Below are 112,030 nucleotides of genomic sequence, written 5' to 3'. Positions count from 1 at the left end.
GAAGACCGAGTTGAAGGTCACGCCGCTGGTACCGGTGTCGGCATCGTTGATGGCCATACAGCCGGCGACGGAGCCCGCGACGCTGGTGAAGACCGAGTTGATCACGGTCGCATCCGTACCAGTGTCGAAGTGGGCGACGGTGTGGGCGTCGATCGTCGCATTGCGGCCGACCAGGGTCCAGTTGGCGATCTTCGGCTGCGACACATAGCGGTTGGCCAGAGGCGTCGAGGCCGGAGCGGCCGAGAACTCGAAGCCGGCGCTGCGGCTGGTCGTGCCGGCCGGGCGCTGTGTCACGATGCCGAACTGAGCACCACCGCGCCAGCCCGTGTCGGTGTCCAGACCGTCGTCGTCGGCGCCGGTGATGACGATACGGCGCAGGTTGACGTTGCCGCCGAAGATTTCGATGCCGTCGTCCGAGCTGTTGTGAACCTGAACGAACTCGACCGTCGTGCCGGAGCCGACGCCGGCCAGGGTCAGACCCTGAAGCTCGTTGCCCGACGAGATTTCGAAGCCGGAGTATTTGATCTGGACGTAGCGGACGCGACCCGAGTTGTCGGCCGGAGTGTTGCCGCCGTAGAAGGCGCTGGTGCCCTCGACCGTGCCGGTGCAGGTGACCGGAGCGGTCAGCTGACAGTTGGCCTGTGGCGCGCGACCAGCCAGGACGATACCGCCCCACTGACCTTGCGAGTTCTCGTTGGTGGTGCCTTCGACGTTCTGGCGGCTGGTAAAGATGATCGGGTTAGTGGCCGTGCCTTCGGCGAACAGCTGCGAACCGCGGTTGACCAGCAGATAGTCGGAGCCGCCCGAGGCGAAGATGCGCACGCCCGCCTCGATGGTCAGGATGCCCTGCTCGCTGCCGGCGGTCGGGGCTGCCGGATCGATGCCGCGATCGGTACCCACCGAGGTGCGGCCCGAGATCGAATAGATGGTGCCGGCCCGCAGCGGCACGGTCAGGGCACCGTTGATCTGTTGCGGCAGCTGGCAGACGCGCAGGGTGTTGTTGGCGATCAGGCCGACGTTGGCGAAGCCGCTTGGGCAGTCTGCGGCGGGCGTGCCGGGAGGCGGCGTGGTGGGGCCCGTTCCGCCACCGCCGGTGCCGCCGCCGAAATCGCCTTCACCAGGCGAGGCGACTTCCGCAGAGCCGCATGCGGCCAGGGCCAGGGCGCTGGCCGAGAGGGCAAGCAGGGTTGTCAGTCGAAAGCCGGTCATCGTTTTCACCGTGTCAGGTCCAAAGGATCATTCGACAGGTGGAACACAGGCGTGCAGCCCGGCTCCGACGACGTATCGCCCCTCCTGCCCGACCCTCTGGCTAGACGCCGGATGTGACAGCGCGAGCGCCGAATGGTGACGGTTCCGCCGCGCTTGTGTGAAGTTGTTTTCGCCGTTCGGTGAAACTCGCTCCTGACACGGCGCAATCGTCACACGGCGTTTTCACACGCGGCTCAGCGGGCGTTGCCATGGCTAGGAGTGCGGGTTAGGCCAGTGCAAACCCAAGGGATATCGCCGTTTGCCGCCCCCTCTCCTCGCCATCGCCCTGGCCGGTCTGGGCCTGATCGCCGGCAGTTTCATCGGCCTGATCAGCCTGCGATTGCCGCAGGAACGCGGTGTCATATTCGGTCGCTCCCGCTGCGGCGGCTGCGACCGCGTCCTGCCGCCTCATCGCATGGTACCGGTCCTCAGTTACATTTTTGCCAGGGGCCGCTGCCGGGATTGCGGATCAACGATTCCGATCCGCTACCCCCTGATCGAACTGGCCTGTGCAGGCGTCGGGGTCTGGGCCGGTCTGTCGCAGCCAGACCTTCCGTCCACGGCGTTCACGGCCCTGCTCGGCTGGCACCTGATTTTGATCGCCGTGGTGGATGCCGAGCATTTCTGGCTGCCCGACGCCCTGACCTTGCCGCTGCTGGCGACCGGGCTGATCGCGGCGGCGATCCTGCCGACCGGCAGTCTGCTGCACTCGGCCATCGGGGTAGTCGCAGGGTTTCTGGGTCTGTGGCTGCTGGCTTTCGCCTATCGTGGCCTGCGCAAGCGGGACGGACTGGGCGGCGGCGATCCCATATTCCTAGCGGCAGGCGGGGCCTGGGTCGCCTGGATCGGCCTGCCCAGCGTGCTGCTCTGGGCTTCCGTCGCGGCGCTCAGCCTGGTCGCCGGACGCCTGGTTCTGGGGCGCAAGGTGTCCGGACAGGATCGCCTGCCTTTCGGTCCCTTCCTCGCGCTCGGAATCTGGCTGACCTGGATGTTCGGCCCTCTCGGGCTTTAGGCGTCGGAGCGTGCACCGTAACGCCCAACCCTAACGCCTGGGCGCGCGGGTATAGCGGGTGGCGACATAGGCGACGCCCTGGCCGTATTCGATCTCGGACCAGCCGTTGTCGGTCACGCCGATCTCGTGCACCTGGTCGCCCGTATTCACGACATCCAGCGGCTCTCCGGCCGGATCGGCCCGGACGCGTACATCCTCTGTCGTGATCGTTCGCGTGCGATCGGTCAGGACGATGGTCGGTCGGCGACGGTCGGACAGGGCCTCGGTGCGCACATAGCGTCCGTCAAACCGTCCGCCCTGTATCTGCAGCCAGTCCTGCGGCTGGCCGGTGCGAGGCCACAGGACGGTCACGGTGTCTCCGCGTCCCAACACGGCTTGGGGCGAACCGTCGGGTCCGTCCGTCACGGCGGTTTGGACCTCGGCATAGCGTACCTCGGCCCGGCGGGTCGCATCGCCCGTACAGCGCGACAGCAGAAGCCCGCCCCCCGCCAGCACCACGATCAGGATCAGGCACCCCAGTCCCGCATTGCTCTTCTTCTTCGGCGGCGGCAGGGGGCGCTGCCCGGCGCGCCACGCTGCCGCCTCGGCCGCCGTGGCGGTTCGAGGAATGGCGGGCGGCTCCTGCACCGGCCAGCGCTGCGGACGCGGCTGCTGCCAAACCGGCAGTTCTGGGGGTGAGGCGGGCGAGGCAGGCGATTCAGGGGGCGCCACAGGCGCAAAGGCGTCGTCCGCGGCCGCTGACGTCTCGAACGTCGGCGTCACCACAGGCGATTCCGCGGCGGGCGCATCATCCGCCGCCGGCTCGTCCTTCACCTGCGCCGCCTCGAAATGCGAGTTCAGACCTTCATAGCCCGCGGCTGGACCGCTGTAGATCTGCCCCCCGTCCTCGGCCACGACGATGCGGGTCGCAGGCGTCAGGTCGCCGTTCATCACCGCCGCACGCCACTGGTTGGGGTCGCCCAGTCGTACCGTCTGGCCCTCGATCACGAAGGCGATGGAAATCGGCGAACCGGACAAGAAGACCCCCGTGAAGCAGCATGGACAGTCGCGCGAAGAGCGTAGTAAACCAAGCCCTTAATCCGCAACCGAGCGTATGGGGAGTTCGTTGCCCGTCAGCAAACTCTTTGCCTGCGCCGCCCTCGCCACCGCCGTCCTGCTGGCCGGGTGTGGCGACCGCGCGATGGGGGCCCTGTGCGCACCCGACGGAGCCGCCCCCGCCCTGCGTCCCGCCGCCGACGTCGCCAAGGGGCCGATGCGGGTCTTCTGGGACGGGTCCGAAAGCATCGCCGGCTACGTCGATGGCGCGACCGATTCCGTTCGGCCGCTCGGCGATCTTCAGCCCCTTTTGGCCAGCCACGCTCGCGAAGTCGGGGTTCAGGCGCAATGGCTGCGTTTCGGCGAGCGGATCACGCCCCTGCCCTCCGGGTCAGGCTTGGCCGCCACCGGCTTCTATCGCTGCGGACAGCAGGCGAACTGCGACAATCAGGAAAGTCGGATCGACAGTGTTCTGACCCGCATCGCGGATCGCTCCGGCCCCGGTCTGGACGTCGTCGTCACCGACCTTTGGCTGTCCAACACGGCATTCCAGGGCAGTGCCGAGATCGCCTTGGGCCAGCCGATCCGCGCCCTGCTGGCCAAGGGCAAGTCGATCGGCGTGATTGGCCTGCGCGCGCCTTATGCTGGGCCGGTCTATGACGTGCCGGGCGTCGGCACCCATGCCGGGGCCCGAGAGCGGCCGCTCTTCATCCTTCTGGTCGGCAGCCGTACAGAGGTGCTGGCCGCCTATCGCACCCTGTCCCGCTCAGGCAGCCCGGCCCTCAGCGCCGACCGTAGCAAGTTCGCCCTGTTCACGCCGGAGCCCGCCACCGCATGGCTCGGGGCCAGCGCCCCAGTCCAGACCACGGGCGACATCGCGGCCCAGCGGCTGATCGACGGCGACCGGGCCGAGGCCCTGCCCCAGGTCCGTGTCAGCCTGGACCAGTTGCGCACCGGCCAGGCCAGCCTGCGCATCCCCGTCGTCGCCGATGCCCGCATCCTGCCCGGCGCCATCTGGCGCGGGAAGCTGGGCGGTCAGACCCAGGTCTGGCGGCGCGCGGGAGGCTGTGGGGCCGGGGCATGGGAGAGCCAACCGGCTCTGTCCGGGGCCTGGCGTCCGGATGGCCCGGACGGCGCGACCTTCACGCTGGACGGCCGATCCACCGCCGCCCTGGTCGCGGGCAGCGACTATCTGATCCAGGGTCAGCTGACGACGAACAACTTCACCGCCGCTCCACCCGAGACCAAATGGATGCGCGACTGGAGCGTCTCGCCCGACCGCGCCCGTGCAGTTTCGGCGGCCTCGCCCACCTTCTTCCCCACGCTCAATCTCGCCGCTTTCGCCGAGCAGCTTGAAGCGGGATTGCGCGAAACTACCCCGCCGCAGGGCTTGCCACTGGCCAGTCTGGCGGTTCTGGTAAGGGTCGAGCCCTGACCCCTTTGATGCCTGCCCCCTTCTGGAGTTCTCGATGACCCGCAACTGGCTTCAGGCCCTCGCCGTCGTGCTGGTCACAGGCGTCATCGTCTTCGCCCTGGGATGGGGTCTGCTGACCTGGCAGACGGCCAGCACCCGGTTTCTGGAGCCCGCGCCGATGACCACGGCGGCCCCTGCAACGGTGGATCAGGGCAATGCGCTGGACGCCGCCCTCGACGGAGCCCTGGACGGTGGCGGCACGGTCACCGCCAATGCCCTGGGCAACCAGATGGAGACCCAGCGCAAGCGTGCGGCCGACGGCCTGGTCGATGGCTTCATGAAGCTGATGATCATCACCACCGCAGTGGCCCTGGGCTGGACCTTGCTCGCTTGGGCCCAGGTGTCGAAGGTCGGCCGCCCGGAGACCCAGCGCAACGCGCAGGGCGTCTGGCTGGTCGGCTATCTGGTCGTCACGGTCGCGGCCGCCGTCCTGCTGTGGCTGACCTTCAACCGACAGGGTCCGGCGGCTGAGGCCACGGCCACGGCGACAGGCGGCTTCATCGCGGGGGGCATCGTCCTGACCTGGCTCAGCTACTATGTCTCCACCGCCCTGGCCGCTCCCGCCGTGCTGCGCGCCTCGGTGCCCATGGCAACTGTGCTCATTCCGATCGGCAGGAGCCGCTGATGGCCGTCAACATCCTGATCGGGGTCGGGGGCACAGGGGCCAAGGTCGTCGAATCGACGCTGCACGCCGCCGTCGCCGGCTTGGCGGGCGACAATCTGACGGTCGGCCTGGTCGATCAGGACGGCTCCAACGGCAACGTCGGTCGCACGGCCCAGCTATTGGCCACCATCGTCAGCGCGCGCGCCCTGTGGCGCAGCACGGGCGGCGCGCATGTTCTGGGCGGCAGCCCCCTCTTCGCCACGGACATTCAGTCCCTGTCCCCCGCTGAAGAAGTCTGGATTCCGCATCCGGACAAGGCGGCGTCGCTGGCTCGCATTTTCGATCGTGAGTCCATGCCGACCGGCGAGCGCCAGCTGTTCGACGGCCTGTTCGCCCAGGGCACCAGCGCCGCCGATACCGAACAGGATCTGCCGCTGGACGAAGGCTATCGCGGCCGCCCGCACATCGGGGCCGCCGCCATGGCCTCGCGCATCGAGGACGATATCGAGTTCTGGGACAAGCTGACCACCGCTCTAGATGCCGCGCGTGGTGCGACAGAGGTGCGCGTCCTGCTGGTCGGCTCCGTCTTCGGTGGCACGGGCGCGGCGGGCTTTCCGACCCTGGCCCGGCTGATCCGGCGTCGCCTGCCGCAGGGGGCGTCCAACGTCCACATCGGCGGCGTTCTGATGCTGCCCTATTTCGATTTCGACCCGCCGGGCCGCGACGGTGATGCGTCCCGCGACAACGTCGCCCTGTCCGAGGAACTGGTGCTCCAGTCCAAGAGCGCGCTCAAACACTATTCCGACCTGCTGCGTGACGAACCGATCTTCGATCAGCTGTATCTGGTCGGCTGGGACCGTCCGTTCGCGCTGGGCTATCACAGCCGCGGGGCCAATGGTCAGGCCAATCCACCGCTGGCGCCGGAGCTGTTCGGAGCCCTGGCCGCCTGCCGCTTCTTCAATGCCGATCTGAAGGGTGTGTCCGGTCAGGTGCTGGCCAGCGCCCGCACCTCCGCCGACGCCCTGACCTGGTCCGACCTGCCTTCGCCCGACTACGATCCGGACGCGCCCTATCACAAGTTAGGCCAGCTGCTGCGCTTCGCCGTGGCGTGGAAGCACTGGGGTCCGCTGGTCAGCCGCCCGCGGTCGGGCCTGTTCAAGGCCTTCCGCACCGATCCCTGGTATCGTCGCCAGCGCATCGACACGATCAAGTTCGACGCCACGCCCGCCGAGGCCGAGGTCGCCGCCCTGGACGGCTATTGCCGCTGGGTGCTGGGCTGGGCCGGGGGGATCGAGCTGCACGCCCGCCGCGCCCGCATCAAGTTCGGCCTGTGGAACACCGACGCCTTCATCCGCCCCGGCGAGCGTCCGAATCAGCCGGTCCAGGTGCCCCGCGTCTTCGAGGGGGCCGACTATGACGACGCCTATGGCAGCATCGTCATGCCCGGCGAGACGGGCGAGGCCCCGCCGACCGCCGCCGATCTGATGGGCCGGCTGACCAACGAGACGGCCCCGGAGGTCAACCAGCGTGGTTTGGGCTGGTTCGTTTCGGCCCTGCATGCCTTTGCCGACGTTCAACCGCCCGCCGCGACGAGGACCTGAGATGCGTCACAGCGGACTGTACACCTACAACCTGCCGCCGATCATCACCGACGGCCCCCTGGCCGAGGCCAAGAAGGCCGGGGCCTGGACCTCGATCGATCACCTCGACAAGCTGGCCGACGCCCTGTTCATCGGCGAGAAACAGGCCGAGCGCAGCGATGTTAAGAGCATCCCGGACCCCTGGGCCCAGATGCTGGTCTTTGACCGCGCCCTGTTCGATGCCTCGCACCCGCTTCACACGACGGTCCTGCCCCAGTGGCGCGCGCTGATCGCGACCATCGCCCTGATGCCGGAGTTCAGCGCGGCCTATACGCTGACGGCCCAGCCGGTCGATCTGGAGGGCAGCCGCCGCAACAGCCTGTTCGCCCGCACCCTGCTGGACCTGGAGCCCGCGCGGGTTCTCGTGCCGGAGCTGAGCTGGAAACGTCCCGTCGCCCTGATGATCCAGGAGCGCGGCGGATCCGGCACCTTCGCCTTCGGGCCCGGTCGCCCGCTGGGCTTCCTCACCCCGACGGCGCTGGTCGCCGCCGGGCGTGCATCCGAGCAGGTGCGCTGTCCCGATGTGCCGTGGTTGAAGGACGGCCTGTCCGACCCGATCGACGCGGCCCTGTCGGAGCGTCAGTTCCGTATCCTGGCCGACTACATCCGCCAGATGTGGACGCGGCTCAGCGCCCGCGACGATCTGGAACCCCGGCTGCGCGGCGGTCTGGCCCAGGCGCTGGAGGCGTTCCATCGCGCCGCCAATGCAAAAGCCGCACCCGAAGTGCGCGGCCTGAACCCGGCCACCATCGACCTGGCCTGGCCCAGCCCGCTGCATGCCCAGGTCCTGGGCTCGACCTGGCAGTTCGACGGCACCAGCGTGCCCCCGACCGAGGCCGATGCGGCCATCGAGCTGTCGCCCCCGGCTCGAAGCCTGTTCAAGGGTGCCATCCTGGTCGATCCGGACCTGGCCGAGACCCTGGGCAAGCGCCCGGAGTCGATCTCCGTCTGGGGTCGGCACAGCCTGGCCGACGCCATGCGGCCCGCCACCTTCGACATCATCCGGCAGGAGGCCGAGGCCGAGGGCTGGCTGGTCATTCGCCCGTCCGACCTGTTCACCGACAGCCTGATCACGCTCGACAGCCAGACGATCAACGAGGCCCATCCCGCCGCCTTCCAGTCGGCCCTGCTGCCGCTGTCGCCGCTGGCCCTGATGCTGGTGCCCGGTCAGGGTCTGGCCGAGGCGCTGGACATGTCGCCGAGTTCCGGCGACGCCGTCGTCCGCCTGCGGCTGCGTCTGCAATCCGGCCGTCCCCATGCCGTGCGCCGCGACCTGCCCCGCGCCGACCAGAGCAAACAGGTGCTTCAGGTCCCGGACGACCTGGCCTTCTGGCCCAATTTCCAGGCTCCCGGCTGGCGCTGGACCTTCCTGCACTTCACCGCCAGCATCAACTACTACATGCGGCCGCGGTTCGCCGTCACCGCCGAGGTCATGGCCAGTCAGGTGCGCGGGGCGTCGCTGGACATGTCCGACCGCGCGCGTCGCATCCGGCTGTGGTCGGACTCGTCGACCTTGGCGATCGACGACCTGTTCGGCTTTGTCCCGCCCGCCTCGGCGCTTCAGCCCGAGCGCATATCGACCGTGCGCGGCACGACGGCCAATGGCCAGCAGAAGGTTCTGGTCGAGCGCATCGGCTTCACCGCCACCGATCAGGGCGTGGCCGAGCTTCATCACCTTCCCGGCGGCGCGGATGCCGTCTTCTTCGCCCGCAAGACGGCCACCGGCGACTTCGTACCCGCCGGCATGGCGCTGGTCCGGTTTGCCCAGACCCGGTCGTCGGCGCTGGAGGCGAAGGTGGCCGTCGACTTCGGCACCACCAACACCGTGGTCTATACCGAGCGAAACGGCCTTCGTGAGCGGCTGACGTTCCAGGACCGCATCGTCTTTCCCTTCGGCGTGCGGGCCAAACAGGCGCGGCGGCGCGAGGAGCTGGTCGGCCAATACCTCGGCTTCTTCCCGCTGCAAAAGCACGAGACGCCGTTTCCCACCGTCGCCAAGCTGCGCGAGTTCCGCCCGGCCCTGCCGCCGGAGCTTCAGGCCCGTGTCCGCGAGGGGCGGATGCATCAGCACGGCTTCGCCGACAACGTCTTCTTCGTCCCGAACTTCGACGGCTTTATCGCGCGTCAGGCCGATCTGGGCCTGTCGGACAACATCTTCCGCGAATGGACCGGCGCGGGTCTGCTGAAGTTCCGGCTGAAGTGGGGCGAGACCCAGTCCGAGCGCGCCCTGGCCACCCATTTCCTGCGCCAAATCATGATGATGTCGGCCGCCGAACTGGTCGCCGAGGGGACCGATCCCCTGGCCATCGACTGGCGCTTCTCCTATCCGCAGGCGTTCAAGCCATCGCAGCATCGCCAGCTGGAAAACGAGCTGCGCCGCAACTGGTCCGCCCTGTTCGGCCCGGCCGGCGACACCACCGCCAACGGCCGCCCGACCTTCCTGCGCAAGACCGAGGGGGCCGCCGCCGCCCACGTCTTCGTAACGCAAGGGGCCGAGAAGCTGATGCTGGTGCTCGACATCGGCGGCGGCACGACCGACATCGCCCTGTGGCGGGACGGCAAGCCGTTCTGGCGCAACTCGTTCAAGGTCGCGGGCGGGGACTTCTTTACCGCCTATCTGGCCAACAATCCCGACGTACTGCGCAAGATCGACATGAGCGAGGTCTCGACCGGCCTCAGCGAGGGCGACCCGCTCAGCGCCGACGGTAGGCGTGACTTTGTCGAGCTGTATGTCAACAAACCGGCCTTCGCCCAGCGTTTCGCCGACAACTTCGGCCTTCTGGCGTCAGAGCCTGCGGGTCTGGGCCTGCAACAGGTCGCCTCCGTCGCCCTTGGCGGGCTGATGTATTACGTCGGCCTGGTGCTGGGGCAGCTGGTGGCCGATCCGAACTCGGGCCTGCGCCGGGCCGACCTGGACCGGCTGACCGTCGCCTTTGCCGGGCGCGGGTCGACCCTGTTCCGTCAGTTCCACACAGGCGGTTCGGACGACGAGTTGACCCAGCTGGTTCGCCTGGCCATCGCGGCGGCGGAATACAATCCGACGGATGTCGCGATCCAATTCCGGTTCTCCGGCCCGCACGAGGCCAAGCACGAAGTAGCGCAAGGCCTGCTGGTCGACCGCCGCGAGGACCCGACGGGTGGCGAAAGCCGTCTGGCCGTGCTGGGCGAGGACATCGACGTCATGGTCGGCGGCGTGGAAACGCAAGCCCTGGCGACCGCGCCCCTGACCGCGCTGCAAAGCGCGAGCGAGGTCGACCGCATTGAACTGGCCCATCTGAGCCGTTTCCTGATCGCCCTGCGCAAGCTGACCGACATCAATATCGACATCGAACAGCGCGGAGCCCTGAACGATATCCGGGCCAAGGTGCGCCAGAACCTGTCGGATTCGCTTCACGATCTGGACGCCGATGCCTTCACCGACGAGGACGCCCAGCCATTCGAGCCGCCCTTCATCACGGCCTTGCGCGAACTGGTGTCGATCATGGCCCTACCCCTGATCGAGCGCGACCGGCGCATCGTCGTCAGGGACATCTGACCGTGGCCGGGGACCGCCTGTGGGGCTTGGGCGGCCGCAAAAAGCCGGGGGCGGAGCCGGAGTATGAATCCTCGGACGGGTCGCCGCCCGAAGCGAGTGCGCAGTCGCCGAAGCCCGATGATGCGGGCCAAGATGCGGTGACACTCGAAACGCTGCATCGGCTACTGTCCCGTCAGCAGCGCCAGATCGAGATGCTGTCCGCCGAGGTCGCCCAGTTGCGCCGTCGCCTCGACACGGCCATGCCGCGCCTGCTGACCGACGACGAAGAGCCGCTTGCCCCCTTCCCCGATCATGCCGAGATGCGGGGGCCCGGCGACCTGGCCGGGGACTTCTTCGAGCAGGCCCCGGCGGCCCGACCGGCGCGCAAACCCGCCTCCCCGCCGACGTCTGCGCCGCCCGCTGCGTCCAGCCCGTCAATCAGACGCGCCTCCGCCCTGTTCGCGCCTGCGGCTACAGCCTCGACCGCAGACGCAGACCTGATCGCCCAGCGCAGCCGGGCACCAGAGTTCAAGGCTCTGCTGGTCGCCTATCAGGGGCTGCTCGACGGGGCGGGCGGCATGGCGGAGTTCCAGCGGACCTATGGCCCCGACTTCGTGACGACCGGTCCGGGCGACACCCTGCGTCCTACCGTCGGCGACGAGGAAGGTCCTTTCTGGTTCATTCCGCTGGACGACCGGCCCTCGCTGGGCCTGCTGCTGCCGTCCGATGGGCCGATCCAGCAGTGGGGCGAGCTGTATCAGTTCGGCGGCGGCACGCGCGCCCAGTCCGTCTTCGGCCGCGCGTTCGAGGTCGAGCCGGGCAATGTGCTTCAGCTCATGGAGCCCGCCTGGATCCGCTTCGACGGCGACACGATCACGCTAGAGAAGCGCGGGCGGTTGCGGGGGGCCTAGTCCGGCTCCCCATCCCGAAACCGCCACTTCATGGCCAGGACCACGGCCGCCATGACGAGGGCGCAGGCGTTGGCCACGACGATGGGCCAGGCGGTCGTCATGACTCCGTAGGCCGTCCACAGAACGAAACAGGTCACGGTCAGGGAATAGGTCTTGAGGGACACCGAGGAGGCGTCGCGATCCTTCCAGATCTTAATCATCTGGGGCGCGAAACTGGTGATCGAACACAGAGCGGCGGCGGTGCCCACGACGTTGGCGACCAGATCGCTCATGGCTTGCCCTTGGCCGAGGCCTTCTTCGGCTGCTCGGCCTCGATGTCAGTAGCCCGCCTGGCCGGCTTGCCCTTGATGGCGCGCGCGGGCTTGCCCTGATGCACGGCGATGCCGCGGGCCTCGACCTCGGCCAGAATGGCGTCCAGTTCACGCTCGGTCAGATGTTCGATGCCGATGAAGCGGGCATCGGCCTGCCTGATCGCAAAGATCAGCTCGTCCAGCTTGGCCTGCATCGCCGCCCCGTCGCGGTTCTGCGTGTTCTGGATCAGGAACACCATCAGGAAGGTGACGATGGTCGTGCCGGTGTTGATCACCAGCTGCCAGGTCTCGCTAAACTTGAAGATCGGCCCGCTGACCGCCCAGGTCAGGACGACGGCCAGACAGGCGATGAAGGTCCACGGCTTGCCCGCCACCTTGGCCGTCAGGGTCGCGAACCGGACGAACAGCTTTTCCATGACGGCCTAACCGCTTCGCTTGGGCGCGGTTCCGGTCCGTATGCGCAAACGCCAATCTATCCAGAGAGTACCGGGCTTATCCAACCTGTCGCGGCGGGATTATGCAAGCCTGTCCAAGGCCTTCAATCCTCCTGCGAGACCATTCCCGGCACCCGCCGCGCCTGCGTCTTCTGTTCGAAGGCGTATCCCAGCGACAGGATGCGGGCGTCCTGCCATTTGCCACCGATGAAGCTGAGGCCGACGGGCATGCCCCGGTCGAAGCCCATGGGCACGGTCAGGTGCGGATAGCCGGCGACGGCCGCCAGGCGGCTGGCCGAGCCCTGCATGTTGTCGTCGTCTTCGGGGTCGTTGGTCCAGGCGCGTGAGGTGGTCGGTGCGATCAGGGCGACGACGCGGTGGTCGGCCATCATCCGGTCGATGCCGTCGGGGCCGGCCGCCTGCAACGACTTCGCCCGCGCCTCGACATAGGCCGGATCGGTCAGGCCGCCGGTCGCCTCGGCTCGCTCGAACAGGTCCTGGCCGAACAGCACGGTCTCGCGCGGCTCGGCGGCATTGAAGGCGATGACGTCGGCCAGGGTGCGCGTCGGCACCTGCTGCGGATCGGTCGAGGCCAAGTACAGGTTCAGGTCGTGCTTCAGCTCGGTCAGCAGCACAGTCAGCTCCCAGCCGCCGATCTGACGAAACTGGGCCGGGGCCTCGGTGATCTCGACGATCTCCGCCCCAGCCTCGCGCATGGCCTGCACCGACCGCTCGAACGCGGCACGGGTCTCTTCGGAATAGGAGGGCAAGAGGAAAGACATCACCCCGATCCGCGCCCCGCTCAGCGACCCAGCGTCCAGGGCGGCGCGGTAATCGACCTTGCGCGCATCGGCCTCGGCCGTCGCGGGGTCCAGCGGATCGGACCCGGCGATGACCCCCAGCACGATGGCCGCATCCTCGACCGTCGTGGTCATCGGCCCGGCCGTGTCCTGCGAATGGCTGATCGGCACGATGTGCGTCCGGCTGACCAGACCCACGGTCGGCTTGAAGCCCACGATGCCGTTGACCGAGGCCGGACAGGTGATGGAGCCGTCTGTCTCCGTCCCGATCGCCGCCGGTGCCAGGCCGATGGCCACGGCGACGGCGCTGCCGGACGAGGAGCCGCAGGGGGTGCGCTCGGGATCATAAGGATTGCGCGTCTGACCGCCCACGGCGCTCCAGCCGCTGATGCTTTCCGACGAGCGGATGTTGGCCCACTCGGACAGGTTCGTCTTGCCGAGGATAACGGCACCGGCGGCGCGGAGACGAGCGGTGATTGGCGCGTCGCGGCCGGGCGCATTGCGCTCCAGAGCCAGAGACCCCGCAGTTGTCGGCATGTCGGCGGTCTCGATGTTGTCTTTGAGGAAAATCGGCATACCCGCCACCGTTTCCACGTCCGACCAGTCTACGAACCGAGGTCCATCTGCCCAAACCAAGACGCTGTTCAACCCTCTCAGGCGATCTTCAATACAGTTGAAGGTGCCAAATCGCGTTGGGTTGGAAACGTTTCGCGGAGCTAACGGACCTAGCGCACAGCCCCACCACGCAGCCTGCTCTGCTAAAGGCAAATCCCGCCAACAATTTGCAACGCCGCGATCGCAGTCCGCTGCGACAGCGATCGGCCGGTGCTGAGCCTGCGACGGGCTGGACCAGAAGCAGGTCGAAAGCGTCGTTGCAAAAACGGCTAGTCCAAAGAGGGAGACCGTCCGCCGATGGTCCGGTCGAAGAAGTCGAGATAGGTCCGCCATTGCTGCAGTTGCCTTTCATTGCCCCGGACGCCGTGGCGCTGGCCGGGATAGAGCATCAGTTCGAACGGCATGCTGCGCGATTGCAGCGCGTCGATCACCCGCGTGGAGTTTTCAAGGATGACATTGTCGTCGGCCATGCCGTGCATCAGCAGTAGCCGCCCCGTCATGTTCGGCAGGCGCGGGATGACGTCGGAAGCGGCATAGCCTTCGGCATTGGCCTGGGGCGTCGACATATAGCGTTCGGTGTAGTGGGTATCGTACAGGCTCCACTCCGTCGGCGGAGCACCTGACGCAGCCGCGGCCAGACCCATGCGCGGCTCGGTGATGGCCATCAGGCTCATGAAGCCGCCGTAGGACCAGCCCATCATGGCGATGCGTTCGTCGTCAACGAAAGGCAGCGATCTGAGATAGTTGGCTCCCAGAATCTGATCCTCGATCTCCGGCTGACCCATCTTGAGATAGAGCGCCTGCTTGAAGGCCGTTGAGCGGTCGCCCTCGCCCCGGTTGTCCAGGCGGAAGACGATATAGCCCGCCTCGGTCAGCAGTTGGTTGGTCGCCGACTGCCAGCCGCGACGGACACCCCCGCCCGACGGCCCGCCATAGACCTGCATCACGACCGGATAGGTCTTGGTCGGATCGAAGCCCGGCGGTGTGGTCATCTGCCAGACCAGGGTCTCGCCGTGGCTTTCCAGCTCGCCGAAGGTGACCTGGCCGCGGCGGGAGACATAGGGGAAATAGGGGTGGCTCTCGTCCAGCCGGTTCTCCTCGATCCAGCGCACAAAGGTGCCGTCGGCGCGGTACAGGCCCGACTGCGAGGGCGTGTTCAGGTCGGTGTAGTTGCCGACATAGGCCGTACCGGTCCTGTTCATCGAGGCACCCCACCAGCCGCCTGCGGGTGTCACAGCGACCGGCGTCACCGTCCGGCGCAGGGAGGCGCGGAACATCTGCTGTTCGATCGGCAGTTCGCGCCCGTCGCGCATTGAGGCGGTGAAGAAGACCTCACCCGTCGTCTGATTGACGCCGTTCAACCCCTTGATCGGATAGGCCCCGCGCGTGATCGCGCGCAGGCGACGGCCCTCGCGGTTATAGAGATACAGATGCCGCCAGCCGGTCTCTTCCGACGACCAGATGAAGGTGCCGTCTTCCAGTGCACGGAAGTCGTTGGTCAGGGGCACCCAGGCGTCGGAGCGCTGGGTCACGATCACGCGTGAGGCCCCCGTGGCAGGATCGACGCTGAGCAGGTCCAGCCGCTTCTGATCGCGCGACTGCCGCTGGACGTAAAGAGTCTGGCCGTCCGCCGACCAGTTGACGCGCGCCAGATAGATGTCGGTGTTCTCGCCCAGATCGACCTTGATGCGCTGGCCGCTTTGGCGGTCCTGAACATAGAGTTCGACCACGGCGTTGGGGCGTCCGGCGCGGGGATAGCGCTGCTCGACCACGCTGGCCCCGCCGCCGGTGATGTCCAGCCGGGGCACGATGTCGACGGTCGACTCGTCGGTGCGTTGCAGGGCGATGTAGCGTTCGTCCGGGCTCCACCAGTAGCCGGTGTCGCGGTCCATCTCCTCCTGGGCGATGAACTCGGCGGTGGCCCAGGTGATCAGGCCATCGCCGTCGGTCGTGACGGGTGCCTCGGTCCCCGCCGCCAGGTCATAGACGACCAGATCCTGATCCCGGACCCAGGAGACGAAATTGCCCTTTGGCGAGACCTTGGCGTCGATCTCGTCCGCCTCGGTTTCGGTCAGGCGGCGGACGGCACCCCCGGCCCGCTCGGCCAGGAAGACGTCGCCTTCCAGCGGGGCCAGGATGTAGCGCCCCTGTTCGTCCCAGGAATATTCCACCACGCCGCGCTGGCTGATGCGCATCCGCTCGCGCCGCGCCTTCTCGGCCTCGGACAGTTCGCCGGCGTCGGGCACCAGGGCCCGCGCATCGATCAGCTTGAACGGCTCGCCCTCGCCTGTCGGTGCCGCCCACAGGTCCAGCACATCCACATCGTCCTCGCGCGAGCGCAGGAAGGCGACCAGTTCGCCGTCGGGCGACAGGGACACGCCCCGCGCCACCGGCCCGGCCAGCGACGGATTGGCGAACACACGCTCGGGCGTCAGAACGGCCGGATCGGCGCTCTGGGCCAAGGCGGCGGTGAAGGGGGCCTGGGCGGCGAGAAACAGGGCGGAGGCGAGAAGATGTTTGCGCATGGGCCGGGACGCTAAAGAGGGATTCTGCCCCCGTCACCCCCTGCCCGGCATCAATCGGCCATTCCCAGGCCCGAACGGCGCGGGCATCCTGTCGCCATGACCGAATCCGATGGCCGCTGCGGCTGGTGCGGCACCGATCCGCTGTATGTCGCTTATCACGACACCGAATGGGGCGTGCCGGAGTATGACGCCCGCGCCCTGTGGGAAAAGCTGGTGCTGGACGGGTTTCAGGCGGGTCTGGCCTGGATCACCATCCTGCGAAAGCGCGAGGGCATCCGCGACGCCTTCGACGGCTTCGATCCGGAGATCGTGGCCGGTTATGGCGAGGCCGACATCCAGCGCCTGCTGGGCGACCCGCGCATCATCCGCTCGCGCGCCAAGATCAACAGCGCGATCAAGGGGGCGCAGATCTGGCTGAAGATGCGCGACGAGGGCGAGGATTTCTCCGCCTGGCTGTGGTCCTTCGTGGACGGCCAGCCCATCCAGAATGCCTGGCGCGACTATCGCGACGGGCCGACCCAGACGCCGCAATCCGTGGCTATGGCCAAGGCATTGAAGGCGCGGGGCTTTACCTTCTGCGGCCCGGTGATCGTTTATGCTTTCATGCAAGCCGTGGGCATGGTCAACGATCATCAGACGAGCTGCTTTCGTCACGCCCAGGTTCGTGCGATGGCGCGGGCATGACTGCGATTCGCAATATACCTTCCCTGTCGCTGGAAACAGACCTGTCGCGTACGGTCGGTGGACCTGTGTGCGGTGTGGACGAAGCTGGGCGGGGTCCCTGGGCCGGACCGGTATCGGCGGCCGCCGTCATCCTGAATCCCGACGACCTGCAGCCCGGCATTGACGATTCCAAGGCCCTGACCGAAAAGCGCCGGTTCGAGATGGAGCCGGTGATTAAGGCCCGCGCCTTGGCCTGGGGTGTCGGATTCGCCTCGGTGGAGGAGATCGCGGAACTGAACATCCTAAACGCGACCAGCCTAGCCATGTGCCGGGCCATAGAGGCGTTGTCAGTGCAGCCCGTGGCGGCGCTGGTGGATGGCAACTATCGCTTCAAATTGCCCTGCGATGTGCAGACGGTGATCAAGGGGGACAGCCTGTCACTGTCCATCGCCGCAGCCTCCATCCTGGCCAAGACGGCCCGGGATCGGCTGATGATCGATCTGGACGGGCAGTATCCCGGCTACGGCTTCGCGGGTCACAAGGGCTACAATGCCCCGATTCATTCCGAGGCGCTCAGGACGTTAGGCCCCTGCCCGGCCCATCGCCGCAGCTGGGCACCGATCCGGGCGCTGCTGGACGCCTAGAGCGCCAGACCGCTACCGGCCAGCGCGCCCGCCAACGCGGCGATCATGCCGCCCAGAGCGACGATGGCCCAGGTCTGGGCGCGGTCGTAGGGATCGGCCTGTGGCTGAGCGACGGCCTTGGCGACTGGACGGCGGCCAAAGGTCTGTGCCTCACGCCGGCGCATGGCGTCGAAGGCATCGGCGGGCTGGATCGAGGAGGTGTATCGCGACGGTTCCATGTCGCTTTAACGACACCGCCTAACACCGGTTCCCGACATAGGAACTCAGGCGGCGTCGGCCAGTTTCAGAGGCCGATCGCCGACCACGAACAGATATTCGACATTCCTCAGCCGCCCGACGGTCCCGACCTTCTCGCCCCTGGGGTTATGGATGCCGATGCGGGCCCCGACGTAGCGCGGGTGCTGGATCTCGATGACCTGTACCTCTCCGCGCGCGGACAGCATCTCGACCAGCTGATCGCGCGACAGATAGCCTTCGTCGTTGAAGGACACGATCAGATTGAAGGTCTTCACTCCGTCGATCACAGCCTTCAGCGCAGGCGCGATGCCCGGGCGGCTGTTGAAGGCGCTTTTACGGGTGCGCACGTCGATCCGCTTGTTGGCGATGCCGTAAGTTTCCGGCTTGTCCCACAGCACCAGGCTTTCCCAGCAGTGGTAATTGCCCAGGTAGGAATGCTGGTTGTAGGGCGGGTCCAGATAGACCAGATCGGCCTCCACCTCCGGGGCCAGCTCGACCGCGTCGGCTTGCGTCGCCCGGCATGGGCCCGCCGCCACACCCGGCAAGATATCGGGCATACGCAGTTCCAGCGGCTTCAAGGCGCGCGCGGCCCAAGCCTTCATATAGGCCATCTGGACGCCTGCCGTGGAATCCACCCGGTCCGCGGCCTCCATCAAACTGACCAGGGCGATGGCTTCCAGCTCGGGCTCCAGGGCCATGGCTGCGATCCGATCGCGGATGGCGTCGATACGCGCGCCGTTCGCGGGCGTGAAATAGCGCGCGTCCTCGCAGAAAGCGCGGGTGAACCAGCCGGCTTGCGGCGTCACCGTCCGCAAATCGGCCAGCACCGCCTCGGCCTTCGTCTCCCACCGCTCGCGATCCGCCTGCACATAGGCGGTGGCCAGCACATGGGCATAGGCGTTGACGTCATTGGACCAGACGCGGAAGCCTTGCTTCTTCAAGGCATGTCCAACCCGCGCCGTCCCCGAAAACAGATCGCACACAAGTCCGCCGTCGGGCAGCCGACCACTGATCGCGGAGGCGATCTGGGTCAGCAGCGCCCGCTTGGAACCGATATATTTGATCATGCCGATCCTTGCGGGATCAGGCGCGCGACTTGCCGCCCTTCGCCGGAGCATGGGCCAGTCGCAGCAGATTCGCAGCCCCCGGCGCACCAAACGGGGTCCCGGCCAGGATCAGCACCCTTTGGCCCGCTTGGGCCAGACCGTAGGTCATGGCGCTCTTGACCGCATCCTCGGTGACGTCTTCCAGACTGGTCGGCTCCTTGCCCAGCCGGGTCTCCAGACCCCAGACCAGGGCCAGCCGCCTGGCTGTATCCGGGTTGGGCGTCAGGGCCAGGACGGGCAGCAGCGGCCGCTCGCGCGCCATCCGCCGGGCCGTCCCGCCCAGGGTGGTGAAGACGACGATACAGGCCGTCGACTGGGCCTGGGCCGCCTTGCCCGCCGCCGCGACCAGGGCGTCGGCGTCGAAATCATCCATGCCGGCGTGTTCGGCATCCATCAGGCCGGGCCACAGGGGGTCGCTTTCGACCCGCTCGATGATGCGGCTCATCACCGCCACGGATTCCAGCGGATACTGACCCGAGGCCGTCTCGGCCGACAGCATCAGGGCGTCGGCCCCCTCATAGGCGGCATTGGCGACATCCGAGGCTTCGGCGCGGGTGGGTGCGGGGGCACCCGTCATGCTTTCCAGCATCTGGGTTGCCACGATCACGGGCACGCCGCGCTGGCGGGCGGCGCGGATGATCCGCTTCTGGGCCACCGGCACCTCTTCGGGCTCCAGCTCGACGCCCAGGTCGCCGCGCGCGACCATCACACCGTCGCAATAGTCCAGAATGCTGTCCAGCTGAGCCAGGGCCTGGGGCTTTTCGATCTTGGCCAGGCAGGCGGCGCGGCCCTTAACCAGCTGTTTCAGCTCGGCCATGTCCTCGGCCTTCTGGACGAAGCTGAGCGCCACCCAGTCGACGCCGATGCGCAGGGCGAAGGCCAGGTCCTCGCGGTCCTTGGGCGTCAGTGCCGAGACTGGCACCACCGCTTCCGGCACGGCCACGCCCTTGCGGTCCGACAGCTTGGAGCCGCTTTCCACCGTCACATCGGCCCATTCGTCCGTGCGATCGCCCACCCGCAGCCGCACCCGCCCGTCGTCGAGCAGCAGCAGCATGCCGGTCCGCAGGGCCTTGAAGATTTCCGGATGCGGCATCTCCACCCGCGTCGCGTCGCCAGGCGTCGGGTCCAGGTCGAACCGCATTCTGTGCCCCGGCTTGACGTCGATCTCGACTTCGGCGAACCGGCCCAGCCGCAGCTTGGGTCCCTGCAGGTCGGCCAGCACGCCCAGCGGGCGCTTCAGCGCCATTTCCGCCCCCCGCACGGCCTTCAGGGCCGCCGCATGGTCCTCATGCGAGCCGTGGCTGAAGTTCAAGCGAAAAACATCCACCCCGGCCTGGGCCAGGGCCTTGACCGTTCCGGGCGCGCGGCTGGCCGGTCCCAGGGTGGCGACGATGCGGGCGCGACGAGCTCTGATCATCGAAAGTCCATGCGGGCGAAAGGGATGATCCCCTCTTGTGCCCATGAAACGCCCTGCGGTTAAGCCGCGATCGCCGCGCGAAACATGAAGTTATGCGTTATGCAGACCGTGGGTGGCGTGTCGTCACCTCTCAGGGAGCGTCGATCATGGCCGGACTGAAGGACAAGCGCGGCTTCATCGACAAGGACCGGCTGGACCTCTCCGAGCGTCAGGCCGTCGAATACTGGATGAAGCGCTGGGGCGTGACGCGCGACCAGATCATCACCGCCCACCGCAAGGCCGGCCGCATGGTCAAGGACATCGCCGCCGAGCTGGGCAAGAAGCGCTGACGCCGTCAGCGTATGGTGCGAGCGGCGGGGGTCGAACCCGCAAGACCGAAGCCGACAGATTTTAAGTCACACACACCAGCATCAACCACTTGATGTTTATACCTTTCGTAGCACGACGACGACAGCTGTGTAAGGGAATGTGCAAGTCTGAGATCAGGACTCACAGCCAGAAGAGCACGGTAGCGGCGAGCGCGATGGCGGACAGGAAGACGCTCGGGCATCGATCGTAGCGGGTGGCGACACGACGTCAGTCTTTGAGCCGCCCGAACATGATCTCAATTTGGTTGCGGCTTTTGTAGCGGCGCTTGTCGTATCGGACGGGCTCAGTCCTGGATTTCCGACCGGGGATGCAGGGCCTGATGCCCTTGGCCTGCAAGGCGTCCCTGAACCAGTCCACATCATAGCCCCGCTCGCCCAGCAGCCACTGCGCCTTGGGCGGGCTGTCCAGCAGGGCCGCAGCGCCGGTGTAGTCGCTGACCTGGCCCGCCGCCATGAACAGGCCGATCGGGCGTTCGTTAGCAACGATGATGGCGTGAAGCTTGGTGTTCATGCAGCCTTTGGTGCGTCCGATGAACCGCCCGAGCCGCCCTTTTTACCGCGAGCCTCGAAGCCGTGCGGTGCGCCTTCAGATAGGTCGCGTCGATCATCACGGTGCGGCGCTCGGTCTGGGTGCCCGACAAGCCCTCCATAATCAGAACGAAGACGCCAGCCTCGCTCCACCACTTCCAGGGATTGTACAGCGTCTTGTGGGGTCCATAGACCACCGGCGCATCCCGCCAGCGCAACCCGTTGCGATTAACGAAAATCAGCCCGCTCAACACCCGCCAATCATCAACCCCGGGCTTTCCGTGGCTCTTGGGGAAGAAGGGCTCCAGCCGAGCCATCTGCTCGTCCGTCAGCCAATACAGGTCACTCATCAGGAGCCTGAATCAGATCGCGCGCATCACATCAGTGGGTCCTGAGCCTAGCCGCGAAACCCTTGCCATAGATCCGCGCCGGTCGTGGCGGCTCCCCTCCCCCTGCGCCCGTCACCGCTCCGCCGCGCTCGCCGAAGCGGCCGGATGCGAGTGGTTGTGAGTGCTGAAGTTCAGTTGATCACGGGCCAGAAAGAGGACGCCGCTCACCAGCACGCAAACCCCCGCCATAATCCCGGCCATGACCCGGCCAGCCTGCCCTTTTCTCCCGAGCCGGTAGGTCGCGGCTGTAAGGAACAGCATGATGCCCCCGAAGGAGAGGAAGACCGGGATACGATAGACCGCTGCGACGGGCACGGCGAGGCAGAAGACGATGAGGGCCGCGACGAGGCTCGCACCCAGGGCGATCAGGCTGTCCCTGACGGGTCGGAACGGCTCTTCCTTCCGCCGGTTTGAGCGCATACGCGGCTTGTACCGGCCCGGGCGCCAACGCGGTGCCACGCTTCGAATGGGCGATCGCTTCCCCCCCATCGCTCAACCTGCGGAACCGGCCGGCTGTGCCGCCCTGTTGGCGAGCCACACCCGCATGCGGACAATCTCCGCCTCCTGGGTGCGAACGATCTCCTGCGCCAGTCCCCTCACCTCAGGGTCGCTGCCTTGATCCAGCGCGATCCGGGCCATGGCGACCGCGCCCTCGTGGTGGGCGATCATCCCGCGCATGAAATCGACATCGGCGTCGCCGCTGTAGTCGATGTTCATGGCGGCGTGCATTCGCTCGTTCGCCTCCTTGAACGAGCGGGTCGAGGGACTGTCCGCGGGGGCATCCGTGTGGCCCGCGTGCTGATCGATCGGCCGCGCATCCACCGCGACGGCTTCCGAGGTCGGCCGACCCTGGCGGGAGAGCACACCGAAGGCGAAGGCCGAGACCAGCAGGAAGCCGGCGATGACGCCGACCCATCCAAGACGTTTCATGGGATTTCCTTTCGGTTCAGGGCGCTTCAGTCGGCGCCGCGGGGATCGCGCCAAGCCAGCAGACGCAGCGCGTTGAAGACGACCAGCAGGGTCGAGCCCTCGTGCAGGGCGACCGCCGGTCCGATGCCGAGTCCGAAGATCGTCGCCGGCACGAGGAAGGCGACGACGCCCAGGCTCACGAACAGGTTCTGGCGGATGATGCGGCGGGTCTGGCGGCTGAGCCCGATGGTGAAGGGAAGCTTGGAGAGGTCGTCCGCCATCAAGGCGACGTCGGCCGTCTCCAGGGCCACGTCCGACCCGGCCGCACCCATGGCGATCCCGACGGTGGCCGTGGCCATGGCCGGCGCATCGTTGACCCCGTCCCCGACCATGGCGACCCTGGTTTCGCCCCGCAGTTTCTTGATCGCGTCAACCTTGTCCTCGGGCATCAGATCGCCCCAGGCCTCGGTCAGACCGACCTGTCCGGCGACGGCCTGGGCGGCCTTCTGGTGATCGCCCGAGATCATGATCATCCGGCGGATGCCCAGCGCTCGCAGCGCCGTCAGCGTTTCGCGGGCCTTCGCCCTCGGAGTATCCAGCAGGCCGATCACGCCGAGGTCCCGCGTCCCGCGCCGGATCACCATCAAGGTTCGTCCTTGATCGCGCAGCGCCGCGACGGCGATCTCCGCATCGGGCCCCAGCGGCGCGATTGCGTCTTCGCCGAACATCTCGGGCTTGCCGATCCAGATGTCCTGATCATCGAGACGCGCGGTGACGCCCTTGCCGGTCAGACTGCGCAGATCGGAGGCGGTGCGCACCGGCGCTGCGACGAGGCGCTGGCTGCCATCCCGGACGATCGCCTCGGCTAGGGGATGGTCGCTGAGCCGTTCGACGGCGACCGCGATCTCCAGGAGCTCGCTTTCAGAGGTCTGTCCGAACGGAACCACGTCAGTGATCCGCGGCCGACCTTCGGTCAGGGTGCCGGTCTTGTCGAAGGCGATCGCGTCGAGCGCGCCGAGATTCTCGAGCGGCGCGCCGCCCTTGACCAGAACGCCGGCCCGAGCCGCGCGCGCCACCCCGGACAGAACCGCGCTGGGCGTGGCAATGGCCAGGGCGCACGGGCTCGCGGCCACCAGGACGGCCATCGCCCGATAGAAGCTGTCGCGGAACGGCTCGTCTACGACGACCCAGGCGAACAACAGGACGAAGGCCAGGCCGAGAACCAGCGGCACGAAGACCCGCTCGAACCGATCGGTGAAGCGCTGCGTCGGCGACTTCTGGGTCTCGGCCTCGCTGACCATCCGCACCACCTTGGCGAGGGTGGTGTCATTGGAGCGTCGGGTCGCCTCGATCTCGATGGCGCCGCCGCCGTTGATCGTGCCCGCGAAGACGACCGAGGCCGACGACACCGCCGACGGCCTCGCCCGCGCCGCCTCGGGGCTCTCGACAGGCTGTTTGTCGACGGGAATGCTTTCGCCGGTGACGGGGGCCTGGTTGACGCTTGTGGTTCCCTTCACGACGAAGCCGTCGGCCGGCAGCCGCTCGTTGGGCCGGACCACAACGACGTCGCCGACCTCCAGCTGCTCGACGGGAATCTCGACGACCTCGTCGCCTCGCCGCACATGGGCGGTGCGTGGAGCGAGCGCCGCCAGCGCCTCGATCGCCTTCTTGGCGCGGCCCATGGCGTAGTGTTCGAGCGCGTGACCGAGGCTGAACAGGAAGAGAAGCAGCGCGCCTTCCGCCCAGGCGCCGAGTGCCGCCGCGCCCGCCGCCGCCACGAGCATCAGGGTGTCGATCTCGAACCGCTTGCGCCGCAGGTTGCCGATCGCCTCCCCGACCGTGAACCAGCCCCCGAGGGCGTAGGCGACGAGGAAAAGGCCGAACGGTAGCCATTCGGGCAAGGCGGGGATGAAGGTCTCGATGATCCAGCCTAGCCCGAGAGTCACGCCGCTCCCGAGGGCGAAGATCAGCTCCGTATTCGGCCCGAGAAAACCACCGTGGCCGTGGCCGTGACCGTCGCCTTCGGCGTGGCCGTGATCGTGTCCGTCGTCCGGGCTATGACTGTGATCGTGACCGTGGTCCGGATCACGGGTCGAGGCGGCGATCGGAGGTTTCGCCTCCCCTTCCCCATCCGGGAGTGCGACGCTCCCGGCCTCGCCCTGGAGGCTCAGCCCGTGCGAGGCGAGCCGGGCGATCAGCGCGTCCCGGTTGGTCTTCTCGAGATCGAATTCGAGGCGGATCGCGCCGGCGGCATCCAGGGCGGCTTCGATCACTCCGGGTTCGTCGGCGAGCGCGGCCGCGAGCGTGCGGGCGTGTCGCGCATGCCGAACACCGTCCACCCGTCCCGAGAGATGGCCGAAGTGCTCGCTGACCTCCGCCCCGGCTTGCCGGGCGCGCCGGCGGACCTGGGCGAGCGACAGCTGGTCCGGATCATAGTGGATGCACAGCTCCGCGCCTTCGGCGCCTTCGACGAGGTGCGCCTCCAAGATGCCGGGTTCGGCTCGGACGAGAGCGATCAGCCGTCCCACACAACCATCCTGGCTGTCGGGGGCGTCGGGAAGCAGAACAGGGATGTTGAGACGAAGCGTCTTGGACATGATCGGGCTCCTCAGGAGGCGTCACGGGTGAAGGACGAGCGATCGGGCAGGAGAAGACCGGCGCGCTGGGCCGCTGCCCCTGCGGCGAAGGCGCCCAAGGCGAGGACGGCGCTTAGGAGAGTGACCCATCGTTTCCGGTTCATCGCCGCCCCTTCCGATCAAGGCAGCGAGATCATGGCGTCGAGCCACCCGAGATTCTGGAGGTGCTCCAGGCCCTCGAACACCGGCAGCGCCAGCAGGAAGACCAAGCCGTCCCGGACCGTCCTGAGGAAGAAGGCCGGGCGAACGGCCAGTTCGGTCTCGTCGCGCCAGAGCCGCAGGTCCGGCATGAACCGGGGCGTCCGCGCGCAATAGGCCCGATATTCATCGCCGAAGGCGGTCTTGAGGAACGTCTCCTCTCGGGCGGCGACGATGCGGAAGACGGCCCAGCACGCCACGGCGAAGGTCACGCCGACGCTGAGGCTTCCGGTCTGCGCCCCCACGCCGAAGGCGCCGACGAAGCTGAAGACGTAGAGCGGATTGCGGCACAGCGAGTAGGGACCGCTCGACACGATCTCCTGCTTCTTGCGGCCGCCGATATAGAGGGAACACCAGGCCCGACCGATCACGCACGCCATGATCGCGATCAGACCCAGATGTTCGACGGGGTGTTCGAGCGCCGGCTGGGCCTTCACCAGCGCGGTCCAAGTCAGAAGGGCGAACAGCGCGGCGGCGATGAAGAGCTTCCGCCACCGCTGCACGGCAGCGATGTCGATCAGGGTCGGGCTCATGGGATTGGATCCTCGGGCTCGCGGCTCGCCGTGCGGGCGTCGCGGAGAATATCGATGCCGCCCTTGGCGGCGATGGCGGCCACCAGCACGCCGACCAGCAGGTCGGGCCATGACTGGTTCAGCCACATCACGAGACCTCCGGCGACAAGGATGCCGCCGTTGGAGGCGAAGTCGTTCAGGCTGAAGGTCTCGGCGGCCTTCATGTTGACGTCGCCGCTGTGCTGGCGACGAATGAGCAGAAGACATATCAGGTTGATGACCGCCGCCACGACGGCGAGGACCATCATCGTGGGACCGACCGGCTCGGTCCCGGTCAGTGACCGACGCAGGGCGTCGAGCAGAACCAGCACCGAGAAGATCAGCAGCATCACGCCGGAAGCCTGGGCGGCACGGGTCTTCCAAATCAGCGCCCGGCCTAGGGCGAGGAAGCTGATCAGATAGACGGCCGCGTCCGACCCGTTGTCTACGGCGTTGGCCAGCAGAGCGCTGGAGTCGGCGGCGAGGCCGCCGACTCCGAGGCCCACGAACAGCAGAGCGTTAAGGGCCAGCACCACCAGCAGGATGCGGCGCTGGACCTGCTCCGTGTCGTGGGCCCCGCTCATTCCTCCAGTCCTTCCGCGGCGCGGTGCTTCACAGCCTTGGCCGCGAAGGTGGGGAGGACCAGGAGGGTGAGGGCCGTGGCCGTCAGCAGGCCGCCGATGACCACGGTCGCCAGAGGCTTCTGCACCTCGGCGCCGGCTCCGTGGGCGATCGCCATCGGAATGAAACCGACGATCGCTACCAGGGCCGTGGTCAGGACCGCCCGCAGACGGCTGGAGGCCCCTTCAATGGCCGCGACCATGGGTTCCGCCCCGGCCTGGAGCCGTTCGCGAATCGCCTGCATCAGGACCAAGCCGTTCAACGTCGCCACGCCGGAGACGGCGATGAAGCCGACTGCTGCGGACACCGAGAAGGGCATGCCCCTCAACAGCAAGGCCAGTGCCCCGCCGACTAGGGCCAAGGGCACGCAAGCGAAGACCAGACCAGCCTCCGCGAAGGAGCCAAGGGCCATGAACAGCAGGATGCCGATCAGGATGAAGACGACCGGAATAACCAGACCCAGCCGCTGCTCGGCCCGCTTCAGGTTCTCGAACTGGCCGCCCCAGGTCAGGGAGTAGCCCGCCGGGAGTTGAACCTGTTCCTGCACGCGCGCCTGGGCGTCCGTGACGAAGCCGCCCAGATCGCGCCCGCGCACATTGGCCTGGACCACCATGCGCCGGCTACCGTCGTTACGGCTGATCTGGTTCTGGCCTTCCGCGATCTGGATGCGGGCGACCGAGGACAGGGGCACCGTAACGCCGGTCGTCGTCGTGATCGGAAGCGCAGCGAGCGCCGCCGGGTCGTTGCGGGCCTCATCCGCCAGACGAACCACCACGTCAAAGCGACGGTCGCCTTCGAAAATTTGCCCCGCCTCGGCGCCGCCGATGGCCGCGGAGACGGCGTTGGAGACCTCCGCTGCGGACAGGCCGTAGTTGGCCGCCGCGAAACGATCGACGCTGACCGTCAGGGTCGGCAGGCCGGAGGCCTGTTCGACCCGCACGTCTGCCGATCCCGGGGTGCTTCGCAGGACATTCGCCACTTGGTCGGCCGAGGCCTGCAACTGGGTGAAGTCATCGCCATAGACCATGACCGCCAGGTCGGTCCGCACGCCCGAGATAAGTTCGTTGAACCGGAGTTCGATCGGCTGGCTGAACTCGAAGCTGTTGCCGAGTTGGGCCGAGGCCAGTTCCTCGAACCGCGCGATCAGCTCCTCCTTCTCCAACCGCGGATCCGGCCATTCCTTGCGGTCCTTCAGGATGATGACCGCGTCGGAGATGTTCGGCGGCATAGGGTCAACGGCCGCCTCGGCGGTGCCGGTCCGGGCGAAGATCGTCTTCACTTCCGGCTGGGCCGCGATGGCCCGCTCGATCGCCATCTGCATGGCGAGGGACTGTTCGAGCGAGGCCGACGGAACGCGCAGCGCCTGCATGGCGATGTCGCCCTCGTCCAGCGTCGGGATGAACTCCCGGCCGAGGGTGGTGAAAGCCACGCCGCCCACCGCAAGCGCGCCCAGCGCCGCGATCAGGACGATCTTGGGGCGGCTGACGGCCGCCCGGATCGCCGGTTCGGCCCAACGACGGACCCAACGGATGATGAAGGTCTCGTGCTCGTGCGCGTGACCGTGCTCGTCCACGTCGATCTTCTTCGGCTCGCGGACCAGAAGCGCCGTCATCGCCGGCACGAAGGTGAACGAGAAGATGAAGGCGCCGACGAGCGCCAGCATGACCGTTGCCCCCATCGGGATGAAGGTCTTGCCCTCGACCCCCTCGAGCATCAGCAGCGGGGTGAAGACGAGCAGGATGATCAGCTGACCGAAGGCCGCCGGCTTGACCATCTTCCTTGCCGCGGCAATCGCCACGCCGAGCCGCTCGTGGCGCGTGAGCGCTCGGCCGACCTCAATCCGCTTCTGCGACAGCATCAAGAGGGTGCTCTCGACGACGATGACTGCGCCGTCGACCAGAAGGCCGAAGTCCAGCGCGCCCAGGCTCATCAGGTTTCCGCTGATCCCGAACCGGTTCATGCCGATGATGGCGAACAGGAAGCTGACCGGGATCATCAGGGCGGTGATGGTCGCCGCGCGGATGTTTCCGAGCAGCAGGAACAGCACCACGATGACCAGCAGCGCGCCTTCGGTCAGGTTCTTGGCCACGGTCGCGATGGTCTTGTTGACCAGGGCGCTGCGGTTCAGGACTGGCTCGGCGACGATGCTCGGCGGCAGGCTGGCGCCCACCTCCTCGAGCCGCTCGGCCGCAGCCTGGGCGACGGTACGGCTGTTGCCGCCCGCCAGCATCAGGGCGGTGCCGATGACCGCTTCGTGACCATCGCGGCTCGCGCCGCCGAGACGCGGCGCCTGGCCTACCTCGACGGTGGCGACGTCGGCGACGCGGACGACGAGACCGTTGCGGTTGACGACAGGTGCCTGGGCGAGATCCGGAATGGTCTGGGCCAGGGCGTCGGTGCGGACGGTCAGGGCTTCACCCGAGCGCTGGACATAGCCTGCGCCCGCCTGGGTGTTGGCGTTCTCCAGCGCCTGGATCAGGTCGCTGAGACCGAGGCCGTAGCTGGCCAGACGGGCCGCGTCGGGACGGACCGCGAACTCCTTCACATAGCCGCCGTTGACGTCCACGCCGGCCAGACCGGCCGCCGTGCGCATGCGCGGGGCGATGATCCAGTCCTGAACGGTGCGGAGATAGGTCGCCCGCGCCTGCGGCGTGGTCAGAAGCTCCCCTTCCGGGGTCAGATAGGAGCCGCCGGCCTGCCAGCCGGGCTCACCCGGTTTGGCGAGGTTCTGGGAGTTGAACGGCTTGTAGTCGACCGTCCACATCAGCACTTCGCCGAGGCCCGTGGTGATCGGAGCCAGGCCCGGCTCGACGCCTTCGGGCAGGTTCTCCCGGGCCTGGGCCATCCGTTCGGCCACCTGCTGGCGGGCGAAGTAGATGTCGGTCTGGTCGGTGAAGATGACCGTGACCTGGCTGAAGCCGTTGCGGCTCAGGGAGCGGGTGCTCTGGAGGCCGGGAATGCCGGCCATGGCGGTTTCGAGTGGATAGGTGACCTGTCGTTCCATCTGCTCCGGCGCGAGCGCCGGGGCGATGGTGTTGATCTGGACTTGCCGGTTGGTGATGTCCGGCACGGCGTCGATGGGCAGCTTGGTCAGCTGGAACAGACCCCAGGCCGAGACGAGGGCCGTGGCGAGAACCACGAACCATCGGAACTTGACCGAGGCCTCGATGATGAATTTGAACATGCGATCGCCCCCTTAGTGACCGTGCTCGGCCTCGCCCTTGGCCAGTTCGGCCTTGAGCAGGAAGGCGTTGGTGGAGGCGATACGCTCCGAGCCCGTGAGGCCGCGAAGGATCTCGGTGCGCCCGGCGGCCTGACGGCCGGCGAGCACTTGGGTGGCCTGGAAGCCGCCCTCGACCTGGACGAAGACGACAGTGTTTCCGTCGACGGTCTGGACCGCCTCGGACGGCACGGTCATGCCGCCTGCGGTCGCTTGACCGGTGACGACCGAGCCGGACACGGCAGAGCCCGCCGGCGGCAGGGTCCCGGAGGTTGGCCGCGCGCGGATGACCGTCGCTCCGCTCTCGTTCAGACCCGCGTCCGCGGCGACCCCGGTGACGACGGCGTCGAACTCGCCGGACGGCCCGGTCACCCGCATCGCCGCGCCAGGACGGACGTTGGCGGCCAGGGCCGGCGGTGCGTTGAACACCATCTCGACGCGGGCCGGATTGGACACCTCGGCGACCACGCCGCCCTGGGCGACGAAGCCGCCCGGTCCGACCTGGACGTTGCCGACCACGCCTGAAATCGGGCTGACCACGCTGAGCCGTCCCGAGGCGTTGGGCGAGCCGGCGGCTGCGGAGCGGGCCCGCGCCGCACGCGTTGCGGCTTCCGCACTCAGATACTGGGCGCGGGACGCCTCGACCTCCTGTCGGGCGACGATGCCCTGTTCCGACAGATTGCGGTTGCGCTCATAGGCCTGACGCGCGGCTTCCGCCGAGGCGCCGGCGGCGTCGGCGTCGGCCCGGAATGTGGCCGCCTCCCCGCTAACGAGGCTGACGAGCGGCTGTCCGACTCGAACCGACTGGCCTGGAGCGACGAGCACGCGTTCGACGCGACCACCGACCGCCGCGGCGACAGCGGCACGGGAGTCGACCATGGGCTCGACGCGACCGGCGAGGCGGGTCTCCGCGCCGCCGCCCGAACCGACACTCACAACCGTGATGCCGGCAGCCTGGACCTGCGCCGCCGACAGTTCGACCCGCCCCTCGGGCGCTTCGGCTTCCTCGGCGTGACCAGCCTCACCTTCCGCGTGGCCCGCCTCGCCCTCGGCGTGGCCAGCTTCGCCCTCCGCTGCGGCGGGCGTCGCCGGATCGGAGCCCCGGGTCGCCAGCCAGAGGCCGCCGCCGCCGAGAATGACCAGGGCGGCGACGCCGCCAATCAACAGGGTCTTGTTGGATGTGCGCTTGCGCATCACTGGGCTCCTTGGAAGGGGGCGCGACCGTCCAGGCGCGCGAGGTCGATCTCGGCGCGGACACGCGCAAGGCGAGCGTCGACGGCGGCAGACCGCGCGTTGACGAGGGCGGTTCGGGTGACGCGCAGCTCGATCTGGGAGATGCGCCCGGCCTCGAAGCCGATCCGCGATAGGCGGTAGGCTTCCTCGGCGGCCGTCACGCCGCCATCGGCGGCGCGGACACGGCTGACGGACGCGGCGAGCCGGGCCACGGCGGCGGCGCGGTCGGCCTGGGCCTCCTGCCGTGCAGTGAGCAGCCGGGCGTCCGCAGCGCGGAATTCGGCTTGCGCCGCCTCAATGTTCCCCCGGTTCCGGTCGAACAGTGGCAGCGGCATGCTGATACCGAAGGTCAGCGCTGTCGCATCCTCCGCCTCGAAGCGGCGAATGCCCACACTCGCGTTGATGTCTGGCCGGGCCTCGGCGCGCTGGACATCGATCCGTCGCTCCGCAGCTGTCCGTTGCGCTTCGGCGACACGAACGGTCGGCGCGTCGCTGGCTGCGGACGCGACAGTCGTCGGCGCCGCATCTAGCAGGCTCGCTTCGATGCTGGTGACGGGTACCGGGATCATGGCCACCGCCGTGAGGCGGGCGTAGGCCGCGTCACGCTCGGCCTGGGCCTCGTCCAGCGCCGCTCGTGCGCTGGCGGCTTCGGCCTCTCCCTGGATCCCCCGCAACAGAGGTTCGCGACCTTCCTCGACGAGGGCGAGCGCGGCTCGGGCGTCCGCAACGGTGAGGCTCAGCGTCTCCTCAGCCAGGGTCGCGCGACGTTGCGCGACCTCGGCTTCGGCATAGACGAGCGCCAGGCGTCCCGCTGCATCGACGACCGCGAGGTCGCGCTGAAGACCGACGGCGCCGGCTTCAGCGCGCGCGGCGGCGATCCTCGACGAGCGACGTCCCCAGAGTTCGAGATCCTGGCTCAGCGCCAGCGTCGCGTCGGCGTTGTCGATCCCCGAGAATGGGCCTGTGCCGAACGCATTCTCGAGATCGAGCCCGAGCACAGGGTTAGGACGCACGCGGGCCTGACGCACGCGGGCTTCGGCGGCGTCGGAATTGGCGCCCGCTTCCAGCGTGGCGGGGGTCTGGTCCAGCTGCGCGAGCAACTGGCCATACGTCGGGGCAGGGTCAGCCCAAGCGGGACTGGCCAGGGTCGCCGTGAGGGCGACGAGCGCGCAGCCGACCGCGAGACGCGGTCGCCGGCGAAATGTGGGAGACATGTTCCATTTCCAGATTTCTGATCACGAAGGCGCGCCCGCTCGGGCGCAGGACTTCGGTCAAACTCTGGGCGGTCGCTTCAGGCCGTCGGGATTGAACGACGCCACGAAATCGTCCTGCCCGCCGGATTGCAGCGGAGGCTCGCCGAACGACGGAGCGATGGAGTCCACAGCACCGTGACGGGCCGTGGAGGTGTGGTGGCAGTGTCCGTGGGAGCAGATCCCGTGACCACCGGACTTGCCGCTGTGGTCGCCGTCATTCTGGCCGTGATCGACGGCCGCATGAGCTGCGGGCGGCTCCGGCAGGCAGGTCGCAGCGTCGACGGCGGGCGCAAAGAAGAACGCAGCGAAGACAAGCGTCATCGCCACCAAAAGCTTCGCCCATGTCGCCATCGACCAGGTCATCTCGCGCTCGATACTTCCAATCCCGACGACTTGGCAATGCGTTACAATATCCGCTGGGCGTCGCCATCAGCCGAATCGAGCGAGGATGTGGGGCTTGCGGCGTTTCGGGCGTTGTGCCGGGGGGCGGGATCAGCATAGGGTTCGCGCCGGAGGGAGTCTGACCCGTGCACCGCCTGCTTCGTCTTGTCTGCGTCGGCCTTGCCGTGACCCTGGTGGTCGCGATGCAGGGCGCTGGCGTCAGCCAGGCGCAGCACCGCGTGTCGCATGCCCTGGAGTTCCCGGGCGTCAGTTACGCCAACGCTCCCGAAGATCACGCTCATGAAGATCATGGTCATGATCACGATTCCGCGCCGGATACGGCCGATTCCCTGGACGCAGCGGCCGGGGAGGATTCCGACGCCCCCCTGACACATCATCACCATAGCGGCGGCGACATCCATGTCGCCCTGACGTCACCGCCGCACCCGGCCGACGCCCTGCACGCCCGTCCCGTCAACGCGGGACCCGGGGCCGGCATCCTGCCGCCAGGCGCGCACGGCGACGGCCCTCTACACCCTCCCAAACAGCACGCCTGATCGACTGAAAAGCTGATCCTGCGCGGCCTTCCGGCCGTGCGCGTCCTGTTCTGGAGAATCTCCATTGAAATACCCCATGTCCGGCCTTGCCGGACGGCGGGTGCGCGCCGCAGCCTTGTCTGCGCTCGCGCTCGCCCTTGGAGCGCCCCTGGCGTCTCCCCCGGCGTACGCCCAGGCGTCGCCGCCCCCCGTCTCGTCCGGGGATACCCTGCCCGTGCTGTCGCTGCGGGAAGCTCTCTTGCGGGCGACAGGTTTCGATCCGGCCCGCGCCGGCGTCGAGGCGCGACTGGCGGCCGCAGAGGCCGGCGTCCGCCAGGCCGATGTGCGCCCGAATCCGTCTGTCGGCGTCATGGTCGAGAATCTGCCCACCCTGGGCGGAGGTGACTTCCTCGACCGTACCGAAACCACTCTGACCATAGAGCAAAGGCTGGAACGGGGCGGCGACCGCGCCGCACGCGCGGCGCTGGCCCGCAGTGAAGGCGGTTTGGTGGCGGCCGAGGCGCGCACCGCGCTTCTGGACCGCCTGGAGCTGGTTCAGCGGGCCTGGGCCGAAGCTCTGGCCGCCGAAGCGGTGCTCGACATCGCTCGAGAGCGGCTGGAGCTGGCCGAGAGCTTCTCGACAGAGGTGCAACGGCGTGTCGATGCGGCGCGCGATCCGCTGTTCGCGGGTGCCCGCGCCGAGGCGGACCTAGCCCAGGCCCAGATCGACTTCGATCAGGCCGAAATCGCGCTCCGGATCGCGCGGATCAATCTGGCCAAGTTCTGGGACGGGCAACCCGCCTTCGTGCTGGGCGACGACGCCTTCGAGGACACGTCCTCGTCGCGAATGGCCCCCGGTGCCGTCTCACAGGCCGATCTGGCCGTGTTCAACGTCCGCCGAGACATCGCCGAGGCCCAGGTCCGCGTCGAGCAGGCGCGGGCCATCGCAGATCCCACCGTCACCCTGGGGGTGCGGCACATCTGGGACAACGAGGTGGCTCTGGTGTTCGGCGGCTCCATGCCCTTGCAGCGCTATGACCAGAACCGGGGTGCCATCGACCGCGCCCGCGCCGAAGGACTGGCCGCCCGCGCCGACCGGAGAGCTTTCGAGATCGAGCGGGAGCGCGAAATCCTGCGGCTCCAGGTTCAACTGGCCGCCAAGGCCAGCGAGGCGCGCCGGATCGGCGAGGACACCATTCCCCAGGCCGAACGCGCCGTCGTTCTGGTCCGCGAAGGGTTCGCCCGCGGCGGCTTCACCTACAACGATGTGATGAGCGCCCAGGCGGCCCTGCTGCAAGCACGGGCCAGACAGGTCGCCGTCCTTCAAGCTTTCCACAACGATCGCGCCCGCCTCGACAGGCTGACGGGCGCGCATGCCGACCTGATCGGCCTGGAGATCTCACGATGAAGCGGACACACGCTTACCGCCTCGCTTCCGGCGCGGCGATGACCGCCCTCGTCCTGGCCCTGGCGGCCTGCGGGGGACGCCCGGAGAACGCCGAAAAGGCCGAGGGCGCGGAGGCCGCAGCAGCGGCGGACTATGAACGCGGCCCGCACAATGGCCGCATGCTCAGGGATGGCGACTTCGCGCTTGAAGTGACCATCTTCGAGGAAGGGCCGGAGCCGATCTTCCGCCTCTATCCCTATCTGCGCGACCGCCCGCTGGATCCGCGTCAGGTCCAGGCCTCCATAGCCCTGACCCGACTGGGGCCGAGCGTGGACCGGTTCAGCTTCGCAGCCGAGGCCGACTACCTGACCAGTCCCGGCGTGGTGTCCGAGCCCCACTCTTTCGACGTGGCGGTCAACGCCGTCCATTCAGGCAAGCGCTCCAACTGGACCTACCCGTCCTATGAAGGGCGCACGACGATCACGGCCGAGGCGGCCCGGGACGGGGGAATCACCACCGAGCAGACCGGCCCCGCCCTGCTCGCCGACACCCTGCCGCTGTCCGGACGTGTCGAGATCACGCCAGAAGGCCAGGCCGAGGTTCATGCTCGCTATCCGGGGCGCGTGGTCTCCATGAGCGTCCAGTTGGGACAGCGGGTCTCGCGCGGACAGGTCGTGGCGCGGGTGGAATCAAGCGAGAGCCTGCAGACCTATTCGGTCACGGCTCCGATCTCGGGGGTCATCACGGCCAAGGCCGTCAACCCGGGCGCGATCACCGGCAACGGCGCGCCGATGCTGACGATCGGCGATCCGACCCGGCTGCACGCCGAGTTCTTCCTCTACCCCCGCGACGCCGAACGCGTCCGGGTCGGCCAGCGGGTGCAGGTCCGCAGCACGGCCGGGGAGAACACCGCCGTCGGGACGATCGCGGCCATCCTGCCGGCTGACGATGTGCTGAGTCAGACCTTGGTCGCCCACGTGGCGCTGCCCTACCAGGGTGGCGTTTGGCGGCCCGGTCTGGGCGTCGAGGGCGTGGTTCAGGTCGGTGCGGGGGAAGTTCCCCTGGCTGTCCGCACGCGCGCGCTCCAGCCCTTCCGCGACTTCACGGTCGTCTATGCCCGGGTCGGCGACACCTACGAGGTGCGAATGCTCGAACTGGGCCGGCGCACCGACGAGTGGACCGAAGTCCTGGGCGGCATCGACCCCGGCGTCACCTATGTGGTGGACGGCGCCTTCCTCATTCGCGCGGACATCGACAAGTCCGGCGCGAGCCACGACCACTAGGGGGATGCGCCAACATGCTTGAACGCATCATCGCGCTGTCGATCCGCTTCCGGTGGATCGTCATGGCGCTCGTCCTTCTGGCCTGTGCGATCGGCGTCTGGAGCTTCCAGCGCCTGCCGATCGACGCCACGCCGGACATCACCAACATCCAGATCCAGATCAACACGGAGGCGCCGGGCTATTCGCCCCTTGAAGCCGAACAACGCATCACCTTCCCGGTCGAGACCGCCATCGCGGGCGTGCCGGGCCTGTCCTACACCCGGTCGGTCTCTCGCTACGGCCTGAGCCAGGTGACGGTGGTCTTCGAGGACGGCGCCGACATCTATCGCGCCCGGCAACTGGTCAACGAGCGCCTGCAAAGCGCCTTGGGCCAGCTGCCGCCGGGACTGTCGCCGGAGCTTGGCCCGATCGCCACCGGGCTGGGCGAGATCTTCATGTACACGATCGAGGCGCGCCCCGACGCCCGCAAGGCCGATGGCACGCCCTATACGTCGGAAGATCTGCGGACCCTGCAGGACTGGGTGATCCGTCCCCAGATGCGCAACACGCCCGGCGTCACCGAGGTCAACACCATCGGCGGCTTCGAGCGGCAGTACCATGTGACCCCGCGCCCCGAACGCCTGGCCGCCTATGGCGTGACCATGGCCGAGGTGGTGCAGGCGCTGGAGCGGAACAACGCCAACGTCGGCGCCGGCTACGTCGAGCGCTACGGCGAACAATGGCTGATCCGCGTGCCGGGTCAGGCGTCCAACGCGCAAGACCTGTCCAATGTGGTGATCACCACGCGGGGCGGCGTCCCCATCCGGATCGCCGAAGTCGCCGAGGTCGGGCTGGGCGAAGAACTTCGCACCGGCGCCGCGACCGAGAACGGCAAGGAGACCGTTCTGGCGACGGTGCTGATGCTGGCGGGCGAGAACAGCCGCGTCGTCGCCCAGGCGGCGGCCGCGCGTCTGGAGGAAGCCGCCAGGGCCTTGCCCGACGGCGTGGTGGCCTCGCCGGTCTATGACCGGACCGATCTGGTCGAGCGCGCCATCCATACGGTGGAGAAGAACCTGGCCGAGGGCGCGCTGCTGGTCATCGTGGTCCTGTTCCTGCTGCTGGGGAACTTCCGCGCAGCCATCATCACGGCAGCGGTGATCCCTATCACCATGCTGATGACCATCACCGGCATGGTGCGGGCGGATGTCTCGGGCAACCTCATGAGCCTGGGCGCCCTGGACTTCGGGCTGATCGTCGATGGGGCCGTCATCATCGTCGAGAACTGTCTGCGGCGGTTCGCCGAGGCCCAGCACCGGAACGGTCGTCTGCTGACCCGTCAGGAGCGGTTCTCGCTGGCGGCCGAAGCGTCCAGCGAGGTCATCAGGCCGTCGCTGTTCGGGGTGCTGATCATCACCCTGGTCTACATCCCGATCTTCGCCCTCGACGGGGTCGAAGGGAAGATGTTCCATCCGATGGCCATCACCGTGGTCATCGCCCTGACCTGCGCCCTTGTGCTGTCCCTCACCTTCGTCCCGGCGGCGGTGGCGATGTTCGTCACCGGCAAGGTCCATGAGAAGGACAGCTTCCTGATGCGCTGGGCGCGGGTCGGCTATCAGCCCGCCCTGGACTTCGCCCTGCGGACCCGTCGGCTGATGGTGGGGCTGGCGATCGGCCTGGTCGCCATCGCCGCCTTCGGGGCCTCGCGCATGGGTTCGGAGTTTGTGCCGAACCTGGACGAGGGCGACATCGCGATGCACGCCCTGCGCATCCCCGGCACCAGCCTGAGCCAGGCCATCGCCATGCAGACCGCCCTTGAGGCCCGTCTGGCGCGGTTCCCCGAAGTGGAGCGGGTGGTGGCCAAGATCGGCACCGCAGAGGTAGCCACCGACCCCGTGCCGCCCTCGGTCGCGGACACCTTCATTCTTCTGAGGGACCGCGAGGACTGGCCCGATCCCCGCAAGCCGAAGCTTCAGCTCGTCCGCGAGATGGAAGAGGCGGTCAACGCGATTCCGGGCAGCAAGTACGAGTTCACCCAGCCGATCCAGATGCGGTTCAACGAACTGCTTTCGGGGGTCCGCGCCGACGTGGCCATCAAGGTTCACGGCGACGACCTGGAGCAACTGGTCGCGCTCGGCTCGCAGATCGAGGAGATCATCGGCGCCATTCCCGGCGCAGCGGATCCCCAGGCCGAACAGGTCACAGGCCTGCCGATGCTGCAGATCACGCCCAACCGGGCCGCCATCGCCCGGCTGGGCCTGAGCGTCGAGGACGTTCAGTCGGTCATCGCCACCTCCATGGGCGGCGCGACGGCGGGGCAGATTTTCGAGGGAGACCGGCGCTTCGACATCGTCGTCCGCCTGCCCGAGGATCTGCGCCGCAACACCGACGCGATCGGCCGGATACAGGTGCCCCTGCCTTCGGGCGACGGGGCGCCGCGCAGGTTCGTCCCCTTGAGCGAGATCGCCACGATCGCACTGGAGACCGGGCCGAACCAGATCAGCCGCGAGGACGGCAAGCGCCGGATCGTCGTGACCGCCAACGTGCGGGACCGCGACCTGGGCTCGTTCGTCGCCGAGGCGCGCGAGCGCATCGAACGCGAGGTCGATCTTCCCGCTGGCTACTGGGTCACCTACGGCGGCACGTTCGAGCAACTGATCTCAGCGGCACAGCGCCTGCAACTGGTCGTTCCGGCGGTCCTGCTGCTGATCTTCGGCCTGCTGTTCGCCCTGTTTCGGTCGGTGAAGGACAGCGCCATCGTCTTCTCCGGCGTGCCCCTGGCCCTGACCGGCGGGGTGGCGGCGCTGGCGATGCGGGATCTGCCGCTCTCGATCTCGGCCGGCGTGGGCTTCATCGCCCTGTCCGGCGTGGCGGTGCTGAACGGCGTGGTCATGGTCAGCTTCATTCGAGGCCTGATCGAGGAAGGCAAACCCGTCGCCGAGGCGATCCGGGAAGGCGCCCTGACCCGTCTTCGGCCCGTGCTGATGACCGCCCTGGTCGCCAGCCTCGGCTTCGTGCCCATGGCCGTCAACGTCGGGGCCGGCGCCGAGGTGCAGCGTCCGCTGGCCACCGTGGTCATCGGCGGCATCGTCTCCTCGACGGCTCTGACCCTACTGGTGCTGCCGGCCCTGTACAGTCTCGTGCATGGCCGGGAACGTCCCCAGGATTGGCCCAGGCGCCCGGCCTGGCTCGACCATCTGCCGATCCGCAAGCGGAAAGGTGAAACCCGATGACCGCCGCTTTTCTCCGGAAGGACGGCGGAGGAGGCGCCGACGTGGATCCCCTCGCGTCGGCGCCAGCATTCCCGGAGCGATTGCCGGCCTTGACCAGCATCCGCTTCTGGCTCGCCCTCGGCGTCGTCCTGTTTCACTACCAGCTCAATATCCTGCCCGAAGGCGGGACGGGGATCGCGTTCATCGAGCGCGCCCGGCTGGCGGTCGACTTCTTCTTCATCCTGTCAGGCTTTGTCCTGGCCCACGCCTATGGCCGCCAGGTGCGCGACGGGTCGTACGACCACCGCCGCTTCCTGATCGCGCGCCTGGCCCGGATCTATCCGGCGCATCTGGCGATGCTGGTGGTGATGGGCCTTATCGTGATCCTGGCCCTTGTTCTGGGCCAGCGGTTCAATGTCGAAAGCTACTCGCTGCCGGGATTCCTGTCGGCCCTGGCGCTGGTCCACGCCTGGTTTCCGGCGACGGTGGCCAATGAGTGGAACGGCCCGTCGTGGTCGCTGTCGGCGGAATGGGCGGCCTATCTGGTCTTCCCGATCTTCGCCTCTATCGGCCTTCGGCGCGGTCGCAATCCGTGGGTGACCCTGGGCCTTGCGGTGGTGCTGTTCCTCGGGATCGACGCCGTCTATCGGCGGCTGTTCGACGACATGCTCACCCACGCCGAGCTGGTTCTCGGCGTGCTGCGCATCATCCCGGAGTTCCTGCTCGGTATCGGGCTCTACCAGCTCGGCGCCCGGCTGGAATGGGGGCGTGCCGTCACCGTGACGGCGACTTCGGGATCCCTGTTGGCGCTCGTCGTCCTGATGGCGATCAGCGCCGACGAACGGCTGATCGTGGCTGTGTCCGGCCTGGTCATCCTCAGCCTGGCGATGCTGTCAAAGACCGGCGACGACAAGGTGTTCGCCCACCCCGCGCTGATCGAGGCGGGAGAGGCGTCCTACGCTCTCTACCTGGTCCACCTGCCGCTCCTGATCATCTGGAAGAACGGTATGGCCATGCTGACCGGCTTGGACAGCGCCTACCGTTTGAGCCTCGGCGAAGCCGCAGTGCTGCTTTGCCTGACCCTGGCGGGCGCCTTCGCGCTGCATGCCTTGTGGGAGCGTCCCGCGCGTCGCTGGGCACGGCGTCGCTTCCTTTTTCCCTCCGCGAACCTCCCCTCACAGAAAGGTCTGTCATGACACCTTCCCGGCGCCGCGACTCCTGGTCGTGGCTTCGCTCGCCGTGGACCGCCCTGGTCCTGACGCTGGCGTTCCTGCTGCTGCAAGGCGCGCTGAACCCCGCCCTGGCCCACGGCGTCGCCGAGGGCGACAAGGGCTACATCCAGGAAACTTCTGGTTTCCTGTTCTGGCCGTTCGTCTATCTGGGCGCCAAGCACATGGTCACCGGATACGACCACCTGCTGTTCCTGTTCGGGGTGATCTTCTTCCTCTACCGGATGAAGGACATCAGCATCTATGTGACCCTGTTCGCGATCGGTCATTCGTCCACCCTGCTGCTGGGCGTGCTGACCGACGTCAGCGTCTCGAGCTACATCGTCGATGCGATCATCGGCCTGTCGGTGGTCTACAAGGCTCTGGACAACATGGGCGCCTTCCAGCGCTGGTTCGGCTTCCAGCCGTCCACCAAGGCGGCGACGCTGATCTTCGGCCTGTTCCACGGCTTCGGCCTGGCCACCAAGCTGCAAGACTTCCAGATGTCCCCCGACGGGCTGATCGGCAACCTGATCGCTTTCAACATCGGGGTCGAGGCCGGCCAGTTGCTGGCGCTTGGCGGCATCCTAATCGTCATGGGCTTCTGGCGGCGGTCGAACAGCTTCTGGAACCACGCCTACCTGACCAACGTCGTGCTGATGTGCCTCGGCTTCATTCTGACGGGCTACCAGCTCGTCGGCTTCTTCGTCATGTGATCGGAGCAACCGCCATGTTCAATGCAAACCGCCCCGCCCGTTCGGAGCTTCCGACCACCGGGAAGCTTCTCAAGTCTACCGGCATCGCTGCAGCGGTCGCCGGTGTCATCCTGGTTACCGTCGTGCTGCCCGCGGAATACGGCGTCGATCCCACCCGGGTCGGCTCGCTGCTGGGCCTGACCGACATGGGCCAGATCAAGCGTCAGCTTGCCGAAGAAACCGAGGCCGACGCGGCAGCTGACGCCGCCGCTGCCGCGCCCCCTGTGGCCGTCGTTCCCGGTGCTCCGGCCACGCCGGTCACCGGCGCCGCCGAGGCGACCGCTACGCCCACGCCACCGGACGCCGCCGGTGCCCGGTCGGACGTCACCACCATCGAGCTGGCGCCCAATCAGGGCGCCGAGTTGAAGATGGACATGCAGGAAGGCGACACGGTGCGGTTCACCTGGACGAGCAGTGGTGGCCGGGTGAACTACGACACCCACGCTGATCGCCCCGGCCTTCGCTATCATGGCTATGGAAAGGGATCGTTGCAGACCCAGACCGGCGATCTGACGGCCGCCTTCACCGGCAGCCATGGCTGGTTCTGGCGCAACCGCACCGGCGAAACCGTGACGATCACCGTGCGTACGCAAGGCGCCTACTCCGGGATCAAACGGGTCGTCTGACCTCGGTCGGGCGGCGGTGCTGCCGAGCCCGCCGCGATGGTGGAGCGCCTTCCCCCGGGGCGCTCCGCCATGTCGGCGTCAGGGCCTCGGCCAGCGCCGATGGAGTTCGTCTATCACGACAGGATGGGCGTGGCCGGCCCCGTCGTGGAGCTCGATGTGTTCCTGCAGATGAGGATGGTCTTCCGGAAGGTCGGGGTGGCGATGCAGCAGGTCGAGGGGATCGCGTGCAGGCCAGATCATCAGCGCCAGGAACGCGCCCGCACCGCAGAGCGTCGCCAGAACGAAGAAGGCGGCTGACGGGTCCGCCTCGGCCGAGACAAGTCCGGCGACGGGATAGGCGATCAGCCAACAGGCGTGCGACAGGGCGAACTGGGCGGCGAACAGGGCGGGTCGATCCTCGGCCGTCGAGGAGCGTCGCAGCGCACGCCCCGCCGGAGTGATGGTCAGGGAGTAGCCGAAGCCCATCAACACCCACAGGATCAGCAGCACCCAGTACCGGTCCGCCAGAAAGCCCCCGACGACAAGAACGGCTGTCATCACCATGCCGCCGGAGACCATGACACGGCGATCGTCCAGCCGATCAAGCAACCGCCCCAGCGCCACGGCCGCCGTCATCGAGCCCAGTCCAAAAGCCGCGAGCGCCCAGGCCGTAGCCTGCTGTGACAGTCCGAACCGGGACTGCACCAGCACGACGGTATTGACGAACACCATCGCCCCGCCGGCCGCTGTGGCCAGGCTGACGGCGAGCAGCCCCCGCAGACGGGGCGTGAAGGCGAAAAGCCGGAGGCCTCCGGTCAGCCGACGCAGAAAGGGAAGCGGTCGGGCTGGTGTCCGGGTCGGGAGCCCTGCGCTGACGACGAAACCGGCGGACAGCAGAAAGCCCGCCGCCGTACCGAGAAAGAGGTCGGAGAAGCCCATCACGGTCAGAAGCAGAGCGGCCGCCACGGGGCTGACGACGCTCTCCATATCCGCCGCGAGACGCGACAGCGACAGCGCCCGGGTGTATTCGGCCTCATCTTCCAGAAGATCGGGGATCATGGCCTGGAAGGCGGGTGTGAAGGCCGCCGACGCGACATAGAGCATCGTCATCAAGGCATAGACCTGCCAGGCCGCGCCGACGAAAGGCAGGGCGACCGCGACCCCTGCCCGGACCAGATCCAGCAGGACAAGCAGGGTCTTTCGCGGCAGCCGGGCGGCGATGGCGCTGGCGAAGGGCGCCACGCCGATATAGGCGACCATCTTGATCGACAGCACCATGGCGAGAACTTCGCCAGCATTCGCTCCGGCCAGCCGGTGGGCGAGCAGCCCCAGGGCTATCGTCGCCAGGCCCGTACCGAGAAGGGCGGCGACCTGCGCGATGAAGAGGTGACGATAGCCGCGATGGGCGAGAGGGGAGAACATGGGAATCCAGCCAGTCTTCCGCTTTGACATATCCTCTCCCCGGGGATAGGTCAAAGCGCATGAGTTCGCTCCACGCTTCGCATCCTGCTGTCCTCGCCCGCCTGCGCCGCGCCGAAGGCCATCTGCGCACCGTGATCCGCATGATCGAGGGTGAGCGCGCCTGCGTCGAAGTCGCGCAGCAGCTTCATGCGATCGAAAAGGCTATCGCGGCGGCCAAGAAGACCCTGATCCATGACCATGTGGATCATTGCCTGGCGCAGGCAGCGGCGGGCACGGCTGAACAGTCGCGGGCCGCCACGGCCGAGTTTCGCGACATTACGAAGTATCTGTGAAGGACCCCGCATGTTTTCATCCTCTCCCAGTCGTCGCAGCATTCTGTCCGGCGGGCTGGTGCTTTGTGGCGTCATTGCCGGATCGGAAGCGACGGCCCAGACGCGACGATCCATCACGGTCTACAAGACGCCCTGGTGCGGTTGCTGCGGCCTTTGGGTCGATCATCTGCGTCAGGCCGGCTGGACAGCCCGTGTGATCGACGTCGAGGATCTCGCCCCTGTCCGGGCGCGCCACGGGGTGCCGGACAGGCTCGCCTCCTGCCATACCGGCGTCGTCGGTCGCTATGCCGTCGAGGGCCATGTGCCCGCCGCCGATATCGACCGGCTGATCCGGGAGGCGCCGGCGGCGCGCGCCCTTGTCGTTCCGGGAATGCCTGCCGGTTCCCCCGGAATGGAATCCGCCGGGCGTGAACCCTATGTCTCCCTGCTGCTGCTCGCCGATGGCCGGACCCGGGTGTACGGACGCCATAACGGGGCGTGACTTTCGGCAGGTGTGGGCCGGGCGACCGACGCCCGGCGCACACCCCGGCCGAAACCGTTCAAGCGGCGGGGAGCAGTTCGGTCTCGACCTCCGCGCCCCGGACGAGCATCAGATCGACGGGGCAGCGGTCGGCCATCTCCAGCAATCGAGCACGCTGCGCCTCATCCAGCGGCCCCTCCAGAGTGATGGCGCGCTTGAAGACATCGGCGGGCGTCTGGTCCCGCCGTTTCGCATGCACGACGCGGACAGTGGCCCGCTCCAGGGGCCACCCCTTGCGTTCGGCGTACATCCGCATGGTCATCACGCTGCAGGCGCCCAACCCGGCCGACACGAGTTCGAACGGCGACGGACCACTGCCCAGACCGCCCAGGCTCGCCGGTTCGTCGGCGAGGAAGGTATGAGCCCCGACACGAACCCGGGCCTGATAGGCGCCGCCGCCCGTCTCCTCGACGAGGACGCCGGCCAGGTTGCCCTCGTCTCCCGTCAGGTCGGGCTCGAGCGCCGGAAGGTAGCGCGACGCCCAGCAGGCGATGACGCCGGCGACATAGTCGGCGTCCGACTGGCGGGTGAGCAGGTGATCGGCGTCGTCCAGGGAGATGAAGCTCTTGGGATGTCTGGCCGCCACGAAGATGGCGGAAGCGTTGTCGATGCTGACGACCTCGTCCAGCGGCGCATGCATCACCAGCAGCGCGCGTTTCAGGCGGCTGACGGCATCCAGAGGCGAGCGGGTCCTGACGTCGTCGACGAAGCTCTGACCGATCCGGTACGGTCGACCGCCGAGCGTCACCTCGGCCTCTCCTTCGCTTTCGATCCGCTTCAGATCCTCTTCTGACACATGGGTCAGCACATGGGCCGCGTCGGCGGGCGCTCCTATGGTGGCGATGGCCCGCACCTGGGGCAGATGTTCGGCGGCGGCCAGCACCGCCAACCCGCCCAGGCTGTGACCGACCAGAAGATTCGGCGTCATGCCGGCCGCTTCCATGGCCCCGCTGGCCGCGATCAAATCCTGCACGTCGGCGGCGAAGCTCGCGTCAGCGACTTGGGCGTCCCGATCGCCCGCCCCGGCGAAGTCGAAGCGCAGGACGCCTACCCCGCTTCGCGCCAGCGCACGCGACAGCCGCACCGCGGCCAGGCCATCCTGACCGCAGCTGAAGCAGTGCGCGACGATGGCCCAGCCTCGCGGCGTCGCCTGCGGCCGCTCGATCACGCCGACGATCCTGCGCCCGTCCGCAAGCCCGAACTCGAACTCCTTGTCTCCGCTCATTCGCATGCTCTCCATTGATAAATCCAATCAGCGCGGGCCGCTTGGGATGATGCGGCCCAGCCTACAGTGTTCCGCCGCGGCAGGGTCAAGCGACACGTCGTCGGCTCCGCATCAGGTGGCCGCCTCGGTCTCTGCCGGTCCGCCACGAAGGGTCAGCCAGACGCCGCCGGCGCAGATCAGCAGCAACAGCAGACTGAATGCGCCCGGTGCGGCTTCCCAGCCGAGCCCCCACTCCCCCAGGCGGACCAGGAACGGCACCGCCAGCATCAGCGAGGCTGTGAAGAGCGCCCCCTTCAGCAGGATGAGCCTGTGCAGGATGAGAAAGACCGGCGCCGTCAGCCCCGCGCCCAGACCTGCGATGGCGGCCCAGTCGGAAGGCGCGACGCCGACGAGCGGAACGAAGAGAACGACCGTCACGGCGAGCATGGCGGCGCCGGCCCCGGTAATGGCCGGCAAGGCCGAGAGGGCGGACAGGTCCGCCATGCGCGCGCGGAAGACGTAGCCATACAGGGCGTAGGACGCCGTTCCACCGAACACGAGCAGGGCGCCGCCGACGAGGTACAGCCCCTCCGCCCCGGCATGACCCTCGCTTGCGGGCTTGTCGGCAATCGCATAGGCCAGCGCACCGCCCAGGGCGAGACAGGCGCCCAGCACCTTGTTGCGGGTGACCCGTTCGCCAAAGGCGACGGCGCCGATCACGAAAGTGAGGCTTGGCAGAAGCGAGATGATCAGACCGGTGCGGGAGGGGCCGATGAACGCCGCGCCGAGCATGGTTCCGGCGTAGTAAAGGAAAAAGCCCAGCAATCCGAGCAGAGCGACTGTTCCGCCGCGTCGCGCCGCAATCCGCGCTTCGGAACGACTCCGAGCGGAAAGCAGCACGATCGCGGCAAAGACGATGAAGCTGGCCCCTGTGCGGCCGGCGGCCACCAGCAGCGGCGACACGCCCGAAACGAGGTAGCCGACGAGCAGCCAGCTCGCCGACAGCAGCAGGACGAGGGTGACCGAGAGCACCGACGTCGTCAGCGCGGTGCGCGAGGTGGCGGCCGGGCGAGGCCGGTTCCACATCCTGCTTCCCTTCATCGCTTCCTCCGATCGCCGACGAGCAAGGCTCCCCAGCCCGCCGGCGGCGTCCGGCAAGCCTGTGAAGGATCAGAGGAAGACGCAGTTGATCCGGACGTCGCACGCACCGCGCCAGGCTCGGACGGCGCCGGCACGGCCAGGCCGGTCGAGCATCCTATCCCGCTGTTTCTCCTACAGGACGAGGCCCGGTCCGGCCGGGTCAGGCGGCCTCGTTCTCAAAGGCGCTCAAGCGACAGAAACAGGCTGCGGCGATCTTGATGTCGGCCGAAGCCACGGCGATGTCGCGCTGGAGGACGATCTCCCGGGCCTCGTCGTGCCGGCCGAGTTTCGTCAGACACTCGTAGAGGCCGTGCAGGCTCCAGACGTTGTTCGGTCGGATCCGCCGCCTGCCCAGTTTGCGCTCCAGCCCGAGGTCGATCCTGTGCTGTTCTGCAGCTTCGGCGTGCCGCCCCTGCTCGGTCAGCAGGGCGCAATAGGCGTGGCGGACGGGCTGCAGCCAGGCCGGAGGGTCGCTGTAGGGCAGCGTGTCCTCGAGGGCGATCGCCTCGCGCAACAGCGAGAACGCCTCCTCGATATTTCCCTTCCTGTATTCCAGTTCCCCGTCGAGCATCTTGCGCGCGATGGCGAGCGCCTGGAGCTCCGGCACGGGGATGGAGTTGAAACGGCTGTCTGGCACCGCGGCGACGGCGTCGATGAATTTCTCCCGCTCCGCCTCGGCTTCCGGCACGCGCCGCAGGGCGGCGAAGGCGATGCCGCGCGCATAGTGGATCATCGCCGTGGTCGAACAATAGAGTTTGCGGTCCGTCGGGAATTCCAGGTCGAGGATTTCCTGCCAACGGCCGAAGCGAATGAGAACATGCGGAAGCGTGGTGCCGTGCGCCTCGAGCAAATCCGCCATCGGCGGGCTCTGGATGCCGAGCAACTGCGGGGTAAGGACTTCCTTCAGCCGGTTCGCCATGAACAGCGCCTCACGCGAACGGCCCGCCATCATCGCGCCGTAGGCTCCGACCATCAGGTTGTGGACGCGATAGACGTTGTACCAGGCGCCGACTTCGGTCTCGTGACCGAAATAGCGTTCATCCGCCTCGACCGCATCGAGGTTGGAATCGATCACCCGGCGCCAGTCGCCGCAGGCGTTGTCGATGTGGGTGGACATATGCGCCAGATGGGCGCCGTCCCGCGACAGGCGACGCAGACGGTCGGCGGCCGGAAGCGCGATCTCGGGCCACGGCGACATCTCCATCAGGTGGATATAGAGATGGTTGAGAACCGGATGCCGGTCGCCCCCCGGACGCGGCAGGGCGTCCTCGATCACCGCCCGGGCCTCCAGCGTGCCCGGTCCGATCGGTTCTCCCGTATCGAGATCCCACAGAGCCCGCGGACTGAGACAGATCAAGGCGTCCCCGAACAGCGCCGCCGCGTCGATGTCGTCCGAAAACTGCTGATAGAAAACCCGCATGGCGTCCGCATAGGTCCGGTTCAGACGATCGAATTCGTCAGGGTCGCGGGTCGTCTGCTCGGGGAAGCGTGGTCCAAGCGCCGCGATCAGGGCCTTTTCGAAGGCGGTGCCGTTGCGGCCGACCGCTTCGCGTGCGCGTTCAAGCGCGGCACGGCCGATCGTCACGGCCTTCTGCATGTCCTCGGCGTCGAAAAGCCGCCAAGCCTTGTTGTAGTTCGGCCCCGTACCAAAGGCGACGCCCCAGTGCGCCATGGCGCAGTCGGGATCGTAGTCGAGCGCCTTTTCAAAGCAGCGGACCGCTTCCTCGGGATTGAAGCAGTACGCCCAGGCCAGCCCGCGATCGAACCAGAGCTGCGCCTGGGGTGAGGTGGTCGTCACATCGCGACGGAAGTCGCCAAGGTCGTAATAGTCGTCTTTCATCATCCACGCTCCGCTGGCCAGGCCCGATCCGGAAACCCAACCGCCCAAGGCAATAAGTCAACACTTGAATACCTATTCATATATCATGTTTCAAGCCCGGATCGCGGCATTCCGGCCGTATCCATCAACGCAATCCGCCTAGAGCGGCACGGCGGTGGTGTATTTCACCTGGCTGAGCGCGAAGTGGGAGGCGGCGGTGGCCACGTTCGAATGGTTCAGCAGGTCGCGCATGAGGAAGCGTTCGTAGCCGGCGACATCTGCGGCCACGATCCGCAGGAGATAATCCCATTCCCCGGACATGGAATGGGCCTCCATGACATCCGGCCGGGTGGCGAGATAGGCCTCGAAGGCGGTCCGGTCCGCCGGGGCATGCGACCGCATCCTGACCTGGCACATCACGTTCACGCCCCGGCCGACCCGTTCGGCATCGACCAGTCGCACGGCTCCCTTCAGAATTCCCGCCTCTTCCAGCGCCCGGATCCGGCGCCAGCACGACGCCGGAGACGATCCGGCGAGTTCCGCCAGGGCCACGTGGCTCAGGCCGGCGTCGTCCTGCAAGGCGCGCAACAGCCGGCGATCAACATCATCCAACACTCTCTCTTTCACAAATTCTCTCATCCTGAAATTTGATTTCATATCGAGCTGTAATCCGAGCCGCTTTGAAAGGCGATCCTCGCTTGTCCGGTCTACAATGACCACGATGGCGCACCCTCCCCGCGAGCTCTGGCCTCACCTCCCCCGCTCGCCTGCGCCATCTGTCACAGGCGCGCCGTCAAGAAGACCGGAGACACCCTCATGAGCATCACCCCCGAAAACCCCATTGGTCTGGACGGCTTCGAGTTCGTGGAATTCACCAGTCCCGATCCCGAGGCGATGGCCGCCCTGATCGAACGCCTCGGCTTTGTGGCCACACATCGTCATCCGACGAAAGCGGTGGTTCGCTACAAGCAGGGCCGCACCAATCTGCTCGTCAACAGCGAAGCGACCGGACAGGCGGCTGCGTTCCGGGCGCTGCACGGACCTTCAGCCAGCGGCATGGCCTTCCGGGTGGCCGACGCTCGCCAGGCCTATGATCTGGCCCTGTCGCGCGGTGCGCGCGCCGCCGACGCCGCCGCAGGCGCGCTCGGCGCTGACGCCATGGTGCTGGAAGGCATCGGCGGCTCCTACCTCTATCTCGTCGACCGCCACGGTGCGGCCGGGTCGCTGTACGACGACTGGACCGAGATCGACGGGTGGCGCGAGGCCGAGGCCGCAAACAGCGTCGGCCTCGACATTCTGGATCACCTCACCCACAACGTCCGTCGGGGCCAGATGCGGACCTGGTCCGGCTTCTACAACCAAATCTTCGGCTTCGAGGAGCAGAAGTATTTCAACATCAAGGGCCAGGCCACCAGCCTGATCTCCCAGGCGATGATCGCGCCGGACAAGGCGATTCGCATCCCCCTCAACGAGAGCGAGGACGACCAGTCCCAGATCGAGGAGTTCATCCGCGAGTATAACGGCGAGGGCATCCAGCACCTGGCCATGACCACGGACAACATCTACGAGACCGTGGAGGCCCTGCGCGCCCGTGGCGTGCGGCTTCAGGACACCATCGAGACCTACTACGAGCTGGTCGACAAGCGGGTGCCAGGCCATGGCGAGGATCTGGAGCGGCTCAAGGCGAACCGCATTCTGATCGACGGGAACATCGGCGAGGAAGGCATCCTGCTGCAGATCTTCACCGAGAACCTGTTCGGACCGATCTTCTTCGAGATCATCCAGCGCAAGGGCAACGAGGGCTTTGGCAACGGCAATTTCCAGGCCCTGTTCGAATCGATCGAACTCGACCAGATTCGGCGCGGCGTCATCAAGGTCGAGGGCTGACCCGGCACGGGGCGGATGAACCTCATCCGCCCCGCCATCGGTCAGACGCGCGACTTCAGATGACCGACCCCGCCGGCCGGCCGGACGCCGGCCGGCGGCGCTTCCGAGGTTTCTTCCAGATCCGCCAGGATCGGACAGTCGGGGCGATCGTCACCCGCGCAGCAGGCGATCAGCGTTTGCAGGGTGTCCGACATCTGCCTGAGGCTGGCGATCCGCGTATTCAGCTCCGCGATGTGCGCGCTGGCGATGCGTTTGACGTCGGCGCTCTGACGCGACCGGTCGTTCCACAGGCTCAGCAGGTCCTGAATCTCAGCGACGGAAAACCCGAGGTCGCGGGCGCGTCGGATGAACCGGAACCGGTGTACGTCCGCGTCCGAGTAGTCGCGATAGCCGGACTCCTTCCGGTCCGCCGCCGGGATGAGGCCGGTCTGCTCATAGTAGCGGATCATCTTGGCGGACACGCCGGAGGCCCTGGCGGCCTGACCGATGTTCATACGGGTCTCTCCTGTTCACCCCAGCCGCGCCGCGACGTCGACATCGACGCCCTGCGGCGGCCTGAAGCCGCGCAGACGCAACGCATTGCCAAGCACGAAGACGCTGGACATGGCCATGGCCCCCGCCGCGAACACCGGCGACAACAGCACACCCCACACCGGATACAACGCTCCGGCGGCGACGGGAATGAGGGCCGCATTATAGGCGAAGGCCCAGAACAGGTTCTGCCGGATGTTTCCGATGGTGGCGCGGGACAGGGCGATGGCCGTCGCCACCCCTTTCAGACTGCCGGACATCAGCACCACGTCCGCCGCCTCGATGGCGATGTCCGTGCCGGTGCCGACCGCCAGGCCCACATCCGATTCCGCCAGCGCCGGGGCGTCATTGATGCCGTCGCCGACGAAGGCGACCCGGCCATGCTCGTCCTTGAGACGGCGCACCGCCTCGACCTTGCCGTCGGGCAACACCTCGGCCACCACTTCGTCAATGCCCAACTGGCGGGCGATGGCGGCCGCGGTGCGGCGGTTGTCGCCGGTGATCATCGCCACCTTCAGGCCCAGTCCGTGCAGGGCGGCGATGGCCGCCGGGGTGCTGGCCTTGATCGGGTCGGCCACGGCGATGATCGCCGCCAGACGTCCGCCGATGGCGGCGTAGAGCGGGCTCTTGCCCTCATCGCCCATGCGGCCCGCCGTATCGGCGAAGACGCCCACGTCCAGTCCCAGTTCGCCCATGTAGCGGTCCGAACCGATCTGCACGGCCTCGCCGTCCACCGTCGCGGTCACGCCACGTCCGGTGACGGACTCAAAGGCGGAAACCAGCGGCAGCGTCAGACCCTCGGCCTCGGCGGCCTCGACGATGGCGCGGGCGATGGGGTGTTCGGACTTGGCCTCGACCGCCGCCACCAGAGCCAGAACGCGGGCGCGCTCCATGCCGGGTTCGATCTGCAGGTCCGTCAGGGCGGGACGACCTTCCGTCAGGGTGCCGGTCTTGTCGACGGCCACGACCTTGGCGTCCTTGAGCAGTTGCAGCGCCTCGCCCTTGCGGAACAGCACGCCCAGTTCGGCGCCGCGACCGGTGCCGACCATGATCGAGGTCGGCGTCGCCAGACCCATGGCGCACGGGCAGGCGATGATCAGCACAGCCACCGCATTGACCAGGGCGAAGGTGAGCGCAGGCGACGGGCCGAACACCAGCCAGACCAGGAAGGTCAGGGCCGCAACCGCCATGACCGCCGGCACGAACCACATCGTCACCTTGTCGACCAGCGCCTGGATCGGCAGCTTGGAGCCCTGGGCCTGTTCGACCATGCGAATGATCTGGGACAGCATGGTGCCGTCGCCGACCGCCGTGGCGCGGAACACAAGGGCGCCCTTCTGATTGACGGTGCCGCCCACCAGAGCCGCGCCCGAAGCCTTGGCCACAGGGACCGGCTCGCCGGTGATCATGGATTCATCGACATAGCTTTCGCCCTCGACGACCTCGCCATCGACCGGAACGCGCTCGCCGGGACGGACCTCGACCAGATCGCCAGCCGCCACCTCGGCGATGGCGATTTCAACCATCACGCCGTCGCGGCGCACGCGCGCGGTCTTGGCCTGAAGCCCGACCAGACGCTTGATGGCCTCGGAGGTGCGGCCCTTGGCCTGGGCCTCAAGGAAGCGCCCCAGCAGGACCAGGGTGACGATGACGGCGGCCGCCTCGTAATAGACATTGACCGTTCCCGCCGGCAGCAGCGCCGGGGCGAAGGTCGCCACCAGGGAATAGGCATAGGCCGCCAGGGTCCCCACCGCCACCAGGGAGTTCATGTCCGGCGCTAGGCGGCGCAGAGCCGGCAGCCCCTTCTCGTAGAAGCGGATCCCCGGCACGGCCAGGACCACGGTGGTCAGCACGAACTGCAAGTACCAGTTGGCCTGCATGCCGATGGTCTGCGCGATCAGCGCATGGACGCCGGGAATGAGGTGCGAGCCCATTTCCAGGAGAAAGACCGGCAGGGTCAGTGCGGCCGCGATGATCAGGTCGCGCTTTAGCGCGGCGCGTTCGATGTCCTTGCGCTCGTCGGCCTCGCCACCCGCCTCGGCCGGTGCGGCGGCATGCGCCGTGTAGCCGGCGCCGGCCACCGCTGCGATCAGGGCGCCGAGCTCGGCGAAGCCTTCGACGGTGGCGCGTTCGGTCGCCAGGTTCACACTGGCGCTCACGACACCGGGCGTCGCCCTGAGCGCCTTTTCGACCCGCCCGACGCAGGAGGCGCAGGTCATGCCTTCGATGGCCAACTCGATGCCAGCGGTCCGTACGGCGTAACCGGCCGAGGCGACTGCCTGGACCATATCCGCCATCTCGATGGGACCGCCGGCCTGAATGTCGGCCCGCTCGGTGGCCAGGTTGACGCTGACCGCGGCCACGCCGGGGACCTTGCTGATGGCGCGTTCAACGCGACCGACGCAGGAAGCGCAGGTCATGCCCTCAATAGGAAGACTCAAGGGAGAGCCGACGCTTTTCGTCGGCGCATAGGGAGCATTCATCGCGCGATCCTCACACGGGTGACCAGAGTTGTCGGTGAAGATGAAGTTTCCCATCGTTGGAAGGTCAAGTCCGAAAAAAATCTCGACCCTGCCCTTGACCTTCCAACGATGGGAAGGGGCATCTCTTGGCTCACAAGCGGAAACGAAAGGAGTTTTCCCATGCAGTTCCACGTCGAAAACATGACTTGCGGCTCGTGCGTGAAGCACATCACCCAGGCCATCGCCACGGTGGATCCGGACGCCCGGCTCGAGGCCGACACGGTGTCGCGCACCATCTCGGTGACCACCGTTGCCGACGCCGACGCCATCCAGAAGGCCCTTGCGGACGACGGTTACACCGCCCGGCCGATCTGAGCTCGTCCAACATGCAAGTGAAGGCGCTCACCCTCATCTTCATCGCCGGCGCCGCCCTGGCCGCCGGCGGTCTCGCCTATGCCCAATCCCAGATCGTCAAAGGAGATCCGGAACCCGCCATGACCCAGAACAGCCACGCCAATCACCCCGCCTCCGCCCCTTCCGGCAATCCCGCGGTGCGCGCCTATCAGGACGCCAACGACCGGATGCATGCTGACATGACCATCGAATTCAGCGGCGACGCCGACGTCGACTTCATGAAGGGTATGATCCCGCACCATCAGGGAGCCATCGACATGGCCCGCGTTGTGCTGGAACATGGTCAGGATCCCGAAGTTCGCCGCCTCGCCGAAGCTGTGATCACCGCCCAGGAGGCGGAGATCGCCATGATGAAATCCTGGCTCGACGCCCGGAGCCGGTAAGGCCGCTCGTTCGCCGCCCGCCCCTTCCCCCCGACGTGGCGGCGGAGATGGCGTCATCGGAACGGAACCCTCGAGGGCGCCATGTCAGGCGCACCAGTCCCTGGTGCGCCTGACGCCTTTTCGGGCGACGTCAGGCCTCCGCATCCTCATTGATGTGGTGGAGCATGTCGATCAGCACATGGCTGACATGATGATCGGCCACCTCATAGAAGACCTGCCGCGAGGCCCGGTCTCCCCGGACCAGACGCGCCCCGCGCAAAAGCCTGAGGTGGTGGCTGACCAGGGTCTGTGACAGCTCCAGACCGTCGGCGATCTCCTTGACCGGCCTGGGGCCGTCCAGACAGAACATGAGGATGCGCAGGCGGGTCGGATCGCCGAGCAGGCGAAAAGTCTCCGCCAGAGCCGACAGCTGGCGTGTGTCAAGCGCCGGCACTTTTTCGTCGTCGGCCCTGTCCGACATAAGTTCGCCCCCTGTTTCACTCAACACATGACGATGTGTTCATATGTGCAGACAGGGTGAAACACCGCGCCCCTCCGATCAAGAGGCCACACCCTCCTCGCCCTGTCGCTGAGGCGCGACCGACTTGTCGAGGTAAACCGTCAGTGGACCGTCGTCGGCGGCCGCCGGGCCGCCTGCCAAAGCAGGGGCGCGAGGATCAGGGCGACAGGCGGGAACAGGAGCCAGTTGATCGCTTGCCAGCCGGCGGTGTTGAGTATCGCGCCGGCCATGAAGGAGACGACGGCGGTGGCGCCGAAGACGAAGAAGTCATTTGCGCCTTGGGCCTTGCTCCGCTCCTCGACCGAATGACAGTCCGTCACCATGGCCGTGGCGCCGATGAAGCTGAAATTCCACCCAAGACCCATGATCATCAGCGACAGCCAGAAGTTTTCCACCGCCACGCCCGACAGGGCAACCACCGCCGCAACCGCGATGAGAACCATGCCGACCGCCGCGACGCGTTCCTTTCCGAACCGCGCCATCAGGCGGCCGGTGAAGAAGCTTGGCGCGAACATGGCGAGCAGATGCCACTGGATGGCCAGAGCCGCGCTGTTCACCGAATGGCCGATGTTAACCATCGCCACCGGAGCGGCGGTCATGACGAAGGCCATCAGGCCGTAGGAGACCACGCCCGTCGCTACCGCCAGCATGAAACGCGGCGCTCGGAGAATCTGTCCCAGCGAGCGGCCGCCGCTGGGACCGGCCTGACCGATCGCCGGCGGCGAGCGCAGCAGCAGCAACACCGGGATGACCAGAAGAGCCAGGGCCGCCTGGCTGATGAAGCTGCCGACATACGGCGTGCCAGGCACAGTGTCCCGGGTCCAGATGACCAGTTGGGGGCCGACAACAGCGGCGACCAGGCCGCCGACCATTACCCAGGAGATCGCCTGGGCCTTCAGATCCCCGTCCGCCCCATCGGCGGCTGCGAATCGATAGCTCTGGACGTAGGCGCCGTAGAGGCCGGCCGTGAAGGCTCCGAGACAAAAGATCCAGAAGGACGCGGTGAAGATTCCGAAGGCTGCGACGAGACCTGAAGCCACGCCAAACAGGGCGCCCAGAAGATAGCCGTTGCGGCGGCCGTGACGTCGCATGACGAAGGCTGCGGGCGGCGCGCCGAGGGCGAGCCCCACGCCGAACAGACTGACGGGAAAAGTAACCCAGGCAGGATCCGCAGCCAGTTGCTGGCCCACCAGGCCGCCCAGGGACATCACGATCGGGGGACTGGCGCCGCCCAACGCCTGGGCTGCGGTCAGCACGGCGATGTTGCGGCGAGCGATCGGCTGATCAGTCATCGTGACCTTCGGGATAAGAGACGCAAGACGGGAACAAATTCGCGCTGTGCACGATACCTAGCCGGGGTATGGTAGACACATGCAGGCCAGAGACGTCAAATCGATCCGCACCGCGCTGAACCGGATTTCCGGGCAGGTTCGCGGAGTCAGCCAGATGGTCGAGGACGGCCGCTATTGCATCGACATCCTTCATCAGGTTCACGCCGCCCGCGCGGCCCTGGCTCGGGTCGAGACCCAGATCCTGAAATCTCACGCCGCGTCCTGCGTCGAGGAGGCGATCGCGTCTGGCGACGCCGCTCAGCAGCGCGAGAAATTCACTGAACTGGCGGAGCTGTTCGCCAAGGCGAAACTCTAGAAACCGGAGGAAACCCGTCGTGACGTCCCCAGCCAAACGCGCTCAAATCTACCGAATGGTCATGCCCGGCCACACCTGCCCCTATGGCCTGAAGGCGCTGCACCTGCTGAAGAGCCGGGGCTATACGGTGGAGGACCATCACCTCGCCTCGCGCGAGCAGACCGACGCCTTCAAGGCCGAACATGGCGTCCAGACAACGCCCCAGACCTTTATCGACGGCAAGCGCATCGGCGGTTTCGATGACCTGCGCCGCTTCTTCGGCATGCGCGTGCGCGACAAGGATGAAGTCACCTATACGCCGGTCATCGCCCTGTTCGCCATGGCCGCGCTGATGGCCATGGCCGCCGGCTGGGCGGCCTATGGCGAACTGATCTCGGTGCGGGTCGTGGAATGGTTCATCGCCATCGCCATGTGCCTTCTGGCGCTGCAGAAGCTGAAGGACGTTGACGCCTTCGCCACCATGTTCCTGAACTACGACCTTCTGGCCAAGCGGTGGGTGCCGTACGGAACCGTCTACCCCTATGCCGAAGGCCTGGCGGGTCTTCTGATGCTGGCCGGCGCCCTGATGTGGGTCTCGGTCCCGGTCGCCCTGTTCATCGGCGGCGTGGGCGCGGCCTCGGTGTTCAAGGCCGTCTATATCGACAAGCGCGAACTGAAGTGCGCCTGCGTCGGCGGCGACAGCAAGGTGCCGCTGGGCTTCGTCTCGTTGTCAGAGAATCTGATGATGGTCGGCATGGCGATCTGGATGCTGGTCAAGCCGATGGGCATGGGCCACTAGACCGGAAGGATCGTCAGTCATGTCCCACACCGATCACGGCGGACCTGCTGCGGCGGTCGGCAGGGCGTCCGGATCGCACGGCCGTCCCTATCTGATGTTCTGGATCAACATGGCTCTCGGCCTGGTGGTCATGTACGTCGTCATGTTCTCCATGATCGACGGCTGGATCGACTTCCGGAACAACCTGAATATGGTCTATATGGCGGTCACCATGTGGGCACCGATGGGGATCTTCATGCTGGCCACTATGCCGGGCATGTATCCGAACCGGCGGCTGAACCTGGCGATGTACATCCTGTTCGTGCTCCTGACCGCAGGCTCCTTCTGGGCCACGCGAACCCAGACGCTCATCGACGACCGCCAGTTCGTGGAATCAATGATCCCACATCACTCCGGCGCCATCCTGATGTGCCGCGAGGCGGACCTGTCCGATCCGGAACTGGTGACGCTGTGCGGCGAGATCGTTCAGGCCCAGCGTCGCGAGATCGACCAGATGAGCCGGATCGCGGACCGGCTGCGCTAGCGCCTCCCGGGGAGCGGACCGGCACCCGACCGTCCGGCGCCGGAAAGCCGGCGCCGGACATCGTGATCAGTGGGCGTGCGCACGCCCCGGCGCATGGTCATGATCGTGGTCGTGGCCAGAATGATCATGCCCCCCTTCGTCGTGCGCGTGATCGTTCGCCGGTGCGGCGGCCGACAGGCTGCACACCGCGGAACCGTCGTTCCAGTCCACGGCGACGGTCGGATGCTCGATGCTGAACCTCGACTTCAGCTCGCGCTCGACGGCGCCGACCACCGTCCGTGCCTGACCGTCCGAGACAGGGCGGACGTGGAGTGTGGCCAGGGTCCGCCCCGAGGTGATCTGCCAGACGTGGATATGGCTGACCTCGGCCAGTCCCGCGACCGTTTCCTTGAGGTGGGCCGTGACCATGTCCGGCGCGGCGTTGTCCGGCGCGCCCTCGAGCAGGATGTGAAGCGACTTGCCCAGCAGCTTCCAGGCGCTGCGCAGGATCAGGAGGGAAACCAGGACCGAAAGGATCGGATCGATCGGGGTCCAGCCCGTCAGATAGATGATGATGGCCGCACCGACCGCGCCGACCGAACCCAGAAGGTCGCCCATCACATGCAGGGCGGCGCCCTTGATGTTCACATGTTCGGTGTCGCCGCGGGTCAGAATCCAGAAGACGAGGATGTTGATCAGCAGTCCGGCCACGGCCACCCAGAACATCGGCCCGGCCAGGACGGCGTGAGGCTGCTGGAACCGCTCCCAGGCCTCGTAGAGAATCCAGCCGACGATCGCGAACAGGGTCACGGCGTTGATGAAGCCGGCGATGACCTCGAAGCGGAGGTAGCCAAACGTCCGCCGGGAGTCCGCCATGCGCCGTCCGAACCGGAACGCCAGATAGGCGAGCGCCAGGGCGATGGCGTCGGTGAGCATATGGCCCGCATCCGCCAGCAGGGCGAGCGAGCCCGACATCAGGCCGCCGACCACCTCGACGACCATGAAGGTGAAGATCAGGCTGAAGGAGAGCAGGACCTTGCGTTCATTGTCCCGCGTCACCGTGGGTGCGTGGGAATGGTCATGGTCATGGGAGTGGTCGTGATGGGAATGAGACATGGAGCGGCGCCCGCTGGAGAACAGATAACATATGAATACGTATTCATATGTTATCTGTCAACCGCTCGGGGGCGCCCTCGCAGGCCGGCTTGCATCTCGTCATCCGCCCAGATCGACCGGCGCGAAGCTCTTCACCAGATCATCTACCGCCTTCACCTGCTCGAGCATGACGGCCAGTCTGTCCAGCGGCAGGGCGCTGGGCCCGTCGCACAGCGCCTGATCCGGGTCCGGGTGGGCTTCCAGAAACAGCCCGGCCAGGCCCAGGGCGAGGCCTGAACGGGCGAGCTCCAGCACCTGTCCGCGCCGCCCTCCCGATCGGGCGGCGCCGGGATCGCGCGTCTGCAGGGCATGGGTGGCGTCAAACACGATCGGCGCGCCGTCGCTCACGGTCTTCATCACACCGAAACCGAGCATATCCACGACGAGATTGTCATAGCCGAAGGAACTGCCTCGCTCGCACAGGATGACATCCGGGGCCCCGAAGTCTTTGAACTTCTCGACCACATGGGCGATCTGGTGCGGGCTCATGAACTGGGGTTTCTTCACGTTGATGGCCCGGCCGGTGCTCGCCAGCGCCGCGATCAGATCCGTCTGGCGCGCGAGGAAGGCCGGGAGCTGGAGAATGTCGCAGACCTCGGCGACGGCAGCCGCCTGCTCCGGCCAATGAACGTCCGTCAGCACCGGGACGTCGAACGCGCGGCGAACCTCCTCGAGGATGCGCAGGCCCGCGTCCAGGCCGGGTCCGCGATAGGACCGGTTCGACGACCGGTTGGCCTTGTCGAACGATCCCTTGAAGACAAACGGCATGCCCAGCCGCCCGGTCTCCGTCTTCATCGCCTCAGCGACGGTCATCGCCAGGTCCCGGCTCTCCAGCACGTTCACGCCGCCGATCAGCACCATCGGCCGGTTGTTGGAGAAGGAGGCCTGTCCCACCTGAACCGTCTTCATTCTCGTCTCCATGGCATCGCCGTCGTCCCGCAGGATCGGCTGTTGAGATTGGATGCAGTCGCCAACTGCGAAGGGCGCGCCCGCTACCGGACCGTCGACCGCCGTCCGGGCTCGACGCGGGCTTGCGGCGCCGGGCCTCGAGACGCAAGATCACCCGCCAACATGGCGACGGGAAGGGCCCGCCGGATCCGGCCGGCCCAGACGCCTGTCAGGAGACGTGCATCCGTGCATTCGCGAGACATCGTCACGGCGGTTCTGGATCCGCTGGAGGCCCTCGGCGGGGGACTGAAGCTGGCGCAGTTCATCGCCCTGCTCGGCCTGTTCGACATCAACCCGGACGCTGTGCGGGCGACCCTGTCGCGTATGCGGCGCGAGGGGCTCCTGCATACGGAAAAGATCGGACGCGAGGTCGAGTATACGTTGACCGACGAGATGCGGCGTCGGCTGAAGGCCGAACGGGATCGCAGCCTTACAGCGCCTTCAGCGGCCTGGTCGGGCGACTGGACCACGGTACTCTACCAGATTCCCGAAAGCGACCGATCCCGGCGCGAAAAGCTCAAGCGGCGCCTCATCGATCGCGGGTTCGGCCAACTTAACCCGACGACCTGGATCAGCCCCCGTGACGAGCGCGACACTCTCCGCTGCGACCTGTGCTGCGATGGCGATCTCTCGGTGGTCATCCTCACCAGCCGGACGGGAAGCCTCGAGCGTGACCGCGACCTCGTGACGAGGGCCTGGGATCTCGATGAAATCGCCGGGCACTATCGGGGCTTCACGACGGAGTGGAGCCCCGTTCTCACCGGGCGTCTCGCGTCCCCGAGCGAAGCCTTTCGCCTGCGCACCCTGCTCATGAGCGACTGGTTCCACCTGCCCCGCCATGACCCTCGCCTTCCCCTGCCCCTGCAGCCGCGGGGCTGGGCGGGTCAGGACGCCTTCGCCCTGTTTCAGCGTCTCGCCGGCGTCCTGGAAAAGCCCGCGCTATCCTATCTGGCTGGCCTTCGCGCATCCTAAGGACCGGCGCACCGCGGACGCCCGCCGAAGCGGACGTCCGCATGGCATCCCGTCAGGCGCGCAACCGGGGCACGCTCATGACCATGATCACCCCGAGGACGGCCGGAACGACCCAGACCGCGAAGTTGACGAAGTCCGAGAGGCCCGCGCCGATGAGCGCGCCGCCCAGGACGATGGCGACCGCAGCCCCCGTGCGGCCGACCGCCAGGATCGTGCCCAGGGCCGTGCCGCGCATGGCGTCGGGGTAGGAGGTCGCGATGAACCCGTTCAACAGGATTTGCGCGCCGATCGAACCGAAGCCGACGAGGGCCACCAGCGGATACATCACGGCCAGGGCGTGTCCGTCGCCCGACAGGAAGCCAAGCGCCATGACGAACAGCGCCGCGCCGGCCATGGCGAAGGCAGCCGAGACCACGCGCCTGGCCCCAAACCGGTCCGCCAGGGGCGAAGCGACCAGCGAACCGATCACGGCGCCGGCGTTCACAGTGAGCAGGAAGCTCAGCGACGACGTCAGGGAATAGCCCGCCAGGGTCAGCAGTTTGGGCATCCAGGTGTTGAGGCCATAGATCAGTATCTGTCCGGCGATCGCGGCCAGCAGGAAGACAGCGGTGACGACAGCCCAGCGGCCCGAGAAGATCGCCAGCAGCGGATTGCGCGGTTTGACCCCATTCCTTGTCGGGGACGCCGCGCCCGGCACCGCCTGCGGCTCCAGTCCGTAGGCCTCCACGATGCGGTCGGCGTCCTCGACCCGGCCGCGGGCGCGCAGATAGGCCGGCGATTCGGGCAGATAGAGCATCAGCAACGGCACGATGGTGACCAGGGGCAGGCCGCCGATCGACAGCATGCCGCGGAAGCCGAAGGCGTCCACGAAGCCGATGGCCAGCAGCGCCGCCAGAATCCCGCCGAACGAGTAGCCGGAGAACATCAGGGCGTTGTTGAAATTCTTGCGACCCGCCCGCGAGAACTCGACTGTGGTCGCCACGGCGGTCGGGATGACGCCGCCCAGGCCGATGCCCGACAGGAAGCGGAACAGGCCGAACAGTTCGGGGGTCGGCGCGGCGGCTGTCGCGAGCATCAGGATGGAGAAAAAGGCCACGGCGCCGATCAGCACCCTGCGCCGCCCGACCAGATCCGTGAGATACCCCACCATCAGCGAACCCAGCGCCATGCCGAGCAGCGCCAGGCTATTCATCGCACCGGTTTCGGCGGTCGTCAGTCCCCATTTCTCGTAGGCGAGGATGGAGTCGACGATCGTCCCGTAGACCACCAGGTCATAACCATCGAACACCAGGGCCAGGAAGGCCAGGGCGATGACCAGCCCCACGGATTTCTTCTTGATCGGCGGGCCAGACCTCCCTGTCGGGGCGCCGGGACTCAGGGAAGACAGGCTCATGACGTTCGATCCATTTCTATGACATAGAATGCGCGTATCACGCTTTATTTGTCACAAGATTGGATGCCGCCTGCAGGTTTCAAGGAGGTCGACGAGAAAAATCGAAACGGCGATCAGGACCGCACAGGCGGTCAGATCGGTCCGGCGCGACGCAGAGCCCCCGGCGCATCGACCTGGACAGTGACGTGGTCGATGGCATGGCGCGTTTTCAGCCATGCCGCCACCAGGGCCGGCAGGACCAGCGGGTCCGTTCCTGGCGCAGGGGTGACATGGACGGTGGCCACGACGGTTTCGTCGGTCAGGGTCCAGGCATGGAAATGGCCGGCCTCCTCGATTTCCGGCAGGGTCGCCAGATCCGCCTCGGCCTGCCGCGCGTCGAGCCCGCGCGGCACGGCCTGGAGCAGGACGCGCAGCGACTCCTTCACCAGCGACCAGGCCGAGCGCACGACCAGCAACGCGACCAGCACCGACAGAAGGGGGTCCAGCAGGGTCCAGCCGGTCAGCATGATGCCGATCGCCGCCGCGATCGCCCCGACAGATCCAAGCAGGTCGCCGACCACGTGCAGGAAGGCTCCGCGCAGGTTGCTGTCACCCTTGCGACCGCGCGACAGGATCCAGGCGCCGATCAGATTTACGGCCAGACCAATGGTCGCCACGATCAGCATGGGTCCGGCCAGAACCTCGACCGGCTGGTTGATCCGGTTGATCGCCTCCCAGATGATCCAGGCCACAAGGAGCAGCAGGGACGCGCCGTTGGCCAGCGCCGCCAGCACGCGCACTCGGTGATAACCATAGGTCCGAACGCCGTCGACGGGGCGGCGCGCCACCCGGTAGGCGATCAGGGCCAGCAGAAGGGCGGCGGCGTCCGACACCATGTGACCGGAATCCGCGATCAGGGCGAGAGAGCCGGACATCCACCCGCCGATGGCCTGGACCGCGGCATAGCCGGCCGTGAAGATCAGCACGAAGCGGATACGCCGCTCGTTATCCCCCGTCACCACCTCGCCGTGGTCGTGCCCGTCGCTCTCATCATGCTGCGTCGACGCCATTCTCGTGTCCGATCTATCTGGATGCGGGCGCGCCCGCATCGACAATCCTTCCGGCCTCATCCGTCAAGGCCGCCCTCGCCCGCAACGCCCGTCAGGGTCTCAGCCCCGGCGGAGCACGACCATCTTCTCCTGCGTCATGTCCCGCAGGGTGTAGCCGATCCCGCCCGTCCCGTAGCCGGAGGTCCGCCTCCCCGCGAACGGCATCCAGTCGGTCCGGAATGTCGTCGGATCGTTGACCATGACCGCCGAGGCGTCCAGCCGATCCGCCGCCCGCAGCGCCACATCGATGTCTCCCGCGAAGACACTGGCCTGGAAGGCCGTCGGCAGGGCGTTGGCGCGGGCGATCGCATCATCGAGGTTCTGGTAGCGGTAAAGGGCCAGCACAGGTCCGAACACCTCCTCGCGCGAGATCCGGGCCTCGGCGGGCGGGTCGAGCAGCACCGTGGGCTCCAGGATCGTCGACGACAGACGACCTCCGCCGATGGCCAGACGGGCGCCGCCTGCGACCGCCTCCCCGATCCAGGCCTCTACCCTGTCAGCCTCACGCCCCCGGATCAGCGGGCCGACCTCAGTGTCCTCCCGGGTCGGATCGCCCGTGCGCAAAGCCGCCACACGAGCGACCAGCCGCTCCGTCACGACATCGAAGACCGCATCATGCACATAGAGCCGCTGGGTCGACACGCAGACCTGTCCGGCATGATAGAAGGCGCCTTTCACGACAGGCTCGATCAGGGCGTCCAGATCCGCGCTGCGATCGACGATGGCCGGCGCCGCGCCACCGTGTTCCAGCGCGGAACGCACGCCGGGCGCCAAGCGTGAATGCAGATACCATCCCACGCGGGCCGAGCCGATGAAGCTGAGAAAGGCGATGCGCGGGTCGGTGGCGAGCCTTTCGGCAAGCGCGGTGTCCGCTGTGATCAGGGTCTGGCACCAGGCCTCCGGCAGGCCCGCCTCCCGGACGAGGGCGACAAGGTCCAGGCAGGACAGGGGCGTCGCCTCGGCCGGTTTCACGATGACCGGACAGCCTGCGGCGATGGCGGGAACGATCTGGTGAACGATGAGGTTCAGGGGATGGTTGAAGGCCGAGATCGCGGCCACGACCCCGATCGGCTCCCGGGTCGTGAAGGCCCAGCGGCCGTCCGATGCGGGCGACAGGCCCATGGGGATCTCGCGACCGGAGAAGGTCCTGAGCTCGTCGGCGGCGTTGCGGACCCCGTCGATGGCGCGGACGGCCTCGATCCGGGCATCGGCCAGCGGCTTTCCGCCCTCGCGCGCGATCTGCATCGCGAAATGCTCCCGCCGCCCCTCCATCAGCTCGGCCAGTCGCCGAAGGACGGCCACCCGCTCATGCGGTTTCAGCCACCGGTCCCGGTTCGCGAAGAGATCACGCGCGGTCCGCAACTTTCGCTCCAGCGCCGCCGCGTCGTCGGTCTCGATCCCGGCGATGGGGGTCTGGTCGTAGGGTTGTACGATTTGCAGCATGACGTTCTCTGGCACGCTCAGGACAGGTCGATCGCCGACGCCCGGGTCTTCAACTCGTCGACCAGCACCCGGGTGTTCTCGGAGTAGTCGATGGCGCAGTCCACCAGGTGAACGCCGCCGCCGGCGAACGCAGCCTCGAGCACAGGGCCAAGATCCGCCGCCGCCGTCACGCGGGAGCCCCTGGCGCCGTAGGCCTCGGCGTAGCGCACGAAGTCCGGATTTCCGAAGGTCATGCCGAAATCCGGAAACTGATCAACCGCCTGCTTCCAGCGGATCATGCCATAGGCCCCGTCGTTGAGGACCAGGACGACGAGATTGAGGCCCAGGCGGACGGCCGTCTCCATCTCCTGGGAGTTCATCATGAACCCGCCGTCGCCGCACACCGCCATGACCCGCCGGTCGGGATGCAACATCGCCGCCATCATCGCCGATGGCAGACCCGCCCCCATGGTCGCCAGCGCATTGTCGAGCAGGAGGGTGTTGGCCACATGGGTGCGATAGTTCCGGGCGAACCAGATCTTGTACATGCCGTTGTCCAGACAGACGATCCCGTCTTCCGGCATGACAGCGCGGACATCGCGCACCAGGCGCTGTGGCGTGACCGGGAAACGATCCTCGTCCGCCCGGTCGGCGATCCTCGACAGGATCGTCTGACGCATCTCCAGCATATGCGACTGCCGCCCCAGACGTCTCGACAGCCGACGCGCCAGCCCCGAGGCCGTCGCCCCGATATCGCCGATGACCTCCGCGTCCGGATGGTAGACCTGTTCCACGGTCGCCGACTGGACGCCGATGTGCAGCACCTTCGGTCCACCGGCGTCACGCATGAGGAAGGGCGGCTTCTCCACCGTGTCGTGTCCGATGGCGATGATCAGATCGGCCTGGGCGGCCGCCTCGTGCACGTAGTCGCCCTCCGACAGGGCCGCCGTGCCCATGTAGAGGTTGGACCCGCCATCGACGGCGCCCTTGCCCATCTGGGTGTTGAAGAACGGGAGCCCGGTTTCACGGATGAAGGCGGACAGGGGCTCGACCAGACGCGGGCGGTTGCCGCCCGCCCCGACCATGACCAGCGGACGCTGCGCCGCCAGAACCATCTCGGCGGCGCGGTCCAGGGCCGCTTCGGTCGCGACGGGCCGATCCAGGGGATGGACGGGAATCGGCGCGACGTCGGCCGTTTCGGCGGCCACGTCCTCGGGAAGCTCCAGATGGACCGGGCCGGGTCGCTCTTCCATGGCCACGCGGAAGGCGTCGCGGACCACGGCCGGAATGCTCGCGGCGCTGAGGATCTGCCGGGTCATCTTGGTCAGGGGACGCATGGAGGCGATCACGTCCACGATCTGGAAGCGCGCCTGTTTCGCCGTCATGATCGCCTTCTGGCCGGTGATCATGATCATCGGCATGGCGCCCAGGTGGGCGTAGGCGGCGCCGGTCGAGAAATTCAGGGCGCCCGGCCCGAGGGTCGCCAGACACACTCCGGGCTTGCCGGTCAACCGACCGTAGGTGGCGGCCATGAAGGCGGCGGCCTGCTCATGCCGTGTCAGCACCAGTTCGATCTTCGAGTTCCGCAGCGACTCGACCAGGTCGAGATTCTCTTCGCCAGGCACACCGAAGATGCGTTCGACGCCCTCGTTCTCGAGTGCGCGGACCAGAATGTCGGACCCTTTGGGCATCGAAGCCTCCCTTCAGTGAGCGGATGGACCGATCCTGGCGCCGCGCCCAGGAACGCCTCGGCGGACCCGTCCTCCGCAGGCAGGATGGCCCTTCCAACAGTGGCAAGGTCAAGTCCGGAATTATCACTCCTGCGGCGGCTTGACCTTGCCACTGTTGGAAGCCGGATCGTGGCTTTCCTGCAAACCCAAGGAGATCGCCATGATCCATCTCAGCATTCCGAAAATGGCCTGCGGAGGCTGCGCCAGCGGCGTCACGAAAGCCATCCTGGCCCTGGACCCCGAAGCCCGCGTGGACACCTCCACCGAGCGGCGCGAGGTCACGGTCGACACCGTTTCTGACGAAGCCCAGGTCCAGGCCGCGCTCGCCGAAGCCGGCTACCCTTCCACACCTGTCGCCTGAGCCGGATCGGGCAGGATCTCCTCCGCAAGTGAAGAGATCCCGCCTTCCGGGAGGCGGCGTAAGCCCCCCGTCCGATCCGGTCGCGGGATCGTCACAAGGTTTGGCCAGGATCGCCAGCCAGAGGAGTTCGAAATGACCGGAACCGTCGCCGACCTGATCGCCGAAACCCTCGCCGACGCGGGCGTGACCCGCATATGGGGCGTGACCGGCGACAGTCTGAACGGACTGAATGACAGCCTCCGCCGCATGGGCCGGATCGACTGGATGTCGGTGCGCCATGAGGAAACCGCCGCCTTCGCCGCAGGAGCGGAAGCGGCGATCACCGGGGAACTGGCCGTCTGCGCCGGCAGTTGCGGCCCTGGAAACCTGCACCTGATCAACGGCCTGTTCGATTGCAAACGCAACCATGTGCCGGTGCTCGCCATCGCCGCCCACATTCCTTCCTCCGAGATCGGCCTGAATTATTTTCAGGAGACCCATCCCCAGGAGCTGTTCCGGGAGTGCGCGGATTTCGTCGAACTGATTTCGAATCCGGCCCAGCTTCCCGAAATGCTTCACCGCGCCCTGAACGTGGCGATCGGACAGAAGGGCGTCGCCGTTCTCGTGCTGCCGGGCGATGTGGCGCTGGCCCCCTCGCCGGTATCCGCGACGCCCCGCTATACGGCCCCTCGCCCGCCCCGGATCCTACCCCCCGAGGACGAGATGGATCGCCTGGCCGCCCTGCTGGACGAAGGCCAGGCCGTCACCATTCTGGCAGGCAGCGGCTGCGCCGGTCATCATGACGCCCTGGTCGAACTGGCCGATCGGCTGAAAGCGCCGATCGTCCACGCCTTGCGCGGCAAGGAGCACGTCGAATGGGACAACCCCTTCGACGTGGGCATGACCGGTCTGATCGGCTTCTCGTCCGGCTATCACGCCCTGATGTCCAGCGACACCGTCCTGATGCTCGGCTCCGATTTCCCGTATCGCGCCTTCTATCCGAAGGAGGCGCGAATCCTTCAGGTTGATCGCGATCCGGGCGCCCTGGGCCGGCGAGCGCCCCTCACACTGGGTCTCGTCGGCGACGTCGGCGAGACGCTCACGGCGCTCCTGCCCCGGCTGAAGGCGAGACCTGACCGCGACTTCCTCGACCGGGCCCTGAAGCACTACGCCTCTGCGCGTCAGGCGCTCGACGACCTTGCGACCCCGTCCGCCCGGGGACGCCCGATCCATCCCCAGTATCTGACCCGCCGCATCGACGAGATCGCCGCCGGCGACGCCATCTTCACCGCCGATGTCGGCACCCCGACCGTCTGGGCGGCGCGCTATCTGACCATGAATGGACAGCGACGCCTGCTCGGCTCCTTCAACCATGGCTCCATGGCCAACGCCATGCTTCAGGGTATCGGCGCCCAGGCGGCGGCGCCCGGACGTCAGGTGGTCTCCCTGTCCGGAGACGGCGGCTTCACCATGATGATGGGGGATTTCATCACCCTGTCCCAGCTGGACCTGCCGGTAAAGGTGGTCATCTACAACAACAGTTCCCTGGGCTTCGTGGCCATGGAGATGAAGGCCGGCGGCTATCTGGACACCGGCACCGATCTGGAGAACCCGGACTTCGCCGCCATGGCTCGCGCCATGGGGGTGAAGGGCGTGCGTGTAGAGGCGTCGGACGACGTCGATGCCGCGCTCAGGGAAGCCTTCGCCCACCCCGGCCCGGCGCTGGTCGATGTGGTGACGGCCAGGCAGGAACTGGTGATGCCGCCGAAAATCCAGCTCGAACAGGCCAAGGGCTTCAGCCTCTACATGCTCAAGGCGATCATCAACGGCCGCGGCGACGAGGTGGTCGAACTGGCCCGCACAAACCTTCGTCGCTAGGCTCCGCCTGATCATCCTGGCCGGCGGCGGGTCCGCGGGTTGCCGCCGCCCTGCTCCACGCTAGAGTGAGGCGCGGCGCCGTCCTGAGACCGCGTCTCCAAAAGGGGAATCGATCTTGCTCGGCGACACCTGCACGACGACGGCCTTCGCCGTTCCCACCGAATGAAACTGCTGCGTCTTTCCACCCAGCTTCACAAATGGATCGCGCTCCTGGTAGGACTGCAGATCCTGTTCTGGGTCGGCGGCGGTCTGGTCATGACCGCTATTCCGATCGAGACCGTCCGCGGCGAGCACAGGGTCCGGACCGCACCGCCCCAGGCGCTGGACCTGACCCGTGTGCGGGCGCTTGATGAGATCGTCGCCGAGCGCAGGCTGACACCGACGCGAGCCGAACTGAAGTCGACCCCCCGCGGTCAGGCCTGGGTGCTGACGCTTCCCGCAGGCGCGCCGGTCATTCTGGAGGCTCGCACGGGCCGACCCTTCGCGCCGCTGGAGGCGGACGAAGCCCGCCGACTGGCGGCGACGCTCTATCGCGGCGAGGCCAGGGCCGGCGCCGCCAGACGTCTGGACGACGCCAGCGCCGAGACCGGCCGAGAAGGTCCGCTTTGGCGGGTCGAGTTCGAAGACCGCGAAAGAACCCGCTTCTATGTCTCGCCAGACACCGGAGAGGTTGTCACGCGCCGGTCCGGAATCTGGCGGCTCTACGACTTCTTCTGGCGCCTGCACATCCTGGATTTCAAGACGGGCGAGAACTTCAATCACCCGCTGCTCATCGTCGCCAGCGGCCTCTCTCTCGTAGTGGTTCTGTCCGGCGTCGTCCTGCTCTGGATCCGGCTGGAACGGGATCTGATACAGTGGCGGGGGGGCGGGCGGGGGCCCCCCCCGCCCGCCCCCCGCCCCGCCCGCCCCCCCCCCCCCCCCCCCGCGGCCGGCTCAGCGAACCGTAAAGGCGACGGCGCCGGTCATCCGGTGACCGTCCGAGGACGCGATGCGCCAGTTGATGGTGTAGGCGCCCGCCCCCAGCGTGCGCCCGGGCGCGCCCGAGACGGTCTTGCCGTCCTCCGACACGCGCGTGCGCACCGGGATCACCTCCCCTGCGGCGTTCGTCAGATCGAACCCGGAGAAGGCCGGAGCCACCCGCTCGCTGAAGGTTAGTGAGATCGCGCGCGGCGCGGCGACTACGGCGTTTGCGGCGGGATCGGATCGCATCAGGCGGGCGTGGGCCTCGGCGGTGACGGCCGAGACTGAAAGGATCGCCACGCTCAGGGCGGCGACGGTGAAAGGGGCGCGCATCAAGGCAGTCTCCACTCGGGAAAGGTTTCGAACAGCGGCGATGACGCCGGGGCGTCCGGCGTCATCGCTCGCCCCGGCGGTCAGTGGACCATGAAGCGGACTGTTCCGCTCATGCTGTGTCCATCGGCGCCCTGGGCGGTCCAGGCGAGAGTGTAGTTACCCGGCGCGAGACGCGGCAGGGCCGTCGACACACGGGTGGTGGCGGCCGCCGCGGCTACGGGGGCCTGGATCGCCGGTCGCCCCTGCGGCGTGATCGTGACGGTCCGCAAGGTCATGGGATGCGGGAAGGTCGCCGAAAACCGCTCCGGAGACCCGTTCAGCATCGCGCCGTCCGACGGGGCGGTGACCACGCCGGTCTGGGCCTGGGCCCCGGCGGCCGGAGCGTGGGCGCCATGGCCGGCGTGACCCTGTTGCTGGGCCAGAGCCGGCGAGGCGACGAGTGCGGCCGCAGCAGCGGCGAGCAGGATGGATTTGCGCATGTCTTTTATCTCCTTAGAACCACGCACGCACACCGACGACGACCCGGGTGTGCTCGGGCTCCCCGCCCAGAGCGCGAGTCAGGTCGGCGGTGCCGCCCAGATCGCTGCTCCATTCGACCCCGACATAGGGGGCGAATTCCTTTTTGAACTCATAGCGAAGGCGCATCCCGGCCGAGACATGGGTCAGGCCCGACGCCAGCCTCAGCTCCGGGATATCCGAGGCCGAAGCCTCGATCTCCAGACGCGGCTGCAGGATCAGCTTCTGGGTGATGCGCTGGTCGTACTCAGCCTCGAGCCGCGCGGTCAGGTCGCCCTCCGTGGAGAGAAAGGCGGCGCCGTCGACCTCGAACCAGTAGGGCGCCAATCCCTGCACGCCGAGCACCAGATGGGTCCTGTCCGCTCCGTCCTCGCCGAAATCCTGGCGCACGCCGGCCTGAACGTCCCAGAACGGCGCGAAGGCGCGGCTGTACAGCGCCTGCACCTCCCCTTCGACCTGACCATCGAAGTCGCCGCCGCCCTCTGACTTCCACCAGAACCGGTTGATGTCCCCGCCGGACCAGCCGCCCACGTCCCAGACCCAGGTGTCCGCCCCGTCACCGAAGCCCGCCTCGAGCCGGTCGATGATAACGGCCGTGGTGCGCATGTCGCCGTTCTCCCGCACGAGGATCTCCCGGGCGCTCGCCATCGCGGCTTCGCCGAAGATGGCGTCTGCCGCATGTCGCGGGCCAGACAGCGCTGCGGGCGGCGGCGGCGGGACAGGAGGACGGCCGGCGTCGTTCGCGCTGGTCGGCACGTCCGGCGGCCCCATGGCGCCCATTCCGCTCATGTCATGACCCGCGTGCGGATCGCCGGGCTGCGACGGCATCGCGCCCATGTCATGGCCGGCATAGGGATCGGCAGGGTCCTGGCCCGAACCCATGTCATGGCCCGCATGCGGATCCTCCGCCTGCACGGGCGTCGTTCCCATGTCGTGACCCGCGTGCGGATCGACGTCGGGCGATTGCGACGACGGAGGCATGCCGCGCCCCATGTCATGGCCGGCGTGCGGATCGTCTGCGGACGGCGCGGTGGTCGGACCGGATGTCTGAACGGGTGTCGGGGCCGATGCCCGGGCCGGCGCCTGCGCGGGACGATGCTGGCCGTGGTCCTGGGCCGTCGCGGTTCCGGCGGCGGCCATCAGCGGCAGAAGGCAGATCGCGAGCCGGATCATGCGGCGTCTCCATCGAGGGGCCGCACGGTGACGACGTTGAACATGCCGGCATGCATGTGCATCAGCATGTGGCAGTGGAAGGCCCAGTCTCCTGGCGCATCGGCGGTCAGGTCGAAGGTGACCTTGGAACCGGGCGCCACATTGACGGTGTGCTTCAGCGGCTGGTGCCCGTCCGGACCGCCCGTCACCAGTTCGAAGAAGTGGCCATGCAGGTGAATCGGGTGGGACATCATGGTGTCGTTCACCAGGGTCACCCGGACGCGCTCGTCGCGCTCGAAGCGGATGGGCTCGACCAGTTCTGAGAACTTGCGACCGTCGAAGCCCCACATAAACCGCTCCATGTTGCCCGTCAGGTGGATCTCCATCGCACGCGCCGGGGGGCGCTGGTCCTTGTTCGGCGTCAACGACACCAGGTCGGTGTAGACCAGCACTCGGTGTGGTTCATTCTCGAGCCCCATGGGGCGTTCGCCCAGCCGGTTGGCCGGCGAGGGCGCGACCATGTCCACCCCGACGCCGACCGCCATGTTGGCCGGCGCGTTGTCCGGGTTGCGCATGTCATGGCTCATGCCGCCGTGATCCATGGGCGCGGCCTGTGCGCCCGGCGCCATGGCGGAATGGTCCATCCCACTCATGTCCATCCCGCTGTGGTCCATCCCGGCCATCCCGCCATGATCCATTCCGGCCATGCCCCCCATGCCCATGTCGCGCATGGTCAGGGTCGGGACCTGCCGTAGCGGCGGAACCTCCGCCGTCATGCCCATCCTGGGCGCCAGGGTCGCACGCCCCATGCCAGAGCGATCCACCGCCTCGGAGACGATGGTGTAGGCGCGATCCTCGGTCGGCTGGACGATGACATCATAGGTTTCAGCCACGGAGATCTGGAACTCGTCGGTCTCGACCGGCCGCACATTCTCGCCGTCGGCATTGACCACGGTCATGGCCAGCCCTGGAATGCGGACGTTGAAGATGGTCATGGCCGAAGCGTTGATGACGCGAAGGCGGACCCGCTCGCCAGGTTGGAACAGGCCGGTCCAGTTCTCCTGCGGGCCATGGCCGTTGACCAGATAGGTATAGGTTGTTCCGGTCACATCGGAGATGTCTCTGGGGTCCATTCGCATGGAGCCCCACATCCTGCGGTCCGCGAGGCTCACGCCATCCGCTCCCGACAGCAGACCCGAAAGCGTGGTGCGTTGCTGGTTGAAGTAGCCGGGACTCTTCTTCAGCTTCTCCAGAATCTCGTGCGGGTGCATGAAGCTCCAGTCCGACAGGACCAGCACATGTTCGCGGTCATAGGCGACCGGGTCGCCGCCGGCGGGATCGATGATCAGAGGCCCGTAGTGACCCATCGCTTCCTGAAGGCCGGAGTGCGAATGGTACCAGTAGGTCCCCGACTGGATCACCGGGAATTCGTAGACGAAGGTTTCCCGAGGGCGGATCCCGGGGAAACTGATACCCGGCACGCCGTCCATCTGGAACGGCAGGAGGAGGCCGTGCCAATGGATGGACGTATCTTCATCCAGGGTGTTGGTCACCATGAGACGAACGTTCTGCCCTTCGCGAAGGCGCACCAGAGGCGCCGGAAGGGTCCCGTTGACCGTGACGGCATGGCCGGTCCGGCCGCCGACGGTGAACGGCGAGTGTCCGACGCTCAGACGAACTTCGGGCCCCTCCACAGTAGGCAAGGCGGGCGCCAGTCCGCGCGAGCCCGTCTGGGCCCATGCGGGGAGCAACCCCTGCGCCGCCCACAGACCCGCGGCGCCCGCTGCGCCGCCGAAAAGGGCTCGTCGATGAAGCCTCATGCTCTACTCCGCCAGGGTGTGCCCGCCGCGCGGGCCTTCTCAGGGATTTACGCACGGGACGGCGCTCCCCCTCGCGACAGGGCGCCGCAGCTCTCACATCCGCTATCGGACCCTGCCGCCCCGACGCGCGCGCCCGCGCTCAGGCCTCCCGAAGCGGGGCCAGGGTGTTTGCGAGCGACCGCCGCGCCCTCGCCACCCGGGTTTCCACCGTCTTGACCGAAACGCCCAAAATCGCCGCGACCTCAGCCTGACTGAGGTCCTCCATCGTCGTCAGCAGAAGCGGCTCCTTCAGCTTCGTCGGCAGGTCGACGACCGCGCGGTCCAGCGCCCGCAGGAGCGCTTGCGCCGCGACCTGATCGTCCGGCGCCGGGTCCTTTCCCTCGACCCGCATGGCCTCGAGGCCATCGAGCGGCGTGGCGTTCACCAGCCAACGCCGAACCTGACGGCGTCGGCTCCAGTCCCGGCATTTGTTGATGGCGATGGTCCGCAGCCAGGCCGCGAAGGGGCGTGAGGGATCGTAGCGCCGAATCGCCAGCCACGCCGCCGCATAGGCGTCCTGGATCAGGTCGTAGGCCTCTTCAGCATCGCCAACATAGCGGCGCACGAAGCGGTAAAGGTCGTCCTTTGTCGTCTGCATGAGACGCCCGAATGCTTCCGGATCGCCGGTGGCGGCGCGGGTTTCGAGGCTCTCAGGGGTCACCGAGGCTCACGCGCCCTCGGCGAGAAGCGCGGCGACCAGCTTCTCGTCGAACCGGTCCGCCTGGGCCGGCGTCATCACCGTCCTCATCTCGAAGATGTGCGCGATGGTCGCCTGCTGCAGCTCGCCCATGGCGTCATGGAAATGATCGACGGCCGGCTGCACGACGCTCGCATCGCCATCGCTGGCGGAAATGGCGGCCGCCAGTTCCCGGTTGGCGGCCTGGACGCGCGCCTCGAGCTCGACGCGCCGGGGCGCGAAGCGCGTCTCTATGGCTTCTATGCGGACGCGCTGATCGGCGTCGAGCGCCAGATCGCGGTGAACGATCGCATGCAGGGACGGCGGCGCCTCCCGCTTCAGAACCCAGGTCGCGCCGCCCCAGGCCCCCGCGCCGCTGGCAATCAGCGCCAGGACCACGGTGATGGCGACCGACTTCCAGCCCATCGACATCACCGGCCCTCCAGCCGCGCGAGAGGCGATGCCGCCCCCATGCCGAACACCGCCATCTCCGAGGGCTCCGCGTGCGCCAGACTGGCGCCGACGCCGCCGTTGACGAGCCCCAGGCCGAGCGCAAGCGCCACGGCGACGCCGCGCAGCCGTCCGCCGGCCCGGCTGGTCTCAAGACTTCGCACGCGTCGCCAGACCTGTCCTTCCAGGTCCTCCAGCGAGGCCCCGCCGCCGTCCATACGCAACAGTCGATCCAGATCGTCCATTTGCCTTGCCTTTCCACGCCCCTCGCCACTGATTTACGCGGCGCCGCGCCAATCCCCTTGAAATCCGCCCGCCTTGCGACCTTACGCGCGACATCGCGCCCTGACACCCTCCGCATCACGGATACCGCGACGGGCGGGAGCCCGGCGAGATCCTACTCCTTCAGAACCCCGAACCCGGTGGAGGCTGAATGCCGAGGATCGCCACGACCGCCACAAGCGCCGCGCCGACCACGCTCTCCAGAATGACGCTGCGCTTCAGACGTCCCAGGGACGCCATGCGCGCGTCGACCGTTTGCAGGGACCGACCCAGCGCCGGCGTCAGGGCGAAACGGTTGGATGCGGCCAGGACCAACATCAGACCGAACAGGACCAGCTTGACGATCAGCAGTTGTCCATAAGCGGTGTCCGGCGCCAGACGCAGATTGGCCATTCCGACTGTGAAGGTGGTGTTGACGAGACCCGAAGCCGTGAGAAGACCCACAGCCAGCGTGCCGAGGCCGGAAAACCCTTTCAGCGCCTGATGGAACATGGCTGCATCGGTGGCGCGGGCCGACCTGCGCGACAGCATGAGCCAGAACGCCGCCAGGGCTCCCAGCCACAGGGCCGCCGCGAGGACGTGAACGATATCCGCGACGAGGTGAAGCCAGCGCCCGGGACCTTCGGTCGCCGCCCCATGCCCCAGCCAGGCCAGGGTGGCCACGACGACCGCGCCGACCGCCGCCAGCAGACTCCAGCCGCCGCGCGTCGGCCGGACGATGAGAAACAGGGCCGACAGCAGGGCCGCCCCCCCCGCGCGGACCAGAATTGCGAGCCCCAGGCCGGTATCCAGGGCGACATAGGACAAGGCCTCCGCCCTGAGAGCCTCCGTAAGCGAGCCCGCCATCATGGCGGTCTGGGCCACCAATGCCGCAAGCGCCGCCATCGCCATGAAGGCGGCGGTTCCGGCCAGCAGCGCGCGCGGCCATAAGGCAACCGACAGCGCGGATACCGGCATGCGCAGGGCGTAGAAGACCGGGACGCCGAACAGCAGCGCGGCGGCGGCGTATTGACCGAACCGCAGCAGGATAACGATCGTCTCCACGGGCTCCCCTTCCCCAAACCGAAGCTGCGGCCGCATCGCGTCGCACAGCACACCTGTAGAACTACGCGAGGGAGCCGACCTCCCCTCGTCCTGGGCCGCGCCGGGGGCCCTGGACCGACGCCGGCCCGGCCTCGACAGGACGGTCGCTTCCGGCCATGGTCGTGTTGGCGGGTCCCGGAGCGGAGAGGCGCCGGCCTGGAGCCAGGGGACGCATGCGTCGGCGGCGACCGGCGCCGAAACCTCCGGCTTCTGCACAGAAGTTCCAGACCCGCCCCCTCCCCCCGGTCCGGCCTGTGCGAGGACGCCTCAATCGTCCTCGGGATCGATGATGCCCGCCCGTACGGCGACGGCGACGGCCTCGATCCGGGTGCGGACCTTCAGCTTGGCGCAGGTCTTCTCCAGATAGCTGTCGACCGTCCGATGAGAGAGTCCGACGATCTGGCCGATATCGACGGAGCTTTTGCCGCGACTGACCCAGAGCAGGCATTCGGCTTCACGAGCGCTCAACGGCGTGAAGGGGGCAGGTTCGGACGAGGGTGCGCAGTCCATGGGGGCTCCTTGACGTGTTTGATGCACGTTGCGCGGGAACCGGCATTTCAGGCAACGACAGTGAATTGCGGGCTGTCCGCAAGAATTTTGCGGAACGGGAGTTCGGACGGCTTCGCACGGGCCCGACTTGCGCGCCCGCCGCCTTTGATTCATGGTTGGTCTGCTGGCGCCTGCGCTGGTGGGGCTTGGAATCCCCTGTGCGATATCTGATCATCGACGGCCCCGCGCATATCGCGGATGTCGGTTGCCGACGGCTCCGGAGCCATGCGCTTGCGTGTGTGCGCCCGCCCGCGCGGCCGCGCCGGGATTCCGGACCTCTCGCAGATAGGCCGGAGAGGCATTGTGACAGAGGCGAAACAGCTCGGCGTGGATGGACGGGACGGCTTGAACCGCCTCTACCGGCAATACGCCCCCTGGCTGAGCCGTCGGCTGCGGTCGCGCATCGGGCCGGACGACGCCGCCGACGTGGTTCAGGAGACCTACATCCGCGCCGCGCCCTACGCCCTGGCGGACATCCGGCATCCAAAGGCCTTCCTTCTGCGGATCGCCATGAACCTTCTGCGGGACGAGCGCCGGCGACAGTCGCGCCAGCCGCAGCAGAACGAGGCTGAAGCGCCTCCGCAAGGCGAGGCCGCCACCCAGTTCGACGAGCTTCTTCTATCGCAGGTCATCCATTCGATGCCTCCGCTCTACCGGAACGTCTTCGTTCTCAACCGCTTTGGCGGTATGACTTATCCAGAGATCGCCCGGACGCTCGAGATCAGTGTGCAGACGGTGCAATGGCGAATGGCCAGGGCGATCGAATACTGCGCGTCTCGGCTGGACCTTTAGGCAAGACGGATGACGATCGAGGGTAACGTCGACACGAGACGGAAGGAAGCGGCTGACTGGTTCGCGCGGCTCAACCAGCGCACGGTCACGACTGCGGATGTGAGAGGTTTCAGCGACTGGCGTCGCGATCCTGAGAACGCGCGCGCATTCAGCCGCGTCGAGGCGATGTGGGAGGCCGCCGGGACCCTGGCGAAAAATCCCGATATGGCCAACCTGACGCGGGACGCTGCAGCGGCGGCCAAGCCCGCCCGGAAGCCGAAGCTGGCGACGGGCCGTCTGATCCCGATCGGGGTCGTCGGCGCGCTGACCCTGGCGCTGGGTGCGGGCGGCGTCCTGTGGATGTCGCAGCAGCCGACGCGCTACGCGATCGCGGTCGGCGAGCAACGCACGATCCAGCTTGAAGACGGATCGCGCATCATCCTGGACACCGGCTCCGAGGTCGCGGTGCGGTTTACCGGGGGGCGTCGCTCGGTGACGCTCAACAACGGCCAGGCGATGTTTGACGTCGAGGGTGATCCGGCTCGACCCTTCATCGTGGACGCCGGAGACACCCGGGTGACGGCGATCGGTACCCGGTTCGACGTGCGCCGATCGGGGACAGGCGCCCGCGTCATTCTCGTCGAGGGTCGGGTCGACGTTAGACGAGATGCCGCGGCGGACGGCCGCTGGGCCTTATCGCCCGGTCAGGAGGTCACGACCTCGGCGCCCCGCCCGACGATCGCCACGGCCAACGTACCGGCCTCCACCAGTTGGACCAGCGGGCGGCTGACGTTCGAGAACACGCCCATCGCCGAGGCCGTGGCGGAGGTGAACCGCTACAGCCGCGAGCCGATAGAGCTCCGCGACAACCGGATTTCCTCGGTGCAGGTCAGCGGAGTTTTCAATGCCGGGGACATCGACGGCTTCGTGGCCGCACTGAGTGACCTTTACGCCCTCCAGGCCACCAAGGCCGAGGATGGCCGCATCGTCCTCAGAGGCCCCGCCTGAAAATTTATCCGTACCCGACTTAGAGGAAACCCCGCGACCCAACGTCTCCTCCCCGCCCCGCACATCCGCGGGTAGAAAAACGGGGGATGGTCATGGGCCAAGGATTCACGTCAACCGCGCTTGCCGCACTGATGATAGGCGTCGCCACGCCGGTCATCGCACAGTCGAGCGATGTCGCGCGCCGCTTCGAGATCGCGGCTGGCCCGCTGGACCGCAGCCTTCCTGAGTTCGCTCGCCAGAGCGGGCTGCAGATTCTCTATCCCAGCGCGCTCGTGGCGGGGCGGCAGTCGCCCGCCGTCAACGGCGACCTGACGTCAGAGGTGGCGCTCACGCTGCTCCTTCGCGATTCCGGACTGACCTATCGCCAGAGCCGCCCGACCGTGTTCGTCCTCGTCGATCCCTCGGCCCGCGCCGAAGTGTCCGGGGTCGAGGCGGTCGAGCTCGACGAGGTCGTCGTCACCGGCACCTATCTGCGCGGCGCCGATAGCCCGTCCCCGGTGACCGTCATCACTCAAGCTGACGTCGCGCGACAAGGCCGGGCGACCGTCGCGGAGACCTTGGCGGCGATGCCGCAGAACTTCACCGGCGCGGCCTACGAAGGCTCCGCCAATACCGGGGCCGACCGCTCTGGACGCAACATCGGATCCGCGACCGGCGTCAATCTCCGTGGCCTCGGGGCCGACGCGACTCTGGTGCTGGTCAACGGGCGACGGGTCGCCGGAACGGGCAGCGCCGGGGACTTCGCGGACATCTCCAACATCCCGTCCAGCGCCATTTCGCGGGCCGATGTCCTGCTCGACGGCGCCTCAGCCCTCTATGGCGCGGACGCGGTCGGCGGCGTGGTCAATATCATTCTCAGGTCTCGTTTCGAAGGCGCAGAGACCCGGGTCCGCGTCGGCGGAACGAGCGACGGCGGCTCCGAGGAGTTCCTCTTCTCCCATGGTGGAGGTCTAAGCTGGGGAAGCGGCAGCATCGTCGCCGCCTACGAGTATCACGATCGCAGCGAGCTCCAGGGGGCAGACCGCGACGCTACCGCGGACGCCGACCTGCGCCGGTTTGGAGGAACAGATCGCCGGCTCCTCACGGCTTCACCCGGAAACATCGTCCGCCTCGACGCCGCCACCGCGACCTACATTCCGCTCTTCGCGATCCCTTCCGGCCAGAATGGCATTGGTCTCGCGCCCGGCGAATTCCTAGCCGGGCGGATCAACAGGACGAATCAACTCGAAGGTCAGTGGTTCCTGCCGGATCAGAAGCGTCAGAGCGTCTTTCTGGCGGCGAGGCAGAACCTCCCGGCCGGGTTCAGTCTGGACGGCGATGTCCGATACACCGAGCGAGACTTCTTCCTGAAGACCAGCGCGGACGCGGGGACCTTCACCGTCACCGCCGCCAATCCCTACTTCGTGTCGCCGAACGGCTCGACCTCCCATGACATCGCCTTCTCGTGGGTCAACGATCTGGGACCGGGCGTGTCCGAAGGGAGCTCCGAGAGCGTCGGCGGTGCGATCGGTGTATCGGGCGAACTGCTCGGCTGGAATGTCTCCGCCTATGCCAGCGGCGCACAGGAGACCACCGACCGGCGTCTGTCCAATCGTGTGCAGACAACCTTCCTGCAGGAAGCACTGGGCGCACGAGCGGATCTACCGACCACGACATTCAGGACAGCGACGGACGGCTTCTTCAACCCGTTTGGCGGCCCGGCCGCGAACTCCGCCACGATCCTGGCGCACATCGGCTCGGGCTACACCGATACCGACTACGTCAGCACGGTGTCGTCCTTCAACGTCAAGACGGATGGGACCGTCTTCGAGCTGCCCGGTGGTCCGTTGCAGGCTGCGTTTGGCCTGGACTTCCGCGCCGAGCGGTTCGAGTCGGGTGGCGAGAGTTTTCTGTCCGGAACCGCTCCACGCGTGACCGCCCCGATCTCATTCGAACGAGACGTTTCCTCTGCTTTCGCCGAAGTGCGCGTTCCGATTTTCGGCTCAGCGAACGCCCGCCCCGGCCTGGAACGGCTGGAACTGTCGCTGGCGGGGAGAGTGGAAGACCACGAGGGTGTGGGGAGGACGCGCAATCCCAAGCTCGGCGTGCTCTACGGCCCGACACCCGATCTGGTGTTGCGAGCCTCCTGGGGGACGTCTTTTCGCGCGCCATCCCTCAGGGAGTTGCAGAGCGCCTATCAGATCGGCCCGTCGTTCCTGAACCGCGGCGGCGGCAACGTCCTGACCCTCATCCAGTACGGCGGAAACCCCGACCTCAGACCGGAAACCGCCGAGTCGATCACAGCGGGCTTCGTCTGGACGCCGGCCGCCTACGACGGTCTCCGCCTCGAAGGGAGCTGGTTCCGCACGCAGTTTAACGACCGCATCGGCAATCCGGTTCTTCAGAACCTCGTCAACGCGCTGAACGACCCGGCACTGGCCCCCTTCGTTCGCTATGTCACCCCGACCACGTCTTCGGATGACCGAGCCCTGGTCCAGTCGCTTCTGGACCACCCCGGCAACTTCAATCCGACGGTCTTCCCGGCGACCTCCTACGGCGTCATCGTGGACAATCGTTTCGTCAATGCGGCGAGCGTCGAAGTCGAGGGACTGGACTTGTCCGCGCGCTACCAGTTCGATCTCGCCGCCGGTCAGGCGATGATCGACACGACCATCACCCATCTGTTGACCAATAATCGGCAGATCACCGCGGCCTCCCCCACCGAGCGCCTGCTCGGGGATCCGAACTTCCCGGCCAGATGGCGGGGGCGTGCCGGAACGCAGTGGATCCGCGGTCCGGTCACTCTGGGACTGGCCGCGAATTATGTCAGCGGCGGCACCGACCCGTTGACCAATCGCGGGATCGACGACTGGACCACCTTCGACGGTCAGGTGCGATACGATTTCGCGGCGGGTTGGGGGGAAGATCTTTCGCTCAGCCTCAATGTGCTGAACCTCTCCAATGCGACGCCGCCCTTCTACGACTCCCCCAACGGTCTTGGTTTCGACGGCGCCAATACCAATGCGCTCGGACGCCAGGTCTCCCTCCAGCTCGTCAAGCGCTGGTGATCCGACATGCGCATCACTGTGTTGTGCGCGCTCGGCGCGCTCGTGCTCGCATGCCCATCGCGCGCTGATACGGAGCCCCTCACCCTCGACACGCTGCTCGGCCTGGAGACTTTCGGACGGATAGAGATCGATCCCTCGGGCTCTGTCGCCGTCTTCGAGGAGCGGCGCGCGCGTGGAAATCTTCCGCAGTATGATCTGCAGCCCGAAGGCTTTCTCCGGTACGCAAATCTTTACCGCCTTGACCTCGACGGACCCTCCGGAATCAAGCCGCTGCTGCCGATGGAAGAGGACGCGGGCTACACCATGGGGCCCTTCTCGCCCGACGGCTCTCAGCTCGTCGTGTATCGTCTCCAGGGGCACGTGTTCCGGCTCGGCATCGTCGATCTGAGGACCGGAGTCGTCGCCTGGAGCGACCTCTCTCCCGAGAGCGGCGCCTGGGGGCGCTCCGTGCAGTGGATCTCGGACAACGAGCTGCTGGTGCTCGGTATGCCTGACGGCGATCTGCCGCCGCGCCTGGCGATCCAGATCGTCACCCAGACCCGCCTCCCCGATCTCTGGGCCCGGGCCGCACGGGGTCAGTCGGCCTTCGTGTCCGCCGGCCACGGGGCGCCCGAGGAAATCCGCGAGTCCCGCACCCTCTGGCGCGTGAATGCCGATACGGGCGCCGCCACGGTCCTGACCGACGGCGACTTCCTTGACTTCGAAGCCTCCCCGGACGGGAGCCATGTCGCCGTGCTCAAGGACGGCCCTCTGGCCGCTCCCCCGGGCCTGGACGCCTCGACCGAGTTTCGCCGGGCGCGGTCGTTGCGTCTGGTGAACACGCGGACGGGTTCGTGGGTAGACCCGCCCGAGGCCGTGGACATCTCCACCAGCCTTCTCGGCTGGTCACCGGATTCCTCGGCGTTACTGGTGAGCGTCGTCGGTGCCGATCCTGCCCGTCTCCTCTCGATCTCGCCGACTGGCCAGGTTCAGGATCGAACTCCGACCGGCGTGTCGCCGGACAAAGAGCCCGACGTCTTCGGAAGCCCGACGGCACACGCGGCCTGGCTTGGCGGCGAAGTCGTCGTTCGCGGCGCCCGCGACGGGCAAATGGCATGGTGGTCCGGACGCGGGACCGAGGTCGTCGCTGTGAACAGCCTGAGCAACACAGCGCGCGTGGTCGCTCGTGGACGACAGTCCGCACTTTTCGAGGATCGAGGGCGCGTCCTTCGCCTCAGCTCCGACCTGTCGTCCGAGGATCTCGGCCAGACCGGCAGGACCTCACGCTCTCTCGGCATCTTCGGGTACAGACGCCAGACCGACCCGATGGGCGAGAGTGCGACGGAGGTGGTGGGAGACGGCGGCCGGTTGTGCCGGGTCTTCGCCGATGTCCAGGCCCAGCCGCCGGCATGCGTGGCTGCGAGACCCGGCGCCAGCGTCAGTTGGGAGCGCAGGGTCAGCGTCGGGATCGGAAGCGAAGGTCGTCAGCTCAACCAGCTCGAGGTCCGCAGTGACGCGGGTTCCGAGGTCGTAAGGCGTCTCAATCCGGAGCTCGACACGGTCTTTGTTCCGGAGGCCCGCCTGATCACAGGTCCAGACGGCGCCCGGGGCTGGCTGTTCCTGCCCGAGGCCAACTCCGGTCAACCGCCACCGGTGATCGTCATTCCCTACCCCGGAGCGACCTATCCCACCGCGCCGGTAAAGATGCGCCCGGAGATGGTGCAGATGACGCAGAACGGGGGGCTGCTTGTCGCAGCGGGCTATGCGGTCATCTACCCCGATCTACCGACGAACGCCGAGCCGTCGGTTGGCATAGCGGACAGGATTCTGGCCGTTGTCGACGCCGCCGCCGCCGACGGTTCGATCGATGCCCGTCGGATCGGACTCTGGGGTCATAGTTTCGGAGGTTGGTCGGTCATGATGAGCGCCGCCCAATCGCCCCGTTTCAGCGCAGTCGTAGCCCTCAACGGGCCCTACAATCTGCAACTGTCTCTCGCCGACATGGCCCAGAGCCAGCGCATCCTCGGCGGAAACACCATCGACGCCGTAAGTGGCGCGCGATGGCTCGAAACCGGGCAAGCAGGGATGCTCAGACCGTATTGGACTGATCCCGAGCGATATCGGCGAGGCAGCCCCTTCGAGCAAGCCGACCGGATCAGGACCCCGATCCTTCTTTTCCACGGCGAGCTGGACTTCCTCGGGTTTCACACCGAGCAGATGTACGCCGCACTCGTTCGTCTCCACCGACCGGTCGCGTTGACCTATCTGTTCGGCGAGGACCACAGCGTTCACAACCCGGGTAACGCCCGAGTCTACTACGATCAGCTGACGGCCTGGTTCGACCAGTATCTCAGGCCCGACGAGAGGCGATCCGGGCCTTCCACCGCCGAAGCCAGGCTTCGGTCAGCGCCAGGGTGAGCAATCGGGAGAAGCCACCCCGCCAGACCAGGGCCTCGCGGGTCATTTCGTCCGCGAGACCCTGAGGCAGGAGCTCCGCTGCGGCCAGTTCCCCTTCGAGGAGATAGTCTCGAAGGAAATCGAGCTTGCCGGCGACGGCTTCACCGTAGAACGCGCCCAGCTCTCCCTTGGAACGTCGATGGAAGATGGCGGCAGGGATGGCGTCGGCATAGGCGGCCCGCGCCGCAAAGCGGTCGCGTCCCCCCCACGTCAAATCGACGGAGGACCAGGCGAGCCCCGCTTCCACAACAGGCTGGCTGAGAAGCGGGTTCACGCAGGGCCCATTTCGACTCCGAACCGCGTGCCCCTGGAAGGCCTGGGAATTCACCAGTCCAAGAATCTGCATCACCTTCCCTGGAGGAACGCCCTTGAGCGCTTCGAGCCAGGGATGCCGCCGCTCACGCAACGCAAGGGAATGAGCGCGTCGCGTCTGCAACCAGGTTCTGGGCCAGAGCGACTGACCGGTCCATCGCGCAGCATCATGGAGAACCTGTGCCCGCGCGCGCATGCGCCGTTCCAGCACCTCGTCGAAGGCGATCAGGAACGTCGGCATCTGGAAGAACACCACGTCACCGCCCTGGCCGGTCAAAGAGCCCCAGGCGCCCGAACTTTCCACACGCCCCGCGATGTCGTCATTGTAGTCGGTATCGATATCGTTGGTTGCTGGCCGAAAGGCGTCTGTTGATCGAGCCAGACGCGCTGGAGACAGGGTCAGGCCGCTGCGCCTCACTTCCGTCAGGTCGTATCCGTGCCGTTCCACGACGGGCCGCGCGAACGCCCGCTCGTCGCCTTCCGGATCGCCAACGTAGTGATTGACCCATTGGGCGACGCGGGCACGCTGTTGATCCGTGAGCGCGCCGGCCACGATCGCCGAATCCAGACCTCCGCTGACCTCAGCGATCCACACCCGCTCTCCGGCCAGTGCCTGGACCGTCCGATCGACCACTTCACGGAGGTCAGGTCGCGCCTTCTCCCTGGCGTTCCGATAGATGTCCGCGGGGCTCCAGATTTGCCGGGACGCGACGCCGTCCCGGCCAGCGACCGTGAGGCCGCCTGCCGCGACCGGTGTGAGTCCGGACAACGCCAGTTCGTGGCGATAGCCGCCACCTCTTGCGAGCAGCCCCCGCATCGATTGCCAATCGATGGCGAGCTCATCGGGCAGCAGGCCGTCCAGGGCGGGCGGCGCGGTCGGCGCCACGACGCTCACACCGCCCTTGCGCCACACTACGGCCTCGACGGCTCCAGAGGGGTCTCGCAGAATCGCCGCGCCACCGGGGGTCCGCCGGATCAGGACGTAGCGTCCCCAGTGGGCGGACACGACTGTCGCTGCTTGCTTCGCGTCGAGCACACGGCAGGCCAGCACGCCGCGTTCGGCCGCCGATAACGGACAACCAGTCTGGTCGAACATCTCTCCGATCACGGCGCCGTGGCCGTCGAGAGCGGCTACGATCTCGACCCGGGATGTCGCGGGCGCGTAGACGGCGATGAAGGGGTGAAAGACGCGGCGACTCCAGCCGGCTCCGGCGAGGCGTCGAGCCACCTTCTGGCTCAGCGCCTCCAGCGCCGCCGCATCGTCTCCCATCAGAACGACGTAGGCATCCGCGCTCATGGTCACATCACCATGATCGGCCGGTAGATGTTCAACGTGTCCGGGGCCTGGCTGACGCAATGGTCCCCCACTTGGAGCCAGCAGTGCGCGAGGAACGGCCACAGCCGCACGCCGAAGACCCAGTCGGCGTCGAGGTCGGCGGCGTTCAGGAACCGGAGCAGGAGCTCGGCCTGGAACAGACAGGCGCCGACGACCGGCCCATAAGGAAGCATCTGGCGAAACACGCCGACCCTCGCCGCGATTGCAGCCAGGTCGTCACGACGTCCGCCACGTCCGGAGACATTCTGCGACAGCGCCTGCAGGGTTGGCTTGCGCCGTGCCGTATCGGCCCAGAGCAGCGCGAACGTCGCCATGTCTGCGGTGGAAGGCTTTCCGGCCTCGACATCCGGGAGACGATGCAGCGGGATCGGCGGCGGTGAGCGGCGAGGACCCGCTGGCCCATCCGCGTGGAGCAGCTCGTTCGCCGCCAGATCGAGCATGAGATCCATCGGGGCCAGCAATGATCCGCCGTCTACCTGGACCTGGCTGCAATCCGGAACCAGCAGATAGCCGTCCGTCGAGAGATCCAGCAGAACGAGATCGGAGCCCGCCTTGGCGGCATACACCGTGTCGGCGAGTCGGCCGCACTCGAGATGGTCTCCGAACGAGGGCGAGACGGCGGGCTGCATGAAGGTCCTTAGAGCTGAATGCGGTTGTCGCTTGGCTTTCCTGGGGCGGCAGATCGGGCCGTCAGCTGTGACGGCCCGTCCGTCTTCAGCCGACCGGCATATCCCACTTGAGGTGGGAGTTGAGCTCGACGAGCTCGCCGTCCATGGCAGCGCGGGTCAGGCATCGCGCCTGACCCAACCGCAGGACTCGGGTGGTGGCTTTCATCACCATTCTCCGTTTCGTCGTGATGCCCCTAGACGAACGACGCCACGGTCGGGACATCCCGGGCGTGTGGGCCGCCCCTGTGGGGGCGGCCCATTCGGTCAGGCGCCGACAGTGATGTCGTAGCGCTCGGCCGGGTTCAGCTCGATGAACTCGCCGAGGACGCCGGCCCGGGTGAGCTTGCGGGCGGCGCCCAGGCGAACGAGGCGCGAGATGCTCTTGGTGGTCATGGTCGTCTCCTCTTTCTGAAGGTCGACAGAAGGTCGACGACGCACCATCAGCACCCGGGTTCAAATCGATTCAAACGATATTGCGGATGTATTCGGCGCCGTCTGGATCAAGCCGCCTGACCCGCGCGGCCAGGCCGCCGGCGGCGGTCCGCCACCGCGCGTAGTAGGCGTTCAGGTGGTCCAGATCCGATCCTTCCGAAGGACATGTCGACCCATTCAGACGGCGGAGTGGGGCGAGCCGACGCCTGACCCGTAACAGGCTCTCGACCAGGGGCTGGTTGTCGCAGTGTTCCACCAATGTGACGATCCAGGCCTCTACCGCTTCGTCGGAGCCATCATCCAGCGGCGGCACGTTCATCGAACAGGTCGCTGCCAGCCGGACGTGGGCGGCCTCGAGGTCCAGCAATCCCACGATGTCTTCGACCGGCGCGGATCGCGTAAAGTAACCCAGCCCCCGCCGGTCTTCGACGAGACCTTCGCCGCAGAGCCGGGACAGAGCCTCCCGAACGGGACTGGTGCTGAGCTTCAGCGATGCGGCGATATCCGCTACTGACAGGTGCTGGCCCGGCGCGAGCCCCTGCTCGAGCGCCCTCCGCAGACTAGCCGTCGCGTCGCCGAAGGGATCACGCTGTCTCACGGGCCATCCCCGCAAGAAACCGCCTTCGCCCGTAGTTCATCGACCCTCCATCTGCGGGGCGCGCACGCGGCGAGGTAGCGTCTATACTCACATCCGCAAGAAACTTGCGCCATAACCGCAGCTTTTATGCTGTTGATCTTAATAGGCTTTCATTTGACGCAAGCCTGAGGCATTTTTCAACCTGCAGAGGTGACGGGAGTGTTGGTTGCGTGATGTCGATGGCGGGGCGGTGAACCGGAACATGGACAATCGGCAGACCCAGTCATCCAACGCGGTGCTCTCCTCCAGCCTGCGCCTCATCCGGTCTCACCGGCGGATGCGCACGGTCGACGTGGCCGCCGGGATGAACATGGCCCTCCGCTCCTACGAACATTTCGAGTCCGGGGCCGGACGCATCAACCTGGAGCGGATCCACCGGTTCGCCGAGGTCACGAACAGCGATCCGCATGCGATCCTGGCGGCTTTGGCGCTCGGCTCTCCGGCCTTCGCTCTGCGGTACGCCGACAACAAATTGGCGACCATCATCGCCGTCGTGCTTCAGGAATTCGACGAAGAGGCTGGTGACGCCATCATCGATCTCGACGCGCGAACGATCATCAACGCCTTCACCAAGACGCTGAAGGATCTCGCCGACCAGTCCGTCAGCAAGGATGCAGAGGCGGAGGCCTGGCTGGAGCAGCGCCGGGGCCGACTGAGGACGCCGGCGCGTCAGGACGGAAACGGCGAGAGCTGAACCCCACCGCAGATTCACGCCGGGGACCTTCCGTCTCGACGGTGCGGAGCGCTCGGGGCTCAATGGTGATGTGCGCCCCGAAACGTCCCATACTCCGACCAGCGCGACCGCGTGCGTGGACGACCTCACGTCGCGCCAGCGCGAATGTCTGACCCTGGCGGCGGAGGGCCTGACTTCCGCCGCGATCGGCGACCGTCTCGGGGTCTCACCACGAACAGTTGATGAGCACCTGACGTCGGCGTGCGTGGTTCTGGGGGTCCGAACCCGAATACAGGCCGTCGCGAAACTGGTCAGGAGCGAACGGCCTGCGGAGGGGCGCAGCTTCCGCCCGGAAATTTCCGGCGGGAAGGTCGCGGGTCGTTTGCGGAAAATGGATCGGGTGAGGTGATCGGCGTTCGCTAGGAGCCCTCCATGCTCGATCTCGTCGCGGTTCTCGCCCTCTCCCAGGCCTGTGCGCCATCTGTCGCACCGGAGACCCTGGCGGCGATCGCACACGTCGAGAGTCGCTTCGATCCGTTGGCGATCGGAGTCAATCGGGGCGGCCGTCGTCCCCCTCCCGCCCGCGATGCCGCCGACGCCGCGCGGATGGCGAGGAGTCTGCTGGCGACTGGCGCGAACCTCGACCTCGGCCTCGCCCAGATCAACAGCAGCAATCTGACCTGGCTCGGACTGACCGTGGAACAGGCCTTCGACCCCTGCCGCAATCTGGCGGCGGCCGCGACCGTCCTGCGCGCCGGCTATCAGCTGTCCGGCCCGACAGCCGAGGACGCGCAGACAGCGCTGCGCGTCGCCCTGTCCCGCTACAACACGGGGGACGCGTCGAGGGGATTCCGCAACGGCTACGTCGGCCGTGTGGAGAACGCCGCGGTCACGCTCCGGCTGTCTGCCCCGCCATCCTCGGCGCTCCCCACGATGCCCATCACCCCGACGCCGCTTCAGCCGTCCCCGCCTCCAACGCCCGCCCCCGCCTGGGACGTCTTCGGTCGGCCGGAGTCGAAGCTGATCGTCTTTTCAACCTTCCCCGAACGGTGACCCCGATGCTTTCAATCGCGCCTTCGCGCCGCCCCACCCGTCATCTCGGCGCCCTGTTCTGTATCGCTTTGGCCGCGACCGCCCTGACGGCCCAGCCTGCCTTGGCGTCCGCGAACGTCGAGGGACTGCTGCAGAACGTGGTCGACATGCTCACGGGCAATACCGCGCGGCTTCTTGCGGTGCTGGCTGTCGTGGTCGTCGGCATCCTCTGGATGTTCGGCCTGTTCGACCTGCGACGGGCAGCCATCGTGGTGCTCGGCATCGTGGTGGTCTTCGGGGCGGCCGAAATCGTCAACCTGATCACCGGGGGCTCGTGATGCCCTTTCCCGGATCCGTCCTGCTGATCGGCGCGACCGCCGGCCTCCTGTCGCTCTGTCTCGCCCAGGGCCTCGGTCTGATCTCCCCGAAGAGGTTCGCCCAGCTCGCGGGCGGGGGTGCCGGCGGGATCGCGCTGGTTTGCGCCGGCGTCTGGCTCATCGACGGAGGCGGACATGGGTGAGGAACGCCTGACCGAGGATCCGCTGTTCCTGGCCTGCACCCGCCCGGCCATGATCATGGGGGTGCCGATGGAGGCGATGGGCGTCAACGTCATCCTCTCGGGCGTCGTCTTCCTCGTGGGAGGCAGCCTGCTTTACCTGCTCGTCGCCCCGGCCCTTCACCTGGTCTTTCGTGCGATCTGCCGCGCCGACCACAACGCCTTCCGTCTGCTCTTCGTCTACGTCGACACCAAGGGCCGCTGCCGCAACGGCGCGCTGTGGGGCGGCAGTTCCGTCTCGCCCCTGCCCGTGGTGCGTCGCTACGTCGTCGAGGAGCTCCGCCGTGGCTGACGGCGCCGCCTCCCCGTCGCGCCTGCGTCGCGAGACCGAGGTTCGGTCCCACCTCCCCTACGCACGCCATGTGAACGACCACATCGTCGCCCTCGACAGCGGCGCGCTCATGATGGTCTTCCAGGTCGCGGGCGCGAGCTTCGAAACGGCCGATGTTCGCGACCTCAACGACTGGCACGTCAAGCTCAACCAGGCCTGGCGCAACCTCGCCGACGACCGGCTGGCGGTCTGGCATCATGTCGTCCGCCGCGAAGTCGCTCCATCGTCGTGTGACGGCTACCGGTCGGACTTCGCCGCCGGCCTGGCTGCGGACTACGACGCCCAGATGTCCGGCCGCCGCCTCTGGGTGAACGAGCTGTTCGTCACACTGGTGCTGCATCCCGGCCGGGATGCGGGCGATCGCGCCGCCGCCCTGATGCGCCGCCTGCGCCAGGCGCGTCGCGACGACGGCGAGGTGATGGTCGCGCAGGTCCGGCGGCTTGAGGAGGCCGGCCGTGACCTCACCCAGTATCTGGAGCGCTACGACCCGCGCCGCCTCGGCCTGTTTGAACGGGACGGTCTCTGGTTTTCGGAACCGCTCGAGGTCATGGGCCTGATCCTGACCGGACGGCGCTCGCCCGCGCCCCTCGTCTACGGGCACCTCGGCGCGGCCGCCTATTCCGTGAGAGCGATCTTCGGCCGTGAGACCCTGGAGCTGCGCGGGGCGTCCGGGGAGCGTTTCGGCGGCGTCCTCGCGATCAAGGAGTATCCGGCGACGACGCGTCCAGGCCTCTGGGACGGGCTGCTCAACGCCCGCTTCGGCTTCGTGATGTCCCAGTCGTTCGCCTTCCTGTCGAAGGCCTCCGCCCGTGCGGTGATGGAGCGCAAGCAGAACCAAATGGTCTCGGCCCGTGACAAGGCCGGATCCCAGATCGTCGGCCTGTCGGACGCCCTGGACGATCTGGTGAGCAACCGGTTCGTGATGGGCGAGCATCAGGCGTCGGTGCTGGTTCACGGCGACACCCCCGCGGCCCTGGCGGACCATCTGTCGAAGGCGCGCGCCATACTGGCCGATTCCGGACTGGTGGTGGCGCGCGAGGACCTGGGGCTTGAGGCGGCGTTCTGGTCTCAGTTCCCGGGGGTCTTCTCGCGGCGAACCCGGCCGGCGGCGATCACCTCGCGCAATTTCGCGGCGTTGGCGCCCCTGCACGCCTATCCCGTCGGCAAGGCGGACGGCAATCACTGGGGTCCGGCGGTCGCGCTTCTGCGAACGACGGCGGGCTCGCCGTTCCACTTCAACTTCCACGTCGGCGACCTGGGCCACACCTTCATCTGCGGCCCGTCGGGATCCGGCAAGACCGTCGTCCAGAACTTCATGCTGGCTCAGCTGGAACGCTTCGGCGCCCAGCAGATCTTCATCGACAAGGATCGCGGCGCCGAGATCTTCGTGCGGGCCAGCGGCGGAACCTACCTCGCCCTGCGCAACGGAGAGCCGACGGGTTTCGCGCCCTTCAAGGCGCTGTCTCCCTCACCCGCCAACCGCGCCTTCCTCGTCCGATTGGTTCGGACGCTGGTCGCCCGCGGCGACGACAGCCTCTCGGTCGCCCAGGCCCGGGCGATCGACGAGGGCGTTTCGGCGCTCGAGGCCCTGCCGCGCGAGCGGCGCTCCATCGCCGCCCTCCGCAGCCTATTGGGCCAGGCCGACGCCGGCGGGATCGGCGCGCGGCTGGAGCGCTGGCAGAAGGGCGGTCCACTCGGCTGGGTGCTCGACAACGACGAGGACGCGCTCCGTCTGGACGCTCGCTTCGCCGGTTTCGACATGACCCACGTTCTGGATCACGACGAGGTCCGGACCCCGGCGATGCTCTATCTGTTCCATCGCATCACCGAGCGTGTCGATGGTCAACGGTTGGTCCTCGATATCGACGAGTTCTGGAAGGTTCTGGGCGACCCGGCTTTCACCGATCTGGCCCAGGACGGTCTGAAGACCTGGCGAAAGCAGAACGCCTTCATGGTGTTCGGCACCCAGTCGCCGGCCGATGTCCTTCGCTCGCCGATCGCCCACGCCATCCTGGAGCAGTGCGCCACCCAGATCTTCCTGCCGAACGCCCACGGGCAGGCGCGGGACTATGTCGACGGCTTCGGCCTGACGCAGGAGGAGTTCCGCCTCGTGCGCGAGGAGCTTACGCCGGAGTCCCACCGCTTTCTGGTCAAGCAGGGCCACGACAGCGTGGTGGTGGAGCTCGATCTCGGCGGCATGGACGACGCCCTGGCGATCCTGTCCGGTCGCGCCTCCACGGTCGCCCTTCTGGACCGCATCCGCGCCGAGGTCGGCGACGACTACGCGCACTGGCGCGCCCCCTTCCATGCCCAAAGGAGAACGTCATGACCCTTCGTCATCTGGCGTCGGCCGCCTTGGCCGGCGCCCTGCTGCTCGCCGCCCCCGCCGCCCAGGCCCAGTATGTCGTGCACGATCCTCGCGCCCTGGTGCAGATGATCGAGGACGCCCGCACCAGCCTGCAGCAGTTGCAGGCCCTGCAGGCGCAGATCGAGGAACAACGCGCCCTCTTCGACAGCCTGAACGATCTGTCCGACGTCAACGGCCTGGCTCAGGCTCTGGGCCTGCCCGAGGTGCGCAATCCGATGCCGGATGCGCGCTCACTGCGCGCCGCCGCCGAAGGCGACCTGTCGGCTCTGGGGGCCCTGGCCGACCGGGCCGATGCGATCCGTCGCGAAACACGGCTGTTCACGCCGTCTGCCGGCGAGCTGTCCGAGGCCGATGCCTATTACCGCGACAGCCTGGAGCGGGCCGGCGCGCGCACGGCCCGTGATCTGGCCATCGGAGAGGCCGTCGGCGAAGCGTCCGACCGCCGACTGGAGGGGCTGGAGACGCTGCGCCGCGCCCTGGACACCGCACCCAATGCGCGGGCGGTGATGGACCTGGAAGCCCGCCTCGCCGCCGAACAGGCGCTGATCCAGAACGAGCAGTTGCGCCTTCAGGGCCTGGCCGTCACCCAGGCCGCAGAAGCGCGGCTGGAGGAGCAGAGAAGCCGCGAACGCGCCGAGGCCGCGCGGGCCGCGCGTCAGGCGACCTACGAACGGACCTTCCGGTGAGGCTCGGGTGTCTTCTCGGCGTTCTGGCCCTGGCGGCCTGTTCGCCCCCGGAGCGGGACGCCGCGGCCTTCGCGGCGGAGCCTGAGACGGCTCTCCGGGTGGTCGCCGACTGCGACGCCGGCGCCCGCAGGTCCGACTGCGCGGCGGCGCGAGAGGGGCTGGCGGACGCCCGCCGGCGCGATCGGATGGACGCCTACGCCCGGACGTTCCGCGAGCCCTGACCATGTCGTTCCGCGTCTTCGAGCCCAGCTACGACTTCATCGACGAGCGCCTCAATGTGTTCCTTGGCGAACGGTTGTCGTCGGTCATCGCCCAGGTGGACGGGCCGCTACGCGTCGCCCTGCTCCTCTATGTGGTCCTGTACGGGTACGCGATCCTGCGCGGCTCCATCACCGAGCCCATGCGGGACTTCGCGGTCCGCTCCATCAAGCTCGCCCTCCTCTATGCGCTGGCGACAACCCCCGCCTATTCCACCTTCGTCACCGGTCCGCTGTTCAGCGACATGCCGAATGCCCTGACCCGGGCGGTCAGCGGCTCGGAGACGCCGAGCGTGGGGGCCGCGTTCGACCAGTTCTTCGCCTATGCCGCCTGGCTGGGCGAGGACATTTCCCGGGACGCCTCGGCCTTCAATCCGGCCCCCTACATCGTCGCCGCCGGGGTCTTCATCATCGGGGCTCTGGCCGCCGCCCTCGGTTTCGGCGTGGTGCTGGTCGCCAAGCTGGCGCTCGCGCTTCTCGTCACCCTCGGCCCGATCTTTATCGCCTGCGCCCTGTTCGACGCGACACGCCGCTACTTCTTCGGGTGGCTGAGCCAGGCCGTGAACTATCTCGTCCTGTTCGCCCTGATCATCGTCATCTTCCAGCTCGTGCTGTCGCTGGTGCGCGACCAATGGGGCTCGATCCAGGGCTCCGATCCCATGATCGGCGGCCTGATCTTCATCGCCCTTTGCCTGCTGGGCGCGATCTTCTTCCTGCAGACGCCGGCCATCGCCGCAGGCATCGCCGGCGGCGCCAGCGCGGGCCTCGCCGACTTCGCCAATGCCGCCGCCCTCGGGTCGAGTCCTTCGGGACGCGCCAGAGGTCCGCAGGAGGCCAGCCGCCAGCCGCCGAAGGGCGGTGGAACCATCCGACCGAACGGAGCCTGACATGAGCCTTCGCCTGCTGTTGACCCTGTGCGTCCTCCTCGGCGGCTGCGCCACCGGACGGACGGAGACGCCGCCGATCTGCGACGGTCGCGAGCGGCGTCCCGCCAATCCCTACGGGTCGATCCTCGTCCCGTCGCCGTCCGCGACGCCGTCCGCGCCCCCGGTCGAACCGGTCGAAGGCGAGCCGTCGGCGGGAGGCTGCGCATGAGCGGCGTCCCTTCCGAGGAGCTGAAGCGCTATTTCACCGAGGCGCGGCGGTGGGACCAGGACCGACTGGCCAGCGCCCTGCAGTCCCGGCGATTGGCGTGGGCGGCGGCGGGCGTGGCGGCGGCGCTGGCGATCTCGGCGACCGCGGCCGTGACCTTCCTCACGCCCCTCAAGACGAGCGAACCCTTCGTCATTCGCGTCGACCGGACGACCGGATCGGTCGATGTCGTGCGCGGCCTCTCGGACGAGGACGGACCGATCCGATATGACGAGGCGGTCAGCAAATACTTCCTCGGCCAGTACGTCCGGGGTCGCGAAGGCTATCTTGACCCCGCCGCCGAAGACGCGTTCCGCCAGGTCTCGATCCTGTCCGCGCCCTCCGAGCAACGCCGCTGGGCCGACCTCTACCGCGGCTCCAATCCCGAAAGCCCCCAGAACCTCTACGGGCGCGACGGAGAGGCCGTGGTGTCGATCCGGGCGATCGGCTTCATCAATGACAGTGTGGCCAATGTGCGGTTTCGCCGGACGGTGCGGCAGGCCCAGCAGATCACCGAGAGCGACTGGATCGCCACGATCGCCTTCGCCTACACCCGGGCCCCGATGTCGGAGGCGGATCGTCTGCGCAATCCGCTCGGCTTCCAGGTGACATCCTACCGCGCCGACCCGGAGGTCATTCGATGAAAACCCCCGCGCTTGTTCTGGCCGTTGCTCTGGTGGCGACGGCGAGTCCCACCCTGGCCCAGACCGATCCGGGCGGCCGGATCCAGGAGCTGACCTATGCGCCGAACGGCGTCTATCCGATCTCCGGCGCCTTCCGCACGGCGACGCAGATCATCTTCTCGCCCGAAGAGACGATCCGACACGCCGCCATCGGCGACAGCGTGGCGTGGGAGGTCGCGGCGGAGGGGTCCGTCCTGTTCCTGAAACCACGCGAGCGCCACCAGTCCACCAATCTTCTGGTCGTCACCGAGCGGGCCGGCGTCGCCCGGCACTACGTCTTCGAACTCCTGGCTCAGGACCGGTCCGCAAGGACGGCGGCCTATCAGGTCCGCTTCCGGTATCCCGATGACGATCAGGCGCGAGCGGCCGCCGCCCTTGCCGTCTCGGCGCAGGCCGCGGAGGAACGCCTGATAGGCCTGGAGCTTCAGGCCGGCGCCATCGAGGGCCGGCGCAACCTCGCCTATTCCGTCCAAGGGGACCCCGGCCTCCAGCCAAGCGAGGTGACGGACAACGGCCGATTCACGGTGCTCCGCTTCCCCGGTAACCAGCCCGCGCCCGCCATCTTCGAGGTCGCCGGAGACGGATCCGAAAAGCTCGTGCCCTACGATGTCCGCGGCGAATTCGTGGTGATCCACGGCGTGGTCGCCGGCCTGCGCCTGCGCCACGGCGGGTCGGTCCTCTGCATCTTCAACGAGGCCTTCGATCCGCGCGGGCGCGCCACCGGGACCGGAACGGCGTCTCCGGCCGTCGATCGGACCGTGACGGGAGACCGGCCATGACCACCGCAGCCCCGCCCCCACCGACCGAGACCCCGGAGACGCCGACGACAGGACAGGACCGGGGCGTTTCACCGATCGCGGGCCGGCTCGGCGGCCGTCAGGGCCGGATGATCACCCTCGCGGCCCTCGCCGCCGGATGCGGGGTCTTTCTGTTCGCGACATGGGACCGGGGCGACGACCGCGACCGCGATCGGGCGACGGACGATACGCCCCCGCGCCAGCTGGCGCCGTTCGAGCCGGCGCGACGGGCCGAGCCGCCGATTCTGGAAACGGCGGAGACAGACCCGTTTGCGCCCACCCTTGTCGATGACGACGAGCGGATCCCCGCAATCGAACAGAGGTCTTCCGCCGGCTCGACATCTGGACCGACGCCAGGCGAGCAAAGGCGCGCGCTCGCGGATAGCGCCCAGCGGTCGCCGGTGCTCGCCTACAGCCGCCCCGGCGGCCCGGATCGAGCCGCCGCGGCCGCCGCCCCCCTGCTCGCCTCGGACCGGTCCGACCCGCCCGGTCATGAGCTCGACACCCTGAGACGGGTCAGTCCGATCGCCTCGGCCCGCGCCGGCCGTCTGCCGGATCGCAACCTTCTGATCACGGCGGGGTCCAGCGTGCCCTGTGTCCTGCAGACCGCGATGGACAGCTCGACGCCGGGCTACGTCAGCTGCCTGATCTCGCGGGACGTCTATTCGGACAACGGCGCGGTCGTGCTGTTGGAACGAGGGACCCGGGTGCTTGGCGAGTACCGCGGCGCCGTGGAGCCGGGTCGAGGCCGCCTGTTCGTTCTGTGGACCCGCGCCGTCACTCCGACCGGCGTCGCCGTCGCCCTGGCCTCGCCCGCCGCGGATTCGCTCGGGCGGGCGGGTTTCGACGGCGCCATCGACACCCGGTTCTGGGACCGGTTCGGCGGGGCGCTGCTGTTGTCGATCGTCGATGACGCCGCCTACGCGGCGGCCGGCGGCGGCCAGTCCCTTCAATCCACCGCGCGCGTGCCGTCGGACGCCGCCTCAGTCGCCCTGCAGGGCTCGGTCGGCATTCGGCCCACCCTGCGGAAGGCCCAGGGAGCGGAGGTCTCGATCTTCGTGGCTCAGGACCTCGACTTCGCGGACGTCTATCGCCTGCGGCCGAGGTGATGCGCGACACCTCCGTCATCGACCACTACCTTGCCCCGCTCCGTCCCTTCCTGGCGCCGCAGTCGGTGACCGAGGTCGTGGTCAACCGGCCGGGCGAGGTCGGGGTGGAGCATCCTGACGGCTGGCGCTGGCATGAGGTGCCCGAGCTGACGGAAACCTGGTTGCGCACCCTCGCCGTCGCGGCCGCCGCCTACACCGGGCAGGATGTCGATGCCGAGCGGCCGATCTGTTCGACGGTCCTTCCCGGCGACGCGCGGTGTCAGATCGTGCTGCCGCCGGTCGTCCCCGCCGGCGCCGTCTCCCTGACCATTCGCAAACCCTCCGGCGCGCGCATGGGTCTCGAGGACTTTCACGCCGCCGGCCTGTTCGCTGCAGCCAGGACCGTGCACGGCGGGCTCGATGAGACCGACACAGAGCTGGTCGGCCTGCGCGAGGCGGGCGACTGGGTGGGTTTCTTCCGGCTGGCGGTCGAGCGCCGCCGCAACATCCTCATCTCGGGTGCAACGGGCTCCGGCAAGACGACCTTCGCCAAGGGCCTGGTCGAACTCATTCCCGAGCATGAGCGGCTGCTGACGATCGAGGACACGCGCGAACTGGTCCTGCCTCAGCGCAATGTCGTCCATCTGCTCTATTCCAAGGACGGCCAGGGCCTGGCAAAGGTGGGCCCGAAAGCCCTTCTGGAGAGCGCGCTGCGGATGCGCCCGGACCGGATCCTGCTGCAGGAACTCCGTGACGGAACGGCCTTCTTCTTCCTGCGTAACGTCAACTCCGGCCATCCCGGATCGATCACGACGGTCCATGCCGATTCCGCCACCCTGGCCTTCGAACAGCTCACGCTGCTGGTCCGGGAGTCCGAGGGCGGTCGCGACCTGCCGCGCGACGACATCCGCACGATGCTGCACCTGATGGTCGATGTGGTGGTGCAGATGAAGAAGATCGACGGCCGGTTCCTGATGACGGAGGTCTGGCATGAGCCGCTTCGCAAGCGCCGCGCCGGCGACTAGGGCGGGCCTGATCGCGGTCGCCGTCCTGGCCGCCCTCGCCCTGTTCACGATCGGGACCCTGTCCCTCGCGCTGATCGGGCTGGGTCGCTTCTCCGGCGACATCGATCCTGCCCGGGTTCCGGGCTGGTTCCTCTACTACCGACAGGACCCCGAGGTCCGCCGTTGGCTGACGATCGGCGGCGCCGTCATGGGCCTGGTGCTTGTCGTGCTCGCGGCCGCCATAGCCCTGGGCATACGACGCCCGCTGCACGGTGCCGCACGCTGGTCGACGGCGGGTGAGCAGCGCCGGCACGGCCTGCGGGCGCGCAGCGGACTTCTGCTGGGCGAAGCGACCGGCGAGCTTCTCGTCAGCGACGGTCCCGAGCATGTGCTGCTCTACGCGCCGACCCGCACCGGCAAGGGCGTCGGGGTGGTGATCCCGAACCTGCTGGCCTGGCCGGACTCGGTTGTGGTCCTCGACATCAAGCGGGAGAATTTCAACGCCACCGCCGGCTTCCGCGCCGAAGCGGGGCAGACCGTCCACCTGTTCGACCCGCTCGCCGGCGACGGCCGAACGGCGAGGTTCAACCCGCTCGATCACATCGACCGCACAAAGCCGGTCGTCGTCCTCGATGAACTTCAGCGGATCGCGGGCATGCTGTTCCCCGCCCATAGCCATGCCGACCCCTTCTGGTCGGAAGCGGCCCGGACCGGCTTCATCGGGGTGGGCGCCTATGTGGCCACAACCCCCGATCTGCCGTTCACCCTTGGCGAGATCTACCGCCAGCTGACCGAGGGCGATCCGCGTGATCGCTTCCCCAGGCTGATCGAACAACGTCGCCTCGACGGCGATCCCCTCCCCCGAGGCGCGACGACGGCCCTGACCGATTTCTGCAGCTCCGGCGAGAACACCTTCGCCTCGATCCGTCAGTCGATCACCACCCGGATGGGCCTGTGGCTCAACCCCCTGGTGGATGCCGCGACCAGCGCCAGCGACTTCGATCTGCGGACGATCCGGAACGGCCGCCTGTCGCTCTATCTGGCAGCCTCGCCTGAGAATATGGATCGGGTCGCACCGCTCTACGCCCTCCTTTTTCAGCAACTGGTCGATCTCAACAGCCGGGACCTGCCCGCGCCAGACGCCCCCCGGACCCTGGTGCTGCTCGACGAGTTCGCCCGTCTCGGCCGCGCGCCGGTGCTGGCCCACGCCTTCGCCTGGGTCGCCGGCTACGGCCTGCGGCTGCTGCCGGTCGTGCAGAGCCCGTCCCAGCTCCGCGCCCTTTACGGCCCGGACGTGACCGAGGACATTCTGACCAACTGCGGCCTGGAGATCGTCTTCGCACCGAAGGAGTTGAAGGTGGCCCAGGAGCTGAGCGAGCGGCTCGGCTACTACACCTATCGGGCCCGCAGCCGCAGCCGTCCGATTGGCCTGGGACAGGGCCGACGCAGTCTGACCGACTCCGATCAGAAGCGGGCGCTGATGCTCCCGCAGGAGCTTATGCAGCTCTCCGGAAAGGCGCTGATCGTCCTCAAGGCGGGGCTGTCGCCGACCCGTGGACGCAAACTTGTCTTCTACCGTGACCGCCGCTTTACCGCCCGATTGCGGCCGCCGCCGGAAACCGCGCCCGCGCCGCCTCCGCCGTTGGCGGCTGTCATTCCCAAATCACCAGTGATCGAGGAGCCTGACATGGACTTCGACAGCATCGTCCGCCGCTTCGCCGCGGAAGGGCTCAGACCTCCGGCTCCGGGAGCCAGCGAAGCCGAGGTCCAGGCCTGGCTCGACCGCGTCGTGGCGGCCCCCGCCACCGCGCGCGCCCCTCTCGAGCGTAGGCCATGAGCCAGTCCGCCCCTCGGTCGGCTCCAGGCAACCGGCTGGCGCCGCAGCCCGGCGCTGCCCCGGAGCGCCGCTCGCTCGACAAGGGCGACGTGCCCGCCCAGTTGCTGGATCGCTATCTGATCGAGCGCGATCGCCAGGGCCGGCCGGAACGCTACTACCGCGACCACAAGAGCGCCGATCCCGTCTTCCGCGACCACGGCCGTGCGTTGTCATCGCTCCAGGCCTATCCGGACTCGGTCGCCTCCATGCTGCGGATCGCGCAGCACCGGGGATGGACGCACGTCAAGGTGTCGGGAGACGAGGCCTTCCGCCGCGAGGTCTGGGTCCAGGGTCGTAGCCTTGGCCTGGAGGTGGCCGGCCACAAGCCCACGGAACGCGACCGCCAGGCCGCTAACGATCAACCGGACCGCGTCGCGGGCGGGCGCCCCTCCAGGGATGCCGAAGCCAAGCCCACCACGCAGACCGTCAAACGGCGGCTGGACATGGCGGCCATCGTCGTCCGCACCCTGATCGCCGATCCGGCGGTCCAGGCGCGGCTGATGGAGCGGGCATGGTCCCGGGCAAGATCAGGAACGGAACAGACGCGCGGTCGCGATGCCGATGCGAAGCCGCGCGCGGAACGGCGGCGAGAACGCTAGGATCGTCCGATCCAGCGCCGGAGCCCACGTGACCGACCCCCTGATTGATGTCTGGGACATCGAAACCTTCGATCCCCCGATGCGCGAGCTCCTGGCGGGCCATACAGACCTCCTCAGCGCCTATCACGCGACCGCGCGTGAAAATCTGATCCTGCGCGAGTTGTCGGACCGCACGAGCCCCTACCCCACCAACCCGTTCGCCGAACCTTACTCCGACCTGACGGACATCGTGGCCTCGGCGATGGCCGATCGGACAATCAGAGGCTGGCACTACACCCGACTGACAGACGCAGAGGTAGACCGTCTGCGCGAGAGAGGCGTCGGCCTGTCTTCCATCGCTGCCATCCGCGCACGCTTGGACGCCCAAGTCGAGGCGGGCGCATTCACCGCAGAGACGGCCGACGCCCTGCACGCCGCCAGCCCGTTCTTGCGCGGGCAGAATCGGAATCGTTCTGGCCAGTTCTGGATGGTGTCGCATCCCCGAGACGTCGAGTCCCCCGACGTCAACCTGTTGCTGGGAAGCTGGGGCGGAGAAGGCGTCTACTTCTGGCTCGCCGACCCCGCCCATAAGGCCCTGGTCGCCTCGCTTGGCAGAGCACGCGTTATCGAGATCGCAGCGCCTCTGGCGGCGACCCAGCACGCCGACCTCGCGGCGAAGGCCGTCATGGCGACCTACAGCCGATCACTCGGATCTCGCCCCGCCTCCAATGCCTTTGATCTGTATGTGACCGAACCCCTGCCGGCCTCTGCGGTGCTGGCTGTCCACACAGAGGCTGAGCCGTCGTTCTCGCGCCTCGGGAGAGACTTCCCCGCGCGCTATACCGACGTGGACATCGGCGGGTGGGACGAGATGGCCGCCGAAATCGCGCGGCGTCGACGCTAGCGCGATCGCTGCCGGGTCGGCGACGTCCTCCCCGGTTCTGGCCCCAGCGCTCGGGCGAGGATTTCCCGTCGTGTCAGGACCGGCGGCAGCGTGCGGATGAACTGTTCAAGATCCTGGCCGAGGCGCCGATCTCCCTCGGCCGTCGATGTTTGAAGTCGCAACGCCTCGACCACGAGCGTGCGTCGGATGGCGGCCTGACGCTGACGAAGACGCGTCTCCCAGACCGGCTCGGCGGCCGAAGGGGTCGCGGCCGATTTCAGCGCGCCTTCCAGCGTCGTCGGCATCGGTCCTTCACCGCGCTCGAAGCGTTCGCGCAGCTTGCGTACAGGCGTGCGTTCGGCCTTGCGCACGACGCCGCGGGCACGACGGGGCGTCGCTTCGGCCTCGACGCCCCGATCCCGGAGAGCGGCCGCGAAGGTTTCCCGCCACAGCTGCAGGTCGGCTTTTCGGGGATTGAGGCGTTCGCCGTTCCGCCCAAGCGCGCGGACCGTCAGATGAACATGAGGGTGCCGATCGTCGGTGTGCAGGGCGAAAACATAGGGATGCCGGTCCGCGAACAGGCGCGACGCGAAGGCGCGCGACGCATCATGGACCCGGCCCTCGTCCGTGCCTGCCGGCATGCTCAGAACGATCGACAGGGACACTGGCGCGTCTCGTCGTTGCGCCACCACCGACAACTCGGACCGCCAGTCCTCGGCCAGCGCCCGGACGTCCGCCCGCCCGATCAGACGCTCGCCGTCCGGCCCCTCCAGGATCAGCTTTCCGTTGCGGGTGATGTAGTCCAGGTGGCGTTGCAGATGGCCGCCGTCCCGGGTCCGCCCGGTGATCTTGACCATCACCTCGGGCGCCCCGCGCACGACACGCTGGAGCTGGGCCCGGCCCGCATCGTCATCCCCCGATCGACCGACGCGCAGCACCGCGTGAGCGAGCCGCGCCCGTCGCATGCGGACGGGTGGACGCAGGGCTTCCTCAAATCCGGAGGGGATACGGAAGTCGTTCACGCCTCGACCGACCAGTAGGCGAGGTTCTCCTCGAAAGCGGCCCGAACGCCGGACAGGTGTCCCCGGATTTCCTCGGAGAAGGCGGCGAGTTGCGCCACCTCGAGGTCCAGCACGGTGCCTTCCATCACCGCCGTGTTCAGGGCCCGGGCGATCTGGTTGACGTTGACCCCGATGCGCCGGAGTTCGCGCTGCACCTCGATCAGGACCAGTGCCTCGGCGCGGTTGAGCTGCGGTCGACGATACAGTCGTGCCCGGATCAGGGCGACGGTCCACTGGGTGCGGGTCATGCCCCTGCGCGCCGCCTCGGCCTCCAGGACAGCGAGGTCCGCCGGCACGAGCCTGAGCCCCAGCTTGCCGGTCAGGCGCGCCGGCGAGGCATCCGGACCCTCGGGCAAAGCCGCATGCGCGGCCCCCTCCATCAGCTGTCGTAGCAGGCGCGAACGACCGCCTCGGGATGCCGCGGCGGCGTCGAACCGGCGGATCAGATCGGGCGTAGCGCGAAGCGTGAGGCGGTCCATGAGGGGGGTCGGTCTGTCAGACATTGCCGGCGCAAAGCCTATCCTGCCCTAGACCCTCCCCCCCTTCGCCCCGTAGGCCTACGGGTCTGCCCGCCCTCCCCTCGGCGGCCGAAACCGGCCGCTCGCCCGCCGCCCTGAAGGGCGCCCCAGCCAGGCGGACGATTTGCTTCAGCAGGGCTGTGCGCCATGATCCAACGGCATGATGGATCCAGCCAAGGCCCGCGCGGCGCTTCAGCTCATAGAGTACATCTCCGACCGTCTGACACAGACGCGCCTGCTGTTCGCCTCGGACGCCGAACACAAGAAAACCTTTCATGGCGAGGCTGCCCAAGCTGTCCGGGATTGGCGTCGTTCTTCGGTCTGCATGTTTCCGGGCTGCGACCAACGAACGATCACCGCCTCGCACACGCTGCAGCGGGCCGGGCCGATCTCCCCGTTGCTGGAAGATGATCACGTCCTCACGCCGCGGTCCTACAAGGGGCGTTTGTCGATGGTGAAAATCGGCGGCGCGGAAGCGTCCACATTTCCGGGGTACTGCGCCGGCCATGAGAGCGCCTTCTCGTCGTTCGAAAGGGCGCGCAGGATCAGGAGCGAAACCGATCTCGCCCTCCAGGTTTTCCGCAGCCTCTGCCGGGAGATCCGCCGCAAGGAGTTCGACCTGGCCCGCCTGGAGACGCGCGTCGCCGATCTCCATGCGCGCCTGTCTCGAGACGTAGAGCACGAGGCGCGCCGTCTGGGGGTGGAGTTCAGCACCTTCACCTACCAGGGGATGAACCTCAATCTCGCGGAGGACTACATCGAAGAGGCGGCTGGGACTCTTGCGGAACTTCAAGCGCTCCATGCCGCCCACTACCCGGCGGTCGAGCAATCCGGCCCGACCGCTCTGGAGGGTACCGCTTTCGAGATCGAACTCCCGTTTCCGGTGGCGTTGTCAGGAATGACCGATCTGCATCTGCCGGATCGCACCGTCATGTGCCTGCTCGGCGTCATCCCCCAAGACACCGGGACCCTCATCTTCATGGTTGGGCCGCCCGGGTCCCAAGACCGGATCAACGGCCATCTTGAACACAAGACCGCCCGGCTTCCGCTTATCGACATGATCGAGCGCTGGATGATCCGGGGCACGGACCACTGGTTCATCAAACCCTCTGTCTGGCGAGCGATACCCGCCGCGCGTCAGCGCGCACTGCTCGCCGAAATGCAGAAGACGAGCCACGGCATCGGGACCCCACTCACGCTGTCGATCTTCGATGACATGCGACGCGAGGCGGCGGCGGTCGCTTTCCCGCCACCGCCCACCGTTCGCAGCCCCGTAGTGGAGGCCTATGTCGCGGAACAGCTCAACCGGATGCGTTGACACTCACACCGGCGGCTGCAGGCCGTGGAGATGATCGACGGCCTTCTGCGCGTGGGAGGCGGCGGAGACGATGAACCGCTGGTCGTCCTTCAGGACCTGCAGCCAGCTCGCGATGTAGGCGGCGTGATCCTCGCGCGGCTCGAGGGCCAGACCGAGGTCCGCGCAGAGGAAGGCGGCGCCGAGCTCTGCGACCAGTTCTTCGCGAGCATAGCCGGCATCCCCGAAACACTGACGGCCGAAGTCCCGGTCCAGGCGCGAGGGATGGCGCGTCCAGTGCGTCATCTCATGCCCCAGGGTGCTGTAGTAGGCGTCGGCATGCTCGAAGCATTCGAAGGGCGGCATCTGCACGTGATCGGGACCGGGTGCGTAATAGGCGCTCCCGCCGCCGTGGCGGATGTCGGCGCCGCAGTTCCGGAAGAAGGCGTCGATGCGCGCAATCCGTTCGTCCGGATTGATATGCTGGACCTCGGGCGCGCCGTAGCGATCGGGTAGCCCCTCGATCTGATCCAGATTGAAGACGCTGTAGGCCTTCAGGAACGGAATGCGCTGCTCAATGCCCTCCCCGGCCTCGTCGGCAGCCTCGCGGATGATCTGGTTGGCGTAGACCACGGTCGCGCCCCGTTCTCCTTTTCGGACATGAGCGCCGAGGGCCAGCGCTTGCCGGAACGTCATCCAGGTTGGACGAGAAAAACCCCGACTGACGGCCTCTCCCCAGAGCAGGACGACGTTGATGCCGTTGTAGGGCGTGCCGTCGTGGCGCAGGGGCCGGCTTACGGATGCGGCGCTCTTCCAGGGCTGGGTCCAGGGGCGGACCCCAGCTTCGAGCTGGGCGAGGATCTGTTGGGTTATCCGGGTGTGGATGTCCGGGCGTGCAGGATCGGCGGGGCGCGTCATGGCGGCCTCCTCGAACTGGATTGTGGGAAGAAGGAGCGGCGGGGCGGGGCCCCCCCCGCCCCCCCGCGGCTCTTGGGTCAGCGGGACCAGATTAGGCTGTGTCCGCCCTCGACCTCTACCAGGGAGGCGTAGATCGGCGCCGGGAAGCTGGGATCGTCGAGCTTGACCGAGAGGTATTCGCGGTTCTGCTGGCTCGTCTTCTTCCAGGCTGCGCCGAACTCGGTCTGGCCGGCGAAGATCCGGAAATCGGGGGCCTTGTCGTCGGTCTTTTCGTTGGGACGCAGAACCGCCGACTTGACGTTCAGGGTCAGGGTCTTGATCGAACCGGTGTAGCCGTCGCCTTGAGCGGTGAAGGTGCCGATGGTGGCCATGTCAGTCTCTCCTTTGCTTCGGGCCACGCCTGCCGCGGCCTCGATGGCGATCGGGAGACCGGGGACCGGGCGGCGCGCAGGGAGAGCGGAGCGAGCCCCCGCAGCGAAGCGGAGGACCGCGATGAGAGACTTTCTTGTTTCGCGAGGAAGGCCGTCAGGTCGGGGATGAAAGTCGCGGCAGCGGTTGCGCCAGCCGACCGGGTTTCGGTCAGATCCGCCTCATCGAGAGGCCGCGCTGGCTGGCGCGAGAACAGTGCGAGACAGGGCCGCCTCCCTCTCCGACACCGCAGCCGACGCCCCCACGGCCCTCAAAACCGCGCTGATGTCCAGAGGCTCAGACCGCGACCGGGAAGACCTTCTCGACGTCCAGGCTCCCGGCGGGCAACGCCCGCAACAGTTCGGCCTGCGGCTTCTGAAGATTGAGCCAGGCCGCACCGTCCTCGGGACGCAGAAGCACGATCTGCCGGTCGTGATAGGGGGCGATATCCGCCCCCGGCTCGGTGGTCAGCATGGCGAAGGCGCCGTCCTTGATCAGGCCCGCGACCCAGAAGAGCCGCTGACCGGTCAGGGTGAAGCGCCATTTGGTCTTTCGCTTCTGGCCCGGTTCGGGGTCTGTGAACTCGAAGAAGCCGTCCGCCGGGATCAGGCACCGGTTCGAGCCTTCGAAGGATCGGCCGTCGGATCGGAAGTTGAAGACCGGGCGCCCGCCCGGCCCCTTCCACGCCCAGGGCACCATCACCGCTTCAGGCCCTCCAGGCCCCATATGGATGACGGGCGCCCGATCTCCGATGCGGATGGACGCAATCGGACCGAAGTTTGGCATGCCCCCGGGGAACACCAGTCGGTTTCCACTGAGGTTGAACGCCTCGATGATGTCGTCGAACGGCAGGATGAGCTGGTACTCATTGCACATCGCGCGATCTCCTGTGGCCTCGGGCGGAGGATTTCACGGGTCCGGCGCCGCTGCAAATCGAAGGGGGATAAGGCGTCGATTGGATTGACTCCGCCGCTCGCTTCGAACCAGAACATTTCAGGAACATTATAGACGTCAGGAGGAGCTCGTCCATGCCGGCCGCCGGTTCGGCCCAACTCGAGGATTTGCACGCTCAGGTTCGCGCACTGGAGCAGGCCTACCGTAGATCGGTCGGCGTGCTTCCGTTCGAGGTGGAGGCCTTGGACGCCGCCCTCCCCGGCGGAGGCCTGGCCTTGGGCGCGCTTCACGAGGTGGCCGGCGGCGGCGACGACGCCGTGGGCGGCGCGGCCGCCGCCCTGTTCGCGGCCGGGATCGTCGCTCGCCTGCCCGGCCCAGTGCTCTGGTGTGTCACGCGGCCGGACCTGTTCGCCCCGGCGCTCTGCCACGCCGGGCTCGAGCCGGATCGTGTCATCTATGTCGAGGCCGGCGACGAGAAGGCCTTGATGGCGTGCTTCGAGGAAGGCCTTCGCCATGGCGGTCTGGCCGGGGTCGTCTGCGAGACATCGCGTTTGACCATGACCGCCTCGCGCCGGCTGCAGCTCGCCGCCGAGGCGTCGGGCGTGATCGGCGTGGCGGTCCGACGATGGCGGCGTGCCGCCGAGGCGGCCGATTTCGGCCAGCCGACCGCCGCCGTGACGCGCTGGCGGGTCAGCGCGGAGCCATCGGCGCCCCTGCCGGTCCCCGGCATCGGACGGGCGCGGTGGCGGATCGAACTCATGCGTTGCCGCGGCGCCGACGCGGCGGACTTCATTCTGGACGCTTGCGATGAGACGGGTCGTCTCGCTCTTCCTGCCGAACTGGCCCGTCGAACGGTTGCGCCGACGGCTGGGCGCAGACGCGCCGCCGCCTGATCGCGCCCTTGTCCTGACCGGTCGAGTCGGCCGCAAGCGGGTCGTCACGGCCTGCAACGCCGCCGCCGCCGCTTGCGGCGCGCGCGTCGGCATGGTCGCGACCCAGGCTCAGGCCCTCATTCCCGATCTTGACGTCAGGGACGCCGATCCGGCCGGAGACGCCGACGCCCTTGATCGCCTCGCCCTCTGGGCGATGCATCTCTACGCCCCGGTTTGCCAGGCCGATCCGCCGGACGGTCTGGCGATCGACATCACCGGCGCCGCCCATCTGAAGGGCGGCGAAGCGGCTCTGCTCAGCGATCTGACGGCGCGTCTGCAACGCGTCGGCCTGAGCGGCCGAGGCGTGGTCGCTCCAACCTACGGCGCCGCCCATGCGGCCGCCCGGTTCCGCGCCGAGTCGCAGATCATCCACGATGAAGGGATCGATGCGGCCCTCGCTCCGCTGCCGCTGGAAGCGCTGCGCCTTCCGGTGGATCTGCCGGCGGGGCTGAGGCGAATGGGGTTCGAACGCATCGGCGACATCGCCCACCGACCGCGGGCGCCGCTGCAACTGCGCTTCGGCGCCGAACTCGGGCGACGGCTCGACCAGGCCTATGGCCGGTCGGCCGAGCCCCTGATCCCGGTCGAGGTTCCCGAGACGCCCCGGGTCGAACGGGTCTTCGCCGAACCGATCGGCGCGCCGGAAACCCTGGCCCGCTATGCCGGGGCGCTCGTCGAGTCCTTGTGCGGCGTTCTGGAGGCGCGCGGCCTGGGCGCGCGTCGGCTCGATTGGCTGTGTTTTCGGGTCGATAACCGGATCGAGTCGGTCCGCGTCGGCCTGGCGCAGCCGGTGCGGGACATCCGCCGGTTGACTCGACTGCTGACGGACAGGATCGAGACCATCGAGCCGGGGTTCGGCATCGAGCGGATGACGCTCGCGGCCAGTTCGGCCGAACCGCTGGACTGGCGGCCAGCCGCCGCGCGCCTCGGCGCGGAGGCGGAACCGGACGTCTCCATTCTGATCGACACCCTAGCCAACCGGATCGGAGCCGAACGGCTGTACCGGCTGGCGCCGGTCGAGAGCGATGTGCCCGAGCGGTCGATCCGGAAGATCGCACCGCTTGCGGCGCCGACTGGGCTGGCATGGGCGCCGGACTGGCCGCGCCCCACCCGCCTGTTCCACCGACCCGAACCGATAGAGACCATGGCCTTGCTGCCGGACAATCCCCCGACCCACTTCACCTGGCGCAGCGTCCGACGCCGGATCCGCAGGGCCGACGGCCCGGAACGGATCTTCGGCGAGTGGGGCCGCCGGGATGCCGAGATGTGGGCGGTCCGGGACTATTTCCAGGTCGAGGACGACGTCGGTGAACGGTTCTGGCTGTTTCGCGCCGGCGACGGCGAGGACGCCACGACCGGCTCCCAAGCCTGGTTCATCCACGGAAAGTTCGGATGAGCACTCAGCGCTAACGGCAGTATCAGTAAAACGCCGACTCGCGCAAAGATTGCTCAAGCGATATCCGGTTGTTACCGTGATGCTTTCCGGGGGAGCACATATTACATGGGGCGTCGGTGACCAGTCTGGCCATTCGCCTCAGCGAGCTCGACGACGGGCAACTCGAAGAGTTCGTCGAAGTTTGGGTCGAGCGACGAGAGTCGAAGTACACTCAGGTTGAACGGATTGGCGGCCCCAACGACAAGGCACGGGACGTCATCGGGTTCTACACGGCTGACAGGCACGAAGGTGATTGGGACCTCTTTCAATGCAAGAGGAAGACCCTGGGATCGAAGCTCGGCCGGAACGAAGCCCTTCTCGAACTCGGGAAGATGTTCCACCACCACACTCAGGGCGCCTACACGACCTTGCCCGTGAATTTCACGTTTGTGTCTCCGCGAGGGATTGTCGGTCCTCTAATGGACCTGCTCAACAATCCCACCACTCTCAAGGCCGCTCTGCTGGCCGATTGGGATACCGCCTGCAAAGCCAAGATCACCGCAGGCAAAGAGACCCCGCTCACGGCGGAGTTGCGCGCCGCGATCACAGGATACGACTTTTCCAAGGTCACAGGCCTGACGGCGCCGCTCATCGTCAAAGACGAACATGCGAAACCCGCCTTGGTGCAGATACTCAAGGAAATGCCTGGCCACGCCCCGCAAGGCCAAGCACCAGACATCATTGAGTATGGAGAGACGGAGTATCTTGGCCAGCTTCGGGTTGTTTATGGTGAGGCTGCTGGAACCGATTTCACAGACAATGCTGCGGTCCTGGCTGACGCCACCTATGGCGACCAACTCAGGGACCAGCGCACGCGCTACTTCGAGGCCGAGGCGTTCAAGCGATTTCACCGCGACAACACAGACAAAAGCTTAGTCGTTCAGTTTCAGAATGACGTCTATCACGGGGTGATCGACGTTCATCGACAGACGACCGACACGCTTCTCGATCGACTGGGAAACGTGATGAAGCACGCTGCGGGTTTGAACGCCGCGATTGCTGGACGCGTCGCGCGAATTCCCGTCGTGCAGGGGATTTGCCACCATCTGGCGAATGATCGGCGATTGAAATGGACCAAGTAACGTCTGATGCGCCACCGCTATTTAACTCGCCCCTTGAGGCGGGGATAAGGGCCGTCACGGTTCTTGAGGCGGTTCGACCGCTGACTCTTGATTTGGCCGACCTCGTCGTTTTGGACCATGCCGTTGTGCATTCTGGCGATCTCGGGGGTCCGCCCAGCCTTCACCCCGCCGTTCCAGGTCGCAAGGGTGAGTTGCTCGTGAGGCGCGCGCTCGTCGAGGACAGTTTGGGATTGATGCGGAGATTTCACATGGTGCTGATCTGCGCATCGGACGATGGGATAGAATATCGCGCGTCTGATGAGGCTGCCGCCTATGTTGAGCTGCTGGAGAGCGGCTACTCGATGCGGCTGAAAACGGCAGCTGATTGGATCGCCCGTGAAGTCGCTTCGAAGGGAAAGTCGGAGTTCCTGAGCGAGCTCCGACTGAAGCTTGACACCTGGACCACGGCTTTCATCGGGCACAACGAGCAAGGAATGCTGCTGCTTTGACCTCTCGTATCATCATACGTGGGTTGGCGTTCACCGGGCCGAACGTACCCTTGGTCGACATCGCCTTCGCCGATGGCCTCAACGTGGTCTGGGGTGCCTCGAACACGGGGAAGTCGTTTCTTGTGAAATCGCTGGACTACATGACCGGCGCGGGCGTCGAGGGTATACCGGGTATCACAGAAAGAGACGGGTACGAAAAAGCCTGGCTTGATGTCGAGTTGGGGGCTGGAAACGACGTCCAGGTAGCTCGAAGCCTCCGTGGCGGAGACTTCGAGTATCGGGCGGGACGGCCATCACCTGATGCCGGCATTCCCGCAGACCGCACGCTCCAAGGCGAGCATCGAAGCGCGGAAAGCTGGTCCGCCTATCTTTTGGCTGCCATCGGCCTGAAGCCAGATTTGAAGATCGCCAGAACGCTTTCGGGAGAGAAAGTCACCTTCTCGTTCCGGTCCTTTGCGCCATACGTCTTCATCGAGGAAACGCCGATGCTCGGCGACCTCAGCATGATCGATGTCTCAGATGGGCGGAGCGTCACCCAAGACAAGAACACCCTAAAGTTCATTTTAACGGGGGTGGATGACGCCGCACAGATCAAGGCCCCAGGGGTCAAAGAGCAGCGGACAGGGAACCGAGGCAAAATCGAGCTTCTCGATGACATGCTGCGAATTGCTCGTGCAGAGCTGGGCGACGACGCGACCGAGGACCTCGACGAGGCCATCGAGGCGCATACGGAACAGATCCGTAGCATCCAAGCCGAAGCGTCCGAGGCCCAGGCCCAGCTCGACAAGGCGCGTATGACGCTTTCGACCGCTCAGGGAGATCTGGCGTCAATCGACGCCTCACTCGAAGAACTCGCCCTGACGATCGAACGGTTCGGCTTGCTTGATCGCGTTTTCCGAAGTGACCGCGAGCGACTGACGTCGCTCTTGGAGGGGAGCGATGCGCTGCTTGCGGGAGGAGACAGTCATTGTCCGCTGTGCGGGGCCGCTGAAGAACACCAGCATCACGGGCAAGGGCGGGAGGATGTGCAAGGCAGTCGCCGAGCCATCGCTGCCGAGCTAGCCAAGATCGACAGGGAGCAAGGCGAACTCCAAGCGACCTTGGCTGAGCTGTCGCAGCAGGTTTCTACCGCTGACGATGTGCGCGACGGCCTGCTCGCGAGTATCGGTGAACTGAAGAAGGAAATCGAGGTCGGCCTTCCCGCAGAAGCCGAGACGCGGCAGCGGTTTGAGTTCATCTCCGATGCCCGCGAAACGCTGCGGACCCGTGCTCGCCTCGTTGAGCGTGTGAGAGAGCTTGAGGAACATCGGCGCGTGCTTGATCGCTTTAAGGCGACGCGGAACCAAACGGGAGCGGTCGTCGGACTTTCGGGGGGAGCGGGTCTGGCGCTCGCAACGCACGTCCAAGGCGTGCTGGACGCTTGGGGCTTCCCGGGAAATCCCAAAGTTACGTTCGACCCTGCAAGCCACGAGATCCAGATCGATGGAAAGAGCCGATCGGCTAACGGCAAAGGCGTCAGGGCGCTCATGCACTCGGCATTTAAGATCGGGATTTTGAAGTTCTGCCGCGCGGAAGGCCTGCCTCACCCGGGTTTCATTGTTTTGGATAGCCCTCTTGTCAGTTACCGCGAACCGCACAGAAGCCGTCACGGAGCGCTCGGCGCAGACGAAGCTGTTGTGAAGGCAAGCGGGCTGAAAGACCGATTCTACGCCTATTTGGCGTCTCACAAGGGCGACGCTCAGTTTATCGTAATTGAGAACGATGCCCCGAGCGGAGCCACACCAGACACCATAGCCGTCTTCGCCGGCCCCGACTCTGATGGCCAACGCGAAGGGCTATTTTGAGCGCAGCACTCCCAATTGCTGAAGGCAATCTGGCCTCCATGTAAGATGGAACATATCATGAACATATGTCTCGCAGATATGCCGAATTGCAGTGTTCTTCCCACTTCTCCTTCCTGCGTGGCGCCAGCGGCTGTGACGAACTTTTTTCTCAGGCCGCTGTCTGCGGCCTCGAGGCGCTCGCCATCACAGACCTCAACAGCGTCGCCGGCATCGTGCGAGCGCACGAGGCCGCCAAGGCGACAGGCGTCCGCCTGATCGTCGGGTGCCGGCTCCAGCTGACCGACGGCGCCACCATCCTAGTCTATCCCACCGACCGGGCCGCCTACAGCCGGCTCTGCCGACTTCTCACCCGCGGCAAGGGTCGGGCCGGCAAGGGCGCCTGTCGCCTAGATTGGTCGGACCTGGCCGACCACGCCGAGGGTCTGATCGCCGCGCTCGTGGCAGAGCAGGCCGACGCCTCGTGTCGGCGGCAGCTCACAGCCCTGTCCGACATCTTCGGCGCGGACGCCTATTGCGCCCTCACGCTACGCCGACGCCCCCGCGATCAGATGCGCCTGCATCAACTGGCGGGGCTTGCGACCGAGCTCGGAGTGAAGACCGTCGTCACCAACGACGTCCTTTTTCACCACCCCGGCCGCCGCATCCTTCAGGACGTCCTGACCTGCATCCGGGAGGGTGACGTGCCCCTGAGAATTTCCTCCACGTGGAGCTAGAGTCCGGCCCTTGAAAGGACGGACGGAATGAAACGAGCGAGATTCACGGAAGAGCAGATCATCGGGATCCTGCGGGAGAACGAGGCCG

106 protein-coding genes and 2 pseudogenes (1 of these 108 cut by a window edge) are annotated in these 112,030 nt (G+C 67.3%); 55 read left to right on the top strand and 53 right to left on the bottom strand.

Annotated elements, in window-relative coordinates:
* On the bottom strand, positions 1-1,209 hold the 5' portion of the coding sequence (locus ACE3TH_RS11220; RefSeq protein ID WP_374599778.1) for a hypothetical protein. Its footprint begins 300 nt before the window's first position; only the first 1,209 of its 1,509 coding nucleotides appear in the window; its start codon is at positions 1,207-1,209; its stop codon lies beyond the left edge, outside the window.
* A gap of 298 nt (positions 1,210-1,507) precedes the next feature.
* On the opposite strand from ACE3TH_RS11220, the gene ACE3TH_RS11215 reads away from it, so the two are divergent.
* Positions 1,508-2,260 carry an A24 family peptidase gene (locus ACE3TH_RS11215; RefSeq protein WP_374599756.1) on the top strand — a complete coding sequence of 251 codons (753 nt, stop codon included), beginning with the start codon at positions 1,508-1,510 and terminating at the stop codon, positions 2,258-2,260.
* A gap of 30 nt (positions 2,261-2,290) precedes the next feature.
* On the opposite strand, the gene ACE3TH_RS11210 is transcribed toward ACE3TH_RS11215, so the two are convergent.
* A complete protein-coding gene (locus ACE3TH_RS11210) occupies positions 2,291-3,277 on the bottom strand; it encodes a hypothetical protein (RefSeq protein WP_374599755.1) in 987 nt (328 codons plus the stop codon).
* A gap of 88 nt (positions 3,278-3,365) precedes the next feature.
* Between ACE3TH_RS11210 and ACE3TH_RS11205 the strand changes: the two genes are divergently transcribed.
* Genes ACE3TH_RS11205 through ACE3TH_RS11185 form a run of 5 tightly spaced genes read left to right on the top strand, consistent with a single transcriptional unit; the run spans position 3,366 to position 11,438 of the window.
* On the top strand, positions 3,366-4,730 hold the full coding sequence (locus tag ACE3TH_RS11205) for a hypothetical protein (protein ID WP_374599754.1): 1,365 nt from the start codon (positions 3,366-3,368) through the stop codon (positions 4,728-4,730).
* Positions 4,731-4,764: 34 nt separating this feature from the next.
* Positions 4,765-5,394 carry a hypothetical protein gene (locus ACE3TH_RS11200; RefSeq protein WP_374599753.1) on the top strand — a complete coding sequence of 210 codons (630 nt, stop codon included), beginning with the start codon at positions 4,765-4,767 and terminating at the stop codon, positions 5,392-5,394.
* Positions 5,394-6,974 (top strand): tubulin-like doman-containing protein, encoded by a 1,581-nt coding sequence (locus tag ACE3TH_RS11195; protein WP_374599752.1) that lies wholly within the window; start codon positions 5,394-5,396, stop codon positions 6,972-6,974. The genes ACE3TH_RS11200 and ACE3TH_RS11195 overlap by 1 nt, the downstream gene beginning before the upstream one ends.
* A 1-nt stretch (position 6,975) precedes the next feature.
* Complete coding sequence (locus ACE3TH_RS11190; RefSeq protein ID WP_374599751.1) at positions 6,976-10,548, top strand: hypothetical protein; 3,573 nt, start codon at positions 6,976-6,978, stop codon at positions 10,546-10,548.
* Positions 10,549-10,550: 2 nt separating this feature from the next.
* Positions 10,551-11,438: a hypothetical protein gene (locus ACE3TH_RS11185; protein ID WP_374599750.1), complete on the top strand. Its 888-nt coding sequence runs from the start codon at positions 10,551-10,553 to the stop codon at positions 11,436-11,438.
* Here the strand turns inward: ACE3TH_RS11185 and ACE3TH_RS11180 are convergent.
* The 4 genes from ACE3TH_RS11180 to ACE3TH_RS11165 form a co-directional block, all read right to left on the bottom strand.
* Entirely contained in the window at positions 11,435-11,710 is a 276-nt protein-coding gene (locus ACE3TH_RS11180) for a SemiSWEET family sugar transporter (RefSeq protein WP_292173556.1), read from the bottom strand. The two genes, ACE3TH_RS11185 and ACE3TH_RS11180, sit on opposite strands and share 4 nt — an antisense overlap.
* Positions 11,707-12,165 (bottom strand): low affinity iron permease family protein, encoded by a 459-nt coding sequence (locus ACE3TH_RS11175; RefSeq protein ID WP_374599749.1) that lies wholly within the window; start codon positions 12,163-12,165, stop codon positions 11,707-11,709. Before ACE3TH_RS11175 ends, ACE3TH_RS11180 begins: the two co-directional genes overlap by 4 nt.
* Positions 12,166-12,287: 122 nt before the next feature.
* Positions 12,288-13,619, bottom strand: coding sequence for an amidase (locus ACE3TH_RS11170; protein WP_374599748.1), 1,332 nt, complete (start codon positions 13,617-13,619; stop codon positions 12,288-12,290).
* A gap of 248 nt (positions 13,620-13,867) precedes the next feature.
* Positions 13,868-16,123 (bottom strand): S9 family peptidase, encoded by a 2,256-nt coding sequence (locus ACE3TH_RS11165; protein ID WP_374599747.1) that lies wholly within the window; start codon positions 16,121-16,123, stop codon positions 13,868-13,870.
* 96 nt (positions 16,124-16,219) lie between these two features.
* Between ACE3TH_RS11165 and ACE3TH_RS11160 the strand changes: the two genes are divergently transcribed.
* Both ACE3TH_RS11160 and ACE3TH_RS11155 read left to right on the top strand, forming a co-directional pair.
* Positions 16,220-16,807, top strand: coding sequence for a DNA-3-methyladenine glycosylase I (locus ACE3TH_RS11160; RefSeq protein ID WP_374599746.1), 588 nt, complete (start codon positions 16,220-16,222; stop codon positions 16,805-16,807).
* Complete coding sequence (locus ACE3TH_RS11155) at positions 16,804-17,430, top strand: ribonuclease HII (protein WP_374599745.1); 627 nt, start codon at positions 16,804-16,806, stop codon at positions 17,428-17,430. Before ACE3TH_RS11160 ends, ACE3TH_RS11155 begins: the two co-directional genes overlap by 4 nt.
* Here the strand turns inward: ACE3TH_RS11155 and ACE3TH_RS11150 are convergent.
* The 3 genes from ACE3TH_RS11150 to pyk are packed head-to-tail and all read right to left on the bottom strand — an operon-like array spanning position 17,427 to position 20,190.
* Entirely contained in the window at positions 17,427-17,648 is a 222-nt protein-coding gene (locus ACE3TH_RS11150; protein WP_374599744.1) for a hypothetical protein, read from the bottom strand. The two genes, ACE3TH_RS11155 and ACE3TH_RS11150, sit on opposite strands and share 4 nt — an antisense overlap.
* A 45-nt stretch (positions 17,649-17,693) precedes the next feature.
* Positions 17,694-18,734 carry a DNA adenine methylase gene (locus ACE3TH_RS11145; RefSeq protein ID WP_374599743.1) on the bottom strand — a complete coding sequence of 347 codons (1,041 nt, stop codon included), beginning with the start codon at positions 18,732-18,734 and terminating at the stop codon, positions 17,694-17,696.
* 16 nt (positions 18,735-18,750) lie between these two features.
* Positions 18,751-20,190: a pyruvate kinase gene (gene pyk, locus ACE3TH_RS11140; RefSeq protein ID WP_374599742.1), complete on the bottom strand. Its 1,440-nt coding sequence runs from the start codon at positions 20,188-20,190 to the stop codon at positions 18,751-18,753.
* A 146-nt stretch (positions 20,191-20,336) separates the two neighbouring features.
* Here pyk and ACE3TH_RS11135 point away from each other — a divergent pair, with 146 nt between their 5' ends.
* Positions 20,337-20,519, top strand: coding sequence for a DUF3606 domain-containing protein (locus tag ACE3TH_RS11135; protein ID WP_374599741.1), 183 nt, complete (start codon positions 20,337-20,339; stop codon positions 20,517-20,519).
* 160 nt (positions 20,520-20,679) lie between these two features.
* Here ACE3TH_RS11135 and ACE3TH_RS11130 read toward each other — a convergent pair.
* From ACE3TH_RS11130 to ACE3TH_RS11080, 11 genes and pseudogenes are all read right to left on the bottom strand, one after another.
* Positions 20,680-21,436 (bottom strand): annotated as a pseudogene (locus ACE3TH_RS11130) (IS5 family transposase).
* A gap of 111 nt (positions 21,437-21,547) precedes the next feature.
* Complete coding sequence (locus tag ACE3TH_RS11125; protein WP_017504204.1) at positions 21,548-21,895, bottom strand: hypothetical protein; 348 nt, start codon at positions 21,893-21,895, stop codon at positions 21,548-21,550.
* A 72-nt stretch (positions 21,896-21,967) separates the two neighbouring features.
* Positions 21,968-22,405 (bottom strand): DUF305 domain-containing protein, encoded by a 438-nt coding sequence (locus ACE3TH_RS11120; RefSeq protein ID WP_017504205.1) that lies wholly within the window; start codon positions 22,403-22,405, stop codon positions 21,968-21,970.
* A gap of 26 nt (positions 22,406-22,431) precedes the next feature.
* Positions 22,432-24,981, bottom strand: a complete 2,550-nt coding sequence (locus tag ACE3TH_RS11115) for a heavy metal translocating P-type ATPase (protein WP_017504206.1) — start codon at positions 24,979-24,981, stop codon at positions 22,432-22,434.
* Between the two features lie 158 nt (positions 24,982-25,139).
* Entirely contained in the window at positions 25,140-25,751 is a 612-nt protein-coding gene (locus ACE3TH_RS11110; protein ID WP_017504207.1) for an isoprenylcysteine carboxylmethyltransferase family protein, read from the bottom strand.
* The gene (locus ACE3TH_RS11105) at positions 25,748-26,353 is read right to left on the bottom strand and encodes a cation transporter (RefSeq protein WP_374599740.1); all 606 of its coding nucleotides are present in this window, start codon (positions 26,351-26,353) and stop codon (positions 25,748-25,750) included. The genes ACE3TH_RS11110 and ACE3TH_RS11105 overlap by 4 nt, the downstream gene beginning before the upstream one ends.
* Complete coding sequence (locus tag ACE3TH_RS11100) at positions 26,350-29,574, bottom strand: efflux RND transporter permease subunit (protein ID WP_228184539.1); 3,225 nt, start codon at positions 29,572-29,574, stop codon at positions 26,350-26,352. The genes ACE3TH_RS11105 and ACE3TH_RS11100 overlap by 4 nt, the downstream gene beginning before the upstream one ends.
* Before the next feature lie 12 nt (positions 29,575-29,586).
* Positions 29,587-30,804: an efflux RND transporter periplasmic adaptor subunit gene (locus ACE3TH_RS11095; protein ID WP_017504210.1), complete on the bottom strand. Its 1,218-nt coding sequence runs from the start codon at positions 30,802-30,804 to the stop codon at positions 29,587-29,589.
* Positions 30,804-32,057 carry a TolC family protein gene (locus tag ACE3TH_RS11090; RefSeq protein ID WP_026108275.1) on the bottom strand — a complete coding sequence of 418 codons (1,254 nt, stop codon included), beginning with the start codon at positions 32,055-32,057 and terminating at the stop codon, positions 30,804-30,806. The genes ACE3TH_RS11095 and ACE3TH_RS11090 overlap by 1 nt, the downstream gene beginning before the upstream one ends.
* A gap of 57 nt (positions 32,058-32,114) precedes the next feature.
* Positions 32,115-32,459 (bottom strand): hypothetical protein, encoded by a 345-nt coding sequence (locus ACE3TH_RS11085; protein WP_017504212.1) that lies wholly within the window; start codon positions 32,457-32,459, stop codon positions 32,115-32,117.
* A gap of 41 nt (positions 32,460-32,500) precedes the next feature.
* Positions 32,501-32,899: a hypothetical protein gene (locus ACE3TH_RS11080; RefSeq protein ID WP_017504213.1), complete on the bottom strand. Its 399-nt coding sequence runs from the start codon at positions 32,897-32,899 to the stop codon at positions 32,501-32,503.
* A gap of 211 nt (positions 32,900-33,110) precedes the next feature.
* Here ACE3TH_RS11080 and ACE3TH_RS11075 point away from each other — a divergent pair, with 211 nt between their 5' ends.
* The 6 genes from ACE3TH_RS11075 to ACE3TH_RS11050 are packed head-to-tail and all read left to right on the top strand — an operon-like array spanning position 33,111 to position 41,460.
* Positions 33,111-34,421, top strand: a complete 1,311-nt coding sequence (locus tag ACE3TH_RS11075) for a TolC family protein (RefSeq protein ID WP_081600450.1) — start codon at positions 33,111-33,113, stop codon at positions 34,419-34,421.
* Positions 34,418-35,683, top strand: a complete 1,266-nt coding sequence (locus ACE3TH_RS11070; RefSeq protein ID WP_026108277.1) for an efflux RND transporter periplasmic adaptor subunit — start codon at positions 34,418-34,420, stop codon at positions 35,681-35,683. The genes ACE3TH_RS11075 and ACE3TH_RS11070 overlap by 4 nt, the downstream gene beginning before the upstream one ends.
* 14 nt (positions 35,684-35,697) lie before the next feature.
* Complete coding sequence (locus tag ACE3TH_RS11065; protein ID WP_017504216.1) at positions 35,698-38,892, top strand: efflux RND transporter permease subunit; 3,195 nt, start codon at positions 35,698-35,700, stop codon at positions 38,890-38,892.
* On the top strand, positions 38,889-40,067 hold the full coding sequence (locus ACE3TH_RS11060; RefSeq protein WP_017504217.1) for an acyltransferase: 1,179 nt from the start codon (positions 38,889-38,891) through the stop codon (positions 40,065-40,067). The genes ACE3TH_RS11065 and ACE3TH_RS11060 overlap by 4 nt, the downstream gene beginning before the upstream one ends.
* The gene (locus ACE3TH_RS11055; RefSeq protein WP_017504218.1) at positions 40,064-40,795 is read left to right on the top strand and encodes a HupE/UreJ family protein; all 732 of its coding nucleotides are present in this window, start codon (positions 40,064-40,066) and stop codon (positions 40,793-40,795) included. Before ACE3TH_RS11060 ends, ACE3TH_RS11055 begins: the two co-directional genes overlap by 4 nt.
* 14 nt (positions 40,796-40,809) lie before the next feature.
* On the top strand, positions 40,810-41,460 hold the full coding sequence (locus ACE3TH_RS11050; RefSeq protein ID WP_017504219.1) for a hypothetical protein: 651 nt from the start codon (positions 40,810-40,812) through the stop codon (positions 41,458-41,460).
* A gap of 78 nt (positions 41,461-41,538) precedes the next feature.
* Here the strand turns inward: ACE3TH_RS11050 and ACE3TH_RS11045 are convergent, their stop codons facing one another.
* Positions 41,539-42,861, bottom strand: coding sequence for an MFS transporter (locus ACE3TH_RS11045; RefSeq protein WP_026108278.1), 1,323 nt, complete (start codon positions 42,859-42,861; stop codon positions 41,539-41,541).
* Between the two features lie 59 nt (positions 42,862-42,920).
* Between ACE3TH_RS11045 and ACE3TH_RS11040 the strand changes: the two genes are divergently transcribed.
* Both ACE3TH_RS11040 and ACE3TH_RS11035 read left to right on the top strand, forming a co-directional pair.
* Positions 42,921-43,193 carry a metal-sensing transcriptional repressor gene (locus ACE3TH_RS11040; protein WP_017504221.1) on the top strand — a complete coding sequence of 91 codons (273 nt, stop codon included), beginning with the start codon at positions 42,921-42,923 and terminating at the stop codon, positions 43,191-43,193.
* A 10-nt stretch (positions 43,194-43,203) separates the two neighbouring features.
* On the top strand, positions 43,204-43,674 hold the full coding sequence (locus ACE3TH_RS11035; protein WP_017504222.1) for a DUF411 domain-containing protein: 471 nt from the start codon (positions 43,204-43,206) through the stop codon (positions 43,672-43,674).
* Between the two features lie 58 nt (positions 43,675-43,732).
* On the opposite strand, the gene ACE3TH_RS11030 is transcribed toward ACE3TH_RS11035, so the two are convergent.
* The 4 genes from ACE3TH_RS11030 to ACE3TH_RS11015 form a co-directional block, all read right to left on the bottom strand.
* A complete protein-coding gene (locus ACE3TH_RS11030; RefSeq protein ID WP_017504223.1) occupies positions 43,733-44,938 on the bottom strand; it encodes a bifunctional alpha/beta hydrolase/OsmC family protein in 1,206 nt (401 codons plus the stop codon).
* Positions 44,939-45,049: 111 nt separating this feature from the next.
* Positions 45,050-46,018: a DMT family transporter gene (locus ACE3TH_RS11025; RefSeq protein WP_081600451.1), complete on the bottom strand. Its 969-nt coding sequence runs from the start codon at positions 46,016-46,018 to the stop codon at positions 45,050-45,052.
* 199 nt (positions 46,019-46,217) lie between these two features.
* Entirely contained in the window at positions 46,218-47,897 is a 1,680-nt protein-coding gene (locus ACE3TH_RS11020; RefSeq protein WP_155965867.1) for a tetratricopeptide repeat protein, read from the bottom strand.
* Positions 47,898-48,035: 138 nt separating this feature from the next.
* Positions 48,036-48,491: an Lrp/AsnC family transcriptional regulator gene (locus ACE3TH_RS11015; RefSeq protein WP_374599739.1), complete on the bottom strand. Its 456-nt coding sequence runs from the start codon at positions 48,489-48,491 to the stop codon at positions 48,036-48,038.
* Positions 48,492-48,692: 201 nt separating this feature from the next.
* Between ACE3TH_RS11015 and hppD the strand changes: the two genes are divergently transcribed.
* On the top strand, positions 48,693-49,763 hold the full coding sequence (gene hppD / locus ACE3TH_RS11010) for a 4-hydroxyphenylpyruvate dioxygenase (protein WP_017504227.1): 1,071 nt from the start codon (positions 48,693-48,695) through the stop codon (positions 49,761-49,763).
* A 41-nt stretch (positions 49,764-49,804) separates the two neighbouring features.
* On the opposite strand, the gene cueR is transcribed toward hppD, so the two are convergent.
* Positions 49,805-50,257, bottom strand: a complete 453-nt coding sequence (gene cueR / locus ACE3TH_RS11005; protein ID WP_017504228.1) for a Cu(I)-responsive transcriptional regulator — start codon at positions 50,255-50,257, stop codon at positions 49,805-49,807.
* A 15-nt stretch (positions 50,258-50,272) separates the two neighbouring features.
* Positions 50,273-52,777, bottom strand: a complete 2,505-nt coding sequence (locus ACE3TH_RS11000) for a heavy metal translocating P-type ATPase (RefSeq protein WP_038293496.1) — start codon at positions 52,775-52,777, stop codon at positions 50,273-50,275.
* A gap of 159 nt (positions 52,778-52,936) precedes the next feature.
* On the opposite strand from ACE3TH_RS11000, the gene ACE3TH_RS10995 reads away from it, so the two are divergent.
* Both ACE3TH_RS10995 and ACE3TH_RS10990 read left to right on the top strand, forming a co-directional pair.
* Complete coding sequence (locus tag ACE3TH_RS10995; RefSeq protein WP_017504230.1) at positions 52,937-53,131, top strand: heavy-metal-associated domain-containing protein; 195 nt, start codon at positions 52,937-52,939, stop codon at positions 53,129-53,131.
* 11 nt (positions 53,132-53,142) lie between these two features.
* On the top strand, positions 53,143-53,553 hold the full coding sequence (locus ACE3TH_RS10990) for a DUF305 domain-containing protein (protein WP_017504231.1): 411 nt from the start codon (positions 53,143-53,145) through the stop codon (positions 53,551-53,553).
* A 130-nt stretch (positions 53,554-53,683) separates the two neighbouring features.
* On the opposite strand, the gene ACE3TH_RS10985 is transcribed toward ACE3TH_RS10990, so the two are convergent.
* Complete coding sequence (locus tag ACE3TH_RS10985; protein ID WP_017504232.1) at positions 53,684-54,013, bottom strand: helix-turn-helix transcriptional regulator; 330 nt, start codon at positions 54,011-54,013, stop codon at positions 53,684-53,686.
* Positions 54,014-54,153: 140 nt separating this feature from the next.
* Complete coding sequence (locus tag ACE3TH_RS10980; RefSeq protein ID WP_017504233.1) at positions 54,154-55,344, bottom strand: MFS transporter; 1,191 nt, start codon at positions 55,342-55,344, stop codon at positions 54,154-54,156.
* A 79-nt stretch (positions 55,345-55,423) separates the two neighbouring features.
* On the opposite strand from ACE3TH_RS10980, the gene ACE3TH_RS10975 reads away from it, so the two are divergent.
* The 3 genes from ACE3TH_RS10975 to ACE3TH_RS10965 all read left to right on the top strand — a co-directional run bounded on the left by ACE3TH_RS10975 (position 55,424) and on the right by ACE3TH_RS10965 (position 57,000).
* Positions 55,424-55,699 (top strand): metal-sensitive transcriptional regulator, encoded by a 276-nt coding sequence (locus ACE3TH_RS10975; protein WP_017504234.1) that lies wholly within the window; start codon positions 55,424-55,426, stop codon positions 55,697-55,699.
* Between the two features lie 61 nt (positions 55,700-55,760).
* Positions 55,761-56,477: a glutaredoxin family protein gene (locus ACE3TH_RS10970; protein WP_266100422.1), complete on the top strand. Its 717-nt coding sequence runs from the start codon at positions 55,761-55,763 to the stop codon at positions 56,475-56,477.
* A gap of 19 nt (positions 56,478-56,496) precedes the next feature.
* A complete protein-coding gene (locus ACE3TH_RS10965; protein ID WP_017504236.1) occupies positions 56,497-57,000 on the top strand; it encodes a DUF305 domain-containing protein in 504 nt (167 codons plus the stop codon).
* 66 nt (positions 57,001-57,066) lie between these two features.
* Here the strand turns inward: ACE3TH_RS10965 and ACE3TH_RS10960 are convergent, their stop codons facing one another.
* Positions 57,067-58,095: a cation diffusion facilitator family transporter gene (locus tag ACE3TH_RS10960; RefSeq protein WP_026108280.1), complete on the bottom strand. Its 1,029-nt coding sequence runs from the start codon at positions 58,093-58,095 to the stop codon at positions 57,067-57,069.
* 99 nt (positions 58,096-58,194) lie between these two features.
* Complete coding sequence (kdsA, locus tag ACE3TH_RS10955; protein WP_017504238.1) at positions 58,195-59,043, bottom strand: 3-deoxy-8-phosphooctulonate synthase; 849 nt, start codon at positions 59,041-59,043, stop codon at positions 58,195-58,197.
* Between the two features lie 225 nt (positions 59,044-59,268).
* Here kdsA and ACE3TH_RS10950 point away from each other — a divergent pair, with 225 nt between their 5' ends.
* Complete coding sequence (locus ACE3TH_RS10950; protein ID WP_017504239.1) at positions 59,269-60,054, top strand: PaaX family transcriptional regulator C-terminal domain-containing protein; 786 nt, start codon at positions 59,269-59,271, stop codon at positions 60,052-60,054.
* A 52-nt stretch (positions 60,055-60,106) separates the two neighbouring features.
* On the opposite strand, the gene ACE3TH_RS10945 is transcribed toward ACE3TH_RS10950, so the two are convergent.
* The 4 genes from ACE3TH_RS10945 to ACE3TH_RS10930 form a co-directional block, all read right to left on the bottom strand.
* Positions 60,107-61,447, bottom strand: a complete 1,341-nt coding sequence (locus ACE3TH_RS10945; RefSeq protein WP_081600453.1) for an MFS transporter — start codon at positions 61,445-61,447, stop codon at positions 60,107-60,109.
* A gap of 131 nt (positions 61,448-61,578) precedes the next feature.
* Positions 61,579-62,496, bottom strand: a complete 918-nt coding sequence (locus ACE3TH_RS10940) for a cation diffusion facilitator family transporter (protein WP_017504242.1) — start codon at positions 62,494-62,496, stop codon at positions 61,579-61,581.
* A gap of 99 nt (positions 62,497-62,595) precedes the next feature.
* Entirely contained in the window at positions 62,596-63,978 is a 1,383-nt protein-coding gene (locus ACE3TH_RS10935) for an aldehyde dehydrogenase family protein (RefSeq protein WP_017504243.1), read from the bottom strand.
* Positions 63,979-63,995: 17 nt separating this feature from the next.
* On the bottom strand, positions 63,996-65,648 hold the full coding sequence (locus ACE3TH_RS10930) for an acetolactate synthase large subunit (protein ID WP_017504244.1): 1,653 nt from the start codon (positions 65,646-65,648) through the stop codon (positions 63,996-63,998).
* Positions 65,649-65,847: 199 nt separating this feature from the next.
* Between ACE3TH_RS10930 and ACE3TH_RS10925 the strand changes: the two genes are divergently transcribed.
* The 3 genes and pseudogenes from ACE3TH_RS10925 to ACE3TH_RS10915 all read left to right on the top strand — a co-directional run.
* Positions 65,848-66,048: a heavy-metal-associated domain-containing protein gene (locus ACE3TH_RS10925; RefSeq protein ID WP_026108281.1), complete on the top strand. Its 201-nt coding sequence runs from the start codon at positions 65,848-65,850 to the stop codon at positions 66,046-66,048.
* 132 nt (positions 66,049-66,180) lie between these two features.
* On the top strand, positions 66,181-67,905 hold the full coding sequence (poxB, locus tag ACE3TH_RS10920) for a ubiquinone-dependent pyruvate dehydrogenase (protein WP_017504246.1): 1,725 nt from the start codon (positions 66,181-66,183) through the stop codon (positions 67,903-67,905).
* A gap of 162 nt (positions 67,906-68,067) precedes the next feature.
* Positions 68,068-68,712, top strand: a pseudogene (locus ACE3TH_RS10915) (PepSY domain-containing protein); the annotation flags it as partial.
* 126 nt (positions 68,713-68,838) lie between these two features.
* On the opposite strand, the gene copC reads toward ACE3TH_RS10915, so the two are convergent.
* The 9 genes from copC to ACE3TH_RS10870 form a co-directional block, all read right to left on the bottom strand.
* A complete protein-coding gene (copC, locus tag ACE3TH_RS10910; protein WP_017504248.1) occupies positions 68,839-69,198 on the bottom strand; it encodes a copper homeostasis periplasmic binding protein CopC in 360 nt (119 codons plus the stop codon).
* Positions 69,199-69,278: 80 nt separating this feature from the next.
* Complete coding sequence (locus ACE3TH_RS10905; protein ID WP_017504249.1) at positions 69,279-69,677, bottom strand: copper resistance CopC family protein; 399 nt, start codon at positions 69,675-69,677, stop codon at positions 69,279-69,281.
* Between the two features lie 13 nt (positions 69,678-69,690).
* Entirely contained in the window at positions 69,691-70,887 is a 1,197-nt protein-coding gene (locus tag ACE3TH_RS10900; RefSeq protein ID WP_017504250.1) for a copper resistance protein B, read from the bottom strand.
* On the bottom strand, positions 70,884-72,686 hold the full coding sequence (locus ACE3TH_RS10895) for a copper resistance system multicopper oxidase (RefSeq protein WP_026108282.1): 1,803 nt from the start codon (positions 72,684-72,686) through the stop codon (positions 70,884-70,886). Before ACE3TH_RS10895 ends, ACE3TH_RS10900 begins: the two co-directional genes overlap by 4 nt.
* Positions 72,687-72,825: 139 nt before the next feature.
* Entirely contained in the window at positions 72,826-73,386 is a 561-nt protein-coding gene (locus ACE3TH_RS10890; RefSeq protein ID WP_026108283.1) for an RNA polymerase sigma factor, read from the bottom strand.
* 6 nt (positions 73,387-73,392) lie between these two features.
* Entirely contained in the window at positions 73,393-73,833 is a 441-nt protein-coding gene (locus tag ACE3TH_RS10885; protein ID WP_017504253.1) for a Spy/CpxP family protein refolding chaperone, read from the bottom strand.
* Entirely contained in the window at positions 73,833-74,096 is a 264-nt protein-coding gene (locus ACE3TH_RS10880) for a hypothetical protein (RefSeq protein ID WP_017504254.1), read from the bottom strand. Before ACE3TH_RS10880 ends, ACE3TH_RS10885 begins: the two co-directional genes overlap by 1 nt.
* A gap of 160 nt (positions 74,097-74,256) precedes the next feature.
* Positions 74,257-75,177 carry a copper homeostasis membrane protein CopD gene (gene copD, locus ACE3TH_RS10875; RefSeq protein ID WP_315026663.1) on the bottom strand — a complete coding sequence of 307 codons (921 nt, stop codon included), beginning with the start codon at positions 75,175-75,177 and terminating at the stop codon, positions 74,257-74,259.
* A gap of 306 nt (positions 75,178-75,483) precedes the next feature.
* A complete protein-coding gene (locus ACE3TH_RS10870; RefSeq protein ID WP_155965845.1) occupies positions 75,484-75,726 on the bottom strand; it encodes a helix-turn-helix transcriptional regulator in 243 nt (80 codons plus the stop codon).
* A 384-nt stretch (positions 75,727-76,110) separates the two neighbouring features.
* Here ACE3TH_RS10870 and ACE3TH_RS10865 point away from each other — a divergent pair, with 384 nt between their 5' ends.
* From ACE3TH_RS10865 to ACE3TH_RS10850, 4 genes are all read left to right on the top strand, one after another.
* Positions 76,111-76,557, top strand: coding sequence for an RNA polymerase sigma factor (locus ACE3TH_RS10865; protein WP_374599738.1), 447 nt, complete (start codon positions 76,111-76,113; stop codon positions 76,555-76,557).
* Positions 76,558-76,566: 9 nt separating this feature from the next.
* Positions 76,567-77,544: a FecR domain-containing protein gene (locus tag ACE3TH_RS10860; protein WP_017504259.1), complete on the top strand. Its 978-nt coding sequence runs from the start codon at positions 76,567-76,569 to the stop codon at positions 77,542-77,544.
* Between the two features lie 92 nt (positions 77,545-77,636).
* Positions 77,637-80,591, top strand: coding sequence for a TonB-dependent receptor (locus ACE3TH_RS10855; protein WP_336970941.1), 2,955 nt, complete (start codon positions 77,637-77,639; stop codon positions 80,589-80,591).
* A 6-nt stretch (positions 80,592-80,597) separates the two neighbouring features.
* On the top strand, positions 80,598-82,988 hold the full coding sequence (locus ACE3TH_RS10850; protein WP_017504261.1) for a prolyl oligopeptidase family serine peptidase: 2,391 nt from the start codon (positions 80,598-80,600) through the stop codon (positions 82,986-82,988).
* Here ACE3TH_RS10850 and ACE3TH_RS10845 read toward each other — a convergent pair.
* The 4 genes from ACE3TH_RS10845 to ACE3TH_RS10830 all read right to left on the bottom strand — a co-directional run bounded on the left by ACE3TH_RS10845 (position 82,921) and on the right by ACE3TH_RS10830 (position 86,373).
* Positions 82,921-84,636 (bottom strand): asparagine synthase-related protein, encoded by a 1,716-nt coding sequence (locus tag ACE3TH_RS10845; protein ID WP_017504262.1) that lies wholly within the window; start codon positions 84,634-84,636, stop codon positions 82,921-82,923. The genes ACE3TH_RS10850 and ACE3TH_RS10845 overlap by 68 nt on opposite strands.
* 2 nt (positions 84,637-84,638) lie before the next feature.
* Positions 84,639-85,304: a lasso peptide biosynthesis B2 protein gene (locus ACE3TH_RS10840; RefSeq protein WP_017504263.1), complete on the bottom strand. Its 666-nt coding sequence runs from the start codon at positions 85,302-85,304 to the stop codon at positions 84,639-84,641.
* 303 nt (positions 85,305-85,607) lie between these two features.
* A complete protein-coding gene (locus tag ACE3TH_RS10835) occupies positions 85,608-85,736 on the bottom strand; it encodes a hypothetical protein (RefSeq protein ID WP_280513210.1) in 129 nt (42 codons plus the stop codon).
* A gap of 70 nt (positions 85,737-85,806) precedes the next feature.
* Complete coding sequence (locus ACE3TH_RS10830; protein ID WP_017504266.1) at positions 85,807-86,373, bottom strand: GntR family transcriptional regulator; 567 nt, start codon at positions 86,371-86,373, stop codon at positions 85,807-85,809.
* A gap of 205 nt (positions 86,374-86,578) precedes the next feature.
* Here ACE3TH_RS10830 and ACE3TH_RS10825 point away from each other — a divergent pair, with 205 nt between their 5' ends.
* The 17 genes from ACE3TH_RS10825 (at position 86,579) to ACE3TH_RS10745 (ending at position 100,376) form a co-directional block, all read left to right on the top strand.
* On the top strand, positions 86,579-87,106 hold the full coding sequence (locus ACE3TH_RS10825) for an XRE family transcriptional regulator (RefSeq protein ID WP_374599737.1): 528 nt from the start codon (positions 86,579-86,581) through the stop codon (positions 87,104-87,106).
* 70 nt (positions 87,107-87,176) lie between these two features.
* A complete protein-coding gene (locus tag ACE3TH_RS10820; RefSeq protein ID WP_081600455.1) occupies positions 87,177-87,494 on the top strand; it encodes a helix-turn-helix transcriptional regulator in 318 nt (105 codons plus the stop codon).
* Positions 87,495-87,517: 23 nt separating this feature from the next.
* Positions 87,518-88,138, top strand: coding sequence for a lytic transglycosylase domain-containing protein (locus ACE3TH_RS10815; protein WP_017504268.1), 621 nt, complete (start codon positions 87,518-87,520; stop codon positions 88,136-88,138).
* Between the two features lie 5 nt (positions 88,139-88,143).
* Positions 88,144-88,455 (top strand): TrbC/VirB2 family protein, encoded by a 312-nt coding sequence (locus ACE3TH_RS10810; RefSeq protein ID WP_017504269.1) that lies wholly within the window; start codon positions 88,144-88,146, stop codon positions 88,453-88,455.
* A 174-nt stretch (positions 88,456-88,629) separates the two neighbouring features.
* The gene (locus ACE3TH_RS10805; protein WP_017504271.1) at positions 88,630-88,965 is read left to right on the top strand and encodes a type IV secretion system protein VirB3; all 336 of its coding nucleotides are present in this window, start codon (positions 88,630-88,632) and stop codon (positions 88,963-88,965) included.
* Entirely contained in the window at positions 88,958-91,333 is a 2,376-nt protein-coding gene (locus ACE3TH_RS10800; RefSeq protein ID WP_017504272.1) for a VirB4 family type IV secretion/conjugal transfer ATPase, read from the top strand. The genes ACE3TH_RS10805 and ACE3TH_RS10800 overlap by 8 nt, the downstream gene beginning before the upstream one ends.
* Positions 91,330-92,058, top strand: a complete 729-nt coding sequence (locus ACE3TH_RS10795; protein ID WP_017504273.1) for a type IV secretion system protein — start codon at positions 91,330-91,332, stop codon at positions 92,056-92,058. The genes ACE3TH_RS10800 and ACE3TH_RS10795 overlap by 4 nt, the downstream gene beginning before the upstream one ends.
* Positions 92,055-92,279, top strand: a complete 225-nt coding sequence (locus tag ACE3TH_RS10790) for a hypothetical protein (RefSeq protein ID WP_017504274.1) — start codon at positions 92,055-92,057, stop codon at positions 92,277-92,279. Before ACE3TH_RS10795 ends, ACE3TH_RS10790 begins: the two co-directional genes overlap by 4 nt.
* A 2-nt stretch (positions 92,280-92,281) precedes the next feature.
* The gene (locus ACE3TH_RS10785; protein WP_017504275.1) at positions 92,282-93,202 is read left to right on the top strand and encodes a type IV secretion system protein; all 921 of its coding nucleotides are present in this window, start codon (positions 92,282-92,284) and stop codon (positions 93,200-93,202) included.
* A 1-nt stretch (position 93,203) separates the two neighbouring features.
* Entirely contained in the window at positions 93,204-93,410 is a 207-nt protein-coding gene (locus ACE3TH_RS10780; RefSeq protein ID WP_017504276.1) for a hypothetical protein, read from the top strand.
* Entirely contained in the window at positions 93,407-94,090 is a 684-nt protein-coding gene (locus tag ACE3TH_RS10775; protein WP_017504277.1) for a VirB8/TrbF family protein, read from the top strand. The genes ACE3TH_RS10780 and ACE3TH_RS10775 overlap by 4 nt, the downstream gene beginning before the upstream one ends.
* A complete protein-coding gene (locus ACE3TH_RS10770) occupies positions 94,087-94,908 on the top strand; it encodes a TrbG/VirB9 family P-type conjugative transfer protein (protein ID WP_017504278.1) in 822 nt (273 codons plus the stop codon). Before ACE3TH_RS10775 ends, ACE3TH_RS10770 begins: the two co-directional genes overlap by 4 nt.
* Positions 94,905-96,035 carry a type IV secretion system protein VirB10 gene (gene virB10, locus ACE3TH_RS10765; RefSeq protein ID WP_155965850.1) on the top strand — a complete coding sequence of 377 codons (1,131 nt, stop codon included), beginning with the start codon at positions 94,905-94,907 and terminating at the stop codon, positions 96,033-96,035. The genes ACE3TH_RS10770 and virB10 overlap by 4 nt, the downstream gene beginning before the upstream one ends.
* Complete coding sequence (gene virB11, locus ACE3TH_RS10760; RefSeq protein WP_017504280.1) at positions 96,035-97,039, top strand: P-type DNA transfer ATPase VirB11; 1,005 nt, start codon at positions 96,035-96,037, stop codon at positions 97,037-97,039. The genes virB10 and virB11 overlap by 1 nt, the downstream gene beginning before the upstream one ends.
* Complete coding sequence (locus ACE3TH_RS10755) at positions 97,005-98,855, top strand: type IV secretory system conjugative DNA transfer family protein (RefSeq protein WP_017504281.1); 1,851 nt, start codon at positions 97,005-97,007, stop codon at positions 98,853-98,855. Before virB11 ends, ACE3TH_RS10755 begins: the two co-directional genes overlap by 35 nt.
* Complete coding sequence (locus ACE3TH_RS10750; protein WP_017504282.1) at positions 98,852-99,493, top strand: LPD7 domain-containing protein; 642 nt, start codon at positions 98,852-98,854, stop codon at positions 99,491-99,493. The genes ACE3TH_RS10755 and ACE3TH_RS10750 overlap by 4 nt, the downstream gene beginning before the upstream one ends.
* A 28-nt stretch (positions 99,494-99,521) precedes the next feature.
* Positions 99,522-100,376 carry a hypothetical protein gene (locus tag ACE3TH_RS10745; protein WP_155965853.1) on the top strand — a complete coding sequence of 285 codons (855 nt, stop codon included), beginning with the start codon at positions 99,522-99,524 and terminating at the stop codon, positions 100,374-100,376.
* On the opposite strand, the gene ACE3TH_RS10740 is transcribed toward ACE3TH_RS10745, so the two are convergent.
* The gene (locus ACE3TH_RS10740; protein ID WP_315026614.1) at positions 100,373-101,377 is read right to left on the bottom strand and encodes a relaxase/mobilization nuclease domain-containing protein; all 1,005 of its coding nucleotides are present in this window, start codon (positions 101,375-101,377) and stop codon (positions 100,373-100,375) included. The genes ACE3TH_RS10745 and ACE3TH_RS10740 overlap by 4 nt on opposite strands.
* Positions 101,374-101,895 (bottom strand): plasmid mobilization relaxosome protein MobC, encoded by a 522-nt coding sequence (locus tag ACE3TH_RS10735; RefSeq protein WP_017504285.1) that lies wholly within the window; start codon positions 101,893-101,895, stop codon positions 101,374-101,376. Before ACE3TH_RS10735 ends, ACE3TH_RS10740 begins: the two co-directional genes overlap by 4 nt.
* Positions 101,896-102,094: 199 nt before the next feature.
* On the opposite strand from ACE3TH_RS10735, the gene ACE3TH_RS10730 reads away from it, so the two are divergent.
* Positions 102,095-103,252 (top strand): hypothetical protein, encoded by a 1,158-nt coding sequence (locus ACE3TH_RS10730; protein WP_017504286.1) that lies wholly within the window; start codon positions 102,095-102,097, stop codon positions 103,250-103,252.
* A 3-nt stretch (positions 103,253-103,255) separates the two neighbouring features.
* Here ACE3TH_RS10730 and ACE3TH_RS10725 read toward each other — a convergent pair whose 3' ends face one another.
* The 3 genes from ACE3TH_RS10725 to ACE3TH_RS10715 all read right to left on the bottom strand — a co-directional run bounded on the left by ACE3TH_RS10725 (position 103,256) and on the right by ACE3TH_RS10715 (position 105,430).
* Positions 103,256-104,146, bottom strand: coding sequence for an ArdC family protein (locus ACE3TH_RS10725; protein ID WP_026108285.1), 891 nt, complete (start codon positions 104,144-104,146; stop codon positions 103,256-103,258).
* A gap of 77 nt (positions 104,147-104,223) precedes the next feature.
* Positions 104,224-104,517, bottom strand: a complete 294-nt coding sequence (locus ACE3TH_RS10720) for a DUF736 domain-containing protein (protein WP_026108286.1) — start codon at positions 104,515-104,517, stop codon at positions 104,224-104,226.
* Positions 104,518-104,851: 334 nt separating this feature from the next.
* A complete protein-coding gene (locus tag ACE3TH_RS10715) occupies positions 104,852-105,430 on the bottom strand; it encodes an SOS response-associated peptidase (RefSeq protein WP_017504289.1) in 579 nt (192 codons plus the stop codon).
* A gap of 152 nt (positions 105,431-105,582) precedes the next feature.
* Here ACE3TH_RS10715 and ACE3TH_RS10710 point away from each other — a divergent pair, with 152 nt between their 5' ends.
* The 6 genes from ACE3TH_RS10710 to ACE3TH_RS10685 all read left to right on the top strand — a co-directional run bounded on the left by ACE3TH_RS10710 (position 105,583) and on the right by ACE3TH_RS10685 (position 111,942).
* Positions 105,583-106,341, top strand: a complete 759-nt coding sequence (locus tag ACE3TH_RS10710) for an ImuA family protein (protein ID WP_017504290.1) — start codon at positions 105,583-105,585, stop codon at positions 106,339-106,341.
* On the top strand, positions 106,256-107,776 hold the full coding sequence (locus ACE3TH_RS10705) for a DNA polymerase Y family protein (RefSeq protein ID WP_026108287.1): 1,521 nt from the start codon (positions 106,256-106,258) through the stop codon (positions 107,774-107,776). The genes ACE3TH_RS10710 and ACE3TH_RS10705 overlap by 86 nt, the downstream gene beginning before the upstream one ends.
* Before the next feature lie 116 nt (positions 107,777-107,892).
* Positions 107,893-108,897 (top strand): ABC-three component system protein, encoded by a 1,005-nt coding sequence (locus ACE3TH_RS10700; RefSeq protein ID WP_017504292.1) that lies wholly within the window; start codon positions 107,893-107,895, stop codon positions 108,895-108,897.
* On the top strand, positions 108,885-109,385 hold the full coding sequence (locus ACE3TH_RS10695) for an ABC-three component system middle component 2 (RefSeq protein ID WP_017504293.1): 501 nt from the start codon (positions 108,885-108,887) through the stop codon (positions 109,383-109,385). Before ACE3TH_RS10700 ends, ACE3TH_RS10695 begins: the two co-directional genes overlap by 13 nt.
* Before the next feature lie 50 nt (positions 109,386-109,435).
* A complete protein-coding gene (locus ACE3TH_RS10690) occupies positions 109,436-111,229 on the top strand; it encodes a hypothetical protein (RefSeq protein WP_038293500.1) in 1,794 nt (597 codons plus the stop codon).
* Between the two features lie 65 nt (positions 111,230-111,294).
* Positions 111,295-111,942, top strand: a complete 648-nt coding sequence (locus tag ACE3TH_RS10685) for a PHP domain-containing protein (RefSeq protein WP_228186692.1) — start codon at positions 111,295-111,297, stop codon at positions 111,940-111,942.
* Positions 111,943-112,030: the final 88 nt, after the last annotated feature.

Origin of the sequence: Brevundimonas sp. (assembly GCF_041919755.1) — a bacterium.
Lineage (GTDB): Bacteria > Pseudomonadota > Alphaproteobacteria > Caulobacterales > Caulobacteraceae > Brevundimonas.
Note: the sequence above shows the minus strand (reverse complement) of the source record. Positions and strands in the feature narration are given on the sequence as shown.

What these genes read in the sequence shown, in the direction of transcription:
- ACE3TH_RS10885 (WP_017504253.1), bottom strand. Translation starts at nt 73,833, where the DNA reads ATGTCGATGGGCTGGAAGTCGGTCGCCATCACCGTGGTCCTGGCGCTG.
- ACE3TH_RS11055 (WP_017504218.1), top strand. Translation starts at nt 40,064, where the DNA reads ATGACACCTTCCCGGCGCCGCGACTCCTGGTCGTGGCTTCGCTCGCCG.
- ACE3TH_RS10780 (WP_017504276.1), top strand. Translation starts at nt 93,204, where the DNA reads ATGAGCCTTCGCCTGCTGTTGACCCTGTGCGTCCTCCTCGGCGGCTGC.
- ACE3TH_RS10925 (WP_026108281.1), top strand. Translation starts at nt 65,848, where the DNA reads ATGATCCATCTCAGCATTCCGAAAATGGCCTGCGGAGGCTGCGCCAGC.
- ACE3TH_RS10905 (WP_017504249.1), bottom strand. Translation starts at nt 69,677, where the DNA reads ATGCGCAAATCCATCCTGCTCGCCGCTGCTGCGGCCGCACTCGTCGCC.
- ACE3TH_RS11200 (WP_374599753.1), top strand. Translation starts at nt 4,765, where the DNA reads ATGACCCGCAACTGGCTTCAGGCCCTCGCCGTCGTGCTGGTCACAGGC.
- ACE3TH_RS11065 (WP_017504216.1), top strand. Translation starts at nt 35,698, where the DNA reads ATGCTTGAACGCATCATCGCGCTGTCGATCCGCTTCCGGTGGATCGTC.
- ACE3TH_RS10750 (WP_017504282.1), top strand. Translation starts at nt 98,852, where the DNA reads ATGAGCCAGTCCGCCCCTCGGTCGGCTCCAGGCAACCGGCTGGCGCCG.
- ACE3TH_RS10705 (WP_026108287.1), top strand. Translation starts at nt 106,256, where the DNA reads ATGAGACGGGTCGTCTCGCTCTTCCTGCCGAACTGGCCCGTCGAACGG.
- ACE3TH_RS10980 (WP_017504233.1), bottom strand. Translation starts at nt 55,344, where the DNA reads ATGACTGATCAGCCGATCGCTCGCCGCAACATCGCCGTGCTGACCGCA.
- ACE3TH_RS11080 (WP_017504213.1), bottom strand. Translation starts at nt 32,899, where the DNA reads ATGGATGTCGCCGCCGCTATGGTGATGATGTGTCAGGGGGGCGTCGGA.
- ACE3TH_RS10850 (WP_017504261.1), top strand. Translation starts at nt 80,598, where the DNA reads ATGCGCATCACTGTGTTGTGCGCGCTCGGCGCGCTCGTGCTCGCATGC.
- ACE3TH_RS10715 (WP_017504289.1), bottom strand. Translation starts at nt 105,430, where the DNA reads ATGTGCAATGAGTACCAGCTCATCCTGCCGTTCGACGACATCATCGAG.
- hppD (WP_017504227.1), top strand. Translation starts at nt 48,693, where the DNA reads ATGAGCATCACCCCCGAAAACCCCATTGGTCTGGACGGCTTCGAGTTC.
- ACE3TH_RS10735 (WP_017504285.1), bottom strand. Translation starts at nt 101,895, where the DNA reads ATGGACCGCCTCACGCTTCGCGCTACGCCCGATCTGATCCGCCGGTTC.
- ACE3TH_RS10895 (WP_026108282.1), bottom strand. Translation starts at nt 72,686, where the DNA reads ATGAGGCTTCATCGACGAGCCCTTTTCGGCGGCGCAGCGGGCGCCGCG.
- ACE3TH_RS11190 (WP_374599751.1), top strand. Translation starts at nt 6,976, where the DNA reads ATGCGTCACAGCGGACTGTACACCTACAACCTGCCGCCGATCATCACC.
- ACE3TH_RS11100 (WP_228184539.1), bottom strand. Translation starts at nt 29,574, where the DNA reads ATGTTCAAATTCATCATCGAGGCCTCGGTCAAGTTCCGATGGTTCGTG.
- ACE3TH_RS10775 (WP_017504277.1), top strand. Translation starts at nt 93,407, where the DNA reads ATGAGCGGCGTCCCTTCCGAGGAGCTGAAGCGCTATTTCACCGAGGCG.
- ACE3TH_RS10695 (WP_017504293.1), top strand. Translation starts at nt 108,885, where the DNA reads ATGGACCAAGTAACGTCTGATGCGCCACCGCTATTTAACTCGCCCCTT.
- ACE3TH_RS11075 (WP_081600450.1), top strand. Translation starts at nt 33,111, where the DNA reads ATGTCCGGCCTTGCCGGACGGCGGGTGCGCGCCGCAGCCTTGTCTGCG.
- pyk (WP_374599742.1), bottom strand. Translation starts at nt 20,190, where the DNA reads ATGATCAGAGCTCGTCGCGCCCGCATCGTCGCCACCCTGGGACCGGCC.
- ACE3TH_RS11085 (WP_017504212.1), bottom strand. Translation starts at nt 32,459, where the DNA reads ATGACCTGGTCGATGGCGACATGGGCGAAGCTTTTGGTGGCGATGACG.
- ACE3TH_RS10960 (WP_026108280.1), bottom strand. Translation starts at nt 58,095, where the DNA reads ATGTCTCATTCCCATCACGACCACTCCCATGACCATGACCATTCCCAC.
- ACE3TH_RS11030 (WP_017504223.1), bottom strand. Translation starts at nt 44,938, where the DNA reads ATGAGCGGAGACAAGGAGTTCGAGTTCGGGCTTGCGGACGGGCGCAGG.
- ACE3TH_RS11150 (WP_374599744.1), bottom strand. Translation starts at nt 17,648, where the DNA reads ATGGAACCGTCGCGATACACCTCCTCGATCCAGCCCGCCGATGCCTTC.
- ACE3TH_RS10805 (WP_017504271.1), top strand. Translation starts at nt 88,630, where the DNA reads ATGGGTGAGGAACGCCTGACCGAGGATCCGCTGTTCCTGGCCTGCACC.
- ACE3TH_RS10870 (WP_155965845.1), bottom strand. Translation starts at nt 75,726, where the DNA reads ATGGACTGCGCACCCTCGTCCGAACCTGCCCCCTTCACGCCGTTGAGC.
- ACE3TH_RS10845 (WP_017504262.1), bottom strand. Translation starts at nt 84,636, where the DNA reads ATGAGCGCGGATGCCTACGTCGTTCTGATGGGAGACGATGCGGCGGCG.
- copC (WP_017504248.1), bottom strand. Translation starts at nt 69,198, where the DNA reads ATGCGCGCCCCTTTCACCGTCGCCGCCCTGAGCGTGGCGATCCTTTCA.
- ACE3TH_RS11035 (WP_017504222.1), top strand. Translation starts at nt 43,204, where the DNA reads ATGTTTTCATCCTCTCCCAGTCGTCGCAGCATTCTGTCCGGCGGGCTG.
- ACE3TH_RS10720 (WP_026108286.1), bottom strand. Translation starts at nt 104,517, where the DNA reads ATGGCCACCATCGGCACCTTCACCGCTCAAGGCGACGGCTACACCGGT.
- ACE3TH_RS11025 (WP_081600451.1), bottom strand. Translation starts at nt 46,018, where the DNA reads ATGAAGGGAAGCAGGATGTGGAACCGGCCTCGCCCGGCCGCCACCTCG.
- ACE3TH_RS10770 (WP_017504278.1), top strand. Translation starts at nt 94,087, where the DNA reads ATGAAAACCCCCGCGCTTGTTCTGGCCGTTGCTCTGGTGGCGACGGCG.
- ACE3TH_RS11175 (WP_374599749.1), bottom strand. Translation starts at nt 12,165, where the DNA reads ATGGAAAAGCTGTTCGTCCGGTTCGCGACCCTGACGGCCAAGGTGGCG.
- ACE3TH_RS10930 (WP_017504244.1), bottom strand. Translation starts at nt 65,648, where the DNA reads ATGCCCAAAGGGTCCGACATTCTGGTCCGCGCACTCGAGAACGAGGGC.
- ACE3TH_RS10725 (WP_026108285.1), bottom strand. Translation starts at nt 104,146, where the DNA reads ATGACGCGCCCCGCCGATCCTGCACGCCCGGACATCCACACCCGGATA.
- ACE3TH_RS10985 (WP_017504232.1), bottom strand. Translation starts at nt 54,013, where the DNA reads ATGTCGGACAGGGCCGACGACGAAAAAGTGCCGGCGCTTGACACACGC.
- ACE3TH_RS10975 (WP_017504234.1), top strand. Translation starts at nt 55,424, where the DNA reads ATGCAGGCCAGAGACGTCAAATCGATCCGCACCGCGCTGAACCGGATT.
- ACE3TH_RS11000 (WP_038293496.1), bottom strand. Translation starts at nt 52,777, where the DNA reads ATGAATGCTCCCTATGCGCCGACGAAAAGCGTCGGCTCTCCCTTGAGT.
- virB10 (WP_155965850.1), top strand. Translation starts at nt 94,905, where the DNA reads ATGACCACCGCAGCCCCGCCCCCACCGACCGAGACCCCGGAGACGCCG.
- ACE3TH_RS10965 (WP_017504236.1), top strand. Translation starts at nt 56,497, where the DNA reads ATGTCCCACACCGATCACGGCGGACCTGCTGCGGCGGTCGGCAGGGCG.
- ACE3TH_RS11105 (WP_374599740.1), bottom strand. Translation starts at nt 26,353, where the DNA reads ATGAGCGGGGCCCACGACACGGAGCAGGTCCAGCGCCGCATCCTGCTG.
- ACE3TH_RS10730 (WP_017504286.1), top strand. Translation starts at nt 102,095, where the DNA reads ATGATGGATCCAGCCAAGGCCCGCGCGGCGCTTCAGCTCATAGAGTAC.
- ACE3TH_RS10855 (WP_336970941.1), top strand. Translation starts at nt 77,637, where the DNA reads ATGGGCCAAGGATTCACGTCAACCGCGCTTGCCGCACTGATGATAGGC.
- ACE3TH_RS10835 (WP_280513210.1), bottom strand. Translation starts at nt 85,736, where the DNA reads ATGACCACCAAGAGCATCTCGCGCCTCGTTCGCCTGGGCGCCGCCCGC.
- ACE3TH_RS10900 (WP_017504250.1), bottom strand. Translation starts at nt 70,887, where the DNA reads ATGATCCGGCTCGCGATCTGCCTTCTGCCGCTGATGGCCGCCGCCGGA.
- ACE3TH_RS11020 (WP_155965867.1), bottom strand. Translation starts at nt 47,897, where the DNA reads ATGAAAGACGACTATTACGACCTTGGCGACTTCCGTCGCGATGTGACG.
- ACE3TH_RS10810 (WP_017504269.1), top strand. Translation starts at nt 88,144, where the DNA reads ATGCTTTCAATCGCGCCTTCGCGCCGCCCCACCCGTCATCTCGGCGCC.
- ACE3TH_RS11110 (WP_017504207.1), bottom strand. Translation starts at nt 25,751, where the DNA reads ATGAGCCCGACCCTGATCGACATCGCTGCCGTGCAGCGGTGGCGGAAG.
- ACE3TH_RS10940 (WP_017504242.1), bottom strand. Translation starts at nt 62,496, where the DNA reads ATGGCGTCGACGCAGCATGATGAGAGCGACGGGCACGACCACGGCGAG.
- ACE3TH_RS10860 (WP_017504259.1), top strand. Translation starts at nt 76,567, where the DNA reads ATGACGATCGAGGGTAACGTCGACACGAGACGGAAGGAAGCGGCTGAC.
- ACE3TH_RS11195 (WP_374599752.1), top strand. Translation starts at nt 5,394, where the DNA reads ATGGCCGTCAACATCCTGATCGGGGTCGGGGGCACAGGGGCCAAGGTC.
- ACE3TH_RS11160 (WP_374599746.1), top strand. Translation starts at nt 16,220, where the DNA reads ATGACCGAATCCGATGGCCGCTGCGGCTGGTGCGGCACCGATCCGCTG.
- ACE3TH_RS11090 (WP_026108275.1), bottom strand. Translation starts at nt 32,057, where the DNA reads ATGTCTCCCACATTTCGCCGGCGACCGCGTCTCGCGGTCGGCTGCGCG.
- ACE3TH_RS11095 (WP_017504210.1), bottom strand. Translation starts at nt 30,804, where the DNA reads ATGCGCAAGCGCACATCCAACAAGACCCTGTTGATTGGCGGCGTCGCC.
- poxB (WP_017504246.1), top strand. Translation starts at nt 66,181, where the DNA reads ATGACCGGAACCGTCGCCGACCTGATCGCCGAAACCCTCGCCGACGCG.
- ACE3TH_RS10990 (WP_017504231.1), top strand. Translation starts at nt 53,143, where the DNA reads ATGCAAGTGAAGGCGCTCACCCTCATCTTCATCGCCGGCGCCGCCCTG.
- ACE3TH_RS11060 (WP_017504217.1), top strand. Translation starts at nt 38,889, where the DNA reads ATGACCGCCGCTTTTCTCCGGAAGGACGGCGGAGGAGGCGCCGACGTG.
- ACE3TH_RS10710 (WP_017504290.1), top strand. Translation starts at nt 105,583, where the DNA reads ATGCCGGCCGCCGGTTCGGCCCAACTCGAGGATTTGCACGCTCAGGTT.
- ACE3TH_RS11180 (WP_292173556.1), bottom strand. Translation starts at nt 11,710, where the DNA reads ATGAGCGATCTGGTCGCCAACGTCGTGGGCACCGCCGCCGCTCTGTGT.
- virB11 (WP_017504280.1), top strand. Translation starts at nt 96,035, where the DNA reads ATGCGCGACACCTCCGTCATCGACCACTACCTTGCCCCGCTCCGTCCC.
- ACE3TH_RS11115 (WP_017504206.1), bottom strand. Translation starts at nt 24,981, where the DNA reads ATGTCCAAGACGCTTCGTCTCAACATCCCTGTTCTGCTTCCCGACGCC.
- ACE3TH_RS10815 (WP_017504268.1), top strand. Translation starts at nt 87,518, where the DNA reads ATGCTCGATCTCGTCGCGGTTCTCGCCCTCTCCCAGGCCTGTGCGCCA.
- ACE3TH_RS11050 (WP_017504219.1), top strand. Translation starts at nt 40,810, where the DNA reads ATGTTCAATGCAAACCGCCCCGCCCGTTCGGAGCTTCCGACCACCGGG.
- kdsA (WP_017504238.1), bottom strand. Translation starts at nt 59,043, where the DNA reads ATGAAGACGGTTCAGGTGGGACAGGCCTCCTTCTCCAACAACCGGCCG.
- ACE3TH_RS11120 (WP_017504205.1), bottom strand. Translation starts at nt 22,405, where the DNA reads ATGAAACGTCTTGGATGGGTCGGCGTCATCGCCGGCTTCCTGCTGGTC.
- ACE3TH_RS10795 (WP_017504273.1), top strand. Translation starts at nt 91,330, where the DNA reads ATGACCCTTCGTCATCTGGCGTCGGCCGCCTTGGCCGGCGCCCTGCTG.
- ACE3TH_RS11145 (WP_374599743.1), bottom strand. Translation starts at nt 18,734, where the DNA reads ATGATCAAATATATCGGTTCCAAGCGGGCGCTGCTGACCCAGATCGCC.
- ACE3TH_RS10935 (WP_017504243.1), bottom strand. Translation starts at nt 63,978, where the DNA reads ATGCTGCAAATCGTACAACCCTACGACCAGACCCCCATCGCCGGGATC.
- ACE3TH_RS10970 (WP_266100422.1), top strand. Translation starts at nt 55,761, where the DNA reads ATGCCCGGCCACACCTGCCCCTATGGCCTGAAGGCGCTGCACCTGCTG.
- ACE3TH_RS11045 (WP_026108278.1), bottom strand. Translation starts at nt 42,861, where the DNA reads ATGTTCTCCCCTCTCGCCCATCGCGGCTATCGTCACCTCTTCATCGCG.
- ACE3TH_RS11155 (WP_374599745.1), top strand. Translation starts at nt 16,804, where the DNA reads ATGACTGCGATTCGCAATATACCTTCCCTGTCGCTGGAAACAGACCTG.
- ACE3TH_RS11070 (WP_026108277.1), top strand. Translation starts at nt 34,418, where the DNA reads ATGAAGCGGACACACGCTTACCGCCTCGCTTCCGGCGCGGCGATGACC.
- ACE3TH_RS10685 (WP_228186692.1), top strand. Translation starts at nt 111,295, where the DNA reads ATGTCTCGCAGATATGCCGAATTGCAGTGTTCTTCCCACTTCTCCTTC.
- ACE3TH_RS11135 (WP_374599741.1), top strand. Translation starts at nt 20,337, where the DNA reads ATGGCCGGACTGAAGGACAAGCGCGGCTTCATCGACAAGGACCGGCTG.
- ACE3TH_RS10840 (WP_017504263.1), bottom strand. Translation starts at nt 85,304, where the DNA reads ATGCAGCCCGCCGTCTCGCCCTCGTTCGGAGACCATCTCGAGTGCGGC.
- ACE3TH_RS10755 (WP_017504281.1), top strand. Translation starts at nt 97,005, where the DNA reads ATGAGCCGCTTCGCAAGCGCCGCGCCGGCGACTAGGGCGGGCCTGATC.
- ACE3TH_RS11040 (WP_017504221.1), top strand. Translation starts at nt 42,921, where the DNA reads ATGAGTTCGCTCCACGCTTCGCATCCTGCTGTCCTCGCCCGCCTGCGC.
- ACE3TH_RS10880 (WP_017504254.1), bottom strand. Translation starts at nt 74,096, where the DNA reads ATGGACGATCTGGATCGACTGTTGCGTATGGACGGCGGCGGGGCCTCG.
- ACE3TH_RS10995 (WP_017504230.1), top strand. Translation starts at nt 52,937, where the DNA reads ATGCAGTTCCACGTCGAAAACATGACTTGCGGCTCGTGCGTGAAGCAC.
- ACE3TH_RS10945 (WP_081600453.1), bottom strand. Translation starts at nt 61,447, where the DNA reads ATGAGCCTGTCTTCCCTGAGTCCCGGCGCCCCGACAGGGAGGTCTGGC.
- ACE3TH_RS11165 (WP_374599747.1), bottom strand. Translation starts at nt 16,123, where the DNA reads ATGCGCAAACATCTTCTCGCCTCCGCCCTGTTTCTCGCCGCCCAGGCC.
- ACE3TH_RS10785 (WP_017504275.1), top strand. Translation starts at nt 92,282, where the DNA reads ATGTCGTTCCGCGTCTTCGAGCCCAGCTACGACTTCATCGACGAGCGC.
- cueR (WP_017504228.1), bottom strand. Translation starts at nt 50,257, where the DNA reads ATGAACATCGGTCAGGCCGCCAGGGCCTCCGGCGTGTCCGCCAAGATG.
- ACE3TH_RS11125 (WP_017504204.1), bottom strand. Translation starts at nt 21,895, where the DNA reads ATGCGCTCAAACCGGCGGAAGGAAGAGCCGTTCCGACCCGTCAGGGAC.